The sequence below is a fragment of the Ruegeria sp. YS9 genome, from assembly GCF_024628725.1.
Taxonomy (GTDB): Bacteria; Pseudomonadota; Alphaproteobacteria; order Rhodobacterales; family Rhodobacteraceae; genus Ruegeria; species Ruegeria atlantica_C.
Map to the genome: position 1 here is coordinate 1698527 of NZ_CP102409.1, position 111118 is coordinate 1809644.

The 111118-nt window shown below is 59.8% G+C and carries 123 protein-coding genes and 1 tRNA gene (2 of these 124 cut by a window edge); 58 read left to right on the forward strand and 66 right to left on the reverse strand.

Annotated features, from left to right (window positions below):
* From NOR97_RS08605 to NOR97_RS08615, 3 genes are all read left to right on the forward strand, one after another.
* On the forward strand, nt 1-670 hold the 3' portion of the coding sequence (locus NOR97_RS08605) for a DNA repair protein (protein ID WP_257598838.1). It extends 113 nt beyond the left edge of the window; 670 of the gene's 783 nt are visible here — the last part of the coding sequence; its start codon lies off the left edge, out of view; its stop codon occupies nt 668-670.
* A gap of 121 nt (nt 671-791) precedes the next feature.
* A complete protein-coding gene (gene radA, locus NOR97_RS08610; protein ID WP_170344078.1) occupies nt 792-2156 on the forward strand; it encodes a DNA repair protein RadA in 1365 nt (454 codons plus the stop codon).
* A 40-nt stretch (nt 2157-2196) separates the two neighbouring features.
* Nucleotides 2197-2790 carry a CvpA family protein gene (locus tag NOR97_RS08615; RefSeq protein ID WP_170344077.1) on the forward strand — a complete coding sequence of 198 codons (594 nt, stop codon included), beginning with the start codon at nt 2197-2199 and terminating at the stop codon, nt 2788-2790.
* A gap of 52 nt (nt 2791-2842) precedes the next feature.
* On the opposite strand, the gene NOR97_RS08620 is transcribed toward NOR97_RS08615, so the two are convergent.
* The gene (locus NOR97_RS08620) at nt 2843-2995 is read right to left on the reverse strand and encodes a hypothetical protein (RefSeq protein WP_170344076.1); all 153 of its coding nucleotides are present in this window, start codon (nt 2993-2995) and stop codon (nt 2843-2845) included.
* A gap of 439 nt (nt 2996-3434) precedes the next feature.
* On the opposite strand from NOR97_RS08620, the gene purF reads away from it, so the two are divergent.
* The 3 genes from purF (at nt 3435) to NOR97_RS08635 (ending at nt 6193) form a co-directional block, all read left to right on the forward strand.
* Nucleotides 3435-4958 carry an amidophosphoribosyltransferase gene (gene purF, locus NOR97_RS08625; protein ID WP_257598839.1) on the forward strand — a complete coding sequence of 508 codons (1524 nt, stop codon included), beginning with the start codon at nt 3435-3437 and terminating at the stop codon, nt 4956-4958.
* Between the two features lie 299 nt (nt 4959-5257).
* Complete coding sequence (locus NOR97_RS08630) at nt 5258-5506, forward strand: hypothetical protein (protein WP_170344074.1); 249 nt, start codon at nt 5258-5260, stop codon at nt 5504-5506.
* Between the two features lie 42 nt (nt 5507-5548).
* A complete protein-coding gene (locus NOR97_RS08635; RefSeq protein WP_170344073.1) occupies nt 5549-6193 on the forward strand; it encodes an SDR family oxidoreductase in 645 nt (214 codons plus the stop codon).
* 60 nt (nt 6194-6253) lie between these two features.
* Here the strand turns inward: NOR97_RS08635 and NOR97_RS08640 are convergent, their stop codons facing one another.
* The 4 genes from NOR97_RS08640 to NOR97_RS08655 form a co-directional block, all read right to left on the reverse strand.
* The gene (locus NOR97_RS08640) at nt 6254-7096 is read right to left on the reverse strand and encodes an ATP-binding protein (protein ID WP_170344072.1); all 843 of its coding nucleotides are present in this window, start codon (nt 7094-7096) and stop codon (nt 6254-6256) included.
* Between the two features lie 116 nt (nt 7097-7212).
* Nucleotides 7213-8094 carry a twin-arginine translocase subunit TatC gene (tatC, locus tag NOR97_RS08645; protein ID WP_170344071.1) on the reverse strand — a complete coding sequence of 294 codons (882 nt, stop codon included), beginning with the start codon at nt 8092-8094 and terminating at the stop codon, nt 7213-7215.
* Complete coding sequence (tatB, locus tag NOR97_RS08650) at nt 8091-8549, reverse strand: Sec-independent protein translocase protein TatB (protein WP_152458175.1); 459 nt, start codon at nt 8547-8549, stop codon at nt 8091-8093. The genes tatC and tatB overlap by 4 nt, the downstream gene beginning before the upstream one ends.
* 6 nt (nt 8550-8555) lie before the next feature.
* Nucleotides 8556-8771: a twin-arginine translocase TatA/TatE family subunit gene (locus NOR97_RS08655; RefSeq protein ID WP_152458176.1), complete on the reverse strand. Its 216-nt coding sequence runs from the start codon at nt 8769-8771 to the stop codon at nt 8556-8558.
* A gap of 222 nt (nt 8772-8993) precedes the next feature.
* On the opposite strand from NOR97_RS08655, the gene NOR97_RS08660 reads away from it, so the two are divergent.
* Nucleotides 8994-9299 (forward strand): hypothetical protein, encoded by a 306-nt coding sequence (locus NOR97_RS08660; RefSeq protein ID WP_257598840.1) that lies wholly within the window; start codon nt 8994-8996, stop codon nt 9297-9299.
* A 21-nt stretch (nt 9300-9320) separates the two neighbouring features.
* Nucleotides 9321-9992, forward strand: coding sequence for a YafY family protein (locus tag NOR97_RS08665; protein ID WP_170344069.1), 672 nt, complete (start codon nt 9321-9323; stop codon nt 9990-9992).
* Nucleotides 9993-10054: 62 nt separating this feature from the next.
* Here NOR97_RS08665 and NOR97_RS08670 read toward each other — a convergent pair whose 3' ends face one another.
* The 8 genes from NOR97_RS08670 to NOR97_RS08705 form a co-directional block, all read right to left on the reverse strand.
* Nucleotides 10055-11218, reverse strand: a complete 1164-nt coding sequence (locus NOR97_RS08670) for a LysM peptidoglycan-binding domain-containing protein (protein WP_257598841.1) — start codon at nt 11216-11218, stop codon at nt 10055-10057.
* Nucleotides 11219-11280: 62 nt separating this feature from the next.
* Nucleotides 11281-11931: a protein-L-isoaspartate(D-aspartate) O-methyltransferase gene (locus tag NOR97_RS08675; protein ID WP_152458180.1), complete on the reverse strand. Its 651-nt coding sequence runs from the start codon at nt 11929-11931 to the stop codon at nt 11281-11283.
* Nucleotides 11928-12710, reverse strand: a complete 783-nt coding sequence (surE, locus tag NOR97_RS08680) for a 5'/3'-nucleotidase SurE (RefSeq protein WP_257598842.1) — start codon at nt 12708-12710, stop codon at nt 11928-11930. Before surE ends, NOR97_RS08675 begins: the two co-directional genes overlap by 4 nt.
* 114 nt (nt 12711-12824) lie before the next feature.
* A complete protein-coding gene (locus NOR97_RS08685) occupies nt 12825-13919 on the reverse strand; it encodes an ABC transporter ATP-binding protein (RefSeq protein WP_170344066.1) in 1095 nt (364 codons plus the stop codon).
* A gap of 80 nt (nt 13920-13999) precedes the next feature.
* Nucleotides 14000-15049 carry a methyltransferase domain-containing protein gene (locus NOR97_RS08690; RefSeq protein WP_257598843.1) on the reverse strand — a complete coding sequence of 350 codons (1050 nt, stop codon included), beginning with the start codon at nt 15047-15049 and terminating at the stop codon, nt 14000-14002.
* A 107-nt stretch (nt 15050-15156) separates the two neighbouring features.
* Nucleotides 15157-16269, reverse strand: a complete 1113-nt coding sequence (locus NOR97_RS08695) for a hypothetical protein (protein ID WP_257598844.1) — start codon at nt 16267-16269, stop codon at nt 15157-15159.
* Between the two features lie 2 nt (nt 16270-16271).
* Complete coding sequence (locus NOR97_RS08700) at nt 16272-17051, reverse strand: SDR family oxidoreductase (protein WP_257600850.1); 780 nt, start codon at nt 17049-17051, stop codon at nt 16272-16274.
* A 73-nt stretch (nt 17052-17124) separates the two neighbouring features.
* Nucleotides 17125-17487, reverse strand: coding sequence for a nuclear transport factor 2 family protein (locus tag NOR97_RS08705; protein WP_170344063.1), 363 nt, complete (start codon nt 17485-17487; stop codon nt 17125-17127).
* Nucleotides 17488-17596: 109 nt separating this feature from the next.
* Between NOR97_RS08705 and NOR97_RS08710 the strand changes: the two genes are divergently transcribed.
* The 4 genes from NOR97_RS08710 to NOR97_RS08725 all read left to right on the forward strand — a co-directional run bounded on the left by NOR97_RS08710 (nt 17597) and on the right by NOR97_RS08725 (nt 22452).
* Entirely contained in the window at nt 17597-19201 is a 1605-nt protein-coding gene (locus NOR97_RS08710) for a peptide chain release factor 3 (RefSeq protein WP_257598845.1), read from the forward strand.
* Nucleotides 19202-19250: 49 nt separating this feature from the next.
* Entirely contained in the window at nt 19251-19994 is a 744-nt protein-coding gene (locus NOR97_RS08715) for a hypothetical protein (protein WP_257598846.1), read from the forward strand.
* The gene (locus tag NOR97_RS08720; protein WP_257598847.1) at nt 19991-20920 is read left to right on the forward strand and encodes a glycosyltransferase family 2 protein; all 930 of its coding nucleotides are present in this window, start codon (nt 19991-19993) and stop codon (nt 20918-20920) included. The genes NOR97_RS08715 and NOR97_RS08720 overlap by 4 nt, the downstream gene beginning before the upstream one ends.
* Nucleotides 20921-21105: 185 nt before the next feature.
* Nucleotides 21106-22452 carry a DEAD/DEAH box helicase gene (locus NOR97_RS08725; protein WP_257598848.1) on the forward strand — a complete coding sequence of 449 codons (1347 nt, stop codon included), beginning with the start codon at nt 21106-21108 and terminating at the stop codon, nt 22450-22452.
* Here NOR97_RS08725 and NOR97_RS08730 read toward each other — a convergent pair.
* From NOR97_RS08730 to NOR97_RS08740, 3 genes are read right to left on the reverse strand one after another with little or no spacing between them, the layout of a single operon-like run.
* Nucleotides 22449-23351 (reverse strand): EamA family transporter, encoded by a 903-nt coding sequence (locus NOR97_RS08730; protein ID WP_257598849.1) that lies wholly within the window; start codon nt 23349-23351, stop codon nt 22449-22451. The genes NOR97_RS08725 and NOR97_RS08730 overlap by 4 nt on opposite strands.
* Nucleotides 23352-23372: 21 nt before the next feature.
* Complete coding sequence (locus NOR97_RS08735) at nt 23373-24275, reverse strand: fatty acid desaturase (protein WP_257598850.1); 903 nt, start codon at nt 24273-24275, stop codon at nt 23373-23375.
* On the reverse strand, nt 24268-24471 hold the full coding sequence (locus NOR97_RS08740; protein WP_170344057.1) for a DUF2061 domain-containing protein: 204 nt from the start codon (nt 24469-24471) through the stop codon (nt 24268-24270). Before NOR97_RS08740 ends, NOR97_RS08735 begins: the two co-directional genes overlap by 8 nt.
* Nucleotides 24472-24579: 108 nt before the next feature.
* Here NOR97_RS08740 and NOR97_RS08745 point away from each other — a divergent pair, with 108 nt between their 5' ends.
* Both NOR97_RS08745 and NOR97_RS08750 read left to right on the forward strand, forming a co-directional pair.
* Entirely contained in the window at nt 24580-25449 is an 870-nt protein-coding gene (locus NOR97_RS08745) for a helix-turn-helix domain-containing protein (protein ID WP_257598851.1), read from the forward strand.
* Between the two features lie 79 nt (nt 25450-25528).
* Nucleotides 25529-25711 carry a hypothetical protein gene (locus NOR97_RS08750; RefSeq protein WP_117868740.1) on the forward strand — a complete coding sequence of 61 codons (183 nt, stop codon included), beginning with the start codon at nt 25529-25531 and terminating at the stop codon, nt 25709-25711.
* Between the two features lies 1 nt (nt 25712).
* On the opposite strand, the gene NOR97_RS08755 is transcribed toward NOR97_RS08750, so the two are convergent.
* The 4 genes from NOR97_RS08755 to NOR97_RS08770 form a co-directional block, all read right to left on the reverse strand.
* Nucleotides 25713-26471, reverse strand: a complete 759-nt coding sequence (locus NOR97_RS08755; RefSeq protein WP_257598852.1) for an SDR family oxidoreductase — start codon at nt 26469-26471, stop codon at nt 25713-25715.
* Nucleotides 26468-27934, reverse strand: a complete 1467-nt coding sequence (locus NOR97_RS08760) for a carnitine 3-dehydrogenase (protein ID WP_257598853.1) — start codon at nt 27932-27934, stop codon at nt 26468-26470. The genes NOR97_RS08755 and NOR97_RS08760 overlap by 4 nt, the downstream gene beginning before the upstream one ends.
* 8 nt (nt 27935-27942) lie before the next feature.
* Nucleotides 27943-28260 carry a hypothetical protein gene (locus NOR97_RS08765; protein WP_257598854.1) on the reverse strand — a complete coding sequence of 106 codons (318 nt, stop codon included), beginning with the start codon at nt 28258-28260 and terminating at the stop codon, nt 27943-27945.
* A 61-nt stretch (nt 28261-28321) separates the two neighbouring features.
* The gene (locus tag NOR97_RS08770; protein WP_170344052.1) at nt 28322-29236 is read right to left on the reverse strand and encodes a 3-keto-5-aminohexanoate cleavage protein; all 915 of its coding nucleotides are present in this window, start codon (nt 29234-29236) and stop codon (nt 28322-28324) included.
* Nucleotides 29237-29369: 133 nt separating this feature from the next.
* Between NOR97_RS08770 and NOR97_RS08775 the strand changes: the two genes are divergently transcribed.
* Nucleotides 29370-30356 (forward strand): GlxA family transcriptional regulator, encoded by a 987-nt coding sequence (locus tag NOR97_RS08775; RefSeq protein ID WP_170344051.1) that lies wholly within the window; start codon nt 29370-29372, stop codon nt 30354-30356.
* Nucleotides 30357-30432: 76 nt separating this feature from the next.
* Here the strand turns inward: NOR97_RS08775 and NOR97_RS08780 are convergent, their stop codons facing one another.
* The 3 genes from NOR97_RS08780 to NOR97_RS08790 are packed head-to-tail and all read right to left on the reverse strand — an operon-like array spanning nt 30433 to nt 33440.
* Complete coding sequence (locus tag NOR97_RS08780; RefSeq protein ID WP_257598855.1) at nt 30433-31479, reverse strand: aldo/keto reductase; 1047 nt, start codon at nt 31477-31479, stop codon at nt 30433-30435.
* Nucleotides 31480-31510: 31 nt separating this feature from the next.
* A complete protein-coding gene (locus NOR97_RS08785; protein WP_257598856.1) occupies nt 31511-31969 on the reverse strand; it encodes a DNA polymerase III subunit chi in 459 nt (152 codons plus the stop codon).
* Nucleotides 31970-31973: 4 nt separating this feature from the next.
* Nucleotides 31974-33440, reverse strand: a complete 1467-nt coding sequence (locus tag NOR97_RS08790) for a leucyl aminopeptidase (RefSeq protein WP_257598857.1) — start codon at nt 33438-33440, stop codon at nt 31974-31976.
* A 229-nt stretch (nt 33441-33669) separates the two neighbouring features.
* On the opposite strand from NOR97_RS08790, the gene lptG reads away from it, so the two are divergent.
* The 5 genes from lptG to rsmA all read left to right on the forward strand — a co-directional run bounded on the left by lptG (nt 33670) and on the right by rsmA (nt 40065).
* Nucleotides 33670-34770 (forward strand): LPS export ABC transporter permease LptG, encoded by a 1101-nt coding sequence (lptG, locus tag NOR97_RS08795; RefSeq protein ID WP_170344728.1) that lies wholly within the window; start codon nt 33670-33672, stop codon nt 34768-34770.
* Nucleotides 34770-36932 carry an LPS-assembly protein LptD gene (locus tag NOR97_RS08800; protein ID WP_257598858.1) on the forward strand — a complete coding sequence of 721 codons (2163 nt, stop codon included), beginning with the start codon at nt 34770-34772 and terminating at the stop codon, nt 36930-36932. The genes lptG and NOR97_RS08800 overlap by 1 nt, the downstream gene beginning before the upstream one ends.
* Nucleotides 36923-38176 (forward strand): peptidylprolyl isomerase, encoded by a 1254-nt coding sequence (locus tag NOR97_RS08805; RefSeq protein WP_170344046.1) that lies wholly within the window; start codon nt 36923-36925, stop codon nt 38174-38176. Before NOR97_RS08800 ends, NOR97_RS08805 begins: the two co-directional genes overlap by 10 nt.
* Complete coding sequence (pdxA, locus tag NOR97_RS08810; RefSeq protein ID WP_257598859.1) at nt 38173-39138, forward strand: 4-hydroxythreonine-4-phosphate dehydrogenase PdxA; 966 nt, start codon at nt 38173-38175, stop codon at nt 39136-39138. Before NOR97_RS08805 ends, pdxA begins: the two co-directional genes overlap by 4 nt.
* Before the next feature lie 84 nt (nt 39139-39222).
* Nucleotides 39223-40065: a 16S rRNA (adenine(1518)-N(6)/adenine(1519)-N(6))-dimethyltransferase RsmA gene (gene rsmA / locus NOR97_RS08815; RefSeq protein WP_257598860.1), complete on the forward strand. Its 843-nt coding sequence runs from the start codon at nt 39223-39225 to the stop codon at nt 40063-40065.
* A 56-nt stretch (nt 40066-40121) separates the two neighbouring features.
* Here the strand turns inward: rsmA and NOR97_RS08820 are convergent, their stop codons facing one another.
* From NOR97_RS08820 to prfA, 3 genes are all read right to left on the reverse strand, one after another.
* Nucleotides 40122-40700: a DUF4167 domain-containing protein gene (locus NOR97_RS08820; protein WP_257598861.1), complete on the reverse strand. Its 579-nt coding sequence runs from the start codon at nt 40698-40700 to the stop codon at nt 40122-40124.
* A gap of 240 nt (nt 40701-40940) precedes the next feature.
* Nucleotides 40941-41786, reverse strand: coding sequence for a peptide chain release factor N(5)-glutamine methyltransferase (prmC, locus tag NOR97_RS08825; RefSeq protein WP_257598862.1), 846 nt, complete (start codon nt 41784-41786; stop codon nt 40941-40943).
* A complete protein-coding gene (gene prfA / locus NOR97_RS08830) occupies nt 41783-42838 on the reverse strand; it encodes a peptide chain release factor 1 (RefSeq protein WP_257600851.1) in 1056 nt (351 codons plus the stop codon). Before prfA ends, prmC begins: the two co-directional genes overlap by 4 nt.
* Nucleotides 42839-42900: 62 nt before the next feature.
* On the opposite strand from prfA, the gene NOR97_RS08835 reads away from it, so the two are divergent.
* Entirely contained in the window at nt 42901-43191 is a 291-nt protein-coding gene (locus tag NOR97_RS08835) for a hypothetical protein (RefSeq protein ID WP_257598863.1), read from the forward strand.
* 3 nt (nt 43192-43194) lie between these two features.
* Here the strand turns inward: NOR97_RS08835 and NOR97_RS21210 are convergent, their stop codons facing one another.
* The 5 genes from NOR97_RS21210 to NOR97_RS08855 all read right to left on the reverse strand — a co-directional run bounded on the left by NOR97_RS21210 (nt 43195) and on the right by NOR97_RS08855 (nt 47235).
* On the reverse strand, nt 43195-43548 hold the full coding sequence (locus tag NOR97_RS21210; RefSeq protein ID WP_374041571.1) for a DUF6404 family protein: 354 nt from the start codon (nt 43546-43548) through the stop codon (nt 43195-43197).
* A gap of 36 nt (nt 43549-43584) precedes the next feature.
* Nucleotides 43585-43989, reverse strand: coding sequence for a DUF1499 domain-containing protein (locus tag NOR97_RS08840; protein WP_257598864.1), 405 nt, complete (start codon nt 43987-43989; stop codon nt 43585-43587).
* A 66-nt stretch (nt 43990-44055) separates the two neighbouring features.
* Nucleotides 44056-45003 (reverse strand): agmatinase, encoded by a 948-nt coding sequence (gene speB, locus NOR97_RS08845; protein WP_257598865.1) that lies wholly within the window; start codon nt 45001-45003, stop codon nt 44056-44058.
* An 87-nt stretch (nt 45004-45090) separates the two neighbouring features.
* Nucleotides 45091-46059 (reverse strand): agmatinase, encoded by a 969-nt coding sequence (gene speB, locus NOR97_RS08850; RefSeq protein WP_152458210.1) that lies wholly within the window; start codon nt 46057-46059, stop codon nt 45091-45093.
* 12 nt (nt 46060-46071) lie between these two features.
* Nucleotides 46072-47235 carry a M20 aminoacylase family protein gene (locus NOR97_RS08855; protein WP_170344038.1) on the reverse strand — a complete coding sequence of 388 codons (1164 nt, stop codon included), beginning with the start codon at nt 47233-47235 and terminating at the stop codon, nt 46072-46074.
* Between the two features lie 66 nt (nt 47236-47301).
* Between NOR97_RS08855 and mazG the strand changes: the two genes are divergently transcribed.
* Genes mazG through NOR97_RS08870 form a run of 3 tightly spaced genes read left to right on the forward strand, consistent with a single transcriptional unit; the run spans nt 47302 to nt 49610 of the window.
* On the forward strand, nt 47302-48168 hold the full coding sequence (gene mazG / locus NOR97_RS08860) for a nucleoside triphosphate pyrophosphohydrolase (RefSeq protein ID WP_170344726.1): 867 nt from the start codon (nt 47302-47304) through the stop codon (nt 48166-48168).
* Between the two features lie 54 nt (nt 48169-48222).
* Nucleotides 48223-49164 carry a nucleoside hydrolase gene (locus tag NOR97_RS08865; protein WP_170344037.1) on the forward strand — a complete coding sequence of 314 codons (942 nt, stop codon included), beginning with the start codon at nt 48223-48225 and terminating at the stop codon, nt 49162-49164.
* Nucleotides 49161-49610 (forward strand): N-acetyltransferase, encoded by a 450-nt coding sequence (locus tag NOR97_RS08870; protein ID WP_257598866.1) that lies wholly within the window; start codon nt 49161-49163, stop codon nt 49608-49610. The genes NOR97_RS08865 and NOR97_RS08870 overlap by 4 nt, the downstream gene beginning before the upstream one ends.
* Here the strand turns inward: NOR97_RS08870 and NOR97_RS08875 are convergent.
* From NOR97_RS08875 to NOR97_RS08895, 5 genes are all read right to left on the reverse strand, one after another.
* Entirely contained in the window at nt 49607-49771 is a 165-nt protein-coding gene (locus tag NOR97_RS08875) for a hypothetical protein (RefSeq protein ID WP_257598867.1), read from the reverse strand. The genes NOR97_RS08870 and NOR97_RS08875 overlap by 4 nt on opposite strands.
* Before the next feature lie 500 nt (nt 49772-50271).
* On the reverse strand, nt 50272-51546 hold the full coding sequence (eno, locus tag NOR97_RS08880; RefSeq protein WP_257598868.1) for a phosphopyruvate hydratase: 1275 nt from the start codon (nt 51544-51546) through the stop codon (nt 50272-50274).
* 136 nt (nt 51547-51682) lie between these two features.
* On the reverse strand, nt 51683-52561 hold the full coding sequence (locus NOR97_RS08885; protein ID WP_257598869.1) for a DMT family transporter: 879 nt from the start codon (nt 52559-52561) through the stop codon (nt 51683-51685).
* Between the two features lie 134 nt (nt 52562-52695).
* Nucleotides 52696-53109 (reverse strand): Fur family transcriptional regulator, encoded by a 414-nt coding sequence (locus NOR97_RS08890; protein WP_170344032.1) that lies wholly within the window; start codon nt 53107-53109, stop codon nt 52696-52698.
* Nucleotides 53110-53174: 65 nt separating this feature from the next.
* Nucleotides 53175-53897 carry an endonuclease/exonuclease/phosphatase family protein gene (locus NOR97_RS08895; protein ID WP_257598870.1) on the reverse strand — a complete coding sequence of 241 codons (723 nt, stop codon included), beginning with the start codon at nt 53895-53897 and terminating at the stop codon, nt 53175-53177.
* Nucleotides 53898-54063: 166 nt separating this feature from the next.
* On the opposite strand from NOR97_RS08895, the gene NOR97_RS08900 reads away from it, so the two are divergent.
* Entirely contained in the window at nt 54064-55017 is a 954-nt protein-coding gene (locus NOR97_RS08900) for a DMT family transporter (protein ID WP_257598871.1), read from the forward strand.
* Between the two features lie 14 nt (nt 55018-55031).
* On the opposite strand, the gene NOR97_RS08905 is transcribed toward NOR97_RS08900, so the two are convergent.
* A complete protein-coding gene (locus NOR97_RS08905) occupies nt 55032-56450 on the reverse strand; it encodes a YdiU family protein (protein WP_257600853.1) in 1419 nt (472 codons plus the stop codon).
* Nucleotides 56451-56535: 85 nt separating this feature from the next.
* Between NOR97_RS08905 and NOR97_RS08910 the strand changes: the two genes are divergently transcribed.
* Both NOR97_RS08910 and NOR97_RS08915 read left to right on the forward strand, forming a co-directional pair.
* Entirely contained in the window at nt 56536-56955 is a 420-nt protein-coding gene (locus tag NOR97_RS08910; protein WP_257598872.1) for a cupin domain-containing protein, read from the forward strand.
* Nucleotides 56956-57052: 97 nt separating this feature from the next.
* Nucleotides 57053-57820 carry an extensin family protein gene (locus NOR97_RS08915; RefSeq protein ID WP_257598873.1) on the forward strand — a complete coding sequence of 256 codons (768 nt, stop codon included), beginning with the start codon at nt 57053-57055 and terminating at the stop codon, nt 57818-57820.
* A gap of 17 nt (nt 57821-57837) precedes the next feature.
* Here NOR97_RS08915 and NOR97_RS08920 read toward each other — a convergent pair whose 3' ends face one another.
* From NOR97_RS08920 to NOR97_RS08930, 3 genes are all read right to left on the reverse strand, one after another.
* Nucleotides 57838-58299 (reverse strand): hypothetical protein, encoded by a 462-nt coding sequence (locus NOR97_RS08920; protein WP_170344027.1) that lies wholly within the window; start codon nt 58297-58299, stop codon nt 57838-57840.
* Nucleotides 58300-58309: 10 nt separating this feature from the next.
* Nucleotides 58310-58600 (reverse strand): hypothetical protein, encoded by a 291-nt coding sequence (locus tag NOR97_RS08925; protein WP_257598874.1) that lies wholly within the window; start codon nt 58598-58600, stop codon nt 58310-58312.
* Nucleotides 58601-58679: 79 nt separating this feature from the next.
* Nucleotides 58680-59753, reverse strand: coding sequence for an anhydro-N-acetylmuramic acid kinase (locus NOR97_RS08930; protein WP_374041619.1), 1074 nt, complete (start codon nt 59751-59753; stop codon nt 58680-58682).
* Nucleotides 59754-60058: 305 nt separating this feature from the next.
* On the opposite strand from NOR97_RS08930, the gene tyrS reads away from it, so the two are divergent.
* Nucleotides 60059-61312 carry a tyrosine--tRNA ligase gene (tyrS, locus tag NOR97_RS08935; RefSeq protein ID WP_257598876.1) on the forward strand — a complete coding sequence of 418 codons (1254 nt, stop codon included), beginning with the start codon at nt 60059-60061 and terminating at the stop codon, nt 61310-61312.
* Nucleotides 61313-61390: 78 nt separating this feature from the next.
* Here the strand turns inward: tyrS and NOR97_RS08940 are convergent, their stop codons facing one another.
* Complete coding sequence (locus tag NOR97_RS08940) at nt 61391-62119, reverse strand: hypothetical protein (protein WP_257598877.1); 729 nt, start codon at nt 62117-62119, stop codon at nt 61391-61393.
* 222 nt (nt 62120-62341) lie between these two features.
* On the opposite strand from NOR97_RS08940, the gene NOR97_RS08945 reads away from it, so the two are divergent.
* Nucleotides 62342-63097 (forward strand): 3-hydroxyacyl-CoA dehydrogenase, encoded by a 756-nt coding sequence (locus tag NOR97_RS08945; protein WP_257598878.1) that lies wholly within the window; start codon nt 62342-62344, stop codon nt 63095-63097.
* A 10-nt stretch (nt 63098-63107) separates the two neighbouring features.
* Complete coding sequence (locus tag NOR97_RS08950; RefSeq protein WP_257598879.1) at nt 63108-63662, forward strand: sugar O-acetyltransferase; 555 nt, start codon at nt 63108-63110, stop codon at nt 63660-63662.
* Here the strand turns inward: NOR97_RS08950 and NOR97_RS08955 are convergent.
* The gene (locus NOR97_RS08955) at nt 63643-63981 is read right to left on the reverse strand and encodes a helix-turn-helix domain-containing protein (protein ID WP_170344020.1); all 339 of its coding nucleotides are present in this window, start codon (nt 63979-63981) and stop codon (nt 63643-63645) included. The two genes, NOR97_RS08950 and NOR97_RS08955, sit on opposite strands and share 20 nt — an antisense overlap.
* A 143-nt stretch (nt 63982-64124) precedes the next feature.
* Here NOR97_RS08955 and NOR97_RS08960 point away from each other — a divergent pair, with 143 nt between their 5' ends.
* Nucleotides 64125-64412 (forward strand): putative quinol monooxygenase, encoded by a 288-nt coding sequence (locus NOR97_RS08960; RefSeq protein ID WP_257598880.1) that lies wholly within the window; start codon nt 64125-64127, stop codon nt 64410-64412.
* Between the two features lie 89 nt (nt 64413-64501).
* Here NOR97_RS08960 and NOR97_RS08965 read toward each other — a convergent pair whose 3' ends face one another.
* The 3 genes from NOR97_RS08965 to NOR97_RS08975 form a co-directional block, all read right to left on the reverse strand.
* Nucleotides 64502-66310, reverse strand: a complete 1809-nt coding sequence (locus NOR97_RS08965; protein WP_257598881.1) for an ABC-F family ATP-binding cassette domain-containing protein — start codon at nt 66308-66310, stop codon at nt 64502-64504.
* Nucleotides 66311-66378: 68 nt separating this feature from the next.
* Nucleotides 66379-67119, reverse strand: a complete 741-nt coding sequence (locus tag NOR97_RS08970) for a GNAT family N-acetyltransferase (protein ID WP_170344018.1) — start codon at nt 67117-67119, stop codon at nt 66379-66381.
* 99 nt (nt 67120-67218) lie between these two features.
* Nucleotides 67219-67692, reverse strand: coding sequence for an outer membrane protein assembly factor BamE (locus NOR97_RS08975; protein WP_170344017.1), 474 nt, complete (start codon nt 67690-67692; stop codon nt 67219-67221).
* Nucleotides 67693-67777: 85 nt separating this feature from the next.
* On the opposite strand from NOR97_RS08975, the gene NOR97_RS08980 reads away from it, so the two are divergent.
* From NOR97_RS08980 to NOR97_RS09015, 8 genes are all read left to right on the forward strand, one after another.
* Nucleotides 67778-68314 carry a DUF177 domain-containing protein gene (locus NOR97_RS08980; protein WP_170344016.1) on the forward strand — a complete coding sequence of 179 codons (537 nt, stop codon included), beginning with the start codon at nt 67778-67780 and terminating at the stop codon, nt 68312-68314.
* Between the two features lie 205 nt (nt 68315-68519).
* Nucleotides 68520-68726: a 50S ribosomal protein L32 gene (gene rpmF, locus NOR97_RS08985; protein ID WP_008756996.1), complete on the forward strand. Its 207-nt coding sequence runs from the start codon at nt 68520-68522 to the stop codon at nt 68724-68726.
* 24 nt (nt 68727-68750) lie between these two features.
* Entirely contained in the window at nt 68751-69839 is a 1089-nt protein-coding gene (plsX, locus tag NOR97_RS08990) for a phosphate acyltransferase PlsX (protein ID WP_170344015.1), read from the forward strand.
* Nucleotides 69840-69860: 21 nt separating this feature from the next.
* The gene (locus tag NOR97_RS08995; RefSeq protein ID WP_170344014.1) at nt 69861-70832 is read left to right on the forward strand and encodes a beta-ketoacyl-ACP synthase III; all 972 of its coding nucleotides are present in this window, start codon (nt 69861-69863) and stop codon (nt 70830-70832) included.
* 96 nt (nt 70833-70928) lie between these two features.
* Complete coding sequence (gene ihfA, locus NOR97_RS09000) at nt 70929-71231, forward strand: integration host factor subunit alpha (RefSeq protein ID WP_152458234.1); 303 nt, start codon at nt 70929-70931, stop codon at nt 71229-71231.
* A gap of 18 nt (nt 71232-71249) precedes the next feature.
* On the forward strand, nt 71250-71855 hold the full coding sequence (locus NOR97_RS09005) for a MerR family transcriptional regulator (RefSeq protein WP_257598882.1): 606 nt from the start codon (nt 71250-71252) through the stop codon (nt 71853-71855).
* Nucleotides 71856-71916: 61 nt separating this feature from the next.
* A tRNA-Pro gene (locus tag NOR97_RS09010) sits at nt 71917-71993 on the forward strand.
* Nucleotides 71994-72054: 61 nt separating this feature from the next.
* Nucleotides 72055-73134, forward strand: a complete 1080-nt coding sequence (locus NOR97_RS09015) for a 2'-deoxycytidine 5'-triphosphate deaminase (RefSeq protein ID WP_257598883.1) — start codon at nt 72055-72057, stop codon at nt 73132-73134.
* Between the two features lie 3 nt (nt 73135-73137).
* Here the strand turns inward: NOR97_RS09015 and NOR97_RS09020 are convergent, their stop codons facing one another.
* From NOR97_RS09020 to argS, 6 genes are all read right to left on the reverse strand, one after another.
* Entirely contained in the window at nt 73138-73353 is a 216-nt protein-coding gene (locus tag NOR97_RS09020; protein ID WP_257598884.1) for a hypothetical protein, read from the reverse strand.
* A 65-nt stretch (nt 73354-73418) separates the two neighbouring features.
* Complete coding sequence (gene scpB, locus NOR97_RS09025; RefSeq protein ID WP_257598885.1) at nt 73419-74069, reverse strand: SMC-Scp complex subunit ScpB; 651 nt, start codon at nt 74067-74069, stop codon at nt 73419-73421.
* Complete coding sequence (locus tag NOR97_RS09030; protein WP_257598886.1) at nt 74062-74856, reverse strand: ScpA family protein; 795 nt, start codon at nt 74854-74856, stop codon at nt 74062-74064. The genes scpB and NOR97_RS09030 overlap by 8 nt, the downstream gene beginning before the upstream one ends.
* Nucleotides 74846-75853 carry a beta-N-acetylhexosaminidase gene (gene nagZ, locus NOR97_RS09035; protein ID WP_257598887.1) on the reverse strand — a complete coding sequence of 336 codons (1008 nt, stop codon included), beginning with the start codon at nt 75851-75853 and terminating at the stop codon, nt 74846-74848. The genes NOR97_RS09030 and nagZ overlap by 11 nt, the downstream gene beginning before the upstream one ends.
* Complete coding sequence (locus NOR97_RS09040; RefSeq protein WP_257598888.1) at nt 75850-76914, reverse strand: SPOR domain-containing protein; 1065 nt, start codon at nt 76912-76914, stop codon at nt 75850-75852. The genes nagZ and NOR97_RS09040 overlap by 4 nt, the downstream gene beginning before the upstream one ends.
* A gap of 88 nt (nt 76915-77002) precedes the next feature.
* Nucleotides 77003-78748 carry an arginine--tRNA ligase gene (gene argS, locus NOR97_RS09045; protein ID WP_257598889.1) on the reverse strand — a complete coding sequence of 582 codons (1746 nt, stop codon included), beginning with the start codon at nt 78746-78748 and terminating at the stop codon, nt 77003-77005.
* Nucleotides 78749-78881: 133 nt separating this feature from the next.
* Here argS and NOR97_RS09050 point away from each other — a divergent pair, with 133 nt between their 5' ends.
* Nucleotides 78882-79433, forward strand: coding sequence for a hypothetical protein (locus tag NOR97_RS09050; RefSeq protein WP_257598890.1), 552 nt, complete (start codon nt 78882-78884; stop codon nt 79431-79433).
* Here the strand turns inward: NOR97_RS09050 and NOR97_RS09055 are convergent, their stop codons facing one another.
* A complete protein-coding gene (locus NOR97_RS09055; RefSeq protein WP_257598891.1) occupies nt 79434-80573 on the reverse strand; it encodes a deoxyguanosinetriphosphate triphosphohydrolase in 1140 nt (379 codons plus the stop codon).
* Between the two features lie 76 nt (nt 80574-80649).
* Here NOR97_RS09055 and NOR97_RS09060 point away from each other — a divergent pair, with 76 nt between their 5' ends.
* Together NOR97_RS09060 and xth are read left to right on the forward strand one after the other, a co-directional pair.
* Nucleotides 80650-80973 (forward strand): iron-sulfur cluster assembly accessory protein, encoded by a 324-nt coding sequence (locus NOR97_RS09060; RefSeq protein ID WP_171204913.1) that lies wholly within the window; start codon nt 80650-80652, stop codon nt 80971-80973.
* A 278-nt stretch (nt 80974-81251) separates the two neighbouring features.
* The gene (xth, locus tag NOR97_RS09065) at nt 81252-82031 is read left to right on the forward strand and encodes an exodeoxyribonuclease III (protein ID WP_257598892.1); all 780 of its coding nucleotides are present in this window, start codon (nt 81252-81254) and stop codon (nt 82029-82031) included.
* Nucleotides 82032-82035: 4 nt separating this feature from the next.
* On the opposite strand, the gene NOR97_RS09070 is transcribed toward xth, so the two are convergent.
* Nucleotides 82036-83181 (reverse strand): FAD-dependent monooxygenase, encoded by a 1146-nt coding sequence (locus tag NOR97_RS09070; protein ID WP_257598893.1) that lies wholly within the window; start codon nt 83179-83181, stop codon nt 82036-82038.
* A 72-nt stretch (nt 83182-83253) separates the two neighbouring features.
* Nucleotides 83254-83676, reverse strand: coding sequence for an RNA polymerase-binding protein DksA (gene dksA, locus NOR97_RS09075; protein ID WP_170344000.1), 423 nt, complete (start codon nt 83674-83676; stop codon nt 83254-83256).
* 382 nt (nt 83677-84058) lie between these two features.
* Here dksA and NOR97_RS09080 point away from each other — a divergent pair, with 382 nt between their 5' ends.
* The 5 genes from NOR97_RS09080 to NOR97_RS09100 all read left to right on the forward strand — a co-directional run bounded on the left by NOR97_RS09080 (nt 84059) and on the right by NOR97_RS09100 (nt 88195).
* Nucleotides 84059-84904 (forward strand): MoxR family ATPase, encoded by an 846-nt coding sequence (locus NOR97_RS09080; protein WP_152458249.1) that lies wholly within the window; start codon nt 84059-84061, stop codon nt 84902-84904.
* A gap of 170 nt (nt 84905-85074) precedes the next feature.
* The gene (locus NOR97_RS09085) at nt 85075-85464 is read left to right on the forward strand and encodes an N-acetyltransferase family protein (protein ID WP_374041620.1); all 390 of its coding nucleotides are present in this window, start codon (nt 85075-85077) and stop codon (nt 85462-85464) included.
* Entirely contained in the window at nt 85461-86828 is a 1368-nt protein-coding gene (locus tag NOR97_RS09090) for a DUF2927 domain-containing protein (RefSeq protein WP_257598895.1), read from the forward strand. The genes NOR97_RS09085 and NOR97_RS09090 overlap by 4 nt, the downstream gene beginning before the upstream one ends.
* A complete protein-coding gene (locus NOR97_RS09095; RefSeq protein ID WP_257600895.1) occupies nt 86809-87006 on the forward strand; it encodes a hypothetical protein in 198 nt (65 codons plus the stop codon). The genes NOR97_RS09090 and NOR97_RS09095 overlap by 20 nt, the downstream gene beginning before the upstream one ends.
* A gap of 4 nt (nt 87007-87010) precedes the next feature.
* Nucleotides 87011-88195: a VWA domain-containing protein gene (locus NOR97_RS09100; RefSeq protein ID WP_257598896.1), complete on the forward strand. Its 1185-nt coding sequence runs from the start codon at nt 87011-87013 to the stop codon at nt 88193-88195.
* Nucleotides 88196-88210: 15 nt separating this feature from the next.
* Here NOR97_RS09100 and NOR97_RS09105 read toward each other — a convergent pair whose 3' ends face one another.
* Entirely contained in the window at nt 88211-89695 is a 1485-nt protein-coding gene (locus tag NOR97_RS09105; protein ID WP_257598897.1) for an inorganic phosphate transporter, read from the reverse strand.
* Nucleotides 89696-89876: 181 nt separating this feature from the next.
* Between NOR97_RS09105 and NOR97_RS09110 the strand changes: the two genes are divergently transcribed.
* Nucleotides 89877-90563, forward strand: a complete 687-nt coding sequence (locus tag NOR97_RS09110) for a M48 family metallopeptidase (protein ID WP_170343995.1) — start codon at nt 89877-89879, stop codon at nt 90561-90563.
* A 69-nt stretch (nt 90564-90632) separates the two neighbouring features.
* On the opposite strand, the gene NOR97_RS09115 is transcribed toward NOR97_RS09110, so the two are convergent.
* From NOR97_RS09115 to NOR97_RS09135, 5 genes are read right to left on the reverse strand one after another with little or no spacing between them, the layout of a single operon-like run.
* Nucleotides 90633-91175 (reverse strand): RSP_2648 family PIN domain-containing protein, encoded by a 543-nt coding sequence (locus tag NOR97_RS09115; RefSeq protein ID WP_257598898.1) that lies wholly within the window; start codon nt 91173-91175, stop codon nt 90633-90635.
* The gene (locus tag NOR97_RS09120; RefSeq protein ID WP_257598899.1) at nt 91172-92374 is read right to left on the reverse strand and encodes an RSP_2647 family RNA methyltransferase; all 1203 of its coding nucleotides are present in this window, start codon (nt 92372-92374) and stop codon (nt 91172-91174) included. Before NOR97_RS09120 ends, NOR97_RS09115 begins: the two co-directional genes overlap by 4 nt.
* Nucleotides 92375-92412: 38 nt before the next feature.
* The gene (locus tag NOR97_RS09125; protein ID WP_257598900.1) at nt 92413-92685 is read right to left on the reverse strand and encodes a hypothetical protein; all 273 of its coding nucleotides are present in this window, start codon (nt 92683-92685) and stop codon (nt 92413-92415) included.
* On the reverse strand, nt 92669-95464 hold the full coding sequence (locus NOR97_RS09130) for a glutamine-synthetase adenylyltransferase (protein WP_257598901.1): 2796 nt from the start codon (nt 95462-95464) through the stop codon (nt 92669-92671). The genes NOR97_RS09125 and NOR97_RS09130 overlap by 17 nt, the downstream gene beginning before the upstream one ends.
* A gap of 49 nt (nt 95465-95513) precedes the next feature.
* Nucleotides 95514-95897 (reverse strand): nuclear transport factor 2 family protein, encoded by a 384-nt coding sequence (locus NOR97_RS09135; protein ID WP_257598902.1) that lies wholly within the window; start codon nt 95895-95897, stop codon nt 95514-95516.
* Between the two features lie 148 nt (nt 95898-96045).
* Here NOR97_RS09135 and NOR97_RS09140 point away from each other — a divergent pair, with 148 nt between their 5' ends.
* From NOR97_RS09140 to NOR97_RS09160, 5 genes are all read left to right on the forward strand, one after another.
* Complete coding sequence (locus tag NOR97_RS09140; RefSeq protein ID WP_170343990.1) at nt 96046-96468, forward strand: DUF2852 domain-containing protein; 423 nt, start codon at nt 96046-96048, stop codon at nt 96466-96468.
* 65 nt (nt 96469-96533) lie between these two features.
* Entirely contained in the window at nt 96534-96965 is a 432-nt protein-coding gene (locus tag NOR97_RS09145) for an RDD family protein (RefSeq protein WP_170343989.1), read from the forward strand.
* Nucleotides 96966-97040: 75 nt separating this feature from the next.
* Nucleotides 97041-97865: an arginyltransferase gene (locus NOR97_RS09150; protein WP_257598903.1), complete on the forward strand. Its 825-nt coding sequence runs from the start codon at nt 97041-97043 to the stop codon at nt 97863-97865.
* Nucleotides 97866-97872: 7 nt separating this feature from the next.
* Entirely contained in the window at nt 97873-98262 is a 390-nt protein-coding gene (locus NOR97_RS09155) for a VOC family protein (protein WP_257598904.1), read from the forward strand.
* A gap of 170 nt (nt 98263-98432) precedes the next feature.
* Complete coding sequence (locus NOR97_RS09160; RefSeq protein ID WP_257598905.1) at nt 98433-98930, forward strand: SWIM zinc finger family protein; 498 nt, start codon at nt 98433-98435, stop codon at nt 98928-98930.
* A 116-nt stretch (nt 98931-99046) separates the two neighbouring features.
* On the opposite strand, the gene NOR97_RS09165 is transcribed toward NOR97_RS09160, so the two are convergent.
* From NOR97_RS09165 to NOR97_RS09175, 3 genes are all read right to left on the reverse strand, one after another.
* Nucleotides 99047-101401: a TRAP transporter large permease subunit gene (locus NOR97_RS09165; protein ID WP_170343986.1), complete on the reverse strand. Its 2355-nt coding sequence runs from the start codon at nt 101399-101401 to the stop codon at nt 99047-99049.
* A gap of 17 nt (nt 101402-101418) precedes the next feature.
* The gene (locus NOR97_RS09170; protein WP_257598906.1) at nt 101419-102345 is read right to left on the reverse strand and encodes a TRAP transporter small permease subunit; all 927 of its coding nucleotides are present in this window, start codon (nt 102343-102345) and stop codon (nt 101419-101421) included.
* A 119-nt stretch (nt 102346-102464) separates the two neighbouring features.
* On the reverse strand, nt 102465-103547 hold the full coding sequence (locus NOR97_RS09175) for a TRAP transporter substrate-binding protein (RefSeq protein WP_117868673.1): 1083 nt from the start codon (nt 103545-103547) through the stop codon (nt 102465-102467).
* 245 nt (nt 103548-103792) lie between these two features.
* On the opposite strand from NOR97_RS09175, the gene NOR97_RS09180 reads away from it, so the two are divergent.
* Nucleotides 103793-105226 (forward strand): cache domain-containing protein, encoded by a 1434-nt coding sequence (locus tag NOR97_RS09180; protein WP_257598907.1) that lies wholly within the window; start codon nt 103793-103795, stop codon nt 105224-105226.
* Nucleotides 105223-105870, forward strand: coding sequence for a response regulator transcription factor (locus NOR97_RS09185; protein WP_257598908.1), 648 nt, complete (start codon nt 105223-105225; stop codon nt 105868-105870). The genes NOR97_RS09180 and NOR97_RS09185 overlap by 4 nt, the downstream gene beginning before the upstream one ends.
* 95 nt (nt 105871-105965) lie before the next feature.
* Here NOR97_RS09185 and NOR97_RS09190 read toward each other — a convergent pair whose 3' ends face one another.
* Both NOR97_RS09190 and NOR97_RS09195 read right to left on the reverse strand, forming a co-directional pair.
* A complete protein-coding gene (locus tag NOR97_RS09190) occupies nt 105966-106337 on the reverse strand; it encodes a VOC family protein (protein WP_152458269.1) in 372 nt (123 codons plus the stop codon).
* Between the two features lie 47 nt (nt 106338-106384).
* Nucleotides 106385-107230, reverse strand: a complete 846-nt coding sequence (locus tag NOR97_RS09195; RefSeq protein WP_257598909.1) for a hypothetical protein — start codon at nt 107228-107230, stop codon at nt 106385-106387.
* A gap of 423 nt (nt 107231-107653) precedes the next feature.
* Between NOR97_RS09195 and NOR97_RS09200 the strand changes: the two genes are divergently transcribed.
* The 3 genes from NOR97_RS09200 (at nt 107654) to NOR97_RS09210 (ending at nt 111069) form a co-directional block, all read left to right on the forward strand.
* The gene (locus NOR97_RS09200; protein ID WP_170343980.1) at nt 107654-109405 is read left to right on the forward strand and encodes an acetolactate synthase 3 large subunit; all 1752 of its coding nucleotides are present in this window, start codon (nt 107654-107656) and stop codon (nt 109403-109405) included.
* 69 nt (nt 109406-109474) lie between these two features.
* Entirely contained in the window at nt 109475-110035 is a 561-nt protein-coding gene (gene ilvN / locus NOR97_RS09205; protein ID WP_117868667.1) for an acetolactate synthase small subunit, read from the forward strand.
* A 314-nt stretch (nt 110036-110349) separates the two neighbouring features.
* Nucleotides 110350-111069 carry a helix-turn-helix domain-containing protein gene (locus NOR97_RS09210; RefSeq protein ID WP_257598910.1) on the forward strand — a complete coding sequence of 240 codons (720 nt, stop codon included), beginning with the start codon at nt 110350-110352 and terminating at the stop codon, nt 111067-111069.
* Between the two features lie 9 nt (nt 111070-111078).
* Here NOR97_RS09210 and NOR97_RS09215 read toward each other — a convergent pair whose 3' ends face one another.
* A protein-coding gene (locus NOR97_RS09215; protein WP_257598911.1) for a DUF2189 domain-containing protein crosses the window boundary here: on the reverse strand, nt 111079-111118 show its 3' portion. It continues 746 nt past the right edge of the window; 40 of the gene's 786 nt are visible here — the last part of the coding sequence; its start codon lies beyond the right edge, outside the window; its stop codon occupies nt 111079-111081.

Here is a 111118-nt window from a genome sequence, read left to right on the forward strand (position 1 = left end):
TTTTGGCGTATTGCCCTGGCTCTCGATGCAGGCCGGATTCGGCGAGGCTCCACCAGCGGATACCGGCATGTTCATCCAGATCGGCCTGACAGCGCTAATTCTCATGCTGGCGTTTTACCTGCCGGCCAATGCCCGAATGATGGCGCTGGAAAACAACCACCGCAAATTCGCGCTCAACATGCATGACATCGCGCAAGCGTATCAAATGGCCCATGCCGCCGATCGCGGCGGGCTGTTCATGATGTCGTCCGAGTTTGACGCCGTAAAGGAACGTATGGGTTTTCTGCGCCAGCACCCTGATCTGCAATCGCTTGAGCCAGAGATTCTGGAACTGGCCGCACAGATGAGCCAGATCAGTCAGGAACTGGCCCGGACCTATGGCGATGCGCAGGTCGAACGCGCGCGGATGTTCCTGCAACAGCGGCAAGAAGAGATCGAGCTGTTTCAGCAGCGTCTGGAAGAAGCGCAGGTCATCCAGAACGAATTGCGCCAGTGGACGCGGGATGTGGAAATGGAAGAGACGATCGCTAGGTCGCAACTTACCCGTCTGCGGGATGAGCTGTTCGAGCTTCTGCCCGAATTGTCCACCCAACTACAGGCTCCACGCAATGAGAGTTCTTCCAAGGCGGCCAGCGTGATAGCAATGTCGCCCCTTCGACCAGCGGAATAGGCGCGACCGCGCCCGGTGCGGGCGATGGCCCATCGGGGCCTGAGGCCGCAGCGCGCCACCGGCGGTGACGAAAGCCGACAAGGGCTTGAAGAACCGCCCAACCTCGGGCACGAAGAGCGTCATGGCAAAGACGACATCCTTCTCCTGCTCGGCCTGCGGCACGACGCATACACGATGGTCCGGGCGCTGCGATGGGTGTGGCGAATGGAACACCATAGTTCAGGACGCGCCCCTTTCGGCTGGCCCGGCCAAAAAATCCCTCGGCGGAAAACGCGGCCAGTCCATTGCACTCACGGATTTGTCGACCGAGGAAACACCGCCGCCCCGCACCCTCTGCGGGGTTGAGGAGCTCGATCGTGTTCTGGGCGGCGGGCTGGTCCCGGCCTCGGCCCTTTTGGTGGGCGGAGACCCCGGCATCGGGAAATCCACCCTGCTGCTGCAAGCCGCAGCGCGTTTTGCACGTGCGGGCGTGAAAACCATCTATGTCTCGGGCGAAGAAGCCAGCGCACAGGTTCGCATGCGGGCCCGCCGTCTGGGGCTTGAAGACGCCCCCGTTCAACTCGCCGCCGAAACCAATCTGCGCGACATCCTCACAACGCTTGAAGCGGAGAAACCCGGTCTGGCCATCATCGACTCGATTCAGACCATGTGGGCAGACAATGTCGACAGCGTACCCGGCTCTGTTTCACAAGTCCGGGCTGCGGCACATGAATTGACCACGTTTGCGAAACGGCACGGTGTTTCGATCATCATGGTTGGCCACGTCACCAAAGAGGGCCAGATCGCCGGCCCTCGCGTGGTCGAACACATGGTTGACACGGTGCTTTATTTCGAGGGCGAGCGCGGCCACCAGTTCCGCATCCTGCGCGCAGTCAAGAACCGCTTTGGCCCGGCGGACGAAATTGGTGTATTCGAAATGACCGGCAAGGGGTTGGCACAAGTCACCAACCCCTCGGCCCTGTTCCTGTCCGAACGCGGCAAACCAAGCCCCGGCTCTGCTGTTTTCGCCGGAATTGAGGGTACCCGCCCCGTGCTGGTCGAATTGCAGGCGCTCGTCGCACCCTCACCTCATTCGCAAGCGCGCCGAACCGTCGTTGGATGGGACAGCGGAAGGCTGGCAATGATCCTCGCAGTGCTCGAAGCGCGCTGCGGCATCCCCTTCGCGGGTCTTGATGTCTATCTGAACGTCGCCGGAGGATTGAAAATCAGCGAACCCGCTGCCGATCTGGCCGTTGCCGCTGCGTTACTGAGCGCACGCGAAGACACGGCCCTTCCCACGGATACGGTCGTTTTCGGAGAAATCTCGCTGTCAGGGGCACTTAGACCGGCCCCACAGACCGAAAACAGGTTGAAAGAAGCGCAAAAACTTGGTTTCACAGCGGCAATTGCTCCGGCAGGTGGCAAAACCGGCACTGTGGCAGGTCTGACACTCACCCGACCCTCTGATTTGGTGGGGTTTGTTGGCGAAACCTTCGGAGCAGGTTAAAGTCGCGCCCCGAGGGGCAGAAAAAGAACAGGCGAGGGCCATGGAAGGTTTTACAATAATTGACGGGGTGGTCGCCCTGATCATCGTGCTGTCGGGCTTGCTGGCCTACTCACGCGGATTCATGCGCGAGGTTCTGGCCATTGCAGGCTGGGTCGCAGCGGCCGTTCTGGCATTCATCTTTGCCCCACAGGCCGTACCGCTGGTCAAGGAAATCCCGGTGGTCGGAGATTTCCTGCGCGACAGCTGTGAACTGTCGGTGATCACCGGCTTTGCAGCAGTCTTCGCCGTGGCGCTGATCGTGGTCAGCATCTTCACGCCGCTGTTTTCATCGCTGGTCCAGCGCTCGGCTTTGGGCGGCCTGGATCAGGCGCTGGGGTTGTTCTTCGGCATCGCACGCGGCATTCTGCTGGTTGCAATCGCCTTCTTTGTCTATGACACGGTCATGACCGGCCAGTCCTATACAATCGTGGACGAAAGCCGCTCGGCCAAGGTGTTCGAGCAGTTCAGCAGCCAGATTGAAGAACAGAACCCCGAAGCGGCTCTGGGGTGGGTGACTGCACAATATGAAGAGTTGGTCGCCAGCTGCACGGCAGGAAACGAACAACCCGAAACCACGGCACCAGCTGACGGGTAATCTTGGGGTGCATAGCGTGAGGAAAGCCCGGCATCGTCCGGGCTTTTTCGATTCACATATACCCTTCCCCGCCACAAACCGTGCAGCGGATCGTTTTCAGCCCGAAACACCCGTCACACCGGCTGGAAATCGGTTTGCCAAGAATATCGCGGCTTTTGACAACTTCGCCCACGCCGTTGCAGATCTGACAGGGTGCCCGCCCCATTCCCCGGCACCTGTGGCACCGTTGCTTGATCCGCTCCTGCTTGTTCTGTTGAGGTTTATGTTGCCACATTCCGGCCCTTTGCGTGCTTCACCCATCCTGACTTGCACTTATTGACTGGCATGACAGCATATATGATTGCACATGTCATCTTGTTCCTGACCCTGCCCCGATCCCTGAAATCCCGACCTGCGGCAATAGGTGAGTGGATCCTTTGATGACAGCCACGCCATTAGGCATTATGTGGAGGCCAACCCGCCACGGAATCGGAGCCACCGATCTTGTTCTTTCTGTACGAATGCGCGCTGGTCGTTGTGATGGTCGCCCTATTGGCGTCGTTGTCGCCTGCCACCAAACCGACTGCACGCGCCTTGCAGAGGATCCGATGCCGAACTGCGGTCAATCCTCAGGTCAAATCGTCATAGAAGTTGGAGCCCCGTAAATGTGTGGGATTTTGGGAATCGCAAGCCGGACACATGATGTGTTTGCCGAAATCTATGACGGGCTGCTGATGTTGCAGCACAGGGGTCAGGATGCCTCTGGGATCGTGACCTACAACGGCGAATTCTTCCGCGAAAAGAAGGCCAACGGTCTGGTCAAGGACGTGTTCAATGCCCAGGATGCCGAAAGCCTGTTGGGTCGTGTGGGCATGGGTCATGTGCGCTATCCGACGGCGGGGTCCCTCAGCGCGGCCGAGGCGCAGCCCTTTTTCGTGAACGCCCCCTACGGCATCTATCTGGTTCACAACGGCAACATCACCAATACCGCTGAACAGCGCGAAAAGGTTACCGGCAAATACAGCCGTCACCTGCGCACCACGTCGGATTCTGAAATCCTGCTGAACGTGCTGGCCGACAAAGTGGCGGATGCGATCAAGGTGAATGGCAATCGCGAACCCATCCGCAATCTGTTTGCCGGTGTGAAGATGACGATGGAACGCGTTCAGGGCGCCTATTCCGTGATCTGTCTGGTCGCAGGCGTCGGCATGCTGGCTTTCCGCGATCCGTTTGGCATTCGCCCACTGTCGGTCGCCAAACGCGAAGTAGACGGAGACGGTGATGATTATGCCTTTGCCTCGGAAGACGTGGCCTTTGGCATCAACGGCTTTGAAAAGCTGCGTGATCTTCGGCCGGGTGAGGCAATTCTGATCGATCTAGACGGCAACATGCACGAGTTTCAGGCGGTCGAGGGCAAACTGACGCCCTGCATATTCGAGTATGTCTACCTGGCCCGTCCGGATTCTTTGCTGGACGGTGTTTCGGTTTACAAGACTCAGATGCGCATGGGCCAGACGCTGGCCAAGCAGATTCAGGAGTCGGGGCTGGAAATCGACCGGATCATCCCGGTGCCCGACAGCGCCCGCCCCGTGGCTCTGGAAGCCGCGAAGATCACCGGCATCCCCTATCGCGAAGGGCTGGTGAAAAACCGGTATGTCGGGCGTACGTTCATCATGCCGGGTCAGGCGGAACGGCAGAAATCCGTCCGCCGAAAGCTGAATGCCGTGCCGCTGGAATTCGACGGCCACAGTGTTCTGCTGATCGACGATTCCATCGTACGGGGCAACACCATCAAGAAGATCGTTCAGATGTGCCGCGATGCCGGGGCCAAGAAGGTCTATGTCGCCAGCGCCTCGCCGCCGGTCAAATACCCCAATGTCTACGGTATAGACATGCCCACCAAGGCCGAGCTGATCGCGAACGGCAAGGACATCGAAGAGATCCGCGAAGAACTGGGTGCGGACGCCCTGTTCTATCAGCACCTGGAAGACCTGATCTGGGCCGCCAAGGAAGGCAATCCCGAGATCGAAGCCTTCGACTGTTCCTGTTTTGACGGCAAATACATCACGGGCAGCGTCAGCGAAGGCTATCTGGACAATCTGGAAAACAGCAGCCGTGTCAGCCAGAAACGCGCTGACATGCAGGTCCCGGGCGGGTCCTGGAATGCGGCAAAACTGGCCTCGGGCTGATCGGACGATACGGAACTGACATAGTCGGTTTTCCATTCTGAATGGCGAATCAGAACGGCGGATCGTTCCGGGCAGTCGATGGCCGTCGGCCGGTCCGGTTGCTGTCACGTGATGTGGATGAGTGGAAATTTGCCACAACCAGTCGGCGAAATCCACGCATTCACAAGGGCTTTTTTCAAAGGCGCCAAATCGTGATGACACCTGTCCGCGCAGCGCTTTTGTTCGCTTGAGCGTTTTGTTATCCGGCGGCCACCACTCACTCAACAAGGGGTTCCGGGCCATGTCCCGGACCACGGATCATGTCAAACGCCACAGTCAAAAGCGCGGCCACGCAGCGGGGCGCGCTGAAGAAGAATTCCGTCTCGGTTCTGGGCGTATTCGGGCCGAAAGCAGACATGCGCGCCCTGATGCGCCTGTCATCAGGCCGTGTAAAAGAGGTCAAACCCGGAAGCCGCGTTGCCTCGGGCACAGTGGTCGCGATTGATGAGCATGGCATCATGCTGCGACAAAGCGGCCAGACCAGGCGTATCGCCATCCCCGGCGGCTGATCACATCTTGACGCCCCGCGCGCGGGGGTTCAAACCGCAGGCATGACCGATACGACCAAAATCGCCCTGATAACCGGGGCCTCTCGCGGGCTGGGCGCTGCGCTGGCCGAAGCGCTGGCGCCCGAATACCACATCGTCGCAGTCGCCCGGACCACTGGCGGGCTGGAAGAACTGGACGATCGCATCAAGGCCAAGGGTGGCTCGGCCACGCTGGCACCGATGGACATCACCGATCCCAACGCGATGGCAACCCTGTGCCGTGGGATCCATGACCGTTGGGGCAAGGTGGATCTGTGGCTGCACACGGCCATTCACACCTCGGCGCTGACGCCGGTACATTTCGTCGACCCCAAGGAATGGACCAAGGCAGTCAACACGAATGCAAACGCAACTTCGGTTCTGATCCCATATGTCTCGCCCCTGCTGGGTGAAAACGGCCACGCTGTGTTTTTCGATGACCCGAAGGCCGGTGAGAAATTCTATGGCATCTACGGCGCCACCAAGGCCGCGCAAATGGCCCTGGCCCGCAGTTGGGCGGCCGAGACCGAACGTACCGGTCCGCGCGTCTCGATCGTGGAACCAGCGCCGATGCCCACCGCCGTGCGTGCCCGGTTCCACCCAGGCGAAGATCGCGATGCGCTGACGAGCACCGCAGATGAGGCCGCCCGGATTCTGGCGCTGCTTTAGGAAATGGCCCTGACGGGCCATGCCTCCGGCGGGGATATTTTTAGCCAGATGAAGATGGGATCAGGCGATATGAACGCCGTTGCGCCCGGCCAGATCGACGAAGAACTGCCAGGCGACACGGCCCGAACGCGATCCGCGCGTGGCCTGCCATTCAATTGCTTCGGCGCGCAGGATTTCGGCATCGACCGAAACGCCATAGGCCGCGCAATAGCGGTCGATCATGGCAAGGTATTCGTCCTGATCGCAGGGATGGAATCCCAGCCACAATCCGAAGCGGTCGGACAGTGATACCTTTTCCTCGACCGCCTCTGACGGGTTGATGGCGCTGGAGCGTTCGTTTTCAATCATGTCCCGCGGCATCAGGTGGCGGCGGTTCGAGGTCGCGTAGAACACCACGTTTTCCGGGCGACCTTCAATACCGCCATCCAGAACGGCCTTGAGCGATTTGTAATGCTGGTCATCGTGACTGAACGAGAGGTCGTCGCAAAACAGGATGAACCGATAAGGCGCCGCGCGCAGGTGGTTCAGCAGACGCGCGACCGAGCCCATATCCTCGCGTTGTAGCTCCACAAGCTTCAGGTCGGGGTGGTCCGCGCTCAGCGTGCCGTGGACGGCCTTCACGAGGCTGGACTTGCCCATCCCACGCGCGCCCCACAACAACGCATTGTTTGCCTTGTAGCCGGCCGCGAAGCGGCGGGTGTTGTCAAGCAACGTGTCGCGCGACCGATTGATGCCGACCAGCAGATCCAGATCGACGCGGTTGACCTGTTCAACCGGTTCCAGGCGTTCCGGTTCTACATGCCAGACAAAGGCCGGGGCCGCATTGAAATCCGGTGTGGCCAAAGGCGCCGGCGCCATGCGCTCCAACGCGGCAGCAATACGGTTCAGGGCTTGGTCGTCCATCGGCTCCTCCGGTCAGATACGGATCGGTTCAAAGCATGTTCTGGTTGGCGCAACAAGGCCCGCGAACGAAAAAGGCGCGCCCGGTCGGGGCGCGCCTCGGTTGTTGTTTCAGCAGATTACTTGTCGTCTTCGAATTCCCGCATCAGATCTTCGTCTGCTTCGGCTTCTTCATCGTCATAGTAGCCGTCGGCACGCAACTGCTCTTCCCGTTTCCTTTCAACCCGGGCCACCAGGAAGATCGAGATCTCGTAGAGGCCATAGACCACAACAAAGAGAATAATCTGCGTGATCACGTCCGGAGGCGTCACGATCGCCGCCAGCACCAGAATGCCAACCACCGCATATTTGCGCATGGCCCCCAGACCTTCGGCGCTGACCAGCCCTGCCTTGCCCATCAGGGTCAGAAGAACCGGCAATTGGAAGCACAGCCCAAAGGCCACGATGAACTTGATCGTCAGGTTCAGGTATTCCTGCGCCGAGCCCTGAAACACCACGCTCAGCGGCGCTGTAGTTACTCCATCGGCCACGGCTTCACCTTCAGCCCCGAACTGCTGGAACCCAAGGAAGAAGTCATAGGCCAACGGCGTGACGACGTAGAAAGCAAAGCTTGCACCCAGAAGGAACATGAAGGGCGAGGCCAGCATGAAAGGCAGAAACGCATTCTTTTCCGACTTGTAGAGGCCCGGAGCCACAAAGCGCCACATCTGCATCCCGATATAGGGAAACGCCAGAATGAACCCGCCAAGCAGCGAGACCTTGATCGCGACAAAGAACCCTTCCTGTGGCGATATGAAGATCAGGCCGCAATCCTGTCCACGCTCATTCAGAACCTCACACAGGGGATTGGTCAGAAAGTTGAAGAGCGGCGTGGCCACCGTAAAGCAGATGATCATCCCGACCAGAAAGGCCACGACGCAGTGGATCAACCGCGTACGCAGCTCGGCCAGATGCTCGATCAATGGGGCCGAGGTATCTTCGATCTCGTCGGTCTTGGTCATGTTTCGCCTTCAGTCTTCAGCGCCGCTTCGGCTTCTTCGGCCTTGGCCAGGGCCTCGGCAGCTTCCTTGGCTTTGCGCTCGGCGGCGGCGCGGGCCGTTGAGGCCTGAATTTTCTTGGCCTGTTCGGCTCGCTCGGCTGCCAGTTTACCGGTTTCGCTGTCAGGATCGAACTTGGTGGGATCCATGCTTTTCGCCATATCCTGCGCGGCTTGTTTCACGCCATCCATGGCCGAGCCAACCGGATTCGCGGCGGCGTTGAGACCTTTCTTGATCTCGTTCACACCGGCCTGATCGGCCGCCTCGTTCATGGCGCTGCTGAATTCGCGTGCCATGCCACGGGCCTTGCCGACAAATCGCCCCACATTGCGGAACAAAACCGGCAGGTCCTTCGGCCCGACGACGATCAGGGCGACAATGCCGATGACCAGAAGTTCGGTCCAGCCCAAGTCAAACATCCGCGCTTACGCCTTGTCTTTCTCGGTTTCAGGCGTGACGTCCTTGGCCAGTTCCGACGCGTCCTGCTCCAGTTCTTCCGAACCGTCTTTGACGCCCTTCTTGAACGCGGTGATGCCTTTGCCGACTTCGCCCATCAGCGAGCTGATCTTGCCGCGGCCAAACAGAACCAGAACCACGACGGCGATCAGCAGAAGACCGGGAAGGCCGATATTGTTGAGCATGTCTCTTCTCCTTTTTCATCGACGCATATGCGCGTCGGGAATATGAACTGGGACCGTGTTTACGCCTCCAGGCCCTGTCCCAAAAGGGATACGGCACAGATTGAGGGCGAAAATTGACCTCATCTGCAAAAAACTATGGGCTCGCATTTTCCAACTGACAGGTCTATGTCAGTTGGGCGTCATTAAGAGGACGGTATCGAAACCTGGTCAACGGAGAACCAAATGACCCATGTTGCTGAAATCGTCACCTTCACTCTTGCCAACGGCACCACCCCTGAAGAGTTCGTGAAGCTCAGCCAAGCATCCGAAGCCTTTGTTCGCAGCGCGCCTGGCTTTGCCCACCGGCAGCTTAGTCAGGGCGCAGACGGGCGCTGGACCGACTATGTCGTCTGGACGGACATGAAGGCCGCGCAGGACGCTGCGGCGCAGTTCCCGCAACAGGAATGTGCAGCAGGCATGATGGCGGCCATCAACCCTGAAAGCGTTCAGATGCGCCATGAGGCTGTATTATGGAACATGACTGCCTAGGCGCGGTCCGGACGGCGTGTCATGCGCCGAACTGACCGCCTGTTCGATATCATCCAGATCCTGCGCGACGGCAAACTGCACCGCGCGCAGGACATCGCGGACCGGCTGGAAGTGTCGGTCCGCACCATCTATCGCGACATGGATACTCTGGTCGCTTCGGGCGTCCCGGTCGAAGGTGAGCGCGGCGTGGGTTACATGGTGCGCGAGCAGATCACCCTACCGCCGCTGAATCTGACCCCGGCCGAGCTCGAGGCCCTGAACCTCGGTATGGCCATCGTGGCCGAGGCCGCGGATCCAGAGCTGAAAGCCGCCGCGAACTCTCTGGCAGACAAGATCGATGCCGTTCTGCCCACACAGGTTGTGGCCGAAGCCGATAGCTGGAAATTCGCGGTCTACCCTTTTGCCGATGCAGCCCGCGGGCTTGCGCATATGGCTCCGATCCGCGCCGCCATCAAATCACGCCAGAAACTTCGGCTGTCCTACCGCCGCATTGACGGCGTTCTGACCGAACGCACCATCCGTCCGCTTCACATGGAGTATTGGGGCCGCGTCTGGACACTTACCGCATGGTGCGAATTGCGAAACGGTTTCCGCGTCTTCCGCATCGACCTGATCGAATCCGTCTCGCCGCTGCCAGAGATCTTCGCAGACGAACCCGGCAAACGCCTGAGCGACTACGACCCAAACGCCTGACGCACTTCATCTTTTCAAAAATACTCCCGCCGAAGGCATGGCCCGAAACGGGCCATACGCCCTCATTTCAGGTAGGGATCCGGATCCACCGATTCAAACCCTTTGCGTACCTCGAAATGCACATAGGCATCATCCCCGCCCCTCAACTGCGCCAGCTTTTGTCCACGGCGCACACGATCCCCTTTCTTGACGGTGATGTCATCGACATTGGCATAGACCGTCAGCAGATCGTTTTTGTGTTTGAGAACGATGATCGGCACCTGATCCGCGTCCGCGGTAATCGCCGCAACGGTTCCGGCCTCAGCCGCGTTGACGGCTGTGCCAGGGGCCGCAGCAATGTCGATACCTTCGTTCTTGCCCTTTTTATAGCCGCGAATGATGGTGCCGCTGACCGGCAGCGACATGGCCGAAGATCGCGTGTTCGTCGGGGCTTCAGCCGTCACATCAGGGGCTTCAACCAGCGGCGCGACCTTTTCGTCGGGCAAGGGCTGCGTGGCACTTGGAGGCGTCGGCGTCGGCGATCCCTGCCCCGGCTCGGTTACCTCGGTGGCCGCAACCGGTGCCACAGCAGCGCTTTGACGTGGGGCGGGCTGGTTTTTAACGGGGATCAAAAGAAACTGACCTTCACGCACGGTGAAGTCAGACCCAAGGCCGTTCCATTCCGCCAGCGATTCCACCGGCACCTGATAGAGGCGTGAAATCGTATACGCGGTTTCGCCGCGCTTGACCTTGTGGCGGACTGGTTCCGGCCCGCTTGCGACCGGCGCCGGGGCTGGCTTGGCAGGCTCCAGCGTCGTTGTCCGGACGCCCCCCGTTTCAGGGGCCTGATCAATGGCGGCTCCGGCAACTGATGCGATATCTACGCCGCTGCCTGCACCCACCGAACGCGGCAAGGCGAGAACTTCGCCCTCTCGCAGGGTATCGGTCGTCTGAAGGCCGTTGAACCGCGACAGCTCACCCTCGGGCAGGCCGACACGCGCGGCCACATCGCGCACCGTGTCGCCCCGTCGGGCCACGACAACCTGGTAGTTCGGATAGGTTATCACCCCGCGGCTGTCGGGCGACGGGCGCGACGTTGTTGACGACTGCACTGCATCAGTGGTCGAAAATCCGCCGACCTGACCGCGCAGGTCATAATCCAGTGGCCCTTCACACCCGGCCAGAATGGCCAGAGCGGCCACTCCGGTCGCGCAGCGACGCATAGCTGATTTGGATACTGCACTCATAATTCTGTCCTCAACGCCTGCCCCTGTTGTCCGGGGTTCCGGCGACCAATTTACAAAGCCTGCTACGCCTCGTCCTTGCCAAGCCCCTCAAGCAGGGGCACGAAACGGACCGACGTCAATTCTTCATAGTCCAGACCGGCCTCGGTGCGCGTTACTTTGATCAACTGCTGCACCGTGTCCGACTGACCCACGGGTAAAACCATGATACCCCCGATTTTCAGCTGCGCCAAGAGCGGTCCCGGAGGGTCTTCGGCGGCCGCCGTCACAATGATCCGATCAAACGGAGCCTGTTCCGGCAAGCCAAAGGATCCATCCGACAACATGGCCGTGATATTCGTAAGCCCCAGATCGGCAAACAGCTTTCCTGTCTCGCTGACAAGCCGCCGATGGCGTTCGACCGTATAGACCCGGCGCGCCAGTTTCGACAGGATTGCGGCCTGGTAACCTGACCCTGTTCCGATCTCGAGCACGGTGTCACGCGGCCGCACGTCCAGCGCCTGCGTCATGAGGCCGACGACCGATGGCTGACTGATCGTCTGACCGCAGGAGATCGGCAATGGCATGTCCTCGTAAGCGCGATCCGCGAACAGGCCAGTGACAAAGCGGCCCCGGTCAACCTGTTCCATTGCCTCCAGAACGCGCGCATCCGTGACCCCCCGTTTGCGCAGGGCAAACAGGAACTGCATCACGGTTTCCGGGTCCAGTCCGCTCATTCGACCGCCTTCAATGCCTCCAGCATGTCATATGCGGTCAAGTCGGCGCGCATCGGTGTGACCGAGATATAGCCTTCCAGATTGACCGCAGCATCCGTTCCCGGCGCTGTCGGGTTATGCTGATAGCCACCCTTGATCCACAGGAACCGCCGCCCCGAGGGCGAGCTGTGCGGCTCGACCGAAAAATGCGTGTCGCGCCGGAAACCCTGCGCTGCAACGCGCGTACCGCGCACCTCATCTGCCGGAACAGGTGGAAAATTCACGTTGTAAAACAGGCGGTAATCACCCTGCTCCGCCGGATTTGCATCTAGAATGCGCCGGACCAGATCGGCCCCGAACCGAGCGGCAGCTTCGAACGGGTCGTCCAACCCCAGATTTCGCGGGCCGAAATACTGTGACAAGGCAATCGCTGGAATACCTTGCAGCGCCGCTTCCATCGCGCCGCCAATAGTGCCCGAATAAAGCGTGTTCTCGGCCGAGTTGTTGCCCCGGTTCACGCCGGACAGGACCAGATCCGGTGGGCAGTCCGACATCACGTCATGCAACCCCGCCAATACGCAATCCGCGGGCGACCCTTCCGCCGCATATCGCCGTTCGCTCAGCTTGGCGATCATCGTGGGGTGGGTGTAACTGATGCAATGCCCGACGCCGGATTGCTCGAAGGCAGGTGCGACAACCCAAACCTCGCCATCAGGCCCTGCCAGTTCGGCAGCGATCGCCTCCAGCGTGATCAAGCCCGGAGCGTTGATCCCGTCGTCATTGGTCAGAAGAATACGCATGTGCCCGATTTACCCCCGCGTTTGGCCCTTGATAGACCCAGCCCCGCGATGCGGCAAGCGACGTGGACCTGCAATCTGAGGCTTTCGCGCACCACTTGCACGGAAATCGAGAGGTCAACTCTGTGCCCCGGGGAAAACGAAACACTTGTCACGACGAATGGTCAGCCACATGACACGGCCCGGATTGGGCACAAAGACATTCGGAACCGTCGCCCTGAGGACCGAGCCGTCGTAATCCATGCGAAACTCGACCAGGCTTTCATTTCCCAGAAAACGCGCGCGTTCGACCACGCCCCGCGCCGCAACGCCATCAGTCGCGGTCGGCAATGGGCCTTTGCCGTTGCGATCGAAATCCAGTTTGACGTGCTGGGGGCGGAAGACGATCTCGACATCCGTTCCATCCGGAATACCCGGTGCCAGAAACTGGCCGAACGGCGTGTCGGCCAGCGCTCCGTTTACCTGCGCTTGCAGCACATTGATATCACTGAAAAACGCCACGGCCGCCTTGTCCGCTGGCCGGGTGTAGACGTTGTAGGGCGCGCCCTGCTGGACGATCTTGCCGCGCCGCATCAGCGCGATCTCGTCCGCCATCCGCATTGCCTCTTCCGGCTCGTGCGTGACCAGCAGGACAGCCGCATCCTCTTCTTTGAGAATGGACAGTGTCTCGTCCCGAATACCGTCGCGCAGACGGTTGTCGAGGCCCGAAAAGGGCTCGTCCATCAGCATGATCCGGGGCCGTGGCGCCAAAGCGCGGGCCAGGGCCACGCGTTGCTGCTCGCCGCCCGACAACTGATGTGGGAAACCGTCGATGAACCGCATCAGGTCCACTTTGCGCAGCAGTTCCTCGACCCGGGCACGTTTCTCGTCCTTGCTGCCCTTCAGGCCAAAGGCCACGTTGTTGGCCACGCTCAGATGAGGAAACAGCGCAAAGTCCTGAAACATCAACCCGATCTCGCGCCGCTCTGGCGGCACCCGAAACACGGTGTCGCAGATCAGCTTGCCATCGACGTAGATCTCGCCCGAGTCCTGCATCTCGACCCCGGCAATCATGCGAAGGGTGGTGGATTTCCCGCAACCTGACGGCCCCAGCAAACAGGTCACTTTGCCGGCCTGCACAGTCAATGACACGTCATCCACGACGACCCGCCCTTCGAACCGGCGAACAATGTTGCGAATTTCCAGACGCGGAGGAGTTGCGTTACCTGTCACCGATGGACCCCATTGCCTTTCCCGATCAAATCCATCGGGCTTGGGCGGGGATAGCAACCCCGCCCCTCAGGTGCAAGGGATCAGCAGCAACCGCCGGATGATATCGTTTCGCCTGTGGCCTCGAACGGGCTTTCACCGCCGCAGCCCTCGAAAACACCGAAATGGGTAGAGAAATCGCCGATAAAGTCGAAATGGCGGCCAAACCGCGTGTCCCGCAGCATCATCCAGGTATTGCCGCAGACCGGAAAGACCTTGCCGGTTTCGATAACGTGGTGATCATCCAGAACAAACGCATGCGGGGCGTTGGGAACAGTGCCTTTGTAGATCACCGCCTGACCGTAATCTTCACAGGCCGGTTCCAGCGCCGGCAGCTTGAACAGACGATAGGTCGCCGACAGGAATCTGAGCGGGGCAACACGTTCTTCCAGCGCAGGGTTCTCGATGGTCAGCGGGCGGTGCGTCACCCGGCGCGGATCGCCGAAACCCGCTTTGCGCGCCATCGACAGGAAGTCGTTCCAGTACAATGCACCCGACAGGCATTCACCATACAGAACCTCATCCTCGGCCATCGCCTGCGGGACGCGGCGGTCGGCATAGACGTCCGAGAAGTACATCTCGCCACCTTCTTTCAGCAACCGATGCGCGCCGCGCAGCACGGCTTCCTTGTCGGTCGCCAGGTTGATGACGCAATTCGACACGATGATGTCAAACGATCCGGGCTCCAGATCCAGGTCCTCCAGCTTCTCGATATAGCCGTGATGGAATTCCACATTGCTTTTGGCGTGCCCAAACGCCTTGGCGTGATAGTCCTGATGCGCGCGGGCAACATCCAGTTGTTCGGGCGTCATGTCGACCCCAACCACCCGGCCCTTTTCGCCGACCATGGCAGACAACGCATAGACGTCGCGCCCCGCCCCGCAGCCAAGATCGAGAACCGACATGCCCTCGAGATCCAGCGGCGCGATCAGACCGCAGCCGTAATACCGGGTCAGCACATCGTCATGGATCCTGGACAATATCCGCTTGAGATGATCCGGCATGTCGTCAGGCGTGCAACAGGCGTTGGTCTGCAAATCCGCACTGCTTTGTAGGACTTCACCATAATAATTCTGCACCGATTCATGCTTCATCGCGGTCTTCCCCTTGCAAGTGGCTGCATCGCAGCTAATCCAGAGATCCGCGGTTCGCAATCCGGGTAAGGCGCTTCTGACAAAAGTGTGAGCCTTCTGGCGGGGCTTTACGCCAGCAGCTCGAAATCCACACCGGCGCGGATATTGCCATTCACCTGAACTTCAAGCCGATGCGCTCCGGGCACCAGTTTGAAAGTCGTGGCATCGCCTTTCAGCTTGTGACGCTTATCAAGATTGAGCTTTCCGCCTGTCAGGGTCGCCTGTTTCAACTTATGCACCTTGGCCGAAGTTTTCCCCCCAGGGCGTTGAAAGTGAATGACATAATCCACCAGGACGAGCTGTTCATCTTCTCCGCTCAAACCGACTGAAAACTCCAATGCGCCGCCAATGCGGGCTTGGGATTTCAGGTCAATCGTTACTGCAACATCGGCATCCGGGTTAAATCCCAGCATTTTCATTGCCTCTGGATGCCCCGCCTTGACCAGTCCGCGAAGCGCATGGGAAGTCATCCAATCCAGCTCTGCCGTGGTCTGTCGCGCTTCGGTGCGCCACTTGTCCAGACGTCCCAGAACCAGGCCGGGGTCTTTCTTGGTGATGTCATTCAGATGGTTGGCCACTGACCGCGTGACATACCGGGTGGAATCCCCGTGCAATCGGTCCAACAGCGGCAACGGGTCCGTCAAACCCAGACCGATGCCCTGCCCCCATGGCAGACGGGGCCGCGTTCCCTCGCTGACCAATCGGCGCACGTGATAGCTGCCGTGGGTGCACCAGTCGTGCATCCGCTCAAGCACCCTGTCAGGGGCCTGGTTCAGGAAAGGCCGAATGGCCCATTCCATCGAAAACCTCTGCGTCAGCTCCTCCAGCACATCCAGAGACAGATCAACGTGATCCAGCCCGATGGAGGCGACCCATTCGCCCAGCGGCGCGAAAATGAAATCGCCGAAGTCATCATCCGATCTGGCTGGGTCCAGCGGCGGTGGTAAAGCTCGCAAAATCACCGGGGCGACTGTTGGCAAGTCACCCGGCAGGGCCTGTTGCAGACATGTCGCGATCCAGGCCATACGCTCTTTCAGTTCCAGTTCAGGCAGGCGCGACATGACCTGTGCCTGAAACGCAGAGGCGTCGAAACCCGGTTCAGCGTCCAAGAACAAGTCGCTGAGAAAGCGGACTTTCTCAGCATTGAACAACTGATCTTTCAACGAAAACCCCTGCGCCATGATCACATCGTCAGGTTGGTCGCACCGCCGTCCAGCAGGATGTTCTGGCCGACGATGAAGCCCGCATGTTGCGAACACAGAAACGCGCAGGTGGCACCAAACTCCTGCCGCGACCCATAGCGTCGGACCGGGATCGTCGCCGCACGGTTGGCGCGTGCTTCGTCGATCGAAATACCCTGTTGCGCCGCCACACCGCTGTCCAGAGAATCCGCTCGATCCGTGGCATGAATACCCGGCAGCAGGTTGTTGATGGTCACCCCGTGTGGCGCCACCTGACGCGAGGTTCCGGCCACATAGCCCGTCAGACCTGTACGCGCCGCGTTTGACAGGCCCAGTACCGCAATCGGCGCACGCACGGATTGCGAGGTGATATTCACCACCCGGCCCCACCCCTTGTCCATCATCGACGGCAACAGCGCCTTCATGAACGCGATCGGCGTCAGCATGTTGGCATCCAGCGCCTTGATGAAATCATCGCGCTCCCAGTCCGACCACAGGCCCGGCGGCGGTCCACCGGCATTTGTCACAAGAATATCAACGCCCTGCGCGGCCTCGATCACCTGCGCCTGACCGTCGGGTGTGATCACGTCGCAGGCCACGGTCTGCACCTCGACGCCGTGTTCGGACCGCAGGCGCGCGGCCTCAGCCTCCAACGCCTCGGGGCCGCGTGCGTTCATCACCAGATTCACGCCAACCGCGGCAAGCGCCTCGGCGCACCCAAGACCCAATCCCTTGCTGCTGGCACAGACCAGCGCGCGCTTTCCTTGAATTCCCAGATCCATCGGATCCTCCCTGTCAGTCATTGCCGCATGTCTAGCACCGGCCAGACAGGGAAGACCAGAAACGGATCGTCGATCAATAGAAGAACTCCTCCCGGACGATCTTGCCGTCAGCGACGTGATAGACACCCACTTCGCGCATATCGAACGCTTCGCCGGTTTCCTTCACCTTGCCCTGCACTTCGAAAATCACGGCAAAACGGTCTTCGCCATGGGGAAACGGGTCGCTGACGGACGCAGCAGAAACCTCATGGGCGCTTTCCCACCACTCGTGCTTGCCACGGATGGCTTCGACCCCTTTGGTCTCCCGGCCCATTCCCTGAAAATCCTGCCCTTCGACCGAAACGGCATCCGGCGCATACAGCTTGGACAGGTTTTCCTTGGCCCGGTCTTCCCGGCAACCGGCCACCAGTTCATCTGCAATCTCTTTCAAATTCATTGATCCACTCCATCATTTGTTCACTATATGTTCTTATTGCCACAGCCGTATGATTCGAACCAGCCCCTTTGTCTTGCTTCGGCAGGATTCCCCGCATATACGCGCGCTCATGCTTGATACCTCGAACCAACCCACCCTGCCGCCCGAGATCGCCCGGCGCCGGACATTCGCCATCATCTCTCACCCGGATGCGGGCAAGACGACGCTGACGGAAAAGTTCCTGCTGTACGGGGGTGCAATCCAGATGGCCGGTCAGGTCCGTGCCAAGGGCGAGGCGCGGCGGACCCGGTCGGACTTCATGCAGATGGAGAAGGATCGCGGTATCTCGGTTTCGGCTTCTGCGATGTCGTTCGACTATGGGAACTTCCGGTTCAACCTGGTGGATACACCCGGCCACAGCGATTTCTCGGAAGACACCTATCGCACGCTGACAGCCGTGGACGCGGCCGTCATGGTGATCGACGGCGCGAAAGGTGTGGAAAGTCAGACGCAGAAACTGTTCGAGGTCTGCCGCCTGCGCGATCTGCCGATCCTGACCTTCTGCAACAAAATGGACCGCGAAAGCCGCGACACGTTCGAGATCATCGACGAAATCCAGGAAATGCTGGCCATCGACGTCACGCCCGCGGCCTGGCCCATCGGCGTGGGGCGCGATTTCATCGGCTGCTATGACATGCTGCGCGACCGGCTTGAACTGATGGATCGCGCCGACCGCAACAAGGTAGCTGAAAGCATCGAGATCAACGGGCTGGACGACCCCAAACTGGCGGAACACGTGCCCGAGCATTTACTGGACAAACTGCTGGAAGAGGTCGAGATGGCCCGCGAGCTGCTGCCCGCGCTTGACCCGCAGGCGGTGCTGGAAGGCCACATGACCCCGATCTGGTTCGGTTCGGCCATCAACTCGTTCGGCGTCAAGGAATTGATGGAAGGCATCGGCGCCTATGGCCCGCAGCCACAGGTTCAATCCGCCGAACCGCGCCAGATATCCCCGGATGAAAAGAAAGTCGCAGGGTTTGTTTTCAAGGTTCAGGCCAACATGGACCCCAAGCACCGCGACCGGGTGGCGTTTGTCCGCATGGCCAGCGGTCACTTCAAGCGCGGCATGAAACTGACCCATGTGCGCAGCAAGAAACCGATGGCGATCTCGAACCCGGTTCTGTTCCTCGCCTCTGACCGTGAGCTGGCGGAAGAGGCCTGGGCCGGAGATATCATCGGCATTCCCAACCACGGGCAGCTGCGCATTGGCGATACGCTGACCGAAGGCGAAGCGCTGCGGGTGACCGGCATCCCGTCGTTTGCGCCGGAACTGCTGCAAGGCGTCCGCGCCGGCGATCCGATGAAGGCCAAGCATCTGGAAAAAGCCCTGATGCAGTTCGCCGAAGAAGGTGCGGCCAAGGTGTTCAAGCCTTCGATCGGTTCGGGCTTTATCGTGGGGGTCGTGGGCGCGTTGCAGTTCGAAGTGCTCGCCAGCCGGATCGAGATGGAATATGGCCTGCCGGTGCGGTTCGAGGCCTCGCAGTTCACCTCGGCGCGTTGGGTCAGCGGTGACAAGGCAGAAGTCGAAAAATTCGTGAATGCCAACAAACAGCACATCGCCCATGACCATGACGGCGACATTGTCTATCTGACCCGCCTGCAATGGGATATCGACCGGGTGATCCGTGACTATCCCGCGCTGAACCTGACTGCGACAAAAGAGATGATGACCTGAGGCAACTGTCTGATTGCACAGGCAGGTTTGGCTGTGCAATCCTGCGCGCATGAGTGACGACGAACTGACCTATCCCGGTGGCCTGCCCGACATGCTGGACAGCTATGAGAACCGGCGCAGCCCGTTTCAGTTCGGCACCCTGACCCTGCCCGGGCCTGACGTCGATCTGGATGATCTGGCCAAACGCATCGTGCCCGACAGCGCCACCGAATTGCCGCCCGGGCGCAACACCACCTGGGATCGCAAACACGTTCAGATCGCGCGGGAATTCGTCGGGAAATCAGAGCTTGCCTTCCTGAACGCCCAGCTGATCTCGAACCTCAGAAAACGCTCCTTTCCGCGTCAGGCCCCTGCGCTGTTCTGCCGGTTGTGGGACGAACAATCCGACCATCTTCTTTCCGTCCTCGACCTTCGTTGGCTGGTGTCTTCTGTTCAGACCTTTGCGGATCACGGTCAGACCCCGACGCAGCGCGAGGTCGGACATGCTTTGCGCGTGTTCTTCAGCATGATGAAGCTGTATGAGTTCGAGCGGCTCTTCTCGGGGCTGGCCCCGGAAACGCCGTTTCAGTTCAAGGACAGGAACCACGTGCCGCTGCCCTATCAGATGAAAGGCTTTTCCTTTGAAAAAGGCGGGCTTGACGTCAATCTCATCGCTCCGATCTGGACCAGGGCGATGAATGATCCCACGATTGCGCCGCTGGTGGATCACCTGATGATCCAATTGAACAAGGACCCAGGCGGAATTTTTCGACGCCTGAAACGCATGCGCGACGCCCGCGCACCGCGCAAATGACCACCTGGGGCATTGTCTCCATGGTCCGGGGGCCAACCGAAGACGTCCTTCGGTTCGTGGCCCATCACCTCGAACTGGGGGCGGATTTCATGTATATCTACATGGACGAACCCAACCGCCGCACGTTCAGGGCACTGAGAATGCACCCCAAGGTTCGGGTTCGTAACTGTGATGACGCCTTTTGGGAAAAACGCGGACGCGCACGGCCGGAAAAGCATCAGGTGCGCCAGTCGGTTCATGCCACTTTTGCCTATCGAAACACTCGGCTGGATTGGTTGACACATATCGATGTGGATGAGTTTCTTTGGCCGGCGGCCCCCATTTCCGATATTCTGCGCGATGTTCCAGACACGGTTCCCGCGGTGCGTGTCCGCCCGTTAGAAGCCTTGGCCGGGGGCGATGACCTGTACAAAGCTCATATCCCGCATGGCCCGAACCGCGAAGCGCTGGTCGAGACCATTTACCCGAATTACGGCGCCTTCGTCATGGGCGGATTCCTGAGTCACGTGCAGGGAAAGCTGTTCGTGCGCACCGGCTTGAAAAACCTGAGCATCCGCATCCACAACCTGTTTCAGAACAAGGCGCTGCTGCCGTGCAAATACGAGCTTCCCCAGATCGATCTGTGCCATCGTCATGCCCCGGACTGGGATCACTGGATAGCGCATTACCAGTTCCGCATGGATCGTGGCTCGTATCAGGCCGGCATGGCTCCGAATGTTCCGCGCGAACAGGGAGGGCTGAGCAAGAATGAACTGCTCAACTGGATCGAGGCCGAACACGGCATGGACGGGCTGCGTGCGTTCTACAATGAAATGAGCGGCGCGGACGCACAGGTGCGCGCCAACCTGGAACGCCTCGGCCTGCTGCGCCACCGCCCTTTGAACCTGGACGAAAAGCTGGAGAAACACTTTCCCGGAAGTTGCTGAATTGTTGCTGAAATTCACCGCAGGCGACAGGCAGGCACAGGTGAAATTCTCTTCATTTGACCCCGGCCAACGTTTTTGTTATGTCCGCGTACAAGCCGAAATGTCGCATCACGCGTATGGCCATCCGGGCCCGGCACATCTTTGACGCGCGGGCCAGGTCAAGTGTCCGCAAAAACCGGACTTACATGACAAAATTCAACGAACTGAACCTGAACCCTAAGGTCCTCAAAGCCATTGAGGAAGCCGGATACGAAACCCCGACCCCAATTCAGGAAGGCGCGATTCCTCCCGCTCTGGAAGGTCGCGATGTCTTGGGAATCGCCCAGACCGGCACCGGCAAGACCGCCAGCTTCACACTGCCGATGATCACCTTGCTGGCCCGTGGCCGCGCCCGCGCGCGCATGCCGCGCTCGCTGGTCCTGTGTCCGACGCGGGAACTGGCCGCCCAGGTGGCCGAGAATTTCGACACCTATACCAAACACCTTAAACTGACCAAGGCGCTGTTGATCGGCGGCGTCAGCTTCAAAGAGCAAGAGGCCCTGATCGACCGTGGCGTCGACGTTCTGATCGCCACGCCCGGCCGCCTGCTGGACCATTTCGAACGTGGCAAGCTGCTGCTGACCGGCGTGCAGATCATGGTGGTGGACGAAGCCGACCGGATGCTGGATATGGGCTTTATTCCTGACATCGAGCGCATCTTCTCGCTGACGCCTTTCACACGGCAAACGCTGTTCTTCTCGGCGACCATGGCATCCGAGATCGAACGAATCACGGATACATTCCTGTCGGCCCCTGCCCGGGTTGAAGTCGCCCGCCAAGCGACCGCATCCGAGACGATCGAACAGGGCGTTGTCATGTTCAAAGGCGGCCGCCGGGATCGTGAAGCAAGTCAGAAACGTAATGTTCTGCGTGCTTTGATCGACGCCGAAGGTGAAAAGTGCACCAACGCAATCATCTTCTGCAATCGCAAGACGGATGTCGATATCTGCGCGAAATCGCTGAAGAAATACGGCTATGACGCTGCCGCGATCCATGGCGATCTGGACCAATCGCAGCGGATGAAGACACTGGACGGGTTCCGCGACGGATCATTGCGTCTGCTGGTTGCATCGGACGTCGCAGCGCGCGGTCTGGACGTTCCGGCCGTCAGCCACGTGTTCAATTTCGACGTCCCCGGCCATCCCGAAGATTACGTACACCGAATCGGCCGCACCGGTCGCGCCGGGCGCGAAGGCAAGGCCATCACGATCTGCTCGGCCCGCGATGAAAAAGCCCTGGCTGCGATCGAAAAGCTGATCCAGAAAGACATCCCGCGCCTCGACAATCCGGTCAAGGAAGAGCCCAGGCCTGAAAAGCCGAAGCCCGAGAAAAAAGCCCGGGACTCCGAAGTCAAGAAAGACGCCCGGAAAGAGCGAGAGCCCAAAGCGCGTGGCCGCGGGCGCAAGGAAGACAATGGCCGGCCCGTGGTGGGTATGGGCGATCACCTGCCCAGCTTCATTGCCCTGAGCTTTGACGAACGTCGCGCCGGCTAAATCGCCAACACCAAGGCCAGTATCGAAACACCCAACAGCAACATCCCGGCGATTTCTCGCCGGGTGATCGTCTCGCGGAAAAACAGGATCGACGCCATCAGGCTGAAAATCAGCTCTACCTGCCCCAACGCTTTGACATAGGCTGCGTTTTGCAGGGTGAAGGCCCAGAACCAACAAAACGAACCGCCCAGGCTGGTCAGGCCGACAAACACGCCGGTCGATCGGGTCTGCCACACCGCGCGCAGTTCGGCCCGGTCGCGCCACAACAGCCACAGGCCCATGCTGACAAACTGAAACGTCACGACGGCGGCCAGGGTGATCAGTGCGCGGAACCAGGCGTCGGCATCACCCAATTGCAACGACGCCCCGCGATAGCTGACCGCGGAAAACGCAAACAAAACCCCTGATCCAAGCCCCAATTGGGACGCGCGGTTGGTCAGATGCCGCCACCAGACGCCGCCCCCACCGGGGGTTTTCGACAGCAACAGAACCGCCATCAACCCCAACAGGATCGCAACCAGAGCGCCGCCGGAAACGCTGTCGCCCAAAACCAGAAATCCGACAATCGCGGTCTGAATGACTTCTGTTTTCTTGAAGGTGATTCCAACCGCAAAATTTCTTTGTTTGAACAACGCAACAACACAGATCGTAGCCAGGATTTGAGCCGTACCTCCGATGACAGCGTAAAGCCAGAATACTCCGTTAAGTGGTGGCAGACTGGCCCCGGTTATCTGTAACGCCACAAGCAGCCCGGCAACGGCCAGCGGCATGGAATACGCAAACCGCGCAAAGGTCGCGCCCGCGGCAGACAGCTTCACGCGGCTCAAGGATTTTTGCAGCATGAACCGTACGGTCTGAAAGCTGGCGGCGGCGATGGTGACAGGGATCCAGAGACTCATGTCACACGTTGTGTCGCCAAATCAGTGCTTTGGCCAGAGCGGATGCGGAACCGGGTCCTTGGCGCGCAGCAGATACTGCCGGAAAATCTGTGCATAGGAGCGGTAAACATACGCCTCATTGCAGGCCAGATACCTGTCTTTGCCATCCCGATACAACGACGGCAGCCGATACCATGGCGCGGCGGGATTCATGTGATGTACAACATGCAGGTTGTTGTTCAGAAACAGAAATGCCAGCGGCCCGTTGTCTTCGATAATCACGGTCCGCGCGCGGGACTTCTCGTGCGCGCGGTGTTCCAGAAAGGTACGGATTTTCAGCAACGCCAGCCCGATATAGGCGGAAATCAGATAAGCCCAGATCGGCATGGCCGATTGTGCAACGATCCACAGCACCGCGACCGCGCCGGGGATATGCAAAGCCCATGCCAGCAGGATCGCCCTGTCGCCGCGCCGCAGCCCCCGCCATTCGTCGCGCAGAAACAGAACCTGCCCTACAGCCGGACCCAGAACCATCCGCCCCAGAAGCGTGTTGTTCAGGGCCAGCACAGCCTGCACGCCACGCGGCAGATCCGCCCAAACCTTGGGATCCATATAGTTGGACTCGGGGTCGTCATACGGGTCGGTCAAGGTGGCATCCTGATGATGCGCCAAATGCAGATCGCGAAAACGGTTGTACGGAATGGCCAGGGTCAGCGGCAACGCCATCAGCGCCTCATTCAGCCATTTGGCTCGGAACGGGTGCCCATGCAGGGCTTCGTGCGTCAAAGACGAATGCAGGGCTGCAACAAAGCCCAATACCGGCACCGCCAACCACACCGAAACATCCGCCAGCCAGAACAGCCCGACCAGCCATGCGGCATAACAGCCGAGGATCAGGGCAAATGTACCCCATTCGGGCGATTTGGGTGTTGAGGGCTCAGCCATTGCGCCCCCACGAAATTCCGGCCCAAATTCTTTCATAGACAATGTATAGCGTCAGGCCGATGGCGGTATTCACCAGCGCCAATGCCCCGCCGACGGCGGCCGAACCCGTGGCGATCAGACCCACCAGCGTCATGGTGGCCAGACCCATGGCATTCCACACGATTGCTTTCACGACAGATCTTCGCCGTGTTTCCATTCCGAACCCCATTCTTTTTGCTTTTACAAAGGGGTTACATTTCATTTCTCACGCTGAAAATTCTGAATATGATTAACAAAACTCAACAACTGTGATATTTTTGAACTTATGCAGGAAAACATCGACAAGCGCGACCGCGCCGCTCAATTCCGCCTTCGCCTTGCCCGCGCGATGGAGGACCGCCACATCAGCCAAAGCGCGCTTGCGCGCCATATCGGCGTGGACCGTTCAACCGTATCTCAGTTGTTGACCGATCATGGTGCGCGTCTTCCCAACGCGCATGTTGTGGGTGGCTGTGCCGCGGCACTGGGCGTTTCGGCAGACTGGTTGCTGAGCCTGTCCGACAGACCGGAAAGCGCGGCAGAAATACTGGCCAGTACCCTGTCCATTACCGAAGCGCCCCGCGCCTTGGTCGATGAGCGGATTTTCGACTGGCACAAAGAAGCCGCCGGGTACAAGATCCGTCATGTCCCGGCCGCCCTGCCCGACATGCTCAAGACGCGTGCGGTACTGGAATGGGAATATGCCCCCCATCTGGGGCGCACGGCGGATCAGGCCATCGGAGCGTCCGAAGACAGGCTGACCTGGATGCGCAGTGCGCAGTCAGATTACGAAATTGCCATGCCGTTGTACGAGATCGAGAGCTTTGCAAGCGGCACGGGGTATTACCATGGCCTTTGCCCGGAAATTCGGCTGGAACAGATCGATCACCTGCTGGCCTTGTGTGAACAACTCTATCCCCGGATGCGGATCTATCTGTTTGATGCCAAAAGGCTGTATTCCGCCCCGGTAACGATTTTCGGGCCGCTTCTTTGCGTTTTTTACGCCGGAAGTCACTATTTGGCGTTTCGCGACCGGGATCGGATCAAGACATTTTCACGCCATTTCGACACTCTGGTGCGCGAGGCCGATGTGGCCGCCCGCGATTTTCCGGACCACATGCGACAACTCAGAGCGGATGTATCCGGCAAGAATTGATGCAGCGGCGCAAAACCTGTGCTATCGTCCCTTGGCGCGAACCATCGGGCATTCCGACCACAAACGGAGGACCACAGGAATGGACGCAATTCAAACCGCTCAATACGCACGCGCCCTGTATGCTGCGCACGGAGACCGGGCCGAGGCGGAAGCCGCGCAAAAGATGCGCGAATGCGAAGCTGCCGGAAACCAGAAAGAGGCGCAGGATTGGCAGGCGGTCCGTCAGACCATCCGCCAGATCCGGGGACCAAATCAGGGCTGAGTTACAGTTTCGGGTCGGGATTGACGGTGTGCCCATCCACCGCGATCACCTGCCCAGACACCAGCCGCGCTGCGTCTGAAGCAAGAAAGACGGCCATATGGGCGATATCCTGCGCTTCCACAAAGCGCCCCATTGAAGTGCCCGAGGCATAGCCCTGATAGACCTCATCGCGGGTCATGCCTTTCGCGGCTGCCTCTCGGGCCAAGACACCTTCCATGCGCGGGCCTTCCACGGCACCCGGGCAAATGGCGTTTGCGCGAATGCCCAGCGGCCCCAGTTCCATCGCCAGCGTTTTCATCAACCCTATGACCGCCCATTTGGCCGAGGCGTAAGGCGCTCGGAACGGATAGCCGTACTGACCGGCGGTCGAAGAGGTCAGAATGATGCTGCCCGCCCGCGCCGACTTCATCATCGGCGCCGCGTATTTGGCGGCCAGAAAGGCCCCGTCCAGATTGACCGCGACACAGGCGCGCCATGCATCAAGATCGATATCCTCGATCGCGTTGGTCGGCCCGGCGATTCCGGCATTTGCGCACAGCACATCCAGCCCGCCGGCTGACTCGACGGCCTGAAACACCGCGCTCATGTCGGCCTCATTGGTCACGTCAGCCCTGTGCGCCGCCCAATGGTCGGGCAATGTATCCAAAGCTGACGGGTCGATATCCGTCACCCAGACATCATAACCGGCGGCGTCAAACGCCGCGGCCATGGCCCGACCGACGCCAGATGCCCCGGCTGTTACCAAAACGCGCCGGGTCATGAGGGCTTGCGAATGCCAGCACCCGCCCCTTCAGGGTAAGGCAAACCGGCCTGTGCCTCGGCAATCCGCGCCATCGCGGCTTCGATCCTGGGCGACGGCGGGCTGGGGCGGCGGGTTTCAAGACTGACATGCAGCAGGAAACTCTCGCCCGTGGCCAACAGCTTGTCGCCATCATACATGCTGTGAAAGACATGCAGCTTCTTGCCCTGCCCCAGCAGCATCTGCGTGCGCACATCGATCTTCGCCCCTGCATGGACCTCGTCGATGTAACGGATGTGGTTTTCAGCGGTGAAATAACTGCCACCCGACGCGATGTATTCCATATCGCAACCGATGATCTCCATGAAACGGTCCGTGGCGGCGGCAAAAGCTTCCAGATACTTGGCCTCGTTCATATGGCCGTTGTAATCCGTCCAGTCCAGCGGCACGGCGCGGGACAGGGTCAGAATCGGCTGGCTCAGATCCGCCTGGTCCAGCGTCGGCAGGGCGCCCGGTTTCAACAGCGCATCATGCTGGTTCAGCACCGCCCCCGCACCATAGTTCTGCGCCTTGAGGGCACGCATCATGCCAACAAGGTTGTTGTCGCGAATGCGCTCCAGTTCACGGATCGAATGCATCCCTGATTGCGCGTCTGACTGATCGGCGATCAGGTCGACCAGTTCATCGGTGAATTCCGGCACGTCCATCAGCTTGGTCCAGGGCCATTTCAAGGCTGGCCCGAACTGAGCCATGAAATGTCGCATTCCCGCTTCACCTCCAGCCACGCGGTAGGTTTCGAACAATCCCATCTGCGCCCAGCGGATGCCAAAACCCATCCGGATCGCCTCGTCGATCTCTTCGGTCGTGGCGATGCCATCCTTGACCAGCCACAACGCCTCGCGCCAGACCGCCTCAAGGAACCGGTCGGCGATATGCGCGTCGATCTCTTTCCTGACATGCAGCGGGAAGAAACCAACCGAGGTCAACAGTTCCTTGGCCCGTTCAATCATCTCCGGTGGGTTTTTGTCGGTCGGCACCAGCTCGATCAGAGGCAGCAGATAGACCGGATTGAATGGGTGCGTCACCACGATCTGTTCGGGGCGCGACGCACCGTCCTGAAGCTCCGATGGTTTGAACCCGCTGGTCGAGGATCCGATGATCGCGTCTGGATCACAAGCCTCCTGCAAGCTCTTGTAAACCTTGAGCTTCAGGTCCAGCCGTTCTGGCACGCTTTCCTGAATCCAGATGGCCCCCTGTACGGCGTCGGCCATGTCGTCATGAAAGCTCAGCGCGCCCTCGGTCGGCAGAGGCACATCGCTCAACCCCGGCAGGGATCGCCGTGCGTTATCCAGCACTTCGCCTATTTTGCGTTCTGCTTCGGGGTCCGGGTCGAACACCCGAACGTCCCAGCCATTGAGCAGGAACCGTGCGGCCCATCCGCCGCCGATGACACCGCCCCCGATAATTGCTGCCGTCTTTGTCATGCTGTCCTCTAATCGATACAGATTACCTGCGCGCGCCCCGCCTCATCCAGATGCGGAATGCATCCGAATTGCGGTGTCACCGCGCTGCATTGTTTGGTTTCCGACAGGCAGAACCCTGCGCAGTCAGAGGCTTTTTCGCAGGAGTTTCCAGCGTCGGGCAAAGGTTCAAAGCAGATAGACTGCCGTATCCGCCCGCCCATCTCATAGCTTCCCCCTTTGGCTTCGCAGTCCTTGCGGGCCAAAGGGTCTTCCGCGGTCTGTGCCACCCCGACCCGGGGCAGACATACGGCCAGAACCGTCGCGCAGATTACAACCGCCGATCGCATTGCTCTCTTCCTTTTGCTGGCACACCTGCGCTTTCCGGTCATGGCAAGGGACGCAAGCAGGTCAACCTTTGGGCGCCCGTTTGACCAGGCCCAGCTTTTCGCGCACCTCGGCCGGGCCGATCACCCGCGCGCCCATGTTCTCGATGATGGTGCCAGCACGTTCCACCAGTTGCCAGTTCTCGGCCAGAACGCCTTTCTCCAGCCACAGATTGTCCTCCAGCCCGACCCGCACATTGCCGCCAGCCAGAACCGAGGCCGCCACATAAGCCATCTCATTCCGCCCCAGCGAAAACGCGCTGAACGTCCAGTCATCGGGCACGTTGTTCACCATCGCCATAAAGGTGTTCAGATCATCCGGCGCGCCCCACGGCACACCCATGCACAGTTGAACCAGGGCGTTGGGTTCCAGAATTCCCTCTTTCACCAGCTGCTTGGCAAACCACAGATGGCCGGTGTCAAACGCCTCGATCTCGGGCTTAACGCCGAGATCGGTCATCATCTGCCCCATCGCGCGCAACGCGCCGGGCGTGTTGGTCATGACGTAATCGGCCTCGGCAAAGTTCATCGTGCCGCAGTCCAGTGTGCAAATCTCGGGAAGGCACTCGGCCACATGGGCCACACGTTCGGTCGCACCAACCAGATCGGTTCCGGCCTCGGCCAATGGCAGCGGGTTTTCTATACCGCCGAACACCATGTCTCCCCCCATGCCGGCCGTAAGGTTCAGCACCGCGTCAACCTCGGCATCCCGAATGCGATCGGTCACTTCACGATACAGCGCCAGATCGCGCGACGGCGCACCTGTTTCAGGGTCGCGCACATGGCAGTGCACCACGGCCGCGCCCGCCTTTGCGGCGGCAATCGCACTGTCGGCAATTTGCTTCGGCGAACGTGGCACATGAGGGCTGCGATCCTGCGTCCCGCCCGAGCCGGTCACGGCGCAGGTGATAAAGACTTCGCGGTTCATTTCCAGAGGCATGGCGTTTTCCCCAAGTTATACCCGGTTTTACCTTGGGTTTTCCCCAGGCTTCTCCCCGGATTCCGATTTGCGTTCTGACCCGACTCTGGCGCAGCCTTGGGAAAACCACTTGGCAGAATGCGAATCGAACTTGATGCAATCCGCAAAAAACATACTGCAACCCGAACATCGGGCCCTGAAAACGGCTGTGCTGGTGCTGGACGAATGCAACACGCTCAGCTTCGCCTCGGCGGTCGATCCGATGCGCGCTGCCAACCGCCTGGCGGACCGGCCCGCCTTTGACTGGGATTATGTGACCGCCACGGCGAACCCCGCGATGCTGACCAGCGCGTTGCAAGTGCCCGGCATCCCGCTTGCTCGCCTGCAAGGCTGCGACCTGATGATTGTCGTCGCGGGCTTCCAACTGGCCCGCCACGCCACACCAAGCCTGCTGGCCGGGCTGCGCCGCATTGCTGGTACCGGGGCGACGATGGCCGGGATTGACGGCGGCCCCTGGCTGCTGGCCGAGGCCGGGCTGCTGGACGGTCACCCCGCGACGACCCACTGGGAAGACCTGGAAAACTTCGCCACCCGCTTCCCCAACGTCGACGTGCGCCCTGACCGCTTTACTGTGTCGGACGGCCGCCTGACCTCGGGCGGCGCGATTCCCGCTGTCGAGATGATGCTGCACATCATCGCCGCCCGTCATGGCGCGGGTTTCGCCTCCCGTGTCTCGGGCCTGTTTCTGTATGATGGCGCGCCGGACCCCGGCACACCGCAAAGCCGCACCGGCGTTCCACATCGCCACACTGCGCTGACGGCAAAGGCGAATTCGTTGATGCAGGCATCCCTGGATGATCCCCTGCCACTGGCCCATATCGCAGACCAGTTGGGCACCAGCCCGCGCACTCTGCAACAACAGTTCCGCCTGCGCCTGAACACCACGCCGCAGGATCACTATCTGCAACTGCGCCTGGCCGAGGCCCGCCGTCTGGTCACCGACACCGACCTTCCACTGATGGATGTCGCGCTGGCCACCGGTTTTGCCTCGCAATCCAGCTTCGCCCGCGCTTTCCGCACCGCGCATGGTCAATCTGCCCGCGACCTCCGGCAAGAGCGCGCGCACCCCACCCATCACTGACCCGATCCAACTTCATCTGGCCAGAAATATCCCGGGGGAGGCACGCGCAGCGTGCCGGGGGCAGAGCCCCCTCGCCTCAGTACGGCATCGGGTGCGCCTTGTGGACAGCGTCCAGCTCGGCCAGCAACTCCTTTGACAACGTCAAATCCGCACCGGCCAATACGTGTTCAAGTTGCGCGACCGTGGTCGCGCCAAAAATCGCCGACATCATGAATGGTCGCGAGCGGCACCAGGCCAGCGCCATATGTGTCGGATCCAGGTCATGCCGCGCGGCAACATCCAGATAGGCCGCGACCGTATCAAATACCCGGTCAGACTTGCGCCCGCCCAATTGAGGCGAAAGCGACATACGCGAGCCGACCGGCACGGCCCCACCCTGGTATTTTCCGGTCAGCAACCCGGTCCCCAGGGGTGAGAACGCCATCAGGCCGACATCTTCATGTACGCTCAGCTCGGCCATGTCGGTATCGAACAGGCGACACAGCAACGAATACTCATTCTGCACCGACGCCACACGCGGTGTGCCCGTCTGTTCGGCCAGTCTCAGCCACTGCGCCGTACCCCACGCGCTTTCATTCGACAGACCAAAAGCACAGATGTTGCCTTTGTCCACCTGAACCTGCAAGGCCTCCAGACACTCCTGCATGTTATCCAGAACGTCCGCGGTATTGTGGCCCGAAGGCGCATAATCCCAGTTTTGACGGAACATATAGCTGCCGCGATTGGGCCAGTGGAACTGGTAGAGATCGATGTAATCCGTCTGCAACCGCCGCAGAGACCCTTCGATGGCCTCGGGAATGGTTTTTCCCGTGATCGGCGCACCGTCGCGAACATATGACAATCCCTCACCCGAATGCTTGGTTGCCAGTACGAAATCCGCCCGGCGTGCCCTGTTGGCAGCATTCCAGTTTCCAAGAATTTCTTCGGTCCGACCAATTGTCTCTTTGGCGACAGGATTCACCGGATACATCTCGGCGGCATCCACAAAGTTGATCCCCGCATCCAACGCCATGTCCATCTGCCGGTGCGCATCCGGTTCCGAGGTCTGCGATCCGAACGTCATTGTCCCGAGGCAAAGATCGCTCACGACAATCCCGGTGCGGCCCAGAGGCTTCATCTGCATCCTCAAATCTCCTGATAAACGGCACGGCCCGTCAGGCTTCGGCCTTCTTTTCCCACCGCCCGGATTCTTCCGACCAGTATTGCGCGGCGCATCCGGCGCCGGTCAGCGTCTTCCACTGCCCGCGTGCGTGCTGTACGGCCATGTCGTCATTGCCGTCGAACAGAATGCAAACCCGTTCCAGCGCCGACACCTCTTCGGGTTCGATCGGCGCGCCGTCCACCGCCATGACACACACCGCGCCGTTTGTGGCCTCGGCGCTGGTGGTCAGCAGGATCGGCTGCTCGGCGTCATGCGGGCCACCTTCGCGACCGTGCGGCAGGAACCCGTCCTCGGGGCCCAGCCACAGCTTTTCATCCAGCCAGTCCATCCGCGCGGGATCGGTGCCCCGCACGGCAATCTTCCACCCGGCCTGCCGCGCCTTGTCCAGCAGCACAGGCAAGGTGTGCTCCAGCGGCTGGCGGGTCAGATGGTAGAAATAGACAGCACCCATATGCTTACTCGAAATTGTCCTGCACGAACCGGCTCAGCGCGCGCACACCCCAGCCCGTGGCACCTTTGGGCGCATAGGATGTCTCGGACGACACCGAGGCCACACCCGCGATATCCAGATGAATCCACGGCGTATCCTCTTTCACGAAACGTTGCAGAAACTGCGCCGCCGTGATCGAGCCCGCCGGACGGCCACCGACGTTCTTCATGTCGGCGATGCGCGATTTGAGCAGTTTGTCATAGCCATCGCCCAAAGGCAGCCGCCACGCGCCTTCGTCCTCGGCCTTCGCCGATTTCAGGAAGGCGTCACAGAATGTGTCATTGTTCGAGAACACACCCGCATTCTCATGCCCCAGCCCGATGATGACCGCACCGGTCAGCGTTGCCAGATCGATCATGCCCACCGGTTTGAACCGCTCCTGCGCGTACCACATCACGTCGCACAGAACCAAACGGCCTTCGGCATCGGTGTTGATGATCTCGACCGTATCGCCTTTCATCGACTTGACCACATCGCCCGGACGGGTGGCATTGCCCGAAGGCATGTTCTCGACCAGACCGACAAGGCCCACCACATTGGCCTTGGCCTTGCGCTTGGCCAACGCGCGTATCGTGCCAGCAACAACACCGGCACCGCCCATGTCCATGGTCATGTCTTCCATGCCACCGGCCGGTTTCAGCGAAATGCCACCTGTGTCGAAAACCACGCCCTTGCCCACCAGGGCCAAGGGCGCATCGTCCTTGTCGCCGCCATTCCAGTGCATCACGACGACTTTGGACGGGCTGGCAGAGCCCTGCCCGACGCTCAGCAATGTACGCATGCCCAGTTCTGCCAGCTTGTCCTCTTCCAGAACTTCGACTTCCAGACCCAGCTCCTGCATCTCGACAAGACGATCGGCAAATTCCGAGGTCGTCAGAACATTTGCAGGTTCATTGGTCAGATCACGCGTCATCCGCACGCCGTCGGCAATTGCATATAGCGGTGCAAACTCCGCTTCGGCTTCCGTGGGTTTCGAATGCCCGATCGTAATCGATCCGCTGCCTTCGCTGTCCTTAGTTTTGTGCGCGTTGAAATCATAACTGCGCAGCACCAAGCCAAGGGCCAGGTTTTCGGTCTGTGCCTGATTGCCGACCAACACCAGCATGTCCTGACCACCCGCGCATTTGGCCAAAGCTGCACCGGCTTTGCGGGCCTCATCGGCTTCCGGGCGGCGCGGCAGCACCACGACGTCCAGCGCCTCGGCCGCCATCCCGGCCGGCCAGGCCATCGAGATGACATCGCCAGTCTTGGACTTTCCGAATTTCTCACTTTCGACAAGCCGCGCCACGGCGCCTTTCGTCAGGCGATTGGCCCGGCGCGCCGCAGGGTTCATTTTCCCGTCCGGCGGAATGATGATGGCCACCCGCCCTTCGGCCTGCGCCATCGCATCCAGATCAAACTCCTGAAAACGGACCGGTATCAGACTGCTCATTGCAAACTCCTCGAATTCTGTTCCCCAAGACCTAGCCCGCGCCGCCCGACTTGACCAGATAGCAGTTTTCCCCGCGTTTCAATTGCAGTAAGGTCCCGCAAAAATAACTGGCAGGCTCGGGGGAGAAAGACGTGACACGAGAGGGCAGGCATACGCCGTCGCGCAGGAGGACATGCATGCGCGATTTCGGCCCGTTTTCCGGCGCAAAAGGCTTGGCGGGGGCACTCTTGTGATCCTCGACCGCTATTTCGCCCGCCGCTTTGTGCAGAGCTTTCTGGTCATCGGCGGTATTTTTCTGACCTTGATGATTCTCATCGATCTGATCGAACAGATCCGCCGATTTGACGAAGTCGACCTGTCCTTCGGCCAATTGCTGCACCTGACGCTTCTGAACACGCCGGCCGCCATCAGTGAAATGCTGCCTCTGCTGGTCATTCTGTCCACCATTGCCCTGTTCGTCGGGCTGGCACGGACGTCTGAACTCGTGGTGACCCGCGCCACGGGTCGCTCGGGTATCCGCGCGCTGGTTGCGCCGGCGGCGCTGGCCCTGATCATCGGCGCGCTTGCAGTGGCATTGCTGAATCCCATCGCCGCGGCCACGTCCCAGGAATTCCAACGCCTGTCTGATTCCTATCGCAACAACGGCAGTTCAGCGCTTTCGATCAGCAGCGAAGGCCTTTGGCTACGTCAATCCGCGGAAAACGGTCAGGCCGTCATCCACGCGCGGGGCACCTCGAACGGGGATACGCTTGGCCTGGACGACGTAACCATCATCACCTTTGCGCGCGACGGCAAACCCACCCAGCAGATCGTCGCCGACAGGGCCGTGCTGGAGGACGGAAACTGGGTCCTGTCGCAGGCCAAGATCTGGAATTTGCGGGATGGGCAGAACCCCGAAACCAGTTCGGTGGAGCATGAACGGCTGGAGTTGCCGACCTCGCTGACCCGGCAGCGGATTCTGGACACGCTGGGGCAACAGGATTCGGTATCTGTTTATGACTTGCCGCAACTGATCAAAGACCTGCGCGAAGCCGGGTTTTCAACCAAGCAGTATGAAGTCTGGTTGCAGGTGCAACTGGCCCGGCCCTTCTTTCTGGTCTCGATGGTCCTGATCGGGGCCGCTTTCACCATGCGCCACGTTCGGTTCGGCGGCACCGGAATTGCCGTGCTGACTGCCGTTCTGCTTGGCTTTGCCATCTACTTCGTCCGCAATTTTGCGCAAATCCTCGGGGAAAACGGACAATTGCCCACCTATATCGCTGCCTGGGCGCCACCCTTCGCCGCCATCCTGCTGTCCCTTGGCCTGCTTCTACACGCGGAGGACGGCTGATGCGGAGCATGATTCCTCTGCTGCTGACCAGCGCGATCGCGTTGTCGGCACCGACGGTTCTGGCGGCGCAAACCACGTCGGCTGAGCCTGACCCGCAAGCGGCGCAGTCACAGGCCGAACCCGCCCTTTTGGTTGCCGACAAGGTCTTTATCACACCCGACAGGAAACTGGTGGCCGAAGGCCATGTCGAAGCCTTTCAGGGCGATACCAAGCTGTCGGCCCAACGCATCACCTATGACCGGGAAACGGGCGAGCTGACACTGGAGGGCCCCATTCGTATTGATCAGGGGGGCCAGTCGACCCTTCTAGCCGATTCCGGCCAGCTGGACAGCGGCATCCAGAACGGCCTGCTGATCGGTGCTCGGATGGTTTTCGATCAGCAAATCCAGATTGCCTCGGTTCAGGCGAAACGGGCCGCGGGCCGCTATACGCAATTCAGCAAGGTCTCGGCCACTTCCTGCCATGTCTGCACCAATGGTAAGCCACCGCTCTGGCAGATCCGCGCCCGCAAGGTCACTCATGACCAGTTGGAACGGCAATTGTACTTCGAAGGCGCGCAGCTTCGGGTGCTTGATTATCCGGTATTCTATTTCCCCTATCTGCGCTTGCCGGACCCGACTTTGGATCGCGCGACCGGCTTTCTGGTGCCGTCGATCCGCAGCACCTCGCAACTGGGAACGGGGGTCCAGGTTCCCTATTTCTTCAAGCTGGGGGACCACAAGGATCTGACCTTGACGCCGTATCTGTCGGCCAAGACCACAACGCTGGGATATCGGTATCGTCAGGCGTTCGTGAATGGGCGCATTCAGCTTGAAGGCGCCTATACCCGTGATGACGTCCAGCCCGACCAGGATCGCGGCTATCTGTTCGCCGGCGGTTGGTTCAACCTGAAGAACGATTTCCGGCTGACATTCGATCTGCAAACCACCTCGGACGACGCCTATCTGGCCGACTATGGGCTGCCGGACCTGGACCGTTTGCGCAGTGAAGTCGCGCTGGAACGGATCAAACGCGACACCGCGTTCAAAACAAGCCTGATTCATTACAAAACTCTGCGTGACAGTGAAAATCAGGACGAAATCCCATCCCGCGTCTTCGATCTGAACTATGAAAAGCGGTTCTTTCCCAGCGCACTTGGTGGCGAGGTGCGGCTGGCCTTTGTCGGCCACGCTCATGAGCGCACCAGCGACGCTGATATCGTCGGCCGCGACCTGGCACGGGCCACTTTTGACGCCGAATGGCTTCGAAGCTGGACGTTTGCATCGGGCCTGCGTGCCGACGCGACGCTGGGCGCATCGGTGGATACGTTCAACATCCGTCATGACAGCAACTTTCCCAGCAATGTGACCCGCTCGACCCCGCGCGCGGCATTGACGCTTCGCTATCCGATGACCCGTCGCGAAAAGACCGGCGCCGTTCAGCTTCTGGAACCGATCGCGCAGATCGGATGGACCCATGTCTCGGACACCAATGTGCCAGATGATGAAAGCACGTTTCAGGAATTCGATCAGGGTAATCTGCTGGCCCTGTCCCGATTCCCTGCCGAAGATCAGCGCGAAGACGGTACCACCGGGGTCATCGGCTTGAACTGGGCACGTTATGGTACAGGCGGACAGCAGGCGCTGGTGACAGTGGGTCAGGTGTTTCGGGCGGATGCCGACCCGAATTTCACCCTGACATCCGGCTTGCAGGGCACCACGTCCGACTTGCTGGTGGCGGGACAAGTCACCACGGCCAACGGTTGGTCGCTTGGCGGGCGTGGTCTGATCGACAGCGATTTCAGCTTCGTCAAAGCTGAGTTGCGCGGGGCCTGGGCCTCGGAATTTGCCGGCCTGTCCGGAAGCTATATCTGGCAGGAACCGGACCCGGCGGAAAACATTGCGGATGAAATCTCGGAAATCTGGCTTCTGGGCCGCTATCAGGTCGACCAGAACTGGCTTACGAATGCCGAGGCACGCTATGATCTGAACCAATCAGAACCAATCCGGCTGGGTCTTGGCGTAACCTACCAGAATGAATGTGTTCAGGTTAACATGTCCGTAAGCAGACGCTTTACTTCAACATCCACTATTGAGCCTTCGACAGAATTCGGCTTTACCCTATCGCTGACAGGATACGCCCTTGAAGGCGGTGGTAACACATACAAGAGAAAATGCAGTTGATATCAGGTTTCTCCAGGTTTCTTCGTTCCGGTTGGCACAAACCGGTCGCGCCGGCGCTGGCCGCCGTTTTCCTCGCTTTTTCAGCGCCGCAGGTCAGCGCCCAGAGTTTGTTCTCGCCAGCGATCCGCGTGAATCAGGACATCGTCACCTGGTACGAGCTGGAACAACGCCTGCAATTCCTGAATGTTCTGGGTCTGCCCGGCGGCAGTGAAGCTGACGTTAGGGAAGCCCTGATCGAAGAAAAACTGCGCAAACAGGCCATGCGCGAAGCAGGCGTCGAAGCAGCACCGGAAGCTGTTCAACTGGGTATCGACGAGTTCGCCTCGCGCGGGCAATTGTCCACCGAACAGTTCCTGCAACTTTTGGGTGAGGCGGGCGTCGACCCGGAAACTGTCCGTGATTATGTTGCGGATCAGCTGGCCTGGCGCGATTACATAAGCTCGCGCTACCTGTCACAGGCCCGCCCGACCGAAGACGAGATTGATCGCGCACTGGGACAGACCGGTGGCGGCGGCCTTCAGGTCTTGCTGTCCGAGATCATCATCCCGGTGAACCCGCAAACCGTGGCACAGACCGAATTGCTTGCGGAAGAAATCTCGCGACTTGAAACTATCGAAGCGTTTTCAGCCGCAGCGGCGCAATATTCCGGAGCGGCAACCCGCAACGAAGGCGGGCGACTGGACTGGCTGAATATCTCCAACCTGCCTCCTGCATTGCAACCGGTTATTCTTGGGCTCCAGAACGGTGAAATCACCGATCCCATCAGCCTGCCAAACGCCGTTGCCCTGTTTCAGCTGCGCGGGCTGCGCGAGGTGGCGACCGCTGCGCCGCCTATCTCCAAACTTGACTATGCGGCCTATTACCTGCCGGGCGGCCGCAGCGCCAACACCCTGTCGCGGGCTGCCGCCCTGCGGGAAGAGATCGACACCTGCGATGACTTGTATGGCATCGCCAAGGATCAACCCGTCGAAGTTCTGGACCGTATCGAAGCCAGCCCGTCTGAAGTACCGCGTGACATCGCCGTAGAGCTGGCAAAGCTGGATCGCAACGAGGTGTCAACAAACCTGACCCGCAACAACGGACAGACGCTGGTGTTCTTGATGCTGTGCAACCGCACCCGCGATCTGGGCGAAAACACCTCGCGGGCAGATGTAGCGAATGCACTGGCGCAACAGCGGCTACAGGCCTTTGCGGCCAGCCTGGTAGAGCAGCTGCGGGCTGACGCCACCATTGTTCAGGAATGACTCGCCCGATTGCGCTCAGCTGCGGTGAACCGGCCGGGATCGGCCCTGAAATCGCGGCCAAAGCGTGGGCCGAGCTGCGCCAAACCTGCCCGTTTTTCTTTATCGGCGATGCCAGCCACCTGCCTGCTGGCACCCCCGTTGCGATAATCGAAACCCCTTCGGATGCTGTTGCAGTCTGTGATCAGGCCTTGCCCGTGCTGCACCTGAACTTCCCTGCCGCAAACATGCCCGGCCAGCCGGTCCCAGCCAATGCCCCATCGGTGATCGATGCCATCGAAACCGGCGTAGACCTTGTAAAAGGGGGGGCAGCGGCCGCTCTGTGCACCGCACCCATTCACAAAAAGGCGCTGATAGACGGCGCCGGGTTTACCTATCCCGGCCACACCGAGTTTCTGGCTGCGCTGTCGGGCACCCGCCGGGTTGTCATGATGCTGGCCAGCGACCAGTTGCGCGTTGTCCCGGCAACAATCCACATTCCCCTGTCACAGGTTCCCGCCGCGCTGACGCCGGACCTGCTGCGCGAGACGATCGAAATCACCGCGCGCGGCCTGCGCGATCAGTTTGGCATACAGCACCCCCGCATCGCCATAGCCGGCCTGAACCCCCATGCCGGCGAAGGCGGCAAAATGGGCCGCGAAGAGCTTGACTGGATCGCCCCAATGCTGGCCGATCTGAAACTGAAAGATGCGACCCTGACAGGCCCGCACCCTGCGGATACGTTGTTTCATGCTGCTGCACGTGCCCGCTATGACGCGGCAATCGCAATGTATCATGATCAGGCCCTGATCCCGATCAAGACACTGGATTTCGACCGGGGCGTGAACGTCACCCTTGGCCTGCCCTTCATCCGCACGTCGCCAGATCACGGCACTGCACTGGATATCGCCGGGAAAGGCATCGCCAATCCAACCAGCCTGATCGAAGCTCTGAAGCTTGCCCAACGCATGGCACAAGGCTCTTGATCCTTCACCTGGCTGAAAATATCCCCGCCGGAGGTAAAAAATTTCTGGCACTGCCCCTGCGGCATGCGTCACGGTAATCGGATCATGAGTGCAATCGACAATCTTCCCCCTCTGCGCGAGGTCATCGCCACACATCAACTCTCGGCGCGCAAATCCTTGGGTCAGAACTTCCTGCTGGACCTCAACCTGACCGGCAAAATCGCCCGTCAGGCCGGCGATCTTGCAAACTGCGACGTACTGGAAATCGGCCCTGGTCCTGGCGGCCTCACCCGAGGGCTTCTGTCCGAAGGCGCGCGCAAGGTCGTGGCGGTCGAAAAAGATACCCGTTGCATCGCCGCCCTGAACGATATCGCCGCCGCCTATCCCGGAAGGCTGGAGGTCATCAACGGTGACGCGCTCGAGATCAACCCGCTCGAACATCTGACCCCGCCAATCCGCATCGCGGCCAACCTTCCATACAACGTCGGCACCGAACTGCTGGTGCGCTGGCTGACGCCCCCGGAATGGCCCCCTTTCTGGCAGAGCCTGACGCTGATGTTCCAACGCGAAGTGGCCGAACGCATCGTGGCCCAGCCGGGCAGCAAGGCGTATGGCCGCCTCGCCATCCTTGCCCAATGGCGGGCCGAGGCGCGCATCGCCATGTCCCTGCCCCCCGGCGCCTTCACCCCGCCGCCCAAAGTCTCCAGCGCGGTGGTCCACCTGACCGCTCTGCCCGAACCGCGCTATCCTGCTGACGCCGCGACCCTGTCGCGTGTGGTGGCCTCTGCCTTCAATCAACGCCGCAAAATGCTGCGAGCGTCTCTGAAAGGCATCGCCCCTGATATCGAGGATCGCTTGCGGGCCGCAGGTATCCAGCCCACTGAACGGGCCGAGCAGGTTCCGCTTGAAGCGTTCTGTGCCCTGGCGCGCGAAGTCCAGAACCCCTGATCACAAAAAAAGCCCCGAGGCTTGACCTCGGGGCTTTGCAATTTCTGATGCCGGCTTTATTCAGCCGCTTCCGGTGCGTCGCCATCCGTTTTGGGTGCATCTTCGGCCGCGGGCGTCGGTTTGGGCTTGCGCGCCCGTGGTTTGCGCGCAGGCTTTTCCTTCTTTTCCGGCGCGGGAGCTTCGGCGCCCTTGCTTTCCGGTGTCTCGACCAGCCCGCTTTCCGGAGCAGCATCCGGTGCGGCGAAATCCATCACGTCCGGCTGTGGCGCTTCGGCGGGATCGGCCTGTCGGGCCGCTTCGCGTTCCTGGCGCTCGGCGCGCTCACGATCACGCTCGGCCTGGCGTTCGCGGTTCTGGCGCTCCTGCTCTTCGCGGCGCGCTTCAATCTCGCGCTGCGCCTCACTCAGCATGCGCAGATAGTGTTCCGCATGCTGCTGGAAGTTTTCCGCAGCGACGCGGTCGTTTGCCAACTGAGCGTCACGCGCCAGCTGATTATATTTATCAATGATCTGCTGTGGCGTGCCACGCACTTTGCCTTCAGGACCCGAGCTGTCAAAAACCCGGTTTACGACGTTACCGCCGGAAGGACGATTGCGGTTGTTCTTGGCCCGCGAGCGGGATTTGGAAGATCTCATCTTACTTTACGTCAGCCTTATCAATGCGCTGTCGCTCAACCCGCTTTTTGCACTGCTCTGAGGCGTTTGCTGTGACGGGACGTCGACTTTTTGGGCTTGGCGTCAGGGGTGCGCTGCAACAGCGTCAACCTCGCCGACTAATCCTGAGTAAACATGTCCTGACCGTGCAGACAAGAGGAATCTCGAATTTTCACACGCTTTTTTACTCGGGGCAGCGTTTTTTGGCCTCAGACAACAGTATCAACCCGGCATCCTTGCGCCGACAACGCGGTCACGCCCGTCCAGATCGGGGATTACGCAAATATCCGCCAATCCCGCCGCATCAAACAAGGCAGACACCAGATTTGCCTGTGTCGGGCCGATTTCCACAAGTATTCGCCCGCCCGGCAGCATGAAATCCGGGGCCGAGGCCGCGATCTGCCGGTACGCGCCCAGCCCGTCCCCTTCATCGGTCAGCGCCATGCGCGGCTCGTGCTCCCGCACTTCGGGCGAAAGATTCGCCATTTCGGTTACGGAAATATACGGCGGATTGGAAACAATCAGGTCAAACTGACCCTCAATGTTTTCAAACCAGTTTGACTGCACGATCTCTACCCGCCCCTGTACCTGGTGGAGCACAGCATTGGCGCTGGCCTGAAGACAGGCGGCTTCGCTCAGGTCGGCCCCAAGGCCCGAAGCGCTGGTGCGTTCCGCAAGCAGTGTAACCAGAATGCAGCCCGACCCCACGCCGAGGTCCAAAACATGGTCAAAGGGTTCGCTCAGTGCGGCCTCGATCAGGGTTTCCGTCTCGGGGCGCGGATCCAGAACATCCGAACTGACGCGAAACCTGCGCCCATAGAACTCGCGCTCGCCCAGCAGATGAGACACCGGCACCCGAATGGCGCGCAGGGAAACCAACTGGTCATAGCGTTCCGCGATTTCGGGCTGCAATTCTTCCGGGGCAATCAGTGTCACCCGGCTGGCTTCTATCCGTGCGGCATGGGCCAACAACAGGCGCGCATCCCGCGCCGGGTCATCCACGCCCGCGGCCCTCAAGCGCGCGGTTGCGGCCACCATGGCCTGCGCAGCCGTCTGCACCCCCGTCATTGCGCCATCTCGGCCAGCAACCGGGCCTGATCATCCGCCGTCAGGGCGTCAATCACTTCGTCCAGATCCCCCTGCATCACCTGATCCAGTTTATAAAGCGTCAGGTTGATCCGGTGATCCGTCATCCGCCCCTGTGGGAAATTGTAAGTGCGAATGCGTTCCGAACGATCCCCCGATCCCACCTGGCTGGCCCGGTCGGCAGATCGTTCGCTGTCGATCCGCTGCCGCTCGAGGTCATAAAGCCGCGTTTTCAGCACCTGCATGGCGATCTCGCGGTTGCGATGCTGGGACTTCTCGGAGCTTGTTACCACCAAGCCCGTCGGAATATGCGTGATCCGCACCGCCGAGTCGGTGGTGTTCACGTGCTGCCCGCCTGCGCCGGAACTGCGCATCGTGTCGATACGGATGTCATTGGCGTCTATCTGGATGTCGACATCCTCGGCCTCGGGCAAAACCGCCACGGTCGCCGCCGAGGTATGAATCCGCCCGCCGCTTTCGGTTTCGGGCACGCGCTGCACGCGGTGCACGCCGGATTCGTATTTCAGCCGGGCAAAGACGTTGTCGCCCTTGATATGGGCCACCACCTCTTTGATCCCGCCCAGATCAGAAGCCTGTTCTTCGATGATCTCGAACTGCCACCCGTGGGCCTCGGCATAGCGTTGATACATACGCAACAGATCGCCCGCGAACAAAGCGGCCTCCTCCCCGCCGGTACCGGGGCGAATTTCCAGCATCGCCGGCCGCGCATCTGCCGCATCCTTTGGCAGCAGCGCCAGTTGCAGCGCGTGTTCCGCTTCGGGGATGCGTGATTGCAGGTCCGGAATTTCCTCTTCGGCCAACTCTTTCATATCCGGGTCGGCCAGCATCGCCTCGGCCTCAGCCAGATCTGCCACCAGCTGGCGCCAGGCCATGATCTGATCGACCACGGGTTTGAGGTCGGAATATTCCTTGGCCAACGCCGCAATATCGCCGCCCGATGCGCCATCCGCCATGGCTGCTTCGAGGTATTGGAAACGCTGGGTGATCTGTTCAAGTCGTTCTTCGGGGATCATCCCGGCGGTGTCTATCATCCAGGGGCTTTGGTCAAGGGCCACGTCATGCTAAGCTTGCTGTCATGAAACGGATTTTGCTTGCCCTTTTGCTGACGTCCACGCCGGTTTTCGCCGATTACATCGGCCCCGACGGCAAGACCCGCGATTGCTATTGCACCGACACGTCCGGGTCCCGCATCGAATTGGGTGAGATGATCTGCCTGCAAGTCGACGGCCGCATGTTCACGGCGCAATGTCAGATGTCCCTGAACGTGCCCATGTGGCGCGAGGTGCAGGAAGGGTGTTTATCGTCCGGGTTGCAGTCGGACAGGCCCGACCTGGAAACGCCCTCTGGCTTTGAAAGCGCTCTGTGAGCACTATAGGTCTTCCCACTTACTCAATTTGTATGCCTTGCGCTGATACAGTCTGAGCGCAATCGTACAAAAAGTGAGTGGTGCCGCGGCTATTACCGCAGGCCCAAAAATGTCAGGAAGACAAAGGGCTTTTCCCAATAAACCCCTTACTCCTGTTTCAACCGAGGATATCAACAAAACCAACAGAACAAACACAGCGACACTGGCAAACGGCGACTCCCAATAGAGGAACGGCTTTGGTTTGAAACCGAGTTTTCTTAAACGCCAAAGATCAGTGTCCAATCGTATGTGCTGCGTGACACCGGCCTCTTTCATTTCATACAAAGCCCGTTGGAATTTTTGCTCATGGTTGTTCATAGAAAACACATGGCCATTTAGTTTAACAATTTCTACCTATTGCAACGTTTCCAACCACCCATCAACCCGTGCCTTGTTCACCCCGAAATCCCTGCGACCGAACCGCAAACGGCCATGGATGCGCAGCGTGTCGCCATTCTGCTGAACAGTGGTATAGTCGGGAAAGCCGAACCATTTCGTGCGGGTGACATAGGTGATCATCCCCTCATCGACTGAACCCGCCAGTACCGAGGTACGCGGAGTGGCGCGGGCGATCTGGTCAAGGCGTTGCAACCCGTCCGGGCCGGTTTCGACAACGCGCAGAACACCATCTGGCAAGTCCTGATCATCCGCGGCCACAGGCGCGATATGCCATTGGGCCGGAGCAGACGGGGCCAGCCGGATATATGCGCCCAGCCCGAGCACCAGCGCGATCACTGCCCACAGAACCATATTTCTCATCCCGCGTTACCCTTTCGCAGAAACCGTAAGCGGATCAGGCGCCGGGGCAAGCCGTTCCGGGCCGGTTTACCGTGACGTCACACCCGGCAGGATGCACAGCATTTCATAGATCAGGTTGGCTGCCGTCAGGGCCGTGTTGCCGGATGGGTCATACGGAGGTGAAACCTCGACCAGGTCACACCCCACCATATTCACGCCCTGCAACGCGTGGATCAGTTGCAGCGCCTGCGGCGTGGTCAGCCCGGCAATCTCTGGCGTCCCCGTGCCCGGCGCAAAGGCCGGGTCCAGGCTGTCGATGTCATAGGTGACGTAAACCGGATGATCCCCGATGATCTTGCGGATCTGAGAGCCGATCTGCGTCAGGTTCTGCTGCCACAACTCCCAGGCCGGGAACTGGCGGAAGCCCCAATCGCTGGCTTCGGTGAAATCCGAAGCCGCGTAGCCCGATCCGCGAATGCCGATCTGAAAGGTCTTGTCGGGGACAATCAGCCCCTCTTCATAGGCGCGGCGGAAGACGGTTCCGTGGGTCTCTTTCTCGCCGAACATCTCGTCATTCACATCCGCATGGGCATCCACATGCACCAGAGCCACCGGCCCATGCTTTGCCGCAATGGCCCGCAGGATCGGCAGGGTGATCGAGTGATCGCCCCCCATCGCCACCGGGGTCACGTTCTTTGCCAGGATCGCATCATAGCTTTCCCTGATGATCCTCAGGCTGTCCGCAAGCGAAAAGGTGTTGATCGCCAGATCCCCGATATCCGCGATTTGCAAGCTGTCGAACGGAGCCGCCGAGGTGGCCATGTTGTAGGGCCTTATCATCGCGCTTTCGCTGCGGATCTGTTTGGGTCCGAACCGGGTGCCCGATCGCCACGAGGTGCCGATATCCATCGGAATCCCCAGAACCGCCACATCCAGCCCCGCCAGCGAGGCCGCCTGCGGCAGGCGCATAAACGTATTCGGCCCCGAAAACCGCGCCAGATCATTGCCGCTGACCGGTTGATTGAATTCAGTCATGCGCGTTTTATCCCCATCCCTTCAACTTTCTTTACCCAGCACATACCGGAAGTATGGCTAACCAATGGTTAATACGCATCCAAACGGTTATGTTTTTGCCAGCTTGTTCCAACCCAACAGGCAGACGATCTGCGTCGCCACATGGGCACCCGCAATCGCCGTGGCGCCGGATGTATCGAACGGCGGAGACACCTCGACCACGTCGCCGCCCTTGATGTTTATCCCGGCGATGTCACGCAGGATGATCTGCGCCTGAATGGAACTCAAACCACCCCAAACCGGCGTGCCGGTGCCGGGGGCAAAGGCCGGGTCCAGACCATCGATGTCGAAACTCAGATAGACCGGGCTGTCGCCCAGAATACCCTTGATCTTCTGCGCCACGGCAGCGGGGCCGGATTCATAGACCTCGCGCGCGTCGATGATGTTGACGCCCAGCGTGTCCTCGTTGGTGGTGCGGATCCCCACCTGGACTGAGCGTTTCGGGTCCACGATCCCCGACTTCACCGCCTTGTAGAACATGGTGCCGTGGTCCACCCGGCTCATGTCGTCATCGGCCCAGGTGTCGGTATGCGCATCGAACTGCAACAGCGACATCGGCCCGTATTTCTCGGCATAGGCCTTGAGGATCGGAAAGCTGATATAGTGATCGCCCCCCAACGTAACCGAGGCCACATCCGCCGCCAGAATGGTGCGGATATGGTCGGTCAGCGTGTCGGGAAAGGCGGGGATGTTGGCATAGTCATAGGCCATGTCGCCGTAATCGATGATTGCCAGCTCGCTGAGCGCATCGAAGGGCCAGCCATAGGGCGCATCGGGCGATTGCAGGGCGCTCGCCTCGCGGATCGCACGTGGGCCCAGACGGGTGCCCGGGCGGTTGGTCACCGCCTGATCGAACGGCACACCGGTCACGGCGATGTCGGCGCCCGTCAGATCCTTGGTGTACAGACGCCGCAGAAACGAGGTCGCCCCGCCAAAGGTGTTTTCATAGGACAGGCCTTTGAGGTCCGGGTTGGTGAATGCCTCATCCACCTGGTTTTTTGCGTCTTCCAGTGCCATTTCATTACCCCATCAGCCCAAGGGCTGCGCCTTTTCCACGATCCGTGCGAAGAACGATGCCCCCACCGGCGCGATATCATCATTGAAGTTGTATTTCGGATGATGCAGCCCCGCACCATCCCCCTGCCCCAGAAACAGATAGGCCCCTGGTCGCGACTGCAACATGTACGAAAAATCCTCGGCCCCCATGTCGCGCCCCATTGTGTCGACCACCCGCTCAGGCCCCGACACTTCGCGCGCGACGGTGGCGGCAAAGGCTGCCTTTTCAGCATCGTTGATCGTGGCCGGGTATCCCACCTGATATTCCAGCCGTGCCTCGACACCGTAAGACGCGGCCTGCCCCTGAACGATCTGCTCCATCCGCTCCATCACCATCTTCTGTACAGCGGGATCAAAGGTCCGCACGGTTCCGTTCAAATAGGCAGTATCAGGGATCACGTTGTTCACCGTTCCGGCATGGATCTGAGTGACCGAAACAACCAGGTCTTCCACCGCATAGTGGTTGCGGCTGACAATGGTCTGGATTGCCTGCGCAATGCCGCAGGCCGCCATGACCGGGTCGCGGGTCTGATGTGGCATGGCGCCATGGCCGCCGACCCCTTGAATATGAATCTCGAACGTATCCACCGCCGCCATGATCGGTCCCGGCGTGGTGTGGAACGTACCTTCCGGGTTTCCCGGATCATTGTGTATTCCATAGACCTCAGAGATATCGAACCGCTCCATGATGCCTTCTTCGACCATCACGCCCGCGCCACCGCCTTCTTCCTCGGCCGGTTGAAAGATCAGGGCCACACGGCCGCGGAAATTTCGCGTTTCGGCCAGATACCGCGCCGCACCCAGCAGCATTGTGGTGTGCCCGTCATGCCCGCAGGCATGCATCTTTCCGGGGTTCTTCGATGAATACCCGACGCCTGTTTCCTCGGTAATCGGCAATGCATCCATATCGGCACGCAGCCCGATCGTCGGCCCGTCACCCTGCCCGTTGATGATCGCGACCATCCCGGTCTTTGCGATCCCTTCATGCAATTCATCGACCCCGAATTCACGCAGACGCTCGGCCACAAACGCGGCAGTCTCAAAGCACTCGAATTCCAACTCGGGTATCGTATGCAGATACTGGCGCCATCTGGTCATATCGGCAGAGAAATCGGCAATTCGGTTGACGACGGGCATCTGGGCTGGACTCCTGATCGGGACTGCGGGATGGATGCATCTGACACCGGAATGAAAGGGTTCGCAATGGCCGAAAATCCTCTGATCCATGACAGCGACGCTGGTATCGAGCGTCTGCTGGAAATCATGCGGCGCCTGCGTGATCCGCAAACCGGTTGCCCGTGGGATATCGAACAGGATTTCGCAACCATCGCGCCCTATACGATAGAAGAGGCTTATGAGGTCGCCGACGCGATCGAGCGCGAGGTCTGGGACGAGCTGAAGGGAGAGCTGGGCGATCTGCTGTTCCAATCGGTCTTTCACGCACAAATGGCTGAAGAGGCTGGGTATTTCACCTTTCAGGACGTGGTGCGCACCATGTCAGACAAGATGGTCAACCGCCACCCGCATGTTTTTGGCGACGAATCCCGCGACAAGTCCGCCGATCAGCAGACCCGGGATTGGGAAACGATCAAGGCGGCCGAACGTGCGGGCAAAGAACAGAAAGGCGCGCTGGACGGGGTGGCCGCCAACCTGCCTGCCCTGCTGCGGGCCCATAAGTTGCAAAAACGGGCCGCACGCGTGGGGTTCGACTGGCCCGATGCAAGCTACGTGCTGGCCAAGATCACCGAAGAAGCCGCCGAGTTGGAAGAGGCGCGTGACAAGATGGACGCGGATGCGCTTGAGGATGAATTCGGTGATCTGCTGTTCGTGATGGTCAATCTGGGCCGCCACCTGGGTATCGAACCCGAAGCCGCCCTGCGCCGCACCAATGCCAAGTTCACCCGTCGCTTTGAACAGGTCGAAGCCCGGCTGGCCGAGCGGGGAAAGACCCCCTCGCAAAGCGATCTGGCCGAGATGGACGCGCTCTGGGACGAGGTCAAAACCGAAGAGCACCGCGCCAACGGCAAACTCCCGCCGGTGGACGCCATGGCAGCCCCCAGAAACGGGTAGACAAGCCATCCGACACTTGCGAGTGTCCCACCTTCAAGACCACCGGAGACGCCCATGCCCCCTCGCAAGATCATCATCGACACCGATCCCGGACAGGACGATGCCGTCGCCATCCTGCTGGCGCTGGCCAGCCCGGAGGACATCGAGGTTCTTGGTATTACGGCGGTCGCGGGCAACGTGCCCCTGGAATTGACCGCCAAGAACGCTCGGATCGTGTGCGAACTGGCGGGGCGGACTGACATACCCGTTTACGCGGGCTGCGACAGACCGTTGAACCGCGCGTTGGTCACGGCCGAGCATGTGCATGGCAAGACAGGGCTGGATGGCCCGGACCTGCCCGATCCGCAGATGCCGCTGACCGAGGGCCACGCGGTGGATTTCATCATCGACACCCTGCGCGCCGAAGAACCGGGCACCGTGACCCTTTGTCCGCTGGGGCCTCTGACGAATATCGCGACCGCATTCAACAAAGCCCCTGATATTGTTGATCGGGTGCAGGAAATCGTTCTGATGGGCGGGGCGTATTTCGAGGTTGGGAACATAACTCCAACAGCAGAGTTCAACATTCACGTCGACCCGGAAGCAGCTGATATCGTTTTCAAATCCGGAAGGCCGATTGTGGTTATGCCGTTGGATGTCACGCATAAGGCGCTGGTCACCAAACCCCGCAACGATGCGTTCCGTGCTCTGGGAAACAAAGTCGGACTCGCTGTCGCCGAGATGACCGATTTCTTTGAGAGGTTTGACAAGGAAAAATACGGCAGCGCGGGTGCGCCTTTGCACGACCCCTGCGTGACCGCCTATCTGATCCGGCCCGAGCTGTTTTCAGGCCGTCATGTGAATGTCGAAATTGAAACCGGGTCCGAACTGACCATGGGCATGACCGTCGCAGATTGGTGGGGCGTGACCGACCGCGCGCCCAATGCGCTGTTCATGGGGGACATCGACGCTGACGGCTTCTTTGACCTGCTGACAGAAAGGCTGGCCAGATTATGAGCGCCACCCTGCGCCTTGCGCGCCCCGAAGACCTGGACCGCCTGATGGCTCTGGTCACCGCCTTCCATACCGAGGCCGGATTGACGCAAGACCCGGACCAGACCCGAAATGCTCTGACACCCCTGCTCGAGGGTATTCCCCATGGCTGTGTCTATCTGATCGGACCCGGACGGGCGCCGTTGGGCTACATCATCCTGACCTTCGGCTGGTCCGTCGAATTCGGCGGCATGGACGGTTTCGTCGACGAAATCTATATCCGACCCGCTGTTCGCGGGCGCGGCATTGCAACCGAGGTTCTGCTGGCACTTCCCAAAGCTTTGTCCGAAGCGGGGCTGACTGCCCTTCATCTGGAAGTCGACCGAAACAATGAGGCCGCTCAGAAAATCTATCTGCGCACCGGGTTCAAACCACGCGACAGATATATGCTGATGAGCAAGTTGCTTTAACGAGACTCGCCACGGAAGATATTGGCCGGGTTCATGTCCTGTACCGGGTCACTCGCCGAGACCTGGTCTCCGGTTATTGGGTAGGTTCCCGGACCCGCGCAGGCGGAAAGAACTGTGATGGACGTTGCTGCGATTACCAGAAGGAATTTGGATACAGACATCGTGGTCTCCTTTCTGCAATGCATTCAGATTAGATCACGTGGCCGTGCTTTACTTAGTAACAAGTTCACACATAATGAGATTTTTGCATTCTTTTAGATACAAAAAGGCTGATTCAATACGCCTGCGAAGCAGAGACCACTGAAATGATTGCGTAATCCGGATCACGTCTTTCTCGCAAAAAGATCGAAGATTTCTCGGAAACCATCAACTTCAAGTGCAGGCAGGTACGGCAATCGTAAACCCAGAGAAGGATCGAACCAGAAAGGTTCAATCAAGGGTGGATATCACCTGAAGCCGTGTTTCCCGCCGCAACCTTTACCGCGATCGTCCGGAAGACGCCGGTTCAGGGCCCAAGAAACGCTTGGATCCAAGAATTCCGAAGGGTCAACAGCACCAATTGATCCATCACGCGGATTGCGGCACGGGCAGCGGAACGACCGCTTGGTGGATCAGAGACCGGAACTATAAGAAATGAGGGCCATTGGCCCCCATTCCATGCTTATTTCAGGATCGACGCGCCGGCGTATTCGGCCACTTCACCCAGCGACTCCTCGATCCGGATCAACTGGTTGTATTTCGCCAAACGGTCCGATCGCGCAAGCGAGCCGGTTTTAATCTGACCACAATTGGTCGCCACGGCCAGATCGGCAATGGTGGCGTCCTCGGTCTCGCCCGAACGGTGCGACATCACGTTGGTGTAGCGCGCGCGATGCGCCATATCGACGGCGCGCAGGGTTTCCGTCAGCGAGCCGATCTGGTTCACCTTGACCAGCATCGAGTTCGCACAGCCGCGCTCGATCCCTTCGGCCAGACGCACAGGGTTGGTCACGAACAGGTCATCACCCACCAGTTGCACCTTGTCACCGATGGCGTCGGTCAGCGCCTTCCAACCCTCCCAGTCATCTTCGGACATGCCGTCTTCGATCGAGATGATCGGATAGTCATTGACCAGCGCCGCCAGATAAGCCGCGTTCTCGTCCGAGGTCAGGCTCGTGCCCTCACCCGAAAGAACGTATTTGCCGTCTTTGTAATACTCGGTTGCCGCGCAATCCAGCGCCAGGTGGATTTCCTCACCCGGCTTGTAACCTGCTTTTTCGATGGATTTCAGAATGAAATCCAATGCTTCGCGGGTCGAGGCGATGTTGGGGGCGAAACCGCCCTCGTCACCCACACCGGTCGCCAAACCCGCGCCTGACAGTTCCTTTTTCAGCGTGTGGAACACCTCGGACCCCATGCGCACCGCTTCGCGAATGTTCGCGGCGGCGGTCGGCATGATCATGAATTCCTGAATGTCGATCGGGTTGTCGGCATGCTCGCCGCCGTTGATGATGTTCATCATCGGAACCGGCAGAACCCGCGCCGAGGTGCCGCCCACATAACGATAGAGCGGCTGGGTGGTGAAATCCGCCGCCGCCTTCGCCGTGGCCAGCGAGACACCCAGAATCGCGTTTGCGCCCAGACGGCCTTTGTTCTCGGTACCGTCCAGCTCGATCATGGCCTGGTCAACGGCCACCTGCTCGGTCGCGTCAAAGCCCACCAGTTCTTCGGCAATCTCGCCGTTCACGGCGGCAACGGCTTCCAGAACGCCCTTGCCCATATAGCGTGCCTTGTCGCCATCGCGCTTTTCTACCGCCTCATAGGCACCGGTGGACGCGCCCGAGGGCACGGCCGCGCGGCCCATGGTGCCGTCTTCCAGAATCACGTCAACTTCGACCGTCGGGTTGCCCCGGCTGTCCAGAATTTCGCGTGCGTGGATGTCGATGATGGTGCTCATGAAGCCTGTTCCTGTGACTGCGGTCGGTTGCACGCGTCATAGCAGCAACCGGCCAAAAGTAAACCGCTTCCGTTAACGCTAACACGCATATTGCCGGACATTTAGGGCTAACAGTCCGCTGTTTGCGCCAACAGGGTCAGGCAGGGTCCAATTCGCGCGCCAGACGCCGTTCGCGGACAAAGGTATAAAGGCCCGAACCGATGATCAGGGTCGCCCCCGCCAGTGTCAGCACATCAGGACGTTCACCGAACACCAGCATTCCAGCGAGGATCGAAAACACCAGACGCGTGTACCGGAACGGCATCAGGGCCGAGGCTTCGCCCACTCTCATCGCAGTGACAATGCCGTAGTACCCCAGAACGCCAAATCCGATCGCCCCCGCATAAGGGCCCGTTTGACCAGCTTGAACCGGCACGAAGGATGCCCCGGGCATGACCATCAGAACCAGGCCGGCGACAGCAACCGCAATATAGGCCTGCATCGCAACAACGGATGAGGGCACGCGTGGGTCCAGCTTGCGGGTGATCAGATCGCGCGCGGCAATTGCGACCACGGACAACACCACAAACAGGGATTCCGGCCGAAAGCCCTCCATCCCCGGGCGGATGATCATCAGAACACCGACAAAGCCGACGCCGATCGCGCTCCAGCGGCGCCAGCCAACCTGCTCTCCAAGAAACAGGGCCGCCCCCATGGTGACGACCAGCGGCATGGCCTGAAACACGGCCGCCACGGTGGACAGGTCGATCAGCGACAACGCTGTCACGAACGCTACTGCACCAAAGCCTTCGGTCGCGGCGCGGATCAATGGCAGGGTTTTCCATGCCACGGGGTCAAGGATCCGTTTGCGCGTGACCACTGACATCGTGGCAAACACGAGTCCGCAGAACACGCCCAGAAGCACCATGATCTGCCCTGTCGGCACAGAGCCGGACAGGAGCTTGATGAACATGTCCTCAAGTGCAAAGGCCGCCATCGACCCGATGAGCAGCAGGATGCCGTTTACGTTGTTCATATGCGCGTCCACAGGAAAAGGGCATGTCAGGTGCCTGTACATGCACAACAACCTCAACCAACGGCATCTGGCAAGACAATTCCCGTCACGCCTGATGAATTAAAGTGAGGGGATCAATCGCGTTTCGTGATGGGTCAGTCCTTTTCCAGCGGGACGCCATACAGCTCCAACCGGTGCCCCTTCAGCTTGTACCCAAGCTTGGCGGCGATTCTTTCCTGCAAGGCTTCGATCTCGGGGTCGACGAATTCGATAACCTCTCCTGACTGCATGTCGATCAGGTGGTCGTGGTGATCGCGCTCGGCGTCCTCGTACCGGGCCCGTCCGTCCCCGAACTCGAGACGTTCCAGAATGCCTGCCTCTTCGAACAGTTTGACCGTGCGATAGACCGTTGCAATGGAAATGCCTTTGTCCACGGCGGAAGCCCGCGCATAGAGCTCCTCGACATCCGGGTGGTCGTCGCTCTGTTCCAGTACCTGCGCAATGACCCTTCGTTGACCGGTCATGCGCAGCCCCTTGGCTTCACAACGCCCAACAATCGTTTCCGACATGATGCCCCTCAGACTTGCTCGGATGTCTGTCTTAATATGTCTGCGCGCGTTTCGCTACAGGGATTTCACCTTTTGCGACCTTCTGATCTAGCGCGCGTCAGATCGGCCCAGACCGGCAGGTGATCAGATGCGATATGTGCCGGACGGGTGTCGTGAACACCGTGCGCCACGGCCTGTATTCCGCTGCCCAGCGCGATCCGATCCAGCGCACCCAAGGGCTGCGCGGCGGGAAAACTGGGTCTGGCGGGCAGAAACCGCATTTCGGGCGCCAGGTGATCCAGAACGGGCTGGCGTGACCATTCGTTGAAGTCGCCGGCCCAAACTGTCGGCATCTGGTCCATTTCCCAGTCATTCCGCCGAATGTGCAAAATCTGTTGCCGCCGTGACGCTGGCAAAAGCCCCAGATGCATACCCATCACGCGCAGTGGTCCGATATGGGTGTCGAACTCGACCCGAACGGCCCCGCGCGGCTCCAGCCCCGGCAGTTCGTGATGCCCTTTTCGGCGCACCGAGATGCCTTCGCCCCGCCAGATCACCGCGTTGCCGTGCCAGCCCAGACTGCCTGCGCCGCCCAGATCGACGATCTTCCACCCCGCCTCGTCCAACATGAAATGCGGCAATGCCGCCGGGCGGGGCGGCAGGCGTTTGTCGGCCTCCTGCAACACAACGATATCCGCTTTCGTGTTTTCGATGACCTGCAAAATGCGTTGCGGCTGACGCCGGAAATCCAGCCCGACGCATTTCTGAATGTTGTAGCTTGCGATACGCAGCGTGGACGAAGTTTGCATGAGGCCATGACCAAGTGAATTGGCCCTAAAGTGCCATGCCTGACGCGAGGCGCAACCCCTCAGCTCGGTTTCCTGCCTCGGCAATTCCAATACGACACACGCCCCCGGCAATCTGCCTGTTGTTTCGCCGAATGAACCCTGCTTCGCGTCAAAGCAAAGGTTCCGCTTGATCCCCGGCCCCGCAACCCTCTATCCCGATCCGGTGACGACATCGAAGCGCAGCGAAAGCGAGGCCAAGATGAGCCTGAGTCAACCCGACAACAGCACCCAGGCCAGTATCATACTGGTGATGGGCGGCGCGCTGTGGGGCCTTTACTGGATTCCGGTGCGGTTTTTCTTCGATCAGGGCCTGACAGGCCCATGGTCCGGGATCGTCATGTACTGCGCGGCCCTGATTGCGTTGATCCCCTTTATCTGGGCCGACAGGCACATGCTGGCCCGGCGGTGGCGTGATCTGATGCTCAGCGGTATGTTCACAGGGGCTGCATTCAGCCTGTATTCAATCAGTCTTGTCTACACCGACGTCGTCCGCTCGATCCTGCTGTTCTATCTCACTCCGATCTGGGGCACGCTTCTGGGCGTCCTGTTTCTTGGAGAACGCCTGAGCCTGATGCGCCTTGCGGGCCTGATCTGCGGGCTTGGCGGACTGTTTGTCGTGCTTGGAGGCGCCGGGTTTGTGCCATGGCCGCAAAACCTGGGCGACTGGCTGGCGCTGGCGTCGGGCATATGCTGGGCACTGGGCACACTGGGCCTATACAAGACTGGCAGCATGACCATCTCGGGTCAGGTCTTTGCCTTTGTCCTTGGTGCGCTTTTGCTGTCGCTTGTCAGCCTGTCGGCGCTTGGGGGCCAGGCGCTGCCGAACGTCACAAGCGAAAACGCGATCCGCATCGCGGGATATGCATTGCTGTCGGCCTTTTATGTCCTGCCCATGATCTACATGACCATCTGGCCGGCAACCAAGCTGTCCCCCGCAAAGGTCGGCCTGCTGTTGATGAGCGAGGTTGTCGTCGGCATCGCCTCGGCCGCGGCGCTGTCCGGCGAACCATTTGGCCTGCGGGAGTTTCTGGGCGCCACCCTGATCGTCAGCGCCGCGGTATTGGAAATCCTGCGAAAATAGACGCGGTCTGCGCGTCACGTCCCGCAAAACGTCGCGTGGACCACCTCGTTTTCGGCCGGAGGACGCCTCAGGTCTTCCGCATCACCCTGATCTTCGTAAGGCCGCGCCAGAACGGCGTTCAACCGGTCGAACGGTGCGTAATCGCCCTGCACTGCCGCCTGGATCATCTGTTCGATCCGGTGATTGCGCGGAATGAATGCGGGGTTTGCGGCGGTCAACACGTCCAGCGGCGCTGCTTCGCGCGCCAAACGTGCGCGCCAACCCGCTTCCCAAGTGTCAAACGCTTCCGGAGCAAGGAACTGATCCCGCGCCATGCCACCGCCCAGCGCCCGGAAGGTATTGGTGAAATCCGCCTGCCCCTTGGCCATACGCTTCAGAAGGTCGGTGATCAGTTCCTGATCGCCCTCGTCCGCGGTTGCCAGTCCGATCTTCGCCCGGAACCGGGACAACCAATTCTGTTGCAGCAGGTCCGGCATCACGTGGACAATCTCGGTCGCCTCTTCCACGGCAGACTCTTTGTCGTCCATCTGCTGGATCAAGGACGTTGCCAACTGCGCGAGGTTCCACACCGCGATATCGGGCTGGTTCGAATAGGCATAACGACCCATCCGGTCGATCGAGCTGTAGACGGTGTTGGGGTGATACGTATCCATGAACGCACATGGGCCGTAATCAATGGTCTCGCCCGCGATCGAGCAGTTGTCGGTATTCATCACCCCATGGATGAACCCCACGCTCATCCATTGTGCAATCAAACCGGCCTGCGCATCGCGCACCGAACGCAACAGGCCCATCGGCCCTTCTGCATTGGGATAATGCCGCGCGATGGCATAGTCCGTCAGGCGCTTCAGGCTGTCCATCTGCCCACGCGCTGCAAAAACCTGAAAGGTCCCCACCCGCAGATGGCTGGATGCAACCCGGGTCAGGACCGCTCCGGGCATCGGACCTTCGCGAAAGACGGTCTCGCCGGTTTCCACGGCTGCCAAGGCACGTGTGGTCGGAATGCCCAGCGCATGCATCGCCTCGGATACCACATATTCCCGCAGCACCGGCCCCAGCCAGGCCCGGCCATCGCCCCGGCGGGAAAACGGCGTAGGGCCCGAACCTTTCAGCTGGATGTCCCGGCGCACCCCGTCCGTTCCGACAGTCTCGCCCAGCAGCACCGCACGCCCATCGCCCAGTTGCGGGTTGTACTGCCCGAACTGATGCCCGGAATAAAGCTGAGCGATGGGCTCGGCACCTTCGGGAATACTGTTTCCCGCAAAGGCTTCGGCCATGTCCTCGACGTCTCCGGGCGAAATCCGCAGCAACTTGGCCAGATCATCGTTGAACGCAATCATCCTTGGCGCGCGCACGGGAATCGGTGACTGCCGCGCAAAGAACGCATCCGGCAGTCGGGCATAGGAGTTATCGAAGGGGATTTTCAGGGTCATGTCGTAAACATATCCCTCGGACGCATGAATACCATAGCGGATCACGCCTGCCCGTGCATAATCGCACCCAAACACGAGGGACCACATGACTGCACAAGAGGTTATCGACCGCCTGAACCTACAACGGCATCCCGAAGGGGGTTGGTACGCCGAGACATGGCGCGCTGAAAACGAAGGTCGCCCCACCGGCACCTGCATCTACTTCCTGTTGCAGGCAGGCGAAAGCAGCCACTGGCACCGCGTCGATGCGACCGAGATCTGGCTGTACCACGCAGGCGCGCCACTGATCCTGTCACTGAGCGCGACGGATGGAGGCCCCGCCACAGATCATGTGCTGACACCCGATCTGTCGCAGGGTGCCCCGCAGTTGATCGTCCCGGAAGGCCATTGGCAAGCCGCCCGCAGCACGGGTGATTACACGCTGGTCAGTTGCACGGTCTCGCCCGGTTTCCAGTTCGAAGGGTTCGAACTGGCCGCGCCGGGCTTCGATATCCCCAAGGCATGACCGCTCACAAAACGATCTCTGAAAAGGCGAGTTTACAGACAGTTTCCCATTGATCATTCTGTACACACAGCCACAGGCGACGGAGTAACGAGTGAGAATGAAGCAGGCCCTGCTGACTGTCTTGTTCTTGTGTCAAAGCGCAGCATTCGCCAGCGCAGAGCCCGCTTGTGCCGAGGCCCGTCTTGCATCCGATCCGACTGCGCCAGAGCTGACCTGGGATGAACCGGCTGAAGATGCTGACCCGATCGTGACAGTCGAACCTGCGGTGCTGGTCTCCAGGCGCCCTGCCCTGCGGCCGTGCAAGTTCCGGCAATTCGAAGTGGGTCGTGAACGAATGCAGGCGCGGGGCGCCGTGTGTGGTGACTGGACCATTCTGGGCGAAACACGCAAGCCCGTCGCCGGAAAGGCCCGCGGATGCGGGATCACGAACCCGGTTCGGGTTTACAGGATCTCTGACATCGCACTCAGCCAATTCTCATTGATGGATTGCCAGACAGCGGTCACGCTGAAAACGTGGATCGAAAACACGGCCAAGCCAGCCTTTGCCGATATGGGCGGCGGGCTGAAGGGGATGCGGATCGTTGGCCACTATGCCTGCAAGACCCAGAACAACCAGCCGCGAGCACGCATCTCGGAACATGCGCGCGGAAAGGCGATCGACATATCGACCTTCGTTCTAAAGGACGGAACACAGATCACGGTCCGGGACGGGTGGAACGACGCGCAAGGCGCTGTATTGCGAAAGTTGCACGATGGCGCCTGCGGCGTGTTCGGAACCGTGCTGGGCCCGGACGCCGACCGTTATCACGTCGGGCATTTCCATTTTGACACAGCCCGCCGCAAGGGCGCTCCGGTGTGTCGATGAACCTTCGGGTTGCGCCTCTATTTGTCGCTTCGGCTTTTGATCAACACATTGATCAGAGGCACCAGCAGCGTCGCGGCCGATCCCAAAGGGTTCGATCCAATGCTCTTGACCGCCTGCACGACCTCTTTGGCCTCTGCGGTCATCTCCTCCAATTCGTCTTCAATATCCGCTATGGCCATATCGCGCACCTCGACGGCCGGGGCGACTTCGTCGTCGATATTGCGGCGCCTTGCAATCAGCACCATAAGCCCTGCGAATAGAAGGTTTCCAAAGGCCAACAGCGCCGCCGCCGAGGCTGGTGACATCGAGCTTTGAAGTGCCAAGAACAAGGAAACATTCAAAAGCACCACCGCCGACAATGCCGCGATGCCCGCAATGCCCATCAGTATGGTCTGTTGCTGAACCACTCCAAGGCGGCGGCGTGCAATCAGACGTTCGGTCCGATAAATCGTAACCAGATTTTTGCTCAGTCTGCTCATAAGCCGCCTCCTAACCCTGCGCGCGCCCGACGACGTACCCCAGCGAAAACGCAATCAGCAACGCCGTGATCGGATAGTCTTTCTGCAACCGACCGAACTCCTCGACAACGTCATGTCCCAAGGACTGAACCTGGCTCAGGTCGATTCCGTGGTCTTCCAGCAGCTTCCGGATTTCATCCGACGATTTGGTGCCTTCAGGTGGATCTTCGGAACCCGCTTCCTTTTCGGCCTGCGCCTCCAACGTCGCATTCCGCTTCCGCAACTTCTCCAACTCGGCCTCGAGCTCTGCCTTGGTCGCCATACTGCCTTGCCCCTGATCCATCGGTCCGGGGCAATCGTCGCACAAAGAGTTGTTTTTTTGAACTGTTTTCCGGATCGCGCTATCCGACCGGGTCCATGGACACCGTACTGACGACCCCGCCACCGACAAGCGCCTGAACACCCGTGGTTCCGGGGCAAGAGGTCGGCAACCCCCGCGCGACGCGCACCGCCAGATAGGCAAACGCCTGCGCCTCAAGCATGTCGCCGTCCAGCCCCACCGCCTCAACCGTTTCGACCGGGCAATCCAGCGACACGCGCAACATCTCCATCAGCACCGGGTTGCGCCTGCCGCCCCCTGTGACCAACACACAGGACGGGGGTTTCGGACAGTGCTCCATCCCCTGCACCACAGCTGCGGCGCACATACCGGTCAGAGTGGCCACCGCGTCAGCGTCATTGAGTTCCTTGACCAGACCGATCATTTCAGAAAAATCGTTCCGGTCCAAAGACTTCGGAGGCATGCGGGAAAAATACGGCTCGGCCAGAAACAGCTCCAGCGCGCCCATTTCCACCGTTCCATCGCGCGCAAGCGCCCCGTCCCGATCCATGGGAAGCCCCAAACGGGCCTGCATCAGATCATCGACCGGCGCATTGGCCGGGCCTGTATCAAAGGCCAGCAGCGCACCGGGCGCTTCGGGGCCTTCGAACGTCGGGTCCACATAGGTCAGGTTGCCGACCCCACCCAGGTTCAGGAAACACAGTGGCCGGTCCGCACCGAACCATTTGGCACAGGCAAAGTGAAAGAATGGCGCAAGCGGAGCCCCCTCGCCCCCCATCGCCACATCATCGCTGCGGAAATCCCAGACCACCGGACGCCCGAGCGCCTGCGCCAGCCCCAGCCCGTCACCGACCTGAAACGTACCGCGCCCGCGCGGCTCATGCGCCAGCGTCTGTCCGTGAAAGCCGATCAGATCCACATCCTCGAACTCGGACAGAGCTTCGGCATGGGCAATTGTCACCATCTCTGCCGCCGCATCGACCTGGGGTCCGTGCCACTGCCCCAGTGCTGCCCGCAACACGTCGCGTTCCGCATCCGAATAGGCGCGGTATCCGCTTTCCCCAAACCCGTAAATCGAATGCCCGTCGGTTTCCACCACTGCGGCATCAACCCCGTCCATCGATGTGCCGGACATTGCGCCCAAGGCCCGGAGCTTTCCGTGTTTCGCGATGGTCTGGCCCAAGCCTGCCTCCTGAATTGGCTGTGTCTTTCGCCGCGTCCGGGTCCGGGATTTCACCTTTGGGTTGCAGCCCGGTCAACGTGCCTTCTGTTGGGGCGCAAAGGCAAGCGTTCCGGACCGGCCCGGCAATTTTTTTCTCAGGGCGCGTGTCTGGATCGACACCCTAGACCACACCCCGCCCCCGAGGTGAAAAGGTGGCTTTTCCTCCCACGCGCTGCCGCCTATACAGTGCCCCGCAACATTAACCCAAAGGGCACGATATGACCTACCACCCCAAATCGGATTTCATCGCCACGATGATCGAGCGCGGCTTTCTCGCCGACTGCACCGATTATCAGGGCCTTGACGACGCGCTGATCAGTGGGTGCAAACCGGCCTATATCGGCTTTGATGCCACGGCCAAGTCGTTGCATGTGGGCAGCCTGATCCAGATCATGATGCTGCGCTGGTTCCAGAAAACCGGCCACCAGCCGATCACCCTGATGGGCGGCGGAACCACCAAGGTCGGCGACCCGTCATTCCGCTCGGATGAACGCCCGCTGCTTGGTCCCGAACAGATCGACGAAAACATCGCGGGCATCAAAAAGGTGTTCTCAGCCTATATCGACTATGACACAGAGGCCGAGAACAAAGCGTTGATGCTGAACAATGCCGAGTGGCTGGACGACCTGAACTACCTCGATTTCCTGCGCGACATCGGGCGTCATTTCTCGGTCAACCGGATGCTGAGCTTTGAATCCGTGAAATCCCGACTGGACCGTGAACAATCCCTGTCCTTTCTCGAATTCAACTACATGATCCTTCAGGCCTATGACTTCCTGGAGCTGAACCGCCGCTATGGCTGCTTGCTTCAGATGGGCGGCAGCGACCAGTGGGGCAATATCGTCAACGGGATCGACCTGACCCGCCGCGTGCTGGATCACGAGATCTACGGCCTGACCTCACCCCTGCTGACCACCAGCGACGGCAAAAAAATGGGTAAATCTCAGGACGGCGCGGTTTGGCTGAACGCAGACATGCGCTCGCCCTACGAGTTCTGGCAGTTCTGGCGCAACACGACCGACGCGGATGTCGGGCGGTTCCTGAAGCTTTACACCGAAATGCCGGTGGACGAATGCGATCGTCTGGGCGCGCTGCAAGGATCCGAGATCAACGAAGCCAAGATCCGTCTTGCCAACGAGGTGACAACTCTGGCCCATGGTGCGCAGGCCGCGGCGAACGCCGAAGCCACCGCGCGCGAAGTGTTCGAAAAGGGGGGCGTGGGCGGGGATCTTCCGACCCTGACCCTCAGCGAGGCCGAACTGGGTGACGGCATGTCCATCGTGCAGATCATCGTGAAATCGGGTCTGGCCAAATCCGGCAAAGAGGCCAAGCGCCTGATCGCCGAAAACGGTGCCAAGCTGGACGACGCGCCGCTGACCGATGCCGGGCTGATGATCGACGCTAGTGCATTGTCCTCGCCCATCAAGCTGAGCGCCGGCAAAAAGCGTCACGCGCTGGTTCAACTGGGTTAACCCAGCAAGGCTGACGCCCGCAAAATGGAAACGGCCACCCAATCGAGTGGCCGTTTTGTTTTCGAAAAGGAACGCTTGTCAGCGTTTTTTTCCACCGCCGCGACCGGGCCGGTCGCCTCTTTCATCATCGTTGGCGTTGTTTCCGCGGCCCGGGCTGCTGCCCTCGCCGCCATTGCCGTGGCCGTTGTTGCCCTTGCCACCGCCTTTACCTTTGCCGCCTTTGCCTTTTCCGCCTTTGCCTTCACCACCGCCGGACTCACCGCCGCCGCCGCCACCGGACTCACCGCCGCCACCGGATTCGCCACCGCCGCCACCGGTTTCACCTCCGCCGCCACCGGACTCACCGCCGCCGCCACCGGATTCACCGCCGCCGCCACCGGATTCACCGCCGCCACCGCCGGATTCGCCACCGCCACCGCCGGATTCACCTCCGCCACCGGGTGCGCTACCAGCATCGGCAAATCCAGACCCACCGGGTTCAGAGCCGCGGCTTTCACCCCGATTTTCCGCCGAACCAGACAGGCTTGCCGTCGGCAAATCCGTCAGCAACGCGGCCAGCCCCGGGCATTGCGCCCCGGTCACAGTCAATGTTGTTTCAAAGTCGGACCGCTTTTGAAGCCTGTCCAGAAAACTCGGGGTTACCTGCACACAGTCGCACAACCCGGAATAGTCCCCCGCGTTGGCAAGATTTCGGGCCGTTTTCCAGTTGCAGGTTTCCGGTGCGGCGGCAGCACTGCCGATCATCACCATTCCAAAAACAGGGGCAGCAATAACTGCGCCCAGCACGTGTTTCGTACTCTTTACCATAACAGATCCTCCTGGTGAAAAAACACACGACGGCTCAGAGTTCTTCGTTCACGAACAGGCGCGTTTTCGTGAAGTTGGGATTAAGATGTCTTGAGGATCTGCCAGCGCATCGGGGCGAATGATCTGGTCCGCCGACCAAGATCCCTCTTTCTCTAATATATGGACACTGGCCCCAAAATGCAGTTATTGAACAACTGTTCATATCCATGGGAGGAGATCACCATGCACCTGTCCACCACTGCCGCCCTCATCACCGGCGGCGCGTCCGGTCTGGGCGAAGCCACGGCACGCCACTTCGCCTCGGAAGGCGCACAGGTCACCATTCTGGATCGCGATGCGGATCGCGGCGCGCAGGTCGCCGCCGAGATTGGCGGTCATTTCGCGCAGACGGATGTGACCGACGAAGAGTCGGTGGCCGCTGCTGTGCGCCACGGCATGGACAAGATGGGCAAGATCACGGCCACGGTGAATTGCGCCGGTATCGCCTATGGTATCAAGACTGTCGGCAAGGATGGCCCCCACCCTTTGGATGCGTTCCAGCGCACGATCGACATCAATCTGGTTGGCACCTTCAACGTGTCCCGGCTGGCCGCTGCCGAGATGGCAAAGAATGACCCCGAACCAGATGGGGCACGTGGGGTGATCATCAACACCGCCTCGATCGCTGCGTTTGACGGGCAAAAGGGTCAGGCGGCCTATGCGGCCTCGAAAGGCGGCGTCGTGGGCATGACGCTGCCGATGGCCCGCGACCTGGCCTCGACCGGCATTCGGGTCATGACCATCGCGCCGGGCATTTTCATGACCCCGATGCTGGCGGGCCTGCCCGAAGAAGTGCAACAACAGCTTGCCGCCGACGTCCCGAACCCTGCCCGCCTTGGCGATCCGCATGAATACGGACGACTGGCCGGCTTCATCGTCGAGATGGGCTATCTGAACGGTGAGGTCATCCGCATCGACGGTGCCCTGCGGATGCGCTAGACCGGGGCTCATGACCGAGCGACAGAAAATGGAAGCGGGCGAGTGGTATTGCTGCCTTGACCCGGAACTGGATGCGCTTCGCGCCGAAGCGCGTCGTGCCGTTCATGCCCATAACACATGCCCGCCGGATGAACGTGGGGCCATCGCGCCTGAACTGGCAGCGCTGTTTGCAGGTGTTGGTGAGGATTGCTTTCTTGAGGCCCCATTTCACTGTGCCTACGGAATAAACCTGTCTTTGGGGGATCGCGTGTTTTTCAACGCAGGCTGCGTCGTGCTCGACACCGCGCCGGTGACGATTGGCAACGACACGATGCTTGGACCTGCGGTGCAGATCTATTGCGCCGAACACGCGAAAGACCCGGCCTTGCGCGCTCGGGGCCTTGAAACCGCCCACCCTGTCAGGATCGGCGAAAACGTCTGGATCGGCGGGGCCGCGATCATCATGCCGGGCGTTGCGATCGGCGACAACGCCATCATCGGAGCCGGTAGTGTGGTGACAAAAGACGTTCCGGTCGGCGAGACAGTCGTCGGAAACCCCGCCCGGCCTATCCGGCCCCGCCCATAACCCTGTTCTGTCCCCAGTCCGCCAGGGCCTCAATCACCGGGCGCAGCGCCAGCCCCTTTTCGGTCAGACTGTACTCTACCCTGGGCGGCACCTCGGCATAGACTTTGCGGTTCACGATTCCATCTGCCTCAAGTTCGCGCAGTTGCTTGGTCAGGCTGCGCTGAGTAACCGTACCCAACGCCCGGGACAACTCGTTGAATCGCATCGTGCCCCCAAGGAGGTGATAAATCACCAGCCCCTTCCACTTGCCCGATATCTGCTCCAGACCGGCCTCAACCGGGCAGCCTCCGCTGCAATCATATCTTTCAAACCGATCCACCCCGACCTCCTGCGTCTTTCAGTATACAAATGGTACCTATCTGCGTGAATGGTACCTATATGCATGAATAGTGCGTACTTGCGAGTTTTGCTGGTGTGTCACATATCCCGGTTCATCGCAACTGAACCCTTTGAGGAGACACCATGGCCTTGACCATTCTCGCCCAAATCACCGCCCATCCGGGCAAGGAAGATCTTGTCCACGCCGAGCTGGAAAAGCTCATCCCCATCACCCGTGCCGAACAAGGTTGCATCCAATACGACCTGCATGTGGACACAACCAACCCCGGTGTTTTCGCGTTCTATGAAAACTGGGAAAGTCGCGAACTGTGGCAGACGCATATGAACGCGCCTCATCTCGCGGCTTACATGGAGGCAACCGACGGCGCTGTGGCTGAATTTACGCTGAACGAAATGACACGGATCGGCTGATCAAGGTTTTGCAAAACCGGGGCAGTTACAGGGCTCCGGTTTCGTGCAACTCATACAATGCCGTCCATTTGGGGCCGCGCAGTTTGCGGTTACCCTGCTTCGGCCTTTTCTTCCAGGGTCAGCCACTCCTCTTCAACCGCCGACAGTTTCTCCTGCCGTTCCACCAGCGCCTCGGTCGCTTTCTGGAACTTGACCGGTTCGCGAGTGAACAATTCGGGATCCGACATCAGCTCTTCCAGCTTTGCGATCTCGGCCTCGAGGCGCGCGATCTCGGCTGGCAGCTTTTGAAGCCGGTGTTTTTCCGAGAATGACAGACCGGGTTTCTGCTGCGTCTCCTGCTTTGCTTTTGGCTTCGAAGCTTTTGCTTTTTCTTCTTTTTTAGCGACCACTTCCCCACGCTGCGCAATATAATCCGACCAGCCGCCGGCATAAACGGTCGCCCGCCCGTTGCCTTCCATCGCGATGGTCGTCGTTGCAACACGGTCCAGAAAATCCCGGTCGTGGCTGACCAGCAGAACCGTACCGTCGAAGTCGTCAAGCAGCTCCTGCAACAGGTCCAGCGTTTCGACATCCAGATTGTTGGTCGGTTCGTCCAACACCAGAAGGTTCGAAGGTTTCGCCATCAACTTGGCCAGCAGCAACCGGGCCTTTTCGCCACCCGACAAGGATTTGACAGCCGCTCTTGCCTGCCGCTCGTCGAACAGGAATTCCTTGAGATATCCCACGACATGTTTGGGCTGCCCGCCAACCATCACCTGATCGGCCTTGCCGGAAACCCGCATATCCGGGTCGCCGGTCAGGCTGTCCCACAAGCTCATCTCGGGGTCCAGTTGCGCACGGGTCTGATCGAACACCGCGACCTCAAGATTGGTACCCAGCGACACCGAACCTTCGTCCGGCTCCACCTGCCCCAGAAGCATCTTCAGCAAGGTCGTCTTGCCGACCCCGTTCGGCCCGACAAAGGCCACACGATCACCGCGCTGCACCAGCAGATCAAAATTCCGAACGATCTGCTTGTCACCGAACCCTTTGGCCAGACCTTTGGCCTCGATCACCTTGCGGCCTGATTTTGGCCCCGCCTCCAGCGTCATCGCAGCGGAACCCTGACGCTTGATCTGTGCCGCCTTTTCGGCCCGCAGCGCCTGTAGGGCCCGCACCCGGCCCTGATTGCGTTTGCGCCGTGCGCTGATACCCTCGACCGCCCATTTGGCCTCGGACTTGATCAGACGGTTCAGCTTGTGGCGCTGCTGATCTTCTTCTTCCCAGATCTTGTCCCGCCAGGCTTCGAACGCGCCAAAACCCTGTTCCTGCCTTCGGACCATTCCCCGATCAATCCACAGAGTCGCCCGCGTCAGTGCGCGCAAGAAGGCCCGGTCGTGCGAGATCAGCACAAAAGCCGCCCGTGTCGACCCAAGCTCGCGCTCCAGCCACGCGATGGCTTCGATATCCAGATGGTTGGTGGGTTCGTCCAGCAGCATCAGGTCCGGCGCCTCGGCCATCAGCTTGGCCAATGCCGCGCGCCGCCGCTCTCCACCCGAAGCCGTATCAACTGCGCGTGAAGGGTCGAATTTCAGCCCCTCGCCTGCCCGTTCAACCTTGTAGAGTTCGCCGGGCTCCAACCCGCTGGACGCATAGTCGCCCAGGGTGGCAAAGCCCTCCATCGTCGGGTCCTGCTCCATATAGCCCACGGATTTTCCGGGCGGCACGACAATTTCGCCGCGGTCGGCCTCGACCAGGCCAGCCATCACTTTCATCAGCGTGGATTTGCCCGACCCGTTGCGCCCAACCAGCGCCACGCGGTCACCGGGCTGCACCACCAGATCCAGTTCGGAAAACACCGGTTCGCCCCCGAAAGTCAGGGATATGCCGGACATCTGCAACAAAGGAATTCTCGCCATGCCCGCCAGCTAAACCGACGGCCACACTGCGTCAACGCCCTGTCTTCACCTTTTCGGAAATACTCATCTTAACCGGCCAATGCCCGCAGCAGGCGTTTTCGGGCCGGAGGAATCGCCCCGATTTCAAGCCCGGTGAACACATGCAACGTGTTCATGTGGCGATCCACAACGGCGTGATCACTCACCCAACCACCCATCATCAGATAGGTTCGCAACAGGGGCGGCATGCGCGACATTGCCTTTTTCGCGTCCGGTCGGCGCCGCAGACGTGCGGCAAAGCGGAACACGTCCGGAGCCTTGACCCGCGGCAACCACCGTTTCGGGGCCAGGTGGCGATGCTTGAGCATTGCAAAGGCATCAAGGTATCGCCCGGTTTCGGTCCCGGCAAAGGACGAACATCCAAACAGCATCTCGACATTGTGTTGATCGACATAGGACGTCATTGCCCCCCAGGCGACGCGCAGAATGTCGGGATCGTTCAGTTCCGGATGAACGCAAAACCTGCCCATCTCGACCATGCGGCCACTGAACCCCGCCAACGAGCTCAGGTCGTAGAACTGCGCTGAATAGCTGCGTCCGATTTCACCGCCGTGCTCCATTGTCAGCATTCGAAAGCAGCAGACCAGCCGCCCGGCGGATCGCATATCTTCAACCAGGACATGACTGCATTGCCCGTCAAAAGTGTCAATGTCCGGTTTCCGGGTGCCAAATGCCAATGTCCGCAGGTTTTGTGCGGCCCTGACATCCTCGGCCGAATCCGCCAGACGGGCGTTAAAGCGCCCTTTGCTCAACAAAACTGCCGTCGCCACGGTCGCGTCCTCCACGGGTGCCGACCCACGGGCGTCGGCACGACACCTTTAGCACAAGACATGTGACTGCCTTGTGACCATCGCAAGGTTCCGGCGCGATCAGTTGGCGCCAGGAATATTGGCCGGGTTGAAGTTGCCGATATTGCCCAACAGCTGCCGCAGGAAGCCTTTGTCCTGAACGTTGGAGTCGGTCACGCGGCGTTCCAGCGGAATCACGATGCCGTCTTCCAGGCCAAAACGCTCGATGTTTCTGACGACTCCACGCTGATCAAAGCTGATGGCGACCAGTTCGCGCGCCACCACCTCGGGCCGTTTCGGGCCGTAATGGCGCACCCGCGAGCGGACATAGTAATAGCCCGAATCCCGCACGACACCGGACGCACCCGGTGCGCCGATGGCCTCTTCCACACTGTCACGCGTATCCACGCCCACTTTGATTTCGGCCAGTTCCTCGGCCGGAGGCACATAGCCGTGATTCTTGTAGATCGGCGTACAGGCCCCGGCCGCAGCCAGACAGGCAACAAACACAAGCGATTTCGTCGCTGGTTTCAACCGGTTCAGTACCTTCAACATGCACACCCTCTTGCCTTGGCCTCTTGCGGCTTCTATCCGATTACAGAAACCGCTGCCACGGTTCAACACATAGAAAGGCTCACGAATGGGCAACGTTACATCATTTCGGGTGGCTGACCTGCCCCAGAACGCCCCGACACCCTTTGAACTGCGCCCCGCAAGCGCCGCATTGGATGAGATCAGGCAGGATCTGGGGCTGCTGGGGCTGCGCAAACTCAGCTTTTCCGGCGAGCTTCGCGCACAGGGCAAGCGTGACTGGGTTCTAAACGGCAAACTCGGCGCAACCGTGATCCAACCCTGCATCGTGACGCTCGAGCCGGTCACGACGCGGATCGACATCCCCGTGCATCGCACCTTTCTGGCCGATTGGACCGACCCGGATGAACCCGAGTTCGAAATTCCCCAGGATGACGAATCCGAACCTTTGGGCCCGGAAATCGACCCCGCATCGGTGATGATCGAGGCGCTGTCGCTGGCCCTGCCGCAATACCCGCGCAAGGAGGGTGCGGAACTGGGTCAGGCAGACTATACCGAACCCGGAAAACAGGCGATGACCGACGAAGACGCCAAACCTTTTGCCGGATTGGCGGGATTGCGCGATGCGCTCAAAAAAGACGAGTGACAGAGCGCAGATTTCCTGTCATAGCAGGCGGTCAGAAAAATCGCTTGAACATACCGAGAATCGCAGTATTTTCGCGCGCTCATCGGATTTTGGGTTGGACATTGCGGGGCCCGTCGCCTAAACGCGCGTCAAACCACGATAAACGAACTACGAAACCCGGGTCGGCAGCGAATCTGCGACCCCTAGTCAGACAAAGGTTGAGACCATGGCCGTCCAACAGAACAAAGTTTCCAAGTCGCGTCGCAACAACCGCCGCGCACACGACGCTCTGGTTGCTGCAAACCCGAACGAATGCCCGAACTGTGGCGAGCTGAAGCGCCCGCACCACGTTTGCGCATCCTGCGGCCACTATGATGATCGCGAAGTCGTCGCACAGGCCGACGAAATCGATCTGGACGAAGACGCAGCCTAAGCCTGATCGAGTGCAGACCAAGGCATGACTGAACAGCCCACGCACGCCGGACGGATCACCATCTCGGTCGACGCTATGGGTGGGGACGCGGGTCCCTCGGTCGTTGTTGCCGGTCTTGCGAAATCGGCCGACAAGAACCCGGATATCAGGTTCTTGTTACACGGGCCCGAACAGGTATTGCGCAAGCTTGTCGCCAAACGGCGTGTCCTTGAGGGGCGCGTCGTTTTTCGTGATTGCCCCGGTGTGGTCACGATGGAAGACAAACCCAGTCAGGTTGTGCGCAACGGCAAAGAGACCTCGATGTGGTCCACGCTGGAAGCGGTACGCCAGGGCGAAGCCCATGGCGCGGTTTCCTGCGGCAATACCGGTGCGCTGATGGCCCTGTCGATGATGCGCCTGCGCAAACTGCCGGGCGTGAACCGGCCGGCCATCGCGATACTGTGGCCCTCGCGCAACCCTCAGGGGTTCAACGTGATGCTGGATGTCGGCGCCGATGTGCGCGCCGACGCCAAGGACTTGCTGCAATACGCGCTGATGGGCGCCTCTTACGCGCGCAACGGTTTGGCCCTGAGCCGCCCCCGGATCGGACTGCTGAATGTCGGCACCGAAGAACACAAAGGGCGTGCCGAACTGAAAGAAGCGCACTCGATGATCGCGGGATTCGCAGAGCAGGCGAATTTCGATTTCGTGGGCTTCGTCGAAGGCAGTGACATCCCGGGTGACAAGGCGGATGTCATTGTAACCGATGGCTTTACCGGCAACGTCGCGATCAAAACCGGCGAAGGAACGGCAAGCCTGATCGGCGACCTGCTGCGGCAGGCCTTCAAATACTCTCCGCTATCCCGATTGGCCTCGATTCTGGCTATCACGTCGCTGAACCGTTTGAAGAAGCGGATCGACCCGCGGCGCGTGAATGGTGGCGTGTTTCTGGGTCTGAACGGCACCGTGGTGAAATCCCACGGCGGCGCTGACGCGACAGGCGTGTCAGCTGCAATCAAACTGGCCTTCACCCTGGCGCAGTCCGGCTTTTCCGAAAAATTGGCTGCGCGGGTTGCATCCACTGCCCAGCTTGCACAAGATGCCGCGCAATCAGTGCCGCAGACAGATAAATAACAAAAAAGGCAGTACCGGAAAATGGCAGGCCGTTCAGTTGTAGCAGGTGTCGGGCATTATTTGCCCGAACGCGTTGTTCCCAATTCCGAGTTTGAGAAAACCCTGGACACGACCGACGAATGGATCAAGACCCGCTCGGGGATCGAACGCCGCCACTTTGCTGCCGAAGACGAGACGACATCCGATCTGGCCACCAAGGCCGCCGAAGCCGCGCTGGCCGACGCAGGTCTGACGGCGGATGACATTGATGCAATCGTTCTGGCGACTTCAACGGCGGATCTGACTTTTCCTTCGGCCGCCACCATGGTTCAGGCTCGGTTGGGCATGACCAAAGGCTTTGCTTTCGATGTTCAAGCTGTTTGCGCCGGATTCGTTTTTGCACTGTCCAACGCAAATGCGCTGATTGTTTCCGGTCAGGCCAGGCGTGTGCTGGTGATCGGGGCCGAGACTTTCTCACGGATCATGGACTGGACCGATCGGTCCACCTGCGTTCTTTTCGGCGATGGCGCCGGTGCGGTTGTGCTGGAGGCCCAAGAGGGCACAGGCACCGCCGAGGACCGCGGTATTCTGGCAACCGACCTGAATTCGGACGGGCGCTACAAGGACCTGCTCTATGTCGATGGCGGCGTTTCGACCCAATCCACCGGGCATCTGCGCATGCAGGGCAATCAGGTTTTCCGACATGCCGTTGAAAAGCTTACGAAAACAGCAGAAACAGCGTTGGAACGAGCGGGGCTGAGCAGCTCGGACGTGGATTGGATCGTGCCGCACCAGGCCAACATCCGGATCATTCAGGGCACCGCCAAGAAAATGAACTTGCCGATGGAAAACGTGGTTGTGACCGTTCAGGATCACGGAAACACGTCGGCCGCATCCATTCCACTGGCCCTGTCCGTGGGCAAGCAGCGCGGACAGATCAAACCGGGTGATCTGATCGTGACCGAAGCCATTGGCGGCGGTCTGGCCTGGGGCGCAGTGGTTCTGCGCTGGTGACCGGCGCAAACCGGCTTACACAGCCGCCCGCAATTCATTGATATTGACAGCGAATTTGCCATACCCATATGCTTCAACAGCAACAGGGGAATTAGCATGGGCGACAAAACACTGACTCGAATGGACCTGAGCGAAGCTGTCTTTCGTGAGGTAGGTCTGTCACGAAACGAAAGCGCGCAGCTGGTTGAAAGCGTTCTGAACCACATGTCCGACGCCTTGGTGCGTGGTGAACAGGTGAAGATCTCGTCTTTCGGTACATTCAGTGTTCGCGACAAGACCGCCCGTGTCGGTCGCAACCCCAAAACCGGCGAAGAAGTCCCGATTCAGCCGCGCCGTGTACTGACTTTCCGCCCGTCGCATCTGATGAAAGATCGCGTCGCCGCAGGGAACCGCAAGTAAGTTCAGGACGTCCAGGTTATGAGTAAGTCCCCCGATGCCTTTCGCACCATAAGCGAAGTTGCGGACTGGCTCGGTGTTCAGGCTCATGTTCTGCGATTCTGGGAAAGTCGATTCACTCAGGTAAAACCCGTCAAACGCGCAGGTGGACGCAGGTATTATCGGCCCAACGACATGCGTCTGTTGGGAGGAATCAAGAAACTGCTCCACGAAGACGGTATCACGATAAAAGGTGTCCAGCGTATCCTGCGCGAACAGGGCGTCGCACATGTCGCGGCGCTGTCCCCTTCCCTGGATGACCCTGGCCCCGCCCCGATTGAGGCCGTTCAGGACACCGTGGTACCGTTTGAACCTAAGCCTGCAACCGCCACGGAACAGATTCGAATGGATCTGGGCGAACCGTCAAAGCAATCCGTCAAGGAAGGCGCGCAGGCCAACGCGCGTACATCTTCTGCATCACAGCCGGAGCCAGAGCCCGAACTGGATGCCGCGCCCTTGATGGGGGGAATCGCGTCGCTTGCGTGGAATCAGACAGATTTTGATGACGACCTGCTGCGGCGCATCGCTCCGATTGCAAAAGATCTGCGCCGCTGGCTGGACCGTGTCGAAACACAGGCGACGGGTTAGGACAAAAGGCATTGATTTCCTCTTGCCCCTGCCGGGAAAATCTTTATGAACACCCCAACGTCGGGCTATGGCGCAGCCTGGTAGCGCGTCCGTCTGGGGGACGGAAGGTCGCAGGTTCGAGTCCTGCTAGCCCGACCAAATTACACCGACGTTTATGGCACAAAGGCCAGATCCCGCTCTGGCACCAGGGGGGATCGAGATGACAGGTGTTTGCCCGAACCAACAGCTTGAGGCGATGATCGCGCGCGGTGAAATCACCGCCAACCCCGAGGTTCTGCCGGCGCAGATTCAACCTGCCAGCCTTGATTTACGTCTGGGAACAGTGGCTTACCGTGTACGTGCCTCGTTCCTTGCGGGGCAAGGCCGGACTGTCACGGACCGGTTGGCAGAGTTTGAGATGCACCGCATCGATATCTCGGATGGCGCGGTTCTGGAAAAGGGCTGCGTCTATCTGGTGCCCCTGATGGAATCGCTTGCCCTGCCCGACAGCATGAGCGCCGTGGCCAACGCCAAAAGCTCGACCGGGCGGCTGGATCTTCTGACGCGGACCATTACCGATGGCGGTACCGAGTTCGACCGGGTGCCCGCAGGTTACACAGGCCCGCTTTATGCCGAAATCTGCCCGCGCTCGTTCTCGGTGCTGGTTCGTCCCGGGATGCGCCTGAACCAGATTCGTTTTCGCCAGGGTCAGGCCGTGTTGTCAGATGCTGAACTGAGGTCCTTGCATGCCGAATCTCCGCTGGTGGACGGACCTGCGGTCATTCAGGACGGTCTGGGCTTTTCGGTCGACCTGCAACTGCCTGATACCGATCTTGTCGGCTATCGCGCCAAACCGCACACCGGGGTGATCGATCTGGATCGAATCGGTGAATACGACCCGCAGGACTATTGGGAAGAGGTGCGGACCAAAGATGGTTGCATCATCCTGGACCCCGGCGCGTTCTATATCCTGGTCAGCCGCGAGGCGGTGCATATTCCGCCGATGTACGCCGCTGAAATGGCGCCCTATCTGGCGATGGTCGGTGAATTTCGGGTCCACTACGCCGGGTTCTTCGACCCCGGTTTTGGCCACGCCGCCGCAGGGGGTGCCGGTTCGCGTGGCGTGCTTGAGGTGCGCTGCCACGAAGCGCCCTTCGTGCTGGAGCACGGACAGGTCGTCGGACGTCTGGTTTATGAGAAAATGGCTGAAATGCCGACGCAACTATATGGTGCAGGCATTGCCTCGAACTATCAGGGACAGGGCCTGAAACTGTCAAAGCACTTCAAAGCCGTAAGCTGACCCCTAGAATTTCATGAACCGGCGCATCTGGCGGGTCAGGCGTTGTGCCTGCCGCAGGTTCTGCGCATGTCGCGGTGCGCTGGCTTTTCCGGGCCCATTCGACGTGCCGGGTCCGCTGCCTTTTCGGCTGGCCAGATCGATGCCTTTGTTCACACCTTTGTTGACCAGACGGCGCATGACCTGACGCACAATCATATCGATGATCCGGTTTGCATTCATCGCTGAACTCCGTGTCCTCACGCACAAAGATAGACGCTTTATGCGGCAACAAAAGGGCTGTTCGATCACTCTTCCTCGAACAACTCGGTCTGGTCTTCGTCAACTTCGTCCTCGCGCCCCTCTCCCAGTGTGATGGCCCCCGGAGGAGGACGATTCTCCAACAATCCTGCGGCGCGCAGTTCTTTCAGGCCCGGCAGGTCGCGCGCGTTTTCCAGCCCAAAATGATCCAGAAACTCAGGCGTCACCACAAACGTCACCGGACGGCCCGGCGTCATGCGGCGGCGGCCCAGCTTGATCCACTCCATCTCAAGCAACTGATCGATGGTCCCGCGTGAAACCGACACACCCCGGATTTCCTCGATCTCGGCCCGCGTGCAGGGCTGATGATAGGCCACGATGGCCAGAGTTTCGATCGCGGCGCGGCTGAGCTTGCGGGTCTCGACCGTTTCCTTCTGCATCAGAAAACCCAGATCAGGGGCCGTGCGGATGGCCCAGGCATCCCCCACGCGCACCACGCGCACGCCACGCCCCTCGTAGCGTTTCTGAAGCAATTCAACCGCTTGCGCCGCGTCGCTACCATGGGGCATCCGCGCCTCAAGATCCGCAATCGTCACCGGCTCGGCGCTGGCGAACAGAACGGCTTCGACCATGCGTTCCTGTTCAGCCAGCGGAGGGGCCTCGAACAGCGTACCGGTCTCTTCAGGGGCATCAGTCACGTGTTTCGGTCCTCTTGCGCAAATGGATCGGAGCGAATGTCTCGCTCTGCTTGATTTCCATATGTCCCTCTTTCACCAGCTCCAGCGAGGCCGCAAAGGTCGCCGCCGTCGCTGACCTGCGCCGTACCGGGTCGGAATCCCAGCCATCGGGCAGGTAAGTTTCCATGTCGGTCCATGTCCCGGCAAACCCGATCAGCGGACGCATCCGTTCCAGTGCCTGTTCCATGGTGAACACCGAATCGCGGTCCATCACAAACGGGCGGAATTCATCACGGGTGCGGATGCGCGCATAGCCCTGCATCAGATCCAGCAGCGTGGCGGAATAGGTCACGGTGCGGATGCGGGTGATATCTTCGCCCTGCCCGCGTTTGAAGAAATCGCGCCCCAGCTGATCGCGCGCCATCAACCGTGCGGCTGCGTCGCGCATCGCCTGCAAGCGTTCCAACTGAAACGCCAGATGTGCGGCCAGTTCCTCGCCCGAGGGGCCTTCGTCATCCGGGTCTGGCGGCAGCAGCAAGCGGGACTTGAGAAACGCCAGCCAGGCCGCCATCACCAGATAGTCGGCGGCCAGTTCAATGCGCAACGCACGCGCCTTTTCCACAAAGGCCAGGTATTGCTGCGCCAGCGCGAGTACGGAAATTTTCCTCAGATCAACCTTTTGCGTGCGCGACAGGGTCAGCAGAACGTCCAGCGGGCCTTCGAACCCATCGACATCAACAATCAGCGCTTCGGCCGCAAGACGATCCGCGACCGAGACAGGGTCTTCGCTGAAAAGATTATCGTTCATATACCTGCCCGCCCATTAGGGCAGATAGTTCCGCTTCGACGGCAAGGATGTCAAGTTCCTGCGGAGCTTTGCGCATCGCCAGCGCCCGTTCTGCGCGGGCCTGTGCCACATCCGACATTTCTCCGGCCGCTTCCATCACCTGGGCGCGCTCGGCAAAGGTTCCGTTGCAGTGCAGAACGACGTCACAGCCCGCACTTATGGCTTGCCGCGACACGTCAGCGGGCATTCCGCTGAGCGCTTTCATTCCGATGTCATCGGTCATGATCAGCCCCTCAAAGCCAATCCTGTCGCGGATCACATCCATCATGGTTGCCGAGATGGTGGCAGGCCGCGGGTCAATCCGGTCATAGACCAAATGCGCGGTCATCCCCATCGGCAGATCGTTCAAGGCCCGGAACGGCCCGAAATCGCTGCGCTCAAGCTCCTCCAAGGGCAGATCCACATGCGGCAAGTCATGGTGGCTGTCCAACGTGGCACGTCCATGGCCCGGAATATGTTTGAGCACCGGCAGCACACCGCCATCCAAATGGCCCTGCGCCACGGCCTTGCCAATTCTGGAAACGCGTTCAGGATCAGCATCATAACAGCGGTTCTTCAAAAACTTGTGCGTCTCGGGGCGCGCGACATCGACCATGGGCGCACAGTTGCTGTCGATGCCCAGACCAAACAATTCATCGGCAATCAGGCGGTACCTCAGATACATGGCGCGCTCGGCCTGTTCTCCGGCATTGGCCACATGATCCAACGGAGGCAGCCATTCGCGGGCCAACGGCGCCCGCAAGCGCTGCACGCGCCCGCCTTCCTGATCGATTGTGATCGGGCAATTGCGCCCGACGGCCTCGCGGAAATCATCACACAAGGCGCGCACCTGATCCGCGTTTTCGATGTTGCGGTCGAACAGAATGAACCCGAACGGGTTCATCTGCCGAAACAAGTCTTTTTCCTGTTGCGTCAGGCGCAGGCCCTGAGCATCGGTGATCGTGGCACCGTACTTCACCGAACGGCCACCGGGATACAATCAGCCCCTTGCGCAACAAGCGCGGCACAAAACTGGCGCGAGTCGCTCAGGTCTTCAAAGCCCAGTACGCGCAGGCGGTAAAAGGTGCGTCCGCCGCTTGAAGTTTTCTGAATAACACGCTGTTTTCCTGCCATATATTCGCCGAACTTTCCGTTCAGGCGATCCCATTCCGTTTGCGCCACCTGAACACTGTCATAAGCCCCAAGCTGCGCCAGACGCGTGCCTTTCGCCAGCGTATCAGGATCAACATCCAACCCAACCGCAGCCTTCACCGCGGCATTGATCGCGTCTTCGGAATTCTCGCTCGGCGACATCTGGCTGCGAGAGGCACGCGCCGGGCGGGTCAACGGGCGCAAGGACCGGCGCACGCCCGGCAATTCGGCAATGGCCGGGTCCGGCAAGGCGGCTGCGAAATCGGCCGGGTCAATTGCGGGTTCTTCCTCGGGGGTGGTCAGCGATGCCACCTGTACGCCATCCTCAGAGTTTTGCTGCGTTTTGGTCGCCTCACCCGCCAGTTCCGCAACCAGCGCGTCCACTGCGTTCTGGCGCAATCGGGCGGCTTCCCGGGTTGAGATCGGCTTTTCCACCACATGCAGCGCCGGTGTCGGCTTCAGATCGGCGGCGGGGACGTCTTCATCCGTCAACGAGACCGGCCGCGGCGCAAGGATCAGGCGATCCGCCGGAGCGGCAGCACTGCCTTTGGCGGCCACTGCATTGACGGCCAAGCCCTGATGATCGGCGGGTGTTCCGCCCGGGTTTTCGGGCTGCACCCGCATCGGCCCTTCGGCAGCACGCACGACCGGCACGCCGCTGACATCGCGCATGACAAGCTTGTATCCCCAGACAGCGACGCCGGCGACCAGTGCCAGCGATGCGGCAGCCCCCAGGAAATTGACGGCCCGCCCCAGTCCGAATGCGCCGCGCGGCGCGTCGTAATCCTGCATATCGTCGGGATAGTCATACGCATCCTCGGAATGCGTTTGATTCGGGTAATGAATCTGCTCGGGGCTTTGGTGCCCCGAGTAATCGTAACTCGCCATGTCCGCCTCACTGCCCGTTTCGCGCCCGAAAACAAGGCGCGCGGGTCATTTCTTGCCTACCTCGTACCGGCGGTTCGGGCGATATTTGTTACCGCATCTCCTGCGCCGGGGTAACGCCAAGAATACCCAAGCCCGCTGAAATCACAACAGAAACGGCACGGGCCAATGCGATTTTCGACTGGCTTGTGGCAACATCGCCATCCTGAATGAAACGCAACTGGGTTTCGTCATTGCCCCTGTTCCAGAGCGCATGAAAATCCCCTGCAAGTTCATATAGATAGAAGGCGACGCGGTGCGGTTCGTTGGTCCGCGCAGCGATCTCGACCAGGCGTGGCCATTCGGCCAGCTTCTTGGCAACCGTCAGTTCGGCGGGGTGGTCCAGCGACGCCAGATCGGCCCCGCGCAGGGTTTCGTCGGAGACGTCGATCCCCGCCTCGGCGGCACGGCGCAGCACGCTCATCACCCGGGCATGGGCGTATTGAACGTAGAACACGGGGTTCTCGCGGCTCTGTTCCAGTACCTTGTCGAAATCGAAATCCAGTGGCGCGTCGTTCTTGCGGGTCAGCATCACGAAACGGGTCACGTCAGGGCCAACCTGATCGACCACATCGCGCAGGGTGACAAAGTTCCCGGCCCGTTTCGACATCTTGAACGGCTCGCCGTTTTTCCACAGTTTCACCAGCTGCGTCAGCTTGATATCCAGCGGCACCTTGCCGTCGGACAGGGCCGACACGGCCGCCTTCATCCGCTTGACATAGCCGCCATGATCGGCACCAAACACGTCGATCAACGCGTCAAAGCCACGGCTCACCTTGTCATAGTGATAGGCGATATCGGGGGCGAAATAGGTCCAGCTGCCGTCCGACTTCTTGACCGGGCGGTCGACGTCATCGCCATGTTCGGTGGATTTGAACAAGGTCTGTTCGCGCGGCTCCCAATCTTCTGGCTTTTTGCCCTTGGGCGGTTCCAGCACGCCTTCATAGATCAGGCCCTTTTCGGTCAGCGATTGCAGCGCGGCCTCGATCCGGCCCGTGCCATAGAGCGATTTCTCCGAGAAGAACACATCCATCTCGACGCCCAGCGCCTTCAGGTCGGCGCGGATCAGGTCCATCATCGCATCTGTCGAAAACTCGCGCAGCTCTTCCAGCCATTCGCTTTCCGGTTTGTCGATGAGGCTGTCGCCATATTTCTCTTTCAGCGCCTCGCCAATCGGGATCAGATAGTCACCGGGATACAGCCCCTCGGCAATCTCGGGGCTGAGGCCGTTGGCCTCGCGATAGCGCTCATAGGCCGAACGCGCCAGCACATCCACCTGCGCGCCACCGTCGTTGATATAATACTCGCGGGTCACATCATGGCCGGAATAGGCCAGCAGGCTTGCCAACGCGTCCCCGAACACCGCACCCCGCGTATGGCCCACATGCAGCGGACCGGTCGGGTTGGCCGAGACATACTCGACATTGACCTTCTGCCCCTGCCCCATGGTCGAGCGCCCGAAATCGGTGCCTTTTTCCAGCACCGCCGCCAACACGCCTTGCCAGACGGACGGCGCAAGACGCAGGTTCAGGAAACCGGGCCCCGCCACTTCGGCGCTTGTGATCCGGTCATCCGCCGCCAGTTTCCCGGCCAGCACATCCGCAATGTCGCGCGGCTTCATCCCGGCCGGTTTCGCAAGCACCATCGCGGCGTTGGTCGCCATGTCCCCATGCGCCGCATCACGCGGAGGTTCGACCGCCACGTTGTCAAAGCTCAGCCCTTCGGGCAATGCGCCTTCGGACTGCATCTGCGCCAGCGCGTCCAGTACAAGGCCGCGGATCTCGGAAAACAGGTTCATTTCGGATGTCCTTTTGCTTGTCGCGGGGTTTACCACGCAATGCGGCAAGGTCAATGGACGCCTAATGTTTAAGCTTGGTTTGGCGAAACATCTCGCTAATCTCAGGCCTGTACACAGCTACCGGAGACTGTTGATGCACCGCACCTTGTCTTTTGCCTTGCTTTTGTCCGCCGCCCTGCCTGCGCTGGCCGACCTGCCACAGCCGCAAGGCCACGTGCTGCTGACGCTGGGCGGCGCGGTCAGCGAAACAAACCTGCCCGCGCGCGGGGAGAATGACGGCGGTCTGCTGGGCTATCTTGAGGTCACGCATGGCGGCGCGGCTGGGTTTGATGCTGCCATGCTGGACGGGCTGGAGCAGTTCGAGATCACTATCCCCTATGGTCCTCCGGGCAATGAGCGGGATTACAGGTTTTCAGGCCCGCTTTTGGCAGAGGTCATGACATTGGCAGGGGCCGAGGGGAAAACCGCTCTTCCCATGGCGCTGGATGGGTATCAGGCCGAAATCGAGTGGGACAGCATCGCCACGCACAGACCGATCGTTGCAACGCATGCTGATGGCGCGCCGATGGGGATCGGAGGTTATGGCCCGACGATGATCGTGTTCCCACCGACAGAGAACGCCGATCAGTCGGCAAAACAAGCGGCTCAGCAAGTCTGGGCCATCGCCTATATCGCCGTGGAGTGATCAGCCGGTCAGCCGCGCGTGGTCCTGCAAGGCAAATCGGTCGGTCATGCCCGCGATGTAATCGGAAACGATGCGGGCCAACGCGGTGTCGTCCCTGGCAGCTTCAATGTCATCGTGCCAGCGCACAGGCATTTGCCTGGGATCGTTCATGTAGATCGGAAACAGATCTTCCACGATCTTTGCCACCTCTGCCCGCACTGACATCACCCTGGGTGCGCGATACATCCGGGTGAACAGAAACGCCCGGATTTCGCGCAGTTGCGCCCAAACCTCATCCGAGAACTGGATGACAGGATACCCAAGATGTCGGATTTCTTCGACGGACTGCGCGCCAGACACGGCAATGAGATCGCGCGAGGTGTTGATGACATCCGCCACCATGACCCCGAAAACCCGCCTGAGCGCTTCGTGACGCCGGCGATAGGAATCCAGCCCGGGGTATCTGGCATCCACCTCGGCGTAACAGACCCCGACAATCGGCAGGTCCTGCAAATCGTCATCCGTGAACAACCCCGCGCGTAACCCGTCCAGAAGATCGTGATTGTTATATGCTATGTCATCGGAAAGGGCCGCAACCTGGGCTTCCGCGCTGGCATGGGTGTGCAGTTCTAGATCGAAATCCTGATTGCACTCGGCCAATGCCCAGGGCAGATCCCCCTCAACCGGCCCGTTGTGCTTGGCAATCCCTTCCAGGCATTCCCAAGTCAGGTTGCACCCGTCGAATTCCGCATAGTGGCGCTCCAGCTTTGTGACGATCCGAATGGCCTGTGCGTTGTGATCAAAACCACCAAAGGGCTTCATCAACGCGTGCAACGCGTCCTCGCCGGTATGTCCAAAGGGCGTGTGCCCCAGATCATGCGCCAGGGCCACGGCTTCGGTCAGCTCTGGGTTCAGGCCCAAGGCACCGGCAATGGTCCGGGCCACCTGCGCCACCTCGATGGAGTGGGTCAGGCGGGTGCGGTAGCTATCGCCCTCATGTTCAACGAACACTTGCGTCTTGTGCTTGAGGCGCCGAAAGGCACTGGCATGAATGATCCTGTCCCGGTCGCGTTGAAAGCATGATCGGAAACTGCTTTCCTCCTCGGGCACATGCCGCCCCCTGGTGCGGTCCGGGTCCGAGGCAAATCTAGCTCTGTCCAAATGGCCTGTCCTTGTCGCCTGTCCTTGCGCTTTCTATATTGTATGGCGTAATGGAAGGAAACCATTGGAGACCGGCATGAATCTGCCCCCAACAGTCACGGAACGCGCTTTCGAACGCCTTGCTGAAATCGGCGCGGCGGATCAGGGTCAGGCATTGCGCGTCGCAGTGGAAGGCGGCGGTTGCTCGGGGTTTCAATACGAAATCGCTTTGGACACGCCAAAAGAAGATGATCTGGTCCTTGAAGGTAAAGGGCAAAAAGTCATTGTTGACGCGATTTCGCTGCCCTTCCTGGAAAACGCGGTCATCGACTTCACCCAGGAACTGATCGGTGCGCGATTTGTGATCGACAACCCCAACGCCACCTCTTCCTGCGGTTGTGGCACATCTTTTTCGATGTAACCGTGGGGGCTTTGCCCCCACACCCCCAGGATATTTTCAGCCAGATGAAGCAGAGGTCCGCCCTCTGACCGTAAGACCAGAGGGCTTCACCTGGCGCGGTCATCGGCGTCCCCGCCTGTACCGCCACTTCAGCTTGAAGAAATTCGGTTAATAATCCGTTTCTTCATCTGGCCAAAAATACCCCGGAGCGCGAGGCAGAGCCTCGCAAATCCGATCTCCGCCTTGCCGTTGGGCCCGTTCTGCGCGATAGGTTGCGCCAAGCCTTCGGAGGATCGCGCATGAAAATCGCCACGTTCAACATCAACGGCATCAAGGCGCGGGCCGAAGCCCTGCCCCGATGGCTGGACGAAGCGCAGCCGGACGTTGTGCTGTTGCAAGAGATCAAGTCGGTCGATGAAAGCTTCCCGCGCGAGATATTCGAAGAGCGTGGATTCAACGTGGAAACTCACGGGCAAAAAAGCTTCAACGGCGTTGCAATCTTGTCCAAGCTTCCCCTCGAGGATGTATCCCGCGGCCTTCCCGGCGATGACGCGGATGAACAGGCCCGCTGGATAGAAGCCACCGTCGTTGGCAAAAAGGCTCTTCGGATCTGTGGATTGTACCTGCCCAATGGCAATCCCGCACCCGGTCCGAAATACGATTACAAACTGGCATGGATGGAACGGCTATATGACCGTGCCCGTGATTTGCTGGCAACCGAAGAACCCGCGTTGATGGCGGGGGACTACAACATCATCCCGCAGGCGGAGGATGCCAAACGCCCCGAAGCATGGCGCGACGATGCATTGTTCCGCCCCGAAAGCCGCGCCGCATTTCGCAAAATCCTGAATCTGGGCTTCACCGAAGCGTTCCGGGCCACCACCCAAAGCGCGGGGCACTATTCATTCTGGGACTACCAGGCCGGGGCCTGGAACCGGAACGACGGAATTCGGATCGATCACTTTCTGCTGACCCCACAAGCGGCGGATCTAATGCGGGATTGCCAGATTGATGCAGCCGTGCGCGGGCATGAAAAACCTTCGGATCACGTGCCTGTCTGGGTCGATCTGGATATCTAGCGTTTCAGGCCGTGACGTCGTAGCTGTAGATCCATTCGTAGCGGCGCGACAGTTTCCGTCCGATGGCCATAAGCGCACATTGGGCCGCCAGACGGGCGGGGCCTGACAGGTGGAAATTTCGTGCGTTCGACCCGGCAGCGGCAACCACGCTTTCTGCCCTTGGCCGGCGCGTTTTCTCGTAGGCGGCAAGCGCGCTGGTGACACCCGAGTGTTCGTCGAAAGATCGTGCAAGCGTCCAGGCATCTTCCAGCGCCAGGCAAGCGCCTTGCGCCATGAACGGCAAGGTCGGATGCGCCGCGTCCCCCAGCAATGCCAGACGACCGTTTTGCCATTTTTCTGCAACTGGGCGCAGGAACAGGGCCCACAGATTCACATCCGAGACCTTTGACAGAATCTGATCTACCGGACCGCCGAACCCTGAAAAACGTGCGCGCAGCTCGTCCGGATCGCCGTTCAGCTTCCATCCCTCTTCCCGCCAGTCCGAGCGTTCCTCGACCGCAACGATGTTCATCATGCTTTGATCGCGCAATGGATAGGTTACGACATGCCGACCCGGCCCCATGGTCAGGGATGCCGTCACCACGTCTGAATCCGGTCGCCAGGGAATGGTGGCGCGCCAGGCGACCTGGTGCGTGAAATCGGGTGTCTCGGGCCCGTTCAGAGCCGGGCGAATCGTGCTGCGGCCACCGTCGGCGGCGATGACGCATTCGGCGCGCAGCCGCTCGCCGTCCGCCAACAGAATTTCGGCTTCGTTGGGGTGTTTTTGCACGTTGGAAACCTTGGCCCCCAGACGAACATCCACACCGGCCTTGCGGGCCGCAGAATGCAACAGATTCAACAAATCGGCACGGTGAAAATAATAGGTCGGGCCAGCCGAAGGCCCGGGCAGCCGGCTGACAACGCGCCCTTTGCGGTAATCGCGCAGGATCGTACCATGCGATTTCTGGCCCGCAGACAGATCCGCCACCCCAAGCGCACGCAACACGCACATCCCGTTTTCACTGATCTGAAGACCTGCGCCAACCTCGGTCAATGCCTGGGCTTGCTCCAGCAGGGTGACCTGCGCCCCGTGTTGCCGCAGCGCCAACGCAGACGCCAAACCGCCGATGCCGCCGCCAATTACACAGAAATTCAACCGATTGATCTTCATGCCCCCCGCATAACGCAAAAACGCCGGAGCCACAGGCCCCGGCGTTCGAAATTTTCCAGTTTCACCCGGCGATCAATCGTCGCGGTGGACCTTTTCGCGGCGCTCGTGGCGCTCTTGCGCCTCCAGCGTCATGGTCGCAATCGGACGTGCATCCAGACGTTTCAGCGAAATCGGATCGCCGGTCTTTTCGCAATACCCGTATTCACCTTCTTCGATCCTGCGCAGGGCTGCGTCGATTTTGGCAACCAGCTTGCGCTGACGATCACGTGTTCGCAGTTCCAGAGCGCGATCGGTCTCCTCGCTCGCACGGTCTGCGACATCCGGAATGTTTCGGGTGTTGTCCTGCAGCCCTTCGATCGTATCGCGGCTGCCCGCCAAAAGCTCGTTCTTCCAATCCAACAGCTTGCGGCGGAAATATTCAAGCTGACGGTCATTCATGAAAGGTTCATCTTCGGCCGGGCGGTAATCCTCCGGCAGAAAAACTTCCTGTTTCATATTTGCTCCCTCGGTATGGCCAGAAACGTCGGTCGCTGATGTTTCACCTGACATTTGGCACCCCCTTCTGCGCAGCGTTTAGCCGACGGGCGTGGGATTGTCACTACACAAACGTTGCTTCAGCACGCCCTCGTGCTGTTTTGTCTAAACATGAGACAAACAACAACAAAACCCTGTTTTTCTATGAAATTTAGCGGGCCTTTTTGAGGCAGGTGTCAATTGGCAGGGCACAATCGCGCGCACGAATCAACCAAAAGGGCTTGGAGTTCCTGCAAAAATCGCCTCAACCGACGCAGGGACGCGGGTTGTCAAAATCATTGACCGTCTGTAACCCGGACAACACAACCTGCCCACGGATCACGAAAAACCACACGAGAGGCCCATGACCGCACGCTTTCAAGGTACAGCCGAATATGTCGCCACTGACGATCTGACGATTGCCGTGAACGCCGCCGTCACACTTGAACGCCCATTGCTGGTCAAGGGCGAACCCGGCACCGGCAAGACAGAGCTGGCCAAACAAGTGGCCGGCGCGCTGGGGCTGAGGATGATTGAGTGGAACGTGAAATCCACCACACGCGCGCAACAGGGCCTGTATGAATATGATGCGGTCAGCCGCCTGCGGGACAGCCAGTTGGGTGAGGAACGTGTGCATGACGTGTCGAACTATATCCGCAAGGGCAAGCTGTGGCAGGCCTTCGAGGCCGACGAAAAGGTCGTTCTGCTGATCGATGAGATCGACAAGGCGGATATCGAGTTTCCCAACGACCTTTTGCAGGAACTCGACAAGATGGAGTTCCATGTCTACGAGACAGGCGAGACGATCCGGGCCAAGAACCGCCCGATCGTCATCATCACTTCGAACAATGAAAAGGAATTGCCGGACGCGTTCCTGCGCCGCTGTTTCTTTCACTACATCCGCTTCCCGGATGAGGCCACGATGCGCCGCATCGTCGAAGTACATCACCCCGGCATCAAGGATGCGCTGCTGACCACCGCCCTGACCCAGTTCTATGAAATCCGCGAGACGCAGGGGCTGAAGAAAAAGCCGTCAACGTCGGAAGTGCTGGATTGGCTGAAACTGCTGCTGGCCGAGGACCTGAGTGCCGAAGACCTCAAACGCGGCGGCGCAGATGCCCTTCCGAAACTGCATGGCGCGTTGCTGAAGAATGAACAGGATGTGCATTTGTTCGAACGTCTGGCCTTCATGGCACGCGGCAAACGATAGCCAGAGGGTGGCCGGACGGTGATCATGGCTTGCCTTGGGACGGCCCGAATGCCAGCATCGGCCCATCTGGCGAAACAGAGCTTCGCCGCCCACAGAATTGGATGAATCGCGTGGCGAACGCACTTACAATCCGCACCCTGCGTGCCGAGGACAAAAGCCAATGGGCCGACATGTGGCGTGACTATCTGGCATTTTATGAAACCGCCCTGCCCGATGATGTATACGAAACAACCTTTTCCAGATTGTTGGGCGACGATCCACAGGATTTTTCCTGTTTCGTTGCCGAGCAGAATGGCACCCTGGTCGGACTGACACATTATCTGTTTCATCGCCACGCCTGGAAGGTGGAAAAGGTCTGCTACCTGCAAGACCTGTTCGCGCAACCCGAGGCACGGGGGGCAGGCGTTGGCCGGGCCTTGATCCAGGCGGTCTATGATGAGGCCGATCGTCAGGGCGCGCCGTCGGTCTATTGGCTGACCCAGGAGTTCAACCACACCGCTCGTAAACTGTATGATCGCATCGGCACACTGACACCGTTCATCAAGTACGCCCGCTCATGAAGCGATTGAGTGCCCTTTTTCTGGCACTGATTGTTGCTGGCTGCGCGACGGTTGAAACGATCGAGCTGCCCGATCAGGTCACGGTCGTCGAAGTAAGCCTGCCGCCTGCCAAGTCTTTTTCAACGGCACGTCCTTCGCCGCCTGCTCGGTCCAACAAAAACATCGCCTCGGACTTCCTGTCCCTGCATTTCGAACTGGAAAGCGGGGCCGCCCTGCCCGTTTTCACGCGATTTGAGACCCCGGTCACTGTCCGTCTGACCGGATCACCGACCGCAAGCATGCAGCAGGATCTGACCCGGTTGCTCAATCGTCTACGGCGCGAGGCCGGGATCAACATCCGGCAGGTCGACGAAGGACAGGCCAATATCACCATCGAAGCCGTCAGCCAGAAAGACATTCTGCGCATCCTGCCCAACGCGGCCTGTTTCGTCGTCCCCAACTCGTCCAGCCTTGAAGAATATCGCCGTGACCGCCGAAAGATCAAAAGCAGCTGGACTGAACTGCGCAAACGCGAACGGCTTGGGATTTTCATCCCATACGACGTCAGTCCGCAGGAAATACGTGATTGCCTGCATGAAGAACTGGCACAAGCGCTTGGTCCGCTGAACGACCTCTACCATCTGCCGGATTCGGTGTTCAACGACGACAATATCCATACTGTTCTGACCGGGTTCGACATGCTGATCCTGCGGGCTGCTTATGCGCCGGAACTGCGCACCGGCATGACCCGAGATCAGGTCGCCGCGGTCATCCCGGGGGTTCTCAGCCGGATGAACCCGCGTGGGGACAGAGTGCCCGTTCAACCCTTCACGGATACGCCGCGCGAGTGGATTGACGCGATTCAGAAATCACTGGGGCCGGGGTCGGGTTCGCCCAGACAGGTGCGCGCGGTGCGAAAGGCGGCACGGATCGGTCAGCAACAGGGATGGACAGATCACCGCCGCGCCTATCCCCATTATCTGATGGGCCGGATGGAACAATTCCGGGACCCCAACGAAGCTCAGCGCCAGTTTCAGATTGCGCAGCAATTTCTGAAGGCCACGCCCGGCACAGAGGTGCATCAGGCCTATGTCACCACGCAAACCGCGGCTTTTGCGCTGGCACAGGACAAGGGGCCCAGTGTTCTGCCTGAACTGGACAGGGCCATCGATGTCATGACACGGGCTGAAAATGCGTCTCTGCTGGCCACGTTGCTGTTGCTGAAATCAGAAGCGCTGAAACAGGCGGGGCAGATACAGCAGGCACGTGCCGTTAGGCTGGACAGCCTGGGATGGGCGCGGTACGGGTTTGGCTCGGATCTGGTGGCCCAGTCATTGTCGCGGGGCAATGGCCGAAGAAACACGGATGGCACGAAAGACGGATGACACACATATGTTGGTAGTTCTGGGAATGGCGGCACTGGGTGCAACCTTGGGCGCCCTGACCGCGAAAAAGCGCAGCGGCAATCGGGCCGACATGGCGCAATATGCCGCCGGGTATGGCATTGCCTTTGCGCTGGTGGGTCTGGTGATCTCGCTGGTTCTGGTGCGTTTGGTGGCCTGAGACGATGTTCCTGCCCTTTTTCGAAAACCTTCGCAAAGCTGGCATCCCGGTATCGCTGCGGGAGTATCTGACTTTTCTGGAAGGCATGAAAAAGGGTCTGGCCACCTATGATGTCGAGGCGTTCTACTATCTCGCCCGCGTGTCGATGGTGAAGGACGAACGCAACATCGACAAGTTTGACCGCGCCTTTGCCGCCAGTTTCGAAGGGCTGAACGAAATCAGTTTCGATCAGGTTCTGGAAGCCGTCGACATTCCCGGCGACTGGCTGGCCAAACTGGCCGAAAAACACCTGTCGGACGAGGAAAAAGCCGAGATCGAAGCGCTTGGCGGGTTCGACAAGCTGATGGATACGCTGCGCGAACGCCTAAAGGAACAACAAGGCCGCCATCAGGGCGGAAACAAGTGGATCGGCACGGCCGGAACTTCTCCGTTCGGGGCCTATGGATACAACCCCGAAGGGGTCCGCATTGGTCAGAAGGAAAGCCGCCATCAGCGCGCGGTCAAGGTTTGGGACAAGCGCGAATTCAGGAACCTGGACGATACGGTTGAACTGGGCACGCGCAACATCAAGGTCGCCCTGAAACGCCTGCGCCGCTGGGCGCGCGAAGGTGCTGCCGAGGAACTGGATCTGGACGGCACCATTCGCGCCACCGCCGAGCACGGTTATCTGGACGTCAAGACCCGCCCGGAACGTCACAACGCGGTCAAGGTCCTGCTGTTCCTGGACGTTGGCGGATCAATGGACCCCCATATCAAGGTGGTGGAAGAGCTGTTTTCGGCCGCACGGTCCGAGTTCAAGCATCTGGAATACTATTATTTCCACAATTGCCTGTATGAAGGCGTCTGGCGCGACAACCGCCGCCGCTGGGACCAGCAGACGCCCACACATGAAGTGTTGCGCACCTATGGGCCCGACTACAAATGCATCTTCGTCGGCGACGCCTCGATGAGCCCATATGAGATCGCCTATCCCGGCGGTGCCAACGAGCATTGGAACGCAGAGGCCGGGCAGGTCTGGCTGCAACGCGCGCGGGATCAATGGACATCGAACCTGTGGATCAATCCCGTGCCCGAGAAGTACTGGGAATACACCCATTCCATCAGCATGATCCAGGAGATCTTCGAAGGCCATATGGTGCCGATGACCCTGGCCGGGCTGGAACAGGGAATGAAAGCGCTGACCCGTTGAGGTCAGCGCCAGAGTTTACCCGGCAATCACCTGAATCCCAAGAAACAGGATCGCTGCCAGCATGGCCGCTGCGGGAACAGTGATAACCCACGCGGCAACGATGGTCAGGAAATGCGACCGGCGAACCAGCTTGCGGCGGCGGCGTTCTTCCGCCGCGACGCGGGGGCGTTCGGGAAAAGCCAGCCTTGAGCGTTTCAGCCTTCGCTCGGCATCCCATTCCCGGAAGAACCCGACGCCGAATACAGCGCCAACCGCGATGTGGGTGGAACTGACAGGCAAGCCCAGCCAACTGGCGACAATCACCGTGATCGCGGCTGACAGTGCGACGCAATAGGCCCGCATCGGGTTGAGCTTGGTGATCTGGCTGCCGACCATGCGGATCAGTTTCGGACCAAACAGGAACAGGCCGAACGATATCCCAAACGCACCGATGACCATGACCCAATAGGGAATGCTGACGGCATGCGTGAAATCGCCCGAGGCAGAGGCCTGCACAATCGCGGCCAACGGGCCCACTGCGTTGGCAACGTCATTTGCGCCATGCGCAAAGCTCAGCAACGCCGCAGAGACGATCAGTGGAATTCCAAACAGAATTTTCAGCGATTTGTTGCGGTTCTCAAGCCCCTCGGACTGACGGCGGATAATCGGGATCATCACGGCCCAGATCAGCCCGCCACAGACCGCACCGATCAGCAGCGCCGTCCCGAGATCAATCTTGATGATCTTCTTGAGGCCCTTGAGCGCCAGGTAAGATGCAAAGGCGCCCGCCATGATCCCGACCAGCATCGGCACCCATTTGCGGGCCGCGGCGATCTTGTCTTCCTGATAGATGATCCTGGCCTTGATGAACCACAGGAAACCGGCTGCGACCAAGCCCCCCAGAACCGGCGAGATCACCCAGCTGGCGGCGATTTTGCTCATGGTGCCCCAGCTTACGGCACCGAACCCGGCAGCGGCGATCCCGGCCCCCATGACGCCGCCGACGACCGAATGCGTGGTGGAAACCGGCGCCCCGATCCATGTCGCCAGATTGACCCACAGCGCCGAGGAAAGCAGCGCCGCCATCATCGCCCATATGAAGACGTTGGCCGTTCCCATGCTTTCCGGCGCGATGATTCCTTTGGCGATGGTCGATACGACATCGCCCCCGGCGATGAGCGCTCCGGCACTTTCAAAAATGGCGGCAATGGCGATGGCACCGCCCATCGTCAGCGCATTCGCCCCCACTGCGGGCCCCATGTTGTTGGCGACGTCATTGGCCCCGATGTTCAGCGCCATATAGGCCCCGAACATCGCCGCGATCACGACGATGAGCGCGTTGCTGCCCTGCCCGAACAGGAAAGCGGCCACAAGGCCTGCGACAACAATGAATGCCAGGGCGATCCCTGAGCCCACAAAGGGCCGTCCAGCCTGTGCGGTCGCCATTTCGAGGCGTGAAAAGCGACGCAAATCCCGGTCGAGCGTTTCCAGGTGACGCGCTTCATAGTTCTTGTCGGTCATGGGTCCCTCATCGATAGCGCCCTGTCGGTTAAGTGGGATCGTTGAAATAATCAACAGCTCATGTCGCAAGATCGCAACTTATCGAAGTTTGTGCCGATTTCGGCGCACGAACATGCGGGTCCCGACGAACATCCCGCAGGTGTGACTTGCGCAATGCCCATGTTCGGACCATATCTTTGACATGCTTCGATTGACTCCGATCCTGCTGGCCATTGGCTATGCCATCGTGATGTACCGGATTTCCGTCTGGCGAACCCATCGTGAGCTGGATGCAAAATCGACCGAACTGGCCGATCCGGTGTTGAAACGGATGACGGATCGGCTGGCCGCGGCTTTGGGCATCGATCGGGTGCCCGTCTATATCTATGAGATCGACCCGGTAAACGGGCTGGCTGCTCCGGACGGTCGGATTTTCATCACGCGCGGGTTTTACCGAAAATTCCGCAACGGAGAGGTTTCGGCCGAGGAAATGGCCAGCGTCATCGCTCATGAGCTGGGACATGTTGCCTTGGGTCACGCAAGGCGACGGATGATTGATTTTTCGGGTCAAAACGCGATGCGGACAGCGCTGATCATGGTGCTGAACCGCTTTATTCCGTTTATCGGAGCGATGATTGCGAATGCCTTGACGTCATTGCTGGCCTCGCGCCTGTCGCGTCAGGATGAGTATGAGGCGGACGAATATGCCGCCGCCTTGCTGACCAAGGCCGGAATCGGGATCGGGCCGCAGAAATCCTTGTTTCACAAGCTGGAAGACCTGACGCAGCAACGGGCGGGCGTTGCCCCGGCTTGGTTGATGAGCCACCCGAAGACGGGTGAGCGCATTGCGGCACTGGAGGCCCTTGAGCAGCGTTGGGCGCGTGGCTGAGGGTGCGCAGCGAGAGGCCAGCCTCTCGCGCTCTCCGGAATATTTTTAGCCAGATGAAAGGGGTCCCGCTCAGGCGCTCAGGGCTTTGCCAAGGCGTGGTAGCCGGGCCTTTTTCATCAGTGCGCGCAGGGTCCATTGGTCGCCCGAGAGGCGGCTGGCCTCGGCAAGGACCTGAGCCGCGAGCATGTTCATACCCTTTGGATCAGCTTGCCAGAAACCATGCAGCAGGCTGTCGGGGTCTCGGCGGTCCAGGCCTTCTTCCGCCAATATGTTTTTGGGAAAATCCTTGGCGTTCACCGTGACGATCATATCGGCGGACGCGGCGATCGCCGTCGCCAGCACGTGGATATCGGCGGCATCCGGAAGCCAAAGACGGTCGTTCAGGCCTGCGTTCGCAGTCCGTTCGGCGTCCGGCCAGTTGGCTTGTGTCAGCACGATTTCGGCGCGGGCTTGCGCCTCGCCCGTCGGGCCCAGCTTGCGCGCGGCGCGGGCCCATTCTTCGAGGATGCGCGCGGACCAGATCGGAGTGAAATGGCCCAGGCGGGCAGCGCCCAAGAGCATCTCGCGCATTACCGTGGGATAGATGACGCAGGTGTCGAGCACGGCTTTCATAGGCGATAGAACACCGCTTTGAGATAGCCGCTTTCCGCCAGTTGCGGCAGTTGCGGGTGATCGGGGCCTGCAAAGCCGGTGTGGATCAGTTGGGCTTGGCGCCCGGCGCGGCCAATCCCACGGGAAGACGCATCACGAAAACGGCCCAGATCAGCGGCGTGCGAACACGAACACAGGCCAAGATAACCACCGGGTTTGACCAGCGGCGCCGCCAGTCTTGCGACACGTTCATACGCGCGCAGACCCGCATCCAGCGCTTGTCTGGACGGCGCAAACGCGGGCGGATCGCAGATCACCACGTCAAATCGCGCGCCTTCTTCGCCCAGTTGAGTCAGAACCTCGAACGCGTCGCCCTGCCGGGTCTGGAACTTTTCAGCAAGGCCCGACGCCTCGGCTCCTTTTTTTGCCAGGTCGAGCGCGGCGGCTGAGCCATCGACGGACAATGCCTGCACCGCACCGCCTGCAAGCATCGCCAGACCGAAACCGCCCACATGGCTGAACACGTCCAATACCTGCGCATCGGGATGAACCAGGCGCGCGGCAAAGGCGTGGTTGGGGCGCTGGTCATAAAACAGCCCGGTCTTCTGACCACCGGTCAGATCCGCCATGTAGGTGGCACCATTCATCGGCACCGGCAGGGGTGCATCGGGCGCAGTTCCGCACAATACTTGATTGACGTCGTCCAGCCCCTCCAGCCCGCGCGTGCGGCCCGAGGCGTTCTTCAGCACCGTGGTCACGCCTGTGACTTTGACCAGAGCCTCTGTCAGCAGGTCCAGGTGCGCCTCGGCCCAGGCCGCGTTTGGTTGAATGACGCAGGCCTCGCCAAAGCGATCGATGATGACGCCGGGGAAGCCGTCCGCTTCGGCATGGATCAAGCGGTAATACGGGGCGTCGAACAGGTTTTCTCGCAGATCAAGGGCGCGCTGCAAACGGCTCTCGAACCACGCCGCGTCAAGCTGCGCGTCGATGTCACGATCCAGCACCCGGCACATGATCTTGGACGCGGGATTGACCGCGACCAGCGCGATGGGCGCGCGTTTGTCGTCTTCGAGCACGGCCAAAGCGCCCGCTGGAATCTTGCGGGTGCGGCGGTCGGTGACGATGTCATTGGCGTAGACCCACGGGAAGCCATGGCGCAGGCCGCGCGCATTGGCTTTTGGTTTAAGGCGGATACGGGGGCGGTCGGCAGATTGAGTCATGGCGCCCTCATAGTCCTGAACGCGCCGGTGGGAAAGCCCTAGCGGTTGCGGGAACGCCAGCCGCCACGTCGTTTCGGTGCCCGAGCCGTCTGAAGGCCTTCGGTCAGAACCTGCGTCATCGGGTGATCGGGGTTCTGCTTGGCATAGCCCGCGTGCAGTTCTGCCAGCGCCGTGTTCTGGTCGCGATCTGCGGGAAGGCTGAGTGCCCAGTCCAGAAAGATGCTGCGGCATTCCGGCAGGGTTATGCCCTCGATTCGATAGGCTTCGCGGATCAGACCCTTATGGTCGTTGGGATCACTGCTGCGCGCCATCTTCTTCCCCCTTGATCACGCCCCCGATCAGATCGGCTGCGGTCGTATAACTCTCCAGCAATGCCGCCTGCAACGCCTCGACCTGTTCGAACCCGGTGGCACGGCACAAAAAAGCAGTTCCGCCTTCGCCGATCTTGTCGGCTTCGATCGCCTTGCCCGACAGCAGCCGCGCCGCGCATTGCACGGACCAGCATAAGTCATAGCAGTCTTTCAGAGATTGCGCCTGCGCGACATCCAGCAAACCGTCTGCGACGGCACCATCCAGACCAGAGGACACATCACGCTGTGCGGACCCGGCCAGCAAGGCGCCGGTTTCGGCCATCAACTCGATATCCATCAATCGGCCGGGGCCGTTCTTGGCGTCCCATATGCCGGCGGGCGCCTTGGCCGCGGCCAGACGCGACCGCATTTCGGCCACGTCGCGCAGCACTTTGTCCCCCTCTCGCGGGTGCGACAGAAACTCGGTACGGAAGGCTTCGATTTCCTCGGCCAGCCCGACGTCTCCGGCGACAACATGCGCGCGGGTCAGGGCCAGATGCTCCCACACCCAGGCTTCGTTCCGCTGATAATTGACAAAGCTGGCCCAACTGGTCGCGACCGGCCCCTGATTTCCCGAAGGGCGCAGCCGCATATCGACCTCATACAAGCGTCCCTGCGACATCGGCGCGGACAGTGCCGTGATCAGAGCCTGCGTGAACCGCGCGTAGTAGGTGCGCGTGGCCAAAGGGCGCGGACCCTCGGACATGTCCTGATCCAGCGGATCGTAGATCACGATCATGTCCAGATCGGATTGCGAGTTGATCCGGCCTGCCCCCAGCGACCCCATCCCAAGCACAGCAGCACCGCGCCCCGGTGCGGGGCCGTGTTTGCGGGCGAAATTGTCGGTGACATGCGGCAGGATGGCCGCAATGACCGATTGTGCCAGTTCGGCATATTGCTGGCCTGCCTGCGCCCCGTCGATCAGGCCGCGCAGGTGATGCACACCAACCCGGAAATGCCATTCCTTGCACCAGCGCCGTGCAAGATCAAGCTGGGTTTCATAATCCGTTTCTTCCGACAAAGCCTGCGTCAATTCCGCTTGCAACGCCTCTTGCCCGGGCCAATCCGCAAAGAAACTGCCCCCGATCACCGCGTCAAACACCGACGCGTTGCGCGACAGGTGCGAGGCCAGAGCATGCGACGTGCCAACGATATCGATCAACAAGTCGATCAGTTGCGGATTCGCCTCGAACAGCGAAAACAGCTGCACCCCGGCTGGCAGGCCCGCCAGGAACCCGTCCAAAGCCATCAGCGCTTCATCGGGCTTTGCGGTTTTGGCAAGACGCGACAACAGCTCGGGCCGCAGACGTTCGAAAATCCGCGCGCCGCGCTGGGACCTCAGGGCCGGGTATGTCGTCCAGCGGGCCAAAACGCTTTTGTCGAATTCCACATCCTGCACTTGGACCGGTGCCGCACCAGGTCCGGGGGCAAAGAATCCTTCGGTCAACTCATGCACCTCGGTCAGGCGATTTGTCAGGTCTTGCGTCAACTCGGCACTGCTGATCCCCATCAGACAGGCAACGCGTTCGATCCCGTCAGGCGAACTCGGCACCTTGTGGGTCTGTGCGTCATGAATCATCTGGATGCGGTGTTCGACTTCGCGGTGCGCGCGGTAATGATCGGTCAGCTTGTCCGCCACATCCTGCGGCACCCATCCTTTGGAGGCCAGCGCCGCAAGCCCCGAAACCGTACCGCGCACCCGCAGGTCAGCGTCTCGCCCGCCGGCGATCAACTGGCGGGTTTGCGTGAAAAACTCGATCTCACGGATACCGCCCTGCCCCAGTTTCATGTCGTGACCGGGGATCGACAAAGACCCTCCGGTGCCTTTGTTTTCGCGGATGCGCAGGCGCATGTCATGGGCGTCCTGAATGGCGGCAAAATCCAGATGGCGGCGCCAGACAAAGGGGCGCAGGCCGTCAAGGAAACGCTGCCCCGCAGCCAGATCTCCGGCACAGGGCCGTGCCTTGATATAAGCGGCCCGCTCCCACGTACGACCGAGGCTTTCGTAATACCGCTCAGCGGCCTCCATCGCCATGCAAACCGGTGTCACGGCGGGATCGGGGCGCAACCTCAGATCCGTGCGGAAGACATAGCCGTCCGCCGTCTTTTCGCTCAACGTCGCACAAAAGTTGCGCGTGGCCCGAACCATACCGTGCCGGGCCTCGTAAAAGTCATCGGGGTCAAAGCGCGTTTCATCGAACAGGACGATCAGATCGATGTCCGAGCTGTAGTTCAGCTCATGCGCGCCCATCTTTCCCATCGCCAGGATGACCAACCCGGCTGCGGTTTCGACATCTTCCTCGGTCATACCCGGCAGCTTCTTGCGCCGGATCAGTGTTGCGATCTCGGCCTTGGCCGCAACATCGGCGGCCAGCGCACCGAAATCGGTCAGGGCCGCCGTGACCTTCTTCAATGGCCACGCACCTGCAATATCGGCCAACGCCGTGAGCAGAGCCATACGCCGCTTGGCCTGCCGCAATCCGGGTTTCAACTGATCCGGCGGCAGATCACGCGCGGCAGCCATGACGTCAGCCAATGCCTGATCCGGGCGCATCAGGGCCTCGGGCAGCCAGTCTTTCTCTTGTTCGATCAGACCTTTCAGATAGGGGCTCGAACCGGCGGTGCCCGCCACCAATTCCGCCATCTCGGCCGGCATATCAGGCAGCAGGGCCCGCGCTTCGTCGCCCAGGAATGGATCGAAAGCACGCGGAAGTCGTGTAATGGCAAGAGCGTCTGTCATGGGCGCAAACTGCGCATCGCGGCGCGTGATCGTCAATGGGGCATTCTGATCAGGTGTTCTGAACCGGCGTGTCCTGACTGAAACTGTTGACCCAAACGTCGTTTCTGCGTTCCCACAAAGAAGAAATCAGCATCGCCTCGCGCGTTGTCGCACCCGGGCGCAGGTAATCGGCCATGTAGGACAACAGGACGATATCCGGCGTCAGAACTCGCAATCTCTCGTCGCTCAATTCGAACTCGGCCATCGTCGGCGCATCTGCAAATTGGCCGACATGATCGTCACGATTGGCAAATCCAGTCGGATAGACCCCAAGAAAATCCGCGCTCAGCAAGGCCCGGTCCGCGCTAGCGTTGCCGTCGACCAGCGCCATCCAGACCTGCTTTTCCAAATTCAGAATCTCACTCAGCGCAGGTGCCGTTTTGTGTTCCGTCATATCCATTTCCGCAACCTGCGGCTGATGACGTTCATCGTCAACCGAATTGCTGAATGTAAATCTTTTTTACATCGACCCCTTGCAACCCCCGCCCACGACCCCATCTAATCAATGTGAAAAGAGTTTACATCAACCCTGGAGAGCTCAAATGACCGCATTGTCCGACCCCGCCGTCCCCGCGAATCCGGGATGGCTTTATCGAATCGAGGCCTGGCTGGATGACAAAGGCAAAGGGGCCTGGATCGCCGCCATGGTCCTTGGTTTCATCTTTTTCTGGCCGGTTGGCCTGGCCCTTCTGGCTTACATGATCTGGAGCAAACGCATGTTCAGCAAATCCTGCAACCGCCGCAAATCCTGGCACAGCCACATGAGCGCGATGAAGCCGTCCGGCAACAGCGCATTTGACGCCTACAAGGCAGATACACTGGCCCGCCTTGAACGCGAACAGCAGGACTTCGAGGCGTTCCTGCGCCGCCTGCGTGATGCCAAGGACAAGGCCGAATTCGACGAGTTCATGGACGAACGCGCCCGCGAGAACCATGAAGACGACGGCAAAGCCACGCCTGCCTGATTGACCTTGCCCTGTCCCGGCATTCCGGGACAGGGTACCCTGACCCTTTTTTTCGGACCTGACGAATGAACCACCTGCCCGACCCGGATACCCAACCAGAATTCTACAACTCAGTGACAAGCAAACGCTTTGTCGCGTGGTTGTTTGATGTCGCCTTCATCTCGCTGCTCTGCACGGTGGCGATCCTGTTGAGCGCAGGCCTCGGTCTGTTTTTTCTGGCCGTGATCTATGCCGTCATCAGCTTTGTCTATCGCGTAGTAACCATCACCAACGGCTCGGCCACACTGGGCATGCGGTTCATGGGAATCGAATTGCGCGACGCATTCGGAGAGCGGATGGATATGGGCAAGGCCATCGCCCACACTGCAGGCTATTTCGTCAGCATGGCGTTCGCTGTGATTCAGATCATCTCGGTGATCATGATGCTGACCAGCGCCCGCGGCCAGGGCCTGACCGACAGTTTTCTGGGCACGGTCATGATCAATCGACGGGCCTGACACGCGGTTGCGTGAAACACTTGGCGGCCTCGGGAACGGTTGCTATCATCCCACCCGAGGCTACCTGGGAACTTCATGCGACACACGCTGCCAATTGCGCCACAATTCTATGTCACGGCCCCGCAACCCTGCCCTTATCTCGACGGCAGGATGGAGCGTAAGCTGTTCACCGCGCTCCAGGGCGAAGGCGCGGAACAGCTGAACAATTCCCTGTCACAGCAGGGGTTTCGCCGGTCGCAGAATGTACTCTACCGCCCCTCCTGCACAGATTGCGCAGCCTGCCTGTCCGCCCGGATCGACGTCTCGGCGTTCCGCCCGACAAAAAGCCAGAAACGCGCGGTGAAACGCAACGGATATCTGCAACGCCGTGCCACGTCGCCCTGGGCCACGGACGAGCAGTATGAGCTGTTCCGCCGCTATCTTGATACCCGGCACGCCGACGGCGGCATGGCCGACATGGACGTGTTCGAGTTTGCGGCAATGATCGAAGAAACGCCGATTCGAAGCCGCGTGGTGGAATATGCAGATCCGGAAACCGGCGACCTGATTGCTGTCAGCCTGACCGATGTGCTCGATGATGGGCTGAGCATGGTTTATTCCTTCTACGATCCGAACCAGCCTCAGAATTCTCTGGGCACCTATATGATCCTGGACCATATCGAGATCGCGCGTGAAGCGGGCCTGCCCTATATCTACTTGGGCTATTGGGTCCCCGGCAGCCCCAAGATGGGCTACAAGGCAAAATTCTCCGGGCTTGAGGCCTATGTTCAGGGCGAATGGCAAAAGATCACGGATCCTGATACCTTCTGCGCTTCCTCACGGCACCCCCTGTCCACCGCTCCGATTGCCGAGCAGGTGGCCAATATCCAGCTTCCCGACCGCCACCCGACCAAGGGCTGACCACCCCATGAAACAGAACCTGCACGCCGTCACCCTCGTGGTGCCGGACTGCGATGAAGCCATCTCGTTTTACACAGGAAAACTCCGTTTCAAGCTCTTGAAGGATATAGATCTCGGAGGCGGAAAACGCTGGGTCCTGATCGCCCCGCCGGGTTCAGACGGCAGCGCCCTTCTTCTGGCCAAGGCCGACGGGCCTGAACAGCGCGCCGCCATAGGCAGCCAGACCGGTGGCCGCGTCGGATTCTTCCTGCAAACCGATGATTTCCACCGCGACTACTCACAGATGCGTGCCAACGGGGTCCATTTCGAAGAAGATCCCCGCAGTGAATCCTATGGCACTGTCGCCGTCTGGCGCGATCCTTATGGCAACCGCTGGGACCTGATCCAATTCACCTGATCCGCTTCTTCATCTGGCCCAAAATATCCCGGGGATGAATTGGCCGCAGGGCAAGAAGGGGCTGGCCCCTTCCCCCCAACAATCAAGAAAAAGGGAGCCCCAAGGCCCAACCCCTGACGTTAAATGTTGATAAGATATTCGGCTGGCCGCTCTGCGGCCAGCTTCTTTCATTGAACCAAGCACTTGGTCGGCTTCCAAAGGCAAGCTATTCAAAAAGGTGCCTCGAAGATACTTTCGATGACCGGTCGGCTGAACTACAGAAGAAGCTTTCTCCTCTGGGGCGAAATGAGCTGTCTTCATACAACAAATTATTAGGCAAGGAAAAATTGATGGCAGAACAGTTTTCTTTTGAAGTAGCTTCATCATCCACCGGGGAAATCTACCATGTGAGCGTTGTTCGAGAAGGAACAAATCTTACGTGCACTTGCACTTGTCCCGCAGGGCGGAAGCGGACAGCTTGTAAGCACCGCCTTGGTATCCTCCAAGGGCACGATGGAGGTGTCACAGGAGGCGATATCGAGAGCATTGCTCGCATGCCGACTCTCTTAAACGGAACCGATGTCGAGAAGGCAATGAATGATCTAACGGCCATCGAACTGGAAATTGCTACTCTGAAGAAGAGAGCAACGGCTGCGAAGAAGGCTCTTGGCCGCGTCCTCGATGATTGATTAGACATTCATTTAGCCTGCTAAGTAAAAAATGCGGCCACTGTTGGCCGCATTTTCAACATTTACCGACAGGGGCTGGGGCCCCAAGGTCCCCTTTTGCATATTGATGGTCCGGATCAGTTCGGGATCAGGTCCGGCACGATCGTGACAATCGCCGGGAAGAACCACAGGATTGCGATCCCCACCACCTGGATCAGAACAAACGGTATGATCCCGCGATAGATATGGCCCGTCGTCACTTCCTTCGGCGCAACCCCCCGCAGATAGAACAACGCGAACCCGAACGGTGGTGTCAGGAAGGATGTTTGCAGGTTCACCGCCACCATGATCGTCACCCATTTCGGGTCGAACGACCCGCCATAGATCACCGGCCCCACGATGGGGATCACGATGTAGATGATCTCGAGGAAATCCAGCACGAATCCCAGAATGAACAACACCAGCATCACGATCAGGAAGACCGTGAATTCGTTGTCAAAACTCTTCAGGAATTGCTGGATATAGTGCTCCCCTCCGAACGAGATCACCACCAGGTTCAGCAATTGCGATCCGATCAGGATGGTAAACACCATCGAGGTCACCTTGGCCGTCTCGCGCACCACCGGGGTCAGAACTCCGCTTGAATACAGCACCCAGCACCCGAACAGCAGCCCGAACAAGGCATACAGATAGGCTGCATACGCGATGATGAAGGCGATCCAGGTCTCCAAGGTCACATTGCCCTGATTGACCCGCAGGTCAAAGTTCACCCCCATCAGCAAGGCGATGATCACGGCAAAGGTCGACCAGATGATCACCTTGCCCGATCGCCCCTGGTCCTGAAGCTTGCGATAGGCCGCCAGCATGATGGCGCCACCCGCCCCCAGCGCCGCCGCCGGCGTCGGGTTGGTCACACCGCCCAGGATCGAGCCCAGAACCGCGATGATCAGAACCAGTGGCGGGAAGACCACGCGGATCAGGTCATTGGTCGCACATCGCGCCGCGGCTTCCCTGCAACCATACATGGTCAGTGCGAAGGGCAACGCGAGCAACAGGAACGTTGCCCCCGAAGATGTTGTGGGCGAGATCAGCAGGATATCGACCAATACCATAAGCAGCAGACCAATCGCACCAACGATAAGCGGCTGTGGCGCACGCGAAGGGGCGATGCCACGGCCCAGCACCAGGGTAAGACCCAACAGCACGACGGTGATCGCGACACCTGTGCCAATTGGCGCGGCAGATGCGATCATCTCCTGTTTTGCGACGGTCAGTTCTTCTTCGGTCAGGCGGTGAGATTCAGCCGCACCGCCGGCGGCATCAATGGCTTCCTGCTCGGCGACGGCCTGATCCCAGGCGGCCTGACCATGCAGATCGATCATCGAAGCCTTGCATTCTTCCGACACGTTGGTACGCAGCGATGCGCCCTGCCCGATATCCGAGAAAGCCGAGACCGAGACGCTCTGGCTGCCGATCACGCCGACATTGCCCAGCAAAACCGCGCCGACGATCAACGCAACCGGTGCGCCCAGCAGCCAGGTCAGACCTTCAGAACGGGTGATCGGCTCACCGGAGCCACCCGACATTGCAACGGCAGGTGCCTTGTGTGGATTCAGCAGCGCATAGCCAAAGGCATACAACGCATAGAGCAGCGCCAGAAGGATCCCCGGCAAAAGCGCCGCCTGGAACAAGGTTCCGACCGAGACAACCGCGGGCTCCCCCAGATAGGTCAGTGCATCGGTGCAGCCGGCCTCGACAGCCCGTGTCTCTTGCGCCGTGGAATACAGATCACCCGCCAATGTGCCAAGCAGAACGATCACGATAGACGGCGGAATGATCTGCCCCAGCGTCCCCGACGCCGCGATCACACCCGTGGCAAGCTCGGGCGAGTAGTTGTTTCGCAGCATGGTCGGCAAGGCCAGCAGGCCCATGGTCACCACGGTCGCGCCGACGATGCCGGTAGAGGCCGCCAAGAACGCCCCCACAACCACGATGGACACGGCCAGACCACCCGGAAGCGGTCCAAAGACGCGCGCCATCGTCGTCAGCAGATCGTTCGCGATCTTGGAGCGTTCCAGCGTGATCCCCATCAGAACGAACATCAGCACGGCCAACAGGGTCTCAATGGACTGCCCTGCCAGTACGCGCTCGTTCATGCGGTTCACGATGAACGACACGTTGCGGTCCAGCGCGGTTTCCCAGCCAGAGACAAAGACCGGCTCGGCTATCCTTGGCAAATCCGGGTATCGGAATACCGATATGACATCAGGTTTTACCCCGGAATTTACAATATCCCGATAGGCTTGCGAGCCTGTGTCGATTGCCTGGTGGATCAACAGCCCGGCACTGTCCAGTGCAGCGATGATCCCAAAGGAAATCACTCCGGCGCCGCCGATGGCAAAGGCCACCGGGAAGCCGGAAAGGATGCCTCCGAAGAGGCAGAAGAATACGATAATGAGGCCTATCTCGACGCCATCAAGTCCGAACAACATAGTCTGGGTCTCCGTCCCTAATGTGCGCCTTCATAGGCTTCTTCACCCTCACCAAGGCTGTCCTTGTCGAGGTATTTTCCGGTGCTTTCCGGCCCTTCCACGTATTCCAGATACGACCGGTACAGGAATGCGATTGCGTGCAGGAACACCATGGCCGCAAAGGCCACCAGCAAGATCTTGAACAGGAAGTAGGCGTTGAATCCGTTGGGGCTGAACCCAATGGTTTCCACGTTCCAGCGCAGCGCACGGGACTTGGCCACCAGTCGGTCCAGCGTGTCACTGGCCGAAGGTTTCGGCACGATCAGGTGCCGCCACATGAAGTACCAGCCATACATCCAGGTCAGGACGGCCATGGGCATCATGAACAAAACCGCACCACACATATCCACCACCCGTTTGGCCCGGTGGCTGATGCCGGCATAGATGAGGTCAACGCGGACATGCCCACCCTGCACGAATGTGTAGGTACAGCACAGGCAGACAACCATCGCGTTGTAAAGCTTCAGTTCTTCCGCGAACCAGCTGATGTCCATCTGGAACGGAATACCCAAACCAAACGACATATCGGGTCTGGTAAAGACCCGCTGCATGAAAACGATCACGATCTGCTGGATCACCATCAGAAGCCCCGCCCAGGCAAAGAAGCGCCCGGTGGTGTTGGCAAACCCCTCAAGGCCCCGCACGATGGCCCACATGAAATTCCGGTAGTACAGCCCGATGGCCGTCAGAACCAGAAAGAACGTGAACACCACAAAGAAGAACTCGACCGAACCGCCATAATAGACAAAGCGCATGATCGACGCCTTGTCGGACCAGTCCAGCCAGAGCTGCGGATGCGTGATGGCGTATCCGAAATTATAGAAGGCTTCGGCAATGCTCTGAATGAACCAGACCAGTCCATTCCACAGGGCGCCGAAGAACGAGATACCGTTTTCGTCCTGCATGTTGTCCCCAGGTCGTCTCAGTTGCGCATGGATTATTGTTGCTTGCCCAAGTCTTCAAGCGCAACGGGAAAGGTTCCCCCGCCGCGCGGGGGAACCGGTTGTCCTTGGATCAGAAAGGCTTAGCCGCGAACACGGTCACGCTGAGCAGTGTAGACACCCGACGACAGGTTGTTCCAGGCAGACGAAGCAGCCATCGACGTCATTGCGCTGTCATGGATCTTCTTGAACAGCTCATCGCCCATGTTCTCGTCCAGAACTTCCTGGCTTGCCTGACCAAACGCGTCCCAGACACTGTCCGGGAATTCCAGAACCTTGACACCACCGGCCTGCAGACGCTGCAGTGCTGCGCCATTGTTGGCCAGGAACTGCGCCAGGTTCCACTGGTGCGCCTCGGCGGCAGCGATCTCAATAATCTTCTGCTGTGCCGGGGTCAATTCGTTGAACACGTCACGGTTGGTCGCCAGCGACAGACCTGCACCCGGCTCGTGGAAGCCCGCAGTGTAGTAGGTCTTGGTGATTTCCTGGAAACCGGCTTTTTCGTCCGCCCACGGACCGATCCACTCGGTACCGTCGATCGCGCCGGACGACAGCGCCTGATACACTTCCGACCCCGGAATGTTCTGGACCGATGCGCCCAGTTTACCCAGTGCTTTACCACCCAGGCCCGGCATACGGAACTTCAGACCGTTGAAGTCTTCGGGGCTGTTGATCTCTTTCGAGTACCAGCCACCCGCCTGCGCACCGGTGTTGCCGGCCAGGAAGGACTTCAGGCCAAAGATTTCGCCCAGCTCGTCATGCAGCTCCATCCCGCCGTCATGATAGTACCAGTTCACCAGTTCCTGTGCCGTCATACCGAAAGGCACGGCCGTGAAGAACGCATAGCCCGGGTGCTGACCCACAAAGTAATAGTCGGCCGCGTGATACATGTCGGCCTGACCTGACGACACGGCGTCAAATACTTCGAACGCGCCAACCAGCTCGCCCGCTGCCTTGATTTCAACATTCAGGCTGCCATCCGACATGGCGTTGATGCTGTCGGCACACCGCTGCGCGCTGTCAAACACACCCGCCAGACCACGACCCCACGAGGTCACCATGGTCAGAGTACGCTGTCCCTGCGCATAAGCCGGTGCTGCCAAAGCAGTTGCCGCAGCCGCCGAGCCGCCCAGCGCGGATTTTTTCAGAAATGAACGACGATCCATATGAGTGTTCCTCCCCTTCATAGTCACGGTCCGGCAGAACCGGACCTGTCGCATTCAGTGCGCGTCAGCCTAATGTGGCCGAAGTGAAAGGGAATACCTACTACTGCGTAGAGAATCGATTTCTTTGCTTTTTTCGACCAGAAATCGGGCGGTGAAGCCCAGCAGTTAAGATGATCATCATCGTATTTGCCGGACAAAGCCCAATCTTTTTGCATTTTCGCCGCTGCTTGCGTATCGATTCGTCCATGCAAAGACTCCGACATCTGGTCTCGCTGACCTATGCGCAGAAATTGTCGCTGGTGGCGGCAATCCCGCTGGTCGTGGCCGTGGCGGCAATTGCCATGCTTGTCACCTACGAGGCCCGCGCGACCGCCGAGCGTGAGATCGAAGCGCTGGAACGCAGCCTGATCGAAGCCAAGAAGGAAGAGCTGCGCAACTACGTGACACAGGCCCGCAACGGGTTCGCGTACATCTATGGCCGGGCCGAGCCTGATGACGAGGTCGCAAAAAACCTCGTGTCCCAGATCCTGTCGGCAATGATCTATGGTCAGGATGGGTTCTTCTTTGTCTACGATTATGACGGCAACAATCTGGTCAGCCCGCGCCAGACGCAGTTCATCAATCGAAACTGGGAGGGGCTGACGGACAGCGATGGTACCCCGATCGTTGACGAGTTCATCCGCCTCGCCCGCCAGGGGGCTGGTTGGCACAGCTTCATGTGGCAGAAGCCTTCGACCGGGGAAGAGGCGCAGATGATCGCCTATGTCGTCGGGCTTCAAGACTGGCGCTGGGTCGTGGGGACCGGTGTCTTCATCGACGACATCGTCGCAACGGTGGCCAATGCAAGGGCCGAAGTCGAGGCCCGCGTTCAGCGCACTTTCATGTATATCGGCGCGATCGTCGTGGCGGCGGTGCTCATCGTCTTTGCATCGGGCATGCTGCTGAACATCCGCGAGCGCAGACTTGCGGACGCCAAGCTGAAGGAACTGACCCAGCGCGTCTTTGATGCGCAGGAAGAAGAACGAGGCCGGGTTGCCCGTGAACTGCATGACGGCATCAGCCAGATTCTGGTCGGTGTACGTTACGCGCTGGACAACGCGCGGCGCCGCCTGTCCCGTGGCGATGATGCGGGCGCGCGCGATCCGCTGGACAAAGGGATTGACCATCTTGGCACTGCCATCACCGAGGTCCGCCGCATCAGTCGCGACCTGCGCCCCGGCGCACTGGACGATCTGGGCCTTGGGCCCGCGCTGAAAGCCCTGACCGACGATTTCCGGGACCGCACCGGGATCGAGACGGAATTCTCGACCGTGGTATTCCGCAACCGGCTGGATCAGGACAGCAAGATTGCCCTGTATCGCATTGCCCAGGAAGCGCTGACCAATATCGAGCGCCACTCGGGCGCCACGCATGTTACGATAGACCTGCGCGGGCACAAGAAAGGGGCAACCATGCGGATCACCGACAATGGCCGGGGCATGCGGACCGATCCGGGTACCCCCAGCACCGGGATCGGGTTGCGCAACATGCAAGAGCGCATCGAACAGCTTGACGGGTCCCTGCGCATTCTGTCATCACGCGGACCGCGTGGCGGCACCGTCATCGAAGTCAGCCTGCCGCTGAGCCACCTTCTGCCACCGCAGGAAGACGCAACCCCGAACCGAAAGGCCGGCACATGAGCGCCGAAAGCATCCGAGTTCTTATCGTCGACGACCATCCAATGGTGGCCGAGGGCATCCAGTCCATCCTTGAAAGCTATGATGAGATCCAAGTTGTCGGTACGCTTGGCAGCGGACAGGCGGCAGTGGATCAGGCTGTTGACCTTGCCCCGGATGTGATCCTGATGGATCTGAACATGCCCGGCCTCGGCGGTCTCAGCGCCACGGAAATCATCCTGGAACGATTGCCGGAAACGCGCATCCTGATCCTGTCGATGCATGACAGCCCGGAATACATATCGACCGCGCTCAGCCACGGTGCCAAAGGATATGTGCTCAAGGATGTGCCCACTGATGAGATCAAGCAGGCCATCGACGCGGTGATGCGGGGTGAACAGTATCTGTGCACAGGCGCCAGCGGATCATTGAAACCCAAGGGCGACACCACGCGCGAAGCGCTGACCGGACGTGAACAGACCATTCTGCTGGAACTGGCGCAGGGCAAATCCAACAAGGAAGTTGCGCAAACGCTGGATATTTCCGTGCGGACGGTCGAAACGCACCGCAAGAATATCAAGCGCAAGCTTGGCATCTCTTCAACCGCCGGGCTGACACGCTACGCGTTGGAACACGGCGTACTGCAAGGCACTGGCGTCGGTTTCTGATCTGCACGCGCCCGCAGCGCGCAGCGCTGCCCGGCCCAACCAGAGGATACACGCCGCAGGCGTGTGGACGACGGGCGGGAGCGGTACCCGCCGGGTCAAAGACCTTCTCCGAAAAAAACCAATGTCCCGTCTTCGTCCAGAACGTGGAATTCACGCTGATTATAGGGCTGATTGAACGGCGGCCTGACACGGCCTTCGGGCAGATCGGCCAATCGGTCGCGCAGGCTGTCATAAAGCCCATCAATATCTTCAACATCGATATAGAAGGAGTGTTCATCACCCAATGGCTTGCCGTCATCCCGGGGTGGGCACTCCAAAAGGCGGATCGCAACAGGACCACGTTTCAAAAAGGCATAATTGTCTTGCGTGAACCCACAGGTGAACCCAAGGCGATCACAATAGAAGTCGATCTGGTCCTTCAGGGACGAGCACAACACAAATGGTGTAAGCTGCAAAATCTTGGGCATCTGACTCTCCGGACAGGAAACAGATGCATTGTACCGAGGTTGACCACTCAATCCAGCAATTGATCCTTTCGAAGCCCCGCGCGCTTGTAGTGATGCGGCAAAACGCGGCCATACAATTGCTGCGTCCGTTCCACACCGCCACACATGCCTTCAGCCTCGACAAAGGAAAAGATGCCGACATAACGGCGGCGCTTGCCTCTGACCGGAGCAACCCTGTGCAGTGAATACCGGCCCTTGAATATCTGCAAATCCCCCGGCCGCAGATCCAACCGGCGAACGCGCCCCATGTTCCCATCGAGAACCGCAGCCACGAGATCAAAGTTTTCATCCTCTGCCGTGCGCAGGTTGGGCGCGTACTCGAACGCGCCGCCCGTCTCTGCGTTCTGGATGGCCAGCGTCACGGTGTAGTTGTTGGTGTCGAAATGCCAGGGAAAGCCCTGCCCTTCCTCCACGACATTGATGATCACATCCGCCAATGGATCATCGTAACGAAAAAAACGGTCTTCGGGTTCATTCAGGGCATCGCGGACAAAGGGAAGAAAACCGTCGAACTCGTAAATGCGCCGCAGCGGGCCGGATTTCGAAAGATTGTCGGCCGGAACAAAGGCGTTCGAACGATCATAGAACCGGCGGATCGGATGGGCGATGCCAAGCCTTGGATCGTCCTTCGTGAAATAGGCGTTGGTTCTGTTGAAGGACCGATGCGCCTTGGGTGCCACCCCCTCGGCTTCTTGCACCAGTAGCTTGACCCCTGCGTCGTGCACGAAACCAGGCAGAACAGCACATCCATCCTGCTCCAATTCGCGTCTCAAATCCTCGATCAGCCGATCATAAGCCGGTGAATCGGGGCGATCGATTGGATAGCGGCCAAGATCAACCAGGTCCTGCAACATTCTAAGCCTCCGGGTTTTGCCCCCTGCACGCTCAGCGTGGCGCAGAAAAAAGTAATGATCATGCCCGTTTCGGACATCGGCCTGACGCTTTCAGACCGCCTGATCCGTGCACAAAACGGCCAATTCACACACCGAATTCCCGGAAATTCCCGACATGCGGCAATCTGCGCAATAAAATGTCGCAAAATACCGCTGCTGAGATAGAAAACTGGTGCAATTGCCTGTTGACGCCCCTTCCCCCCGACCATAATGTCGCCTCCAAGCAAAAAGGAGCCTCTGGCGATGAGAACGCTAGTCGTAATCGTAGGAACCACGCGCATGGGCCGGTAACGGTAAACCATAATCGAACCCATGCGCCTCCGAAAATCTCGGGGGCTTTTTTTTGTCGAACGCAAGACACATGTCGCGAACGGAGCAAAGCAGATGACACGTGAGATGACCGGCGCAAAGATGGTGGTTCAGGCCCTCAAGGATCAGGGCGTGGACACGGTATTCGGATACCCCGGTGGCGCCGTGCTACCGATCTATGATGAGATCTTTCTGCAAAACGACATTCGCCACATTCTGGTGCGTCACGAACAGGGCGCGATCCACGCCGCCGAAGGCTATGCCCGATCGACGGGAAAACCGGGCGTCGCGCTTGTCACCTCCGGCCCCGGTGCCACCAATGCTGTCACCGGTTTGACCGATGCGTTGCTGGATTCGATCCCGATCGTCGTTCTGACCGGGCAAGTCCCGACCTTCATGATCGGATCGGATGCGTTTCAAGAGGCCGACACCGTTGGCATCACCCGCCCCTGCACCAAGCACAACTGGCTGGTGAAAGACACGGACTCGCTGGCTGAAACCCTGCACGAGGCATTCCATGTCGCCACCTCGGGCCGCCCCGGCCCGGTGCTGATCGACATCCCGAAGGATGTGCAGTTCGCGTCGGGCGAATATGCCAGCCCGAAACCTTCGACCTCGCATTACCAACCAGCGATGAAAGGAGATCTGGAAGAGATCACCGAATTGGTTGCCGCGATCGAAACCGCAAAGAAACCGATCTTCTATACCGGCGGTGGCGTTATCAATTCCGGCCCCGCGGCAAGCCAGTTGCTGCGTGAACTGGTGGATGCAACGGGCTTTCCGATCACCTCAACCCTGATGGGCCTTGGCGCCTATCCTGCCTCGGGCGAAAACTGGTTGGGAATGCTCGGGATGCATGGTCTCTACGAGGCCAACATGGCGATGCATGATTGCGATCTGATGATCAATATCGGTGCGCGGTTCGATGACCGGATCACCGGGCGTATCGATGCGTTCTCGCCGAACTCGAAGAAAGCACATATCGACATTGATCCGTCCTCGATCAACAAGGTCATCCGGGTGGACATCCCGATCGTCGGCGATGTGGCGCATGTGCTCGAGGACATTCTGAAGATCTGGAAGTCGCGCGGGCGCAAGACGGACGCCGCGAATGTCAAACAATGGCAGAACCAGATCGCCGAATGGCGCAAGATCAACTGTCTGGCGTTCACCAACAGCGAGAAGTCGATCAAACCGCAATACGCGCTGCAACGTCTTGAAGAGCTGACGAAAAAGCATGATCGCTACATCACCACCGAGGTGGGTCAGCATCAGATGTGGGCGGCGCAGTATCTTGGGTTCGAAGACCCCAACCGCTGGATGACCTCGGGCGGGCTGGGCACGATGGGCTATGGCTTCCCCGCCTCGATCGGGGTGCAGATGGCACATCCGGACGCGCTGGTGATCAACGTCGCCGGCGAGGCCAGCTGGCTGATGAACATGCAGGAAATGGGCACCGCCGTTCAGTATCGCCTGCCGGTGAAACAGTTCATCCTGAACAACGAGCGCCTTGGCATGGTGCGCCAGTGGCAGGAGCTGCTGCATGGCGAGCGGTATTCGCATTCCTGGTCCGAGGCCCTGCCCGATTTCGTCAAACTCGCCGAGGCCTTTGGTGCGAAAGGCATCCTGTGTTCCGACCCCGCCGATCTGGACGATGCGATCATGGAGATGATCAATTATGACGGTCCAGTGATCTTCGACTGTCTGGTCGAAAAGCACGAGAACTGCTTCCCAATGATCCCGTCGGGCAAGGCGCATAACGAGATGCTGCTGGGCGAAGCCGAGACTCAGGGCGTAATCGACTCCAAGGGCTCGGTTCTGGTTTAACAAAATTCGACGGTTTTGATTGAGCGCCGCGCTGCGCCCAACCTGTCAAGGATGATGAAAGGGACGTAAATGTCTGCCCTACATATCAAAAAAGGCTCCACCCGCCATTCGGCCTATAACCTACGGCCCACCTTCTCGGACGTTCAGGAACGCCATACCATTGCGGTTCTGGTCGAAAACGAACCGGGCGTACTGGCGCGTGTGATCGGCTTGTTTTCGGGCCGCGGCTATAACATCGAAAGCCTCACCGTCGCCGAGGTGGACCATACCGGCCACCTCAGCCGCATCACCATCGTCACCACCGGCACGCCGCAGGTGATCGAACAGATCAAGGCGCAGCTTGGGCGCATTGTCTCGGTGCGTGACGTGCATGATCTGACGGTCGAGGGCGCATCGGTCGAGCGTGAACTGGCGATCATCAAGGTCGTCGGCGAAGGCGACAAGCGGGTCGAAGCGCTGCGACTGGCCGATATCTTCCGCGCCAATGTAGTCGACAGTACCCTGAATTCTTTCATTTTTGAGATCACCGGCGCGCCCGACAAGATCGACGCCTTTGCCGATCTGATGCGCCCCCTGGGCTTGATGGAAATCGCCCGTACCGGCGTGGCGGCCCTGCTGCGCGGCGATTGATCGACCTGTCCCGCCTTGGCACTTGTCTTGCGGCCAAGGCGGGAACACTTTTAAGAGTGGCCGGCGATATGCAATGCAACTTTGGCGATCTGAATGCGCTAAAATTGCCATAAGGTCAGCTTTTCCTGTTAAAGATCAGTCATTTTCAGATAAAGCCTATTGCCTTTGCGCATAGGGCCGTTAGCCTTGAAGCCGCAACGCGACGTGGGGATACGTTGCTTGGGGTCATTCTGTACGATTTTTCGATGCGCACCGGGCTTTGGCTTCTGTGCGAAGATGGTTTCTTCCGGAAACTGAGCAAGACGTGGGCACCCATGACCGACGACATTCGCAGTCCTGCTGAGCTTCGCGCAATGTTTGGTGCGAACCTTCGGCAATTGGCAAAGCGATATCGCTCGGTCTCGGCGCTGTGCCGCCAACTTGGCGTGAACCGCACCCAGTTCAACAGATATCTTTCCGGTGAAAGCGTTCCCAGACCGGATGTGCTGGACCGTATTTGCCGGTTCTTCGATGTCGATGCCCGCATTCTTCTGAAACCGCTGGACGAGATCGAAAAGATCGAAGAACACCCCGCAACTCCGGCGCTGACAGAGTTTCTGGGCTCGGGTGCGGATGCGATCGAGAAATCCCTGTTTTCACCCGGGTTCTACGCGGTGATCGAAAGCCTTTCGGCTGAACACCGGATGACCCTGCTGCACGCCCGACCCCTGGCCCAATGCACGTTGATCCGTGGCTACGTGTCGCGTGCGGAAATGCCCGAGGCAACACCGAAAGCGCGGGAAATACGGGGGATAGCGGCCTCAAGCGGTGACACCGTCTATATGCTGACCTCGCAGCGGGAAGGTCACAACAGCCGGGTCTATCTGATCTCGCCGGACCCTACGGGAACGGCAGTTCATTGGCGTGGGTCAGTCATCAGTCCGGCAAATGCGACAAGGCCCGAACCCGTTGTGCTGAAATACCTTGGGCACGACTCGACGGCCATTTTTGCTGCTGCACGATTGTCGACGAACAACGTGGCTCAGCACCTGTAACCTACCGTCTCAGGTCGGTGTTTCCCCTTCATCGTTCCGCGTGATCTGC

Coding starts and splice junctions, on each gene's coding strand:
- radA (WP_170344078.1), top strand. CDS start 792: ATGGCAAAGACGACATCCTTCTCCTGCTCGGCCTGCGGCACGACGCAT.
- NOR97_RS08615 (WP_170344077.1), top strand. CDS start 2,197: ATGGAAGGTTTTACAATAATTGACGGGGTGGTCGCCCTGATCATCGTG.
- NOR97_RS08620 (WP_170344076.1), bottom strand. CDS start 2,995: ATGGGGCGGGCACCCTGTCAGATCTGCAACGGCGTGGGCGAAGTTGTC.
- purF (WP_257598839.1), top strand. CDS start 3,435: ATGTGTGGGATTTTGGGAATCGCAAGCCGGACACATGATGTGTTTGCC.
- NOR97_RS08630 (WP_170344074.1), top strand. CDS start 5,258: ATGTCAAACGCCACAGTCAAAAGCGCGGCCACGCAGCGGGGCGCGCTG.
- NOR97_RS08635 (WP_170344073.1), top strand. CDS start 5,549: ATGACCGATACGACCAAAATCGCCCTGATAACCGGGGCCTCTCGCGGG.
- NOR97_RS08640 (WP_170344072.1), bottom strand. CDS start 7,096: ATGGACGACCAAGCCCTGAACCGTATTGCTGCCGCGTTGGAGCGCATG.
- tatC (WP_170344071.1), bottom strand. CDS start 8,094: ATGACCAAGACCGACGAGATCGAAGATACCTCGGCCCCATTGATCGAG.
- tatB (WP_152458175.1), bottom strand. CDS start 8,549: ATGTTTGACTTGGGCTGGACCGAACTTCTGGTCATCGGCATTGTCGCC.
- NOR97_RS08655 (WP_152458176.1), bottom strand. CDS start 8,771: ATGCTCAACAATATCGGCCTTCCCGGTCTTCTGCTGATCGCCGTCGTG.
- NOR97_RS08660 (WP_257598840.1), top strand. CDS start 8,994: ATGACCCATGTTGCTGAAATCGTCACCTTCACTCTTGCCAACGGCACC.
- NOR97_RS08665 (WP_170344069.1), top strand. CDS start 9,321: ATGCGCCGAACTGACCGCCTGTTCGATATCATCCAGATCCTGCGCGAC.
- NOR97_RS08670 (WP_257598841.1), bottom strand. CDS start 11,218: ATGAGTGCAGTATCCAAATCAGCTATGCGTCGCTGCGCGACCGGAGTG.
- NOR97_RS08675 (WP_152458180.1), bottom strand. CDS start 11,931: ATGAGCGGACTGGACCCGGAAACCGTGATGCAGTTCCTGTTTGCCCTG.
- surE (WP_257598842.1), bottom strand. CDS start 12,710: ATGCGTATTCTTCTGACCAATGACGACGGGATCAACGCTCCGGGCTTG.
- NOR97_RS08690 (WP_257598843.1), bottom strand. CDS start 15,049: ATGAAGCATGAATCGGTGCAGAATTATTATGGTGAAGTCCTACAAAGC.
- NOR97_RS08695 (WP_257598844.1), bottom strand. CDS start 16,269: ATGGCGCAGGGGTTTTCGTTGAAAGATCAGTTGTTCAATGCTGAGAAA.
- NOR97_RS08700 (WP_257600850.1), bottom strand. CDS start 17,051: ATGGATCTGGGAATTCAAGGAAAGCGCGCGCTGGTCTGTGCCAGCAGC.
- NOR97_RS08705 (WP_170344063.1), bottom strand. CDS start 17,487: ATGAATTTGAAAGAGATTGCAGATGAACTGGTGGCCGGTTGCCGGGAA.
- NOR97_RS08710 (WP_257598845.1), top strand. CDS start 17,597: ATGCTTGATACCTCGAACCAACCCACCCTGCCGCCCGAGATCGCCCGG.
- NOR97_RS08715 (WP_257598846.1), top strand. CDS start 19,251: ATGAGTGACGACGAACTGACCTATCCCGGTGGCCTGCCCGACATGCTG.
- NOR97_RS08720 (WP_257598847.1), top strand. CDS start 19,991: ATGACCACCTGGGGCATTGTCTCCATGGTCCGGGGGCCAACCGAAGAC.
- NOR97_RS08725 (WP_257598848.1), top strand. CDS start 21,106: ATGACAAAATTCAACGAACTGAACCTGAACCCTAAGGTCCTCAAAGCC.
- NOR97_RS08730 (WP_257598849.1), bottom strand. CDS start 23,351: ATGAGTCTCTGGATCCCTGTCACCATCGCCGCCGCCAGCTTTCAGACC.
- NOR97_RS08735 (WP_257598850.1), bottom strand. CDS start 24,275: ATGGCTGAGCCCTCAACACCCAAATCGCCCGAATGGGGTACATTTGCC.
- NOR97_RS08740 (WP_170344057.1), bottom strand. CDS start 24,471: ATGGAAACACGGCGAAGATCTGTCGTGAAAGCAATCGTGTGGAATGCC.
- NOR97_RS08745 (WP_257598851.1), top strand. CDS start 24,580: ATGCAGGAAAACATCGACAAGCGCGACCGCGCCGCTCAATTCCGCCTT.
- NOR97_RS08750 (WP_117868740.1), top strand. CDS start 25,529: ATGGACGCAATTCAAACCGCTCAATACGCACGCGCCCTGTATGCTGCG.
- NOR97_RS08755 (WP_257598852.1), bottom strand. CDS start 26,471: ATGACCCGGCGCGTTTTGGTAACAGCCGGGGCATCTGGCGTCGGTCGG.
- NOR97_RS08760 (WP_257598853.1), bottom strand. CDS start 27,934: ATGACAAAGACGGCAGCAATTATCGGGGGCGGTGTCATCGGCGGCGGA.
- NOR97_RS08765 (WP_257598854.1), bottom strand. CDS start 28,260: ATGCGATCGGCGGTTGTAATCTGCGCGACGGTTCTGGCCGTATGTCTG.
- NOR97_RS08770 (WP_170344052.1), bottom strand. CDS start 29,236: ATGCCTCTGGAAATGAACCGCGAAGTCTTTATCACCTGCGCCGTGACC.
- NOR97_RS08775 (WP_170344051.1), top strand. CDS start 29,370: ATGCAATCCGCAAAAAACATACTGCAACCCGAACATCGGGCCCTGAAA.
- NOR97_RS08780 (WP_257598855.1), bottom strand. CDS start 31,479: ATGCAGATGAAGCCTCTGGGCCGCACCGGGATTGTCGTGAGCGATCTT.
- NOR97_RS08785 (WP_257598856.1), bottom strand. CDS start 31,969: ATGGGTGCTGTCTATTTCTACCATCTGACCCGCCAGCCGCTGGAGCAC.
- NOR97_RS08790 (WP_257598857.1), bottom strand. CDS start 33,440: ATGAGCAGTCTGATACCGGTCCGTTTTCAGGAGTTTGATCTGGATGCG.
- NOR97_RS08800 (WP_257598858.1), top strand. CDS start 34,770: ATGCGGAGCATGATTCCTCTGCTGCTGACCAGCGCGATCGCGTTGTCG.
- NOR97_RS08805 (WP_170344046.1), top strand. CDS start 36,923: ATGCAGTTGATATCAGGTTTCTCCAGGTTTCTTCGTTCCGGTTGGCAC.
- pdxA (WP_257598859.1), top strand. CDS start 38,173: ATGACTCGCCCGATTGCGCTCAGCTGCGGTGAACCGGCCGGGATCGGC.
- rsmA (WP_257598860.1), top strand. CDS start 39,223: ATGAGTGCAATCGACAATCTTCCCCCTCTGCGCGAGGTCATCGCCACA.
- NOR97_RS08820 (WP_257598861.1), bottom strand. CDS start 40,700: ATGAGATCTTCCAAATCCCGCTCGCGGGCCAAGAACAACCGCAATCGT.
- prmC (WP_257598862.1), bottom strand. CDS start 41,786: ATGACGGGGGTGCAGACGGCTGCGCAGGCCATGGTGGCCGCAACCGCG.
- prfA (WP_257600851.1), bottom strand. CDS start 42,838: ATGATCCCCGAAGAACGACTTGAACAGATCACCCAGCGTTTCCAATAC.
- NOR97_RS08835 (WP_257598863.1), top strand. CDS start 42,901: ATGAAACGGATTTTGCTTGCCCTTTTGCTGACGTCCACGCCGGTTTTC.
- NOR97_RS21210 (WP_374041571.1), bottom strand. CDS start 43,548: ATGAACAACCATGAGCAAAAATTCCAACGGGCTTTGTATGAAATGAAA.
- NOR97_RS08840 (WP_257598864.1), bottom strand. CDS start 43,989: ATGAGAAATATGGTTCTGTGGGCAGTGATCGCGCTGGTGCTCGGGCTG.
- speB (WP_257598865.1), bottom strand. CDS start 45,003: ATGACTGAATTCAATCAACCGGTCAGCGGCAATGATCTGGCGCGGTTT.
- speB (WP_152458210.1), bottom strand. CDS start 46,059: ATGGCACTGGAAGACGCAAAAAACCAGGTGGATGAGGCATTCACCAAC.
- NOR97_RS08855 (WP_170344038.1), bottom strand. CDS start 47,235: ATGCCCGTCGTCAACCGAATTGCCGATTTCTCTGCCGATATGACCAGA.
- mazG (WP_170344726.1), top strand. CDS start 47,302: ATGGCCGAAAATCCTCTGATCCATGACAGCGACGCTGGTATCGAGCGT.
- NOR97_RS08865 (WP_170344037.1), top strand. CDS start 48,223: ATGCCCCCTCGCAAGATCATCATCGACACCGATCCCGGACAGGACGAT.
- NOR97_RS08870 (WP_257598866.1), top strand. CDS start 49,161: ATGAGCGCCACCCTGCGCCTTGCGCGCCCCGAAGACCTGGACCGCCTG.
- NOR97_RS08875 (WP_257598867.1), bottom strand. CDS start 49,771: ATGTCTGTATCCAAATTCCTTCTGGTAATCGCAGCAACGTCCATCACA.
- eno (WP_257598868.1), bottom strand. CDS start 51,546: ATGAGCACCATCATCGACATCCACGCACGCGAAATTCTGGACAGCCGG.
- NOR97_RS08885 (WP_257598869.1), bottom strand. CDS start 52,561: ATGAACAACGTAAACGGCATCCTGCTGCTCATCGGGTCGATGGCGGCC.
- NOR97_RS08890 (WP_170344032.1), bottom strand. CDS start 53,109: ATGTCGGAAACGATTGTTGGGCGTTGTGAAGCCAAGGGGCTGCGCATG.
- NOR97_RS08895 (WP_257598870.1), bottom strand. CDS start 53,897: ATGCAAACTTCGTCCACGCTGCGTATCGCAAGCTACAACATTCAGAAA.
- NOR97_RS08905 (WP_257600853.1), bottom strand. CDS start 56,450: ATGACCCTGAAAATCCCCTTCGATAACTCCTATGCCCGACTGCCGGAT.
- NOR97_RS08910 (WP_257598872.1), top strand. CDS start 56,536: ATGACTGCACAAGAGGTTATCGACCGCCTGAACCTACAACGGCATCCC.
- NOR97_RS08915 (WP_257598873.1), top strand. CDS start 57,053: ATGAAGCAGGCCCTGCTGACTGTCTTGTTCTTGTGTCAAAGCGCAGCA.
- NOR97_RS08920 (WP_170344027.1), bottom strand. CDS start 58,299: ATGAGCAGACTGAGCAAAAATCTGGTTACGATTTATCGGACCGAACGT.
- NOR97_RS08925 (WP_257598874.1), bottom strand. CDS start 58,600: ATGGCGACCAAGGCAGAGCTCGAGGCCGAGTTGGAGAAGTTGCGGAAG.
- NOR97_RS08930 (WP_374041619.1), bottom strand. CDS start 59,753: ATGTCCGGCACATCGATGGACGGGGTTGATGCCGCAGTGGTGGAAACC.
- tyrS (WP_257598876.1), top strand. CDS start 60,059: ATGACCTACCACCCCAAATCGGATTTCATCGCCACGATGATCGAGCGC.
- NOR97_RS08940 (WP_257598877.1), bottom strand. CDS start 62,119: ATGGTAAAGAGTACGAAACACGTGCTGGGCGCAGTTATTGCTGCCCCT.
- NOR97_RS08945 (WP_257598878.1), top strand. CDS start 62,342: ATGCACCTGTCCACCACTGCCGCCCTCATCACCGGCGGCGCGTCCGGT.
- NOR97_RS08950 (WP_257598879.1), top strand. CDS start 63,108: ATGACCGAGCGACAGAAAATGGAAGCGGGCGAGTGGTATTGCTGCCTT.
- NOR97_RS08960 (WP_257598880.1), top strand. CDS start 64,125: ATGGCCTTGACCATTCTCGCCCAAATCACCGCCCATCCGGGCAAGGAA.
- NOR97_RS08965 (WP_257598881.1), bottom strand. CDS start 66,310: ATGGCGAGAATTCCTTTGTTGCAGATGTCCGGCATATCCCTGACTTTC.
- NOR97_RS08975 (WP_170344017.1), bottom strand. CDS start 67,692: ATGTTGAAGGTACTGAACCGGTTGAAACCAGCGACGAAATCGCTTGTG.
- NOR97_RS08980 (WP_170344016.1), top strand. CDS start 67,778: ATGGGCAACGTTACATCATTTCGGGTGGCTGACCTGCCCCAGAACGCC.
- rpmF (WP_008756996.1), top strand. CDS start 68,520: ATGGCCGTCCAACAGAACAAAGTTTCCAAGTCGCGTCGCAACAACCGC.
- plsX (WP_170344015.1), top strand. CDS start 68,751: ATGACTGAACAGCCCACGCACGCCGGACGGATCACCATCTCGGTCGAC.
- NOR97_RS08995 (WP_170344014.1), top strand. CDS start 69,861: ATGGCAGGCCGTTCAGTTGTAGCAGGTGTCGGGCATTATTTGCCCGAA.
- ihfA (WP_152458234.1), top strand. CDS start 70,929: ATGGGCGACAAAACACTGACTCGAATGGACCTGAGCGAAGCTGTCTTT.
- NOR97_RS09005 (WP_257598882.1), top strand. CDS start 71,250: ATGAGTAAGTCCCCCGATGCCTTTCGCACCATAAGCGAAGTTGCGGAC.
- NOR97_RS09015 (WP_257598883.1), top strand. CDS start 72,055: ATGACAGGTGTTTGCCCGAACCAACAGCTTGAGGCGATGATCGCGCGC.
- NOR97_RS09020 (WP_257598884.1), bottom strand. CDS start 73,353: ATGAATGCAAACCGGATCATCGATATGATTGTGCGTCAGGTCATGCGC.
- NOR97_RS09030 (WP_257598886.1), bottom strand. CDS start 74,856: ATGAACGATAATCTTTTCAGCGAAGACCCTGTCTCGGTCGCGGATCGT.
- NOR97_RS09040 (WP_257598888.1), bottom strand. CDS start 76,914: ATGGCGAGTTACGATTACTCGGGGCACCAAAGCCCCGAGCAGATTCAT.
- argS (WP_257598889.1), bottom strand. CDS start 78,748: ATGAACCTGTTTTCCGAGATCCGCGGCCTTGTACTGGACGCGCTGGCG.
- NOR97_RS09050 (WP_257598890.1), top strand. CDS start 78,882: ATGCACCGCACCTTGTCTTTTGCCTTGCTTTTGTCCGCCGCCCTGCCT.
- NOR97_RS09060 (WP_171204913.1), top strand. CDS start 80,650: ATGAATCTGCCCCCAACAGTCACGGAACGCGCTTTCGAACGCCTTGCT.
- xth (WP_257598892.1), top strand. CDS start 81,252: ATGAAAATCGCCACGTTCAACATCAACGGCATCAAGGCGCGGGCCGAA.
- NOR97_RS09070 (WP_257598893.1), bottom strand. CDS start 83,181: ATGAAGATCAATCGGTTGAATTTCTGTGTAATTGGCGGCGGCATCGGC.
- dksA (WP_170344000.1), bottom strand. CDS start 83,676: ATGAAACAGGAAGTTTTTCTGCCGGAGGATTACCGCCCGGCCGAAGAT.
- NOR97_RS09080 (WP_152458249.1), top strand. CDS start 84,059: ATGACCGCACGCTTTCAAGGTACAGCCGAATATGTCGCCACTGACGAT.
- NOR97_RS09085 (WP_374041620.1), top strand. CDS start 85,075: ATGTGGCGTGACTATCTGGCATTTTATGAAACCGCCCTGCCCGATGAT.
- NOR97_RS09090 (WP_257598895.1), top strand. CDS start 85,461: ATGAAGCGATTGAGTGCCCTTTTTCTGGCACTGATTGTTGCTGGCTGC.
- NOR97_RS09095 (WP_257600895.1), top strand. CDS start 86,809: ATGGCACGAAAGACGGATGACACACATATGTTGGTAGTTCTGGGAATG.
- NOR97_RS09100 (WP_257598896.1), top strand. CDS start 87,011: ATGTTCCTGCCCTTTTTCGAAAACCTTCGCAAAGCTGGCATCCCGGTA.
- NOR97_RS09105 (WP_257598897.1), bottom strand. CDS start 89,695: ATGACCGACAAGAACTATGAAGCGCGTCACCTGGAAACGCTCGACCGG.
- NOR97_RS09110 (WP_170343995.1), top strand. CDS start 89,877: ATGCTTCGATTGACTCCGATCCTGCTGGCCATTGGCTATGCCATCGTG.
- NOR97_RS09115 (WP_257598898.1), bottom strand. CDS start 91,175: ATGAAAGCCGTGCTCGACACCTGCGTCATCTATCCCACGGTAATGCGC.
- NOR97_RS09120 (WP_257598899.1), bottom strand. CDS start 92,374: ATGACTCAATCTGCCGACCGCCCCCGTATCCGCCTTAAACCAAAAGCC.
- NOR97_RS09125 (WP_257598900.1), bottom strand. CDS start 92,685: ATGGCGCGCAGCAGTGATCCCAACGACCATAAGGGTCTGATCCGCGAA.
- NOR97_RS09130 (WP_257598901.1), bottom strand. CDS start 95,464: ATGACAGACGCTCTTGCCATTACACGACTTCCGCGTGCTTTCGATCCA.
- NOR97_RS09135 (WP_257598902.1), bottom strand. CDS start 95,897: ATGACGGAACACAAAACGGCACCTGCGCTGAGTGAGATTCTGAATTTG.
- NOR97_RS09140 (WP_170343990.1), top strand. CDS start 96,046: ATGACCGCATTGTCCGACCCCGCCGTCCCCGCGAATCCGGGATGGCTT.
- NOR97_RS09145 (WP_170343989.1), top strand. CDS start 96,534: ATGAACCACCTGCCCGACCCGGATACCCAACCAGAATTCTACAACTCA.
- NOR97_RS09150 (WP_257598903.1), top strand. CDS start 97,041: ATGCGACACACGCTGCCAATTGCGCCACAATTCTATGTCACGGCCCCG.
- NOR97_RS09155 (WP_257598904.1), top strand. CDS start 97,873: ATGAAACAGAACCTGCACGCCGTCACCCTCGTGGTGCCGGACTGCGAT.
- NOR97_RS09165 (WP_170343986.1), bottom strand. CDS start 101,401: ATGTTGTTCGGACTTGATGGCGTCGAGATAGGCCTCATTATCGTATTC.
- NOR97_RS09170 (WP_257598906.1), bottom strand. CDS start 102,345: ATGCAGGACGAAAACGGTATCTCGTTCTTCGGCGCCCTGTGGAATGGA.
- NOR97_RS09175 (WP_117868673.1), bottom strand. CDS start 103,547: ATGGATCGTCGTTCATTTCTGAAAAAATCCGCGCTGGGCGGCTCGGCG.
- NOR97_RS09180 (WP_257598907.1), top strand. CDS start 103,793: ATGCAAAGACTCCGACATCTGGTCTCGCTGACCTATGCGCAGAAATTG.
- NOR97_RS09185 (WP_257598908.1), top strand. CDS start 105,223: ATGAGCGCCGAAAGCATCCGAGTTCTTATCGTCGACGACCATCCAATG.
- NOR97_RS09190 (WP_152458269.1), bottom strand. CDS start 106,337: ATGCCCAAGATTTTGCAGCTTACACCATTTGTGTTGTGCTCGTCCCTG.
- NOR97_RS09195 (WP_257598909.1), bottom strand. CDS start 107,230: ATGTTGCAGGACCTGGTTGATCTTGGCCGCTATCCAATCGATCGCCCC.
- NOR97_RS09200 (WP_170343980.1), top strand. CDS start 107,654: ATGACACGTGAGATGACCGGCGCAAAGATGGTGGTTCAGGCCCTCAAG.
- ilvN (WP_117868667.1), top strand. CDS start 109,475: ATGTCTGCCCTACATATCAAAAAAGGCTCCACCCGCCATTCGGCCTAT.
- NOR97_RS09210 (WP_257598910.1), top strand. CDS start 110,350: ATGACCGACGACATTCGCAGTCCTGCTGAGCTTCGCGCAATGTTTGGT.